Origin of the sequence: Desertivirga xinjiangensis, from assembly GCF_024436435.1 — a bacterium.
GTDB classification, from domain to species: Bacteria; Bacteroidota; Bacteroidia; order Sphingobacteriales; family Sphingobacteriaceae; genus Desertivirga; species Desertivirga xinjiangensis.
In genome coordinates this window covers 749,729-865,071 of record NZ_JAFMZP010000001.1, presented here as the reverse complement: position 1 = coordinate 865,071, position 115,343 = coordinate 749,729, and the positions used below count along the sequence as shown (strand labels likewise).

At 41.6% G+C, this 115,343-nt stretch carries 94 protein-coding genes and 2 pseudogenes (1 of these 96 cut by a window edge); 56 read left to right on the top strand and 40 right to left on the bottom strand.

What is annotated here, in order from left to right; translation table 11 throughout:
- A protein-coding gene (locus J3P37_RS03590) for an iron-containing alcohol dehydrogenase (RefSeq protein ID WP_256009632.1) crosses the window boundary here: on the bottom strand, positions 1–498 show its 5' portion. The gene continues 663 nt to the left of window position 1, outside the view; only the first 498 of its 1,161 coding nucleotides appear in the window; the start codon lies at positions 496–498; the stop codon falls past the left edge of the window.
- Positions 499–616: 118 nt separating this feature from the next.
- Between J3P37_RS03590 and J3P37_RS03585 the strand changes: the two genes are divergently transcribed.
- Positions 617–808, top strand: a complete 192-nt coding sequence (locus tag J3P37_RS03585; RefSeq protein ID WP_256009631.1) for a hypothetical protein — start codon at positions 617–619, stop codon at positions 806–808.
- 278 nt (positions 809–1,086) lie between these two features.
- Complete coding sequence (locus J3P37_RS03580; RefSeq protein ID WP_256009630.1) at positions 1,087–2,289, top strand: DUF763 domain-containing protein; 1,203 nt, start codon at positions 1,087–1,089, stop codon at positions 2,287–2,289.
- A gap of 11 nt (positions 2,290–2,300) precedes the next feature.
- On the opposite strand, the gene J3P37_RS03575 is transcribed toward J3P37_RS03580, so the two are convergent.
- The 4 genes from J3P37_RS03575 to J3P37_RS03560 form a co-directional block, all read right to left on the bottom strand.
- Positions 2,301–4,214, bottom strand: coding sequence for a PAS domain-containing sensor histidine kinase (locus J3P37_RS03575; RefSeq protein ID WP_256009629.1), 1,914 nt, complete (start codon positions 4,212–4,214; stop codon positions 2,301–2,303).
- 112 nt (positions 4,215–4,326) lie between these two features.
- On the bottom strand, positions 4,327–4,833 hold the full coding sequence (locus J3P37_RS03570; RefSeq protein ID WP_256009628.1) for a GNAT family N-acetyltransferase: 507 nt from the start codon (positions 4,831–4,833) through the stop codon (positions 4,327–4,329).
- Positions 4,834–5,036: 203 nt separating this feature from the next.
- Complete coding sequence (locus J3P37_RS03565; protein ID WP_256009627.1) at positions 5,037–5,447, bottom strand: thiamine pyrophosphate-dependent enzyme; 411 nt, start codon at positions 5,445–5,447, stop codon at positions 5,037–5,039.
- On the bottom strand, positions 5,422–5,991 hold the full coding sequence (locus J3P37_RS03560; RefSeq protein WP_256009626.1) for a thiamine pyrophosphate-binding protein: 570 nt from the start codon (positions 5,989–5,991) through the stop codon (positions 5,422–5,424). The genes J3P37_RS03565 and J3P37_RS03560 overlap by 26 nt, the downstream gene beginning before the upstream one ends.
- Positions 5,992–6,126: 135 nt before the next feature.
- Here J3P37_RS03560 and J3P37_RS03555 point away from each other — a divergent pair, with 135 nt between their 5' ends.
- Complete coding sequence (locus J3P37_RS03555) at positions 6,127–6,408, top strand: hypothetical protein (protein ID WP_256009625.1); 282 nt, start codon at positions 6,127–6,129, stop codon at positions 6,406–6,408.
- Positions 6,409–6,664: 256 nt separating this feature from the next.
- On the opposite strand, the gene J3P37_RS03550 is transcribed toward J3P37_RS03555, so the two are convergent.
- Entirely contained in the window at positions 6,665–7,237 is a 573-nt protein-coding gene (locus J3P37_RS03550) for an alpha-ketoglutarate-dependent dioxygenase AlkB (RefSeq protein ID WP_256009624.1), read from the bottom strand.
- 69 nt (positions 7,238–7,306) lie between these two features.
- On the bottom strand, positions 7,307–8,491 hold the full coding sequence (locus J3P37_RS03545) for an MFS transporter (protein WP_256009623.1): 1,185 nt from the start codon (positions 8,489–8,491) through the stop codon (positions 7,307–7,309).
- Positions 8,492–8,594: 103 nt separating this feature from the next.
- Here J3P37_RS03545 and J3P37_RS03540 point away from each other — a divergent pair, with 103 nt between their 5' ends.
- Positions 8,595–9,998, top strand: a complete 1,404-nt coding sequence (locus tag J3P37_RS03540) for a M23 family metallopeptidase (RefSeq protein WP_256009622.1) — start codon at positions 8,595–8,597, stop codon at positions 9,996–9,998.
- Between the two features lie 14 nt (positions 9,999–10,012).
- Here J3P37_RS03540 and J3P37_RS03535 read toward each other — a convergent pair whose 3' ends face one another.
- From J3P37_RS03535 to J3P37_RS03520, 4 genes are all read right to left on the bottom strand, one after another.
- The gene (locus tag J3P37_RS03535) at positions 10,013–10,138 is read right to left on the bottom strand and encodes a hypothetical protein (protein ID WP_256009621.1); all 126 of its coding nucleotides are present in this window, start codon (positions 10,136–10,138) and stop codon (positions 10,013–10,015) included.
- A 132-nt stretch (positions 10,139–10,270) separates the two neighbouring features.
- A complete protein-coding gene (locus tag J3P37_RS03530) occupies positions 10,271–11,362 on the bottom strand; it encodes a helix-turn-helix domain-containing protein (RefSeq protein WP_256009620.1) in 1,092 nt (363 codons plus the stop codon).
- Between the two features lie 15 nt (positions 11,363–11,377).
- Positions 11,378–12,394: a helix-turn-helix domain-containing protein gene (locus J3P37_RS23035; protein ID WP_256009619.1), complete on the bottom strand. Its 1,017-nt coding sequence runs from the start codon at positions 12,392–12,394 to the stop codon at positions 11,378–11,380.
- A gap of 221 nt (positions 12,395–12,615) precedes the next feature.
- The gene (locus J3P37_RS03520) at positions 12,616–13,380 is read right to left on the bottom strand and encodes a sensor histidine kinase (RefSeq protein WP_256009618.1); all 765 of its coding nucleotides are present in this window, start codon (positions 13,378–13,380) and stop codon (positions 12,616–12,618) included.
- A gap of 63 nt (positions 13,381–13,443) precedes the next feature.
- Here J3P37_RS03520 and J3P37_RS03515 point away from each other — a divergent pair, with 63 nt between their 5' ends.
- The gene (locus J3P37_RS03515) at positions 13,444–13,704 is read left to right on the top strand and encodes a hypothetical protein (RefSeq protein WP_256009617.1); all 261 of its coding nucleotides are present in this window, start codon (positions 13,444–13,446) and stop codon (positions 13,702–13,704) included.
- A 46-nt stretch (positions 13,705–13,750) separates the two neighbouring features.
- On the opposite strand, the gene J3P37_RS03510 is transcribed toward J3P37_RS03515, so the two are convergent.
- Together J3P37_RS03510 and J3P37_RS03505 are read right to left on the bottom strand one after the other, a co-directional pair.
- Entirely contained in the window at positions 13,751–14,296 is a 546-nt protein-coding gene (locus J3P37_RS03510) for a DOMON domain-containing protein (protein ID WP_256009616.1), read from the bottom strand.
- A gap of 177 nt (positions 14,297–14,473) precedes the next feature.
- A complete protein-coding gene (locus J3P37_RS03505; protein WP_256009615.1) occupies positions 14,474–18,538 on the bottom strand; it encodes a hybrid sensor histidine kinase/response regulator transcription factor in 4,065 nt (1,354 codons plus the stop codon).
- 238 nt (positions 18,539–18,776) lie between these two features.
- On the opposite strand from J3P37_RS03505, the gene J3P37_RS03500 reads away from it, so the two are divergent.
- The 7 genes from J3P37_RS03500 (at position 18,777) to J3P37_RS03470 (ending at position 31,772) form a co-directional block, all read left to right on the top strand.
- Entirely contained in the window at positions 18,777–21,956 is a 3,180-nt protein-coding gene (locus J3P37_RS03500; protein WP_256009614.1) for a SusC/RagA family TonB-linked outer membrane protein, read from the top strand.
- Positions 21,957–21,974: 18 nt separating this feature from the next.
- Positions 21,975–23,588, top strand: coding sequence for a RagB/SusD family nutrient uptake outer membrane protein (locus tag J3P37_RS03495; protein ID WP_256009613.1), 1,614 nt, complete (start codon positions 21,975–21,977; stop codon positions 23,586–23,588).
- A 45-nt stretch (positions 23,589–23,633) separates the two neighbouring features.
- A complete protein-coding gene (locus tag J3P37_RS03490) occupies positions 23,634–24,599 on the top strand; it encodes a DUF5017 domain-containing protein (RefSeq protein ID WP_256009612.1) in 966 nt (321 codons plus the stop codon).
- A 229-nt stretch (positions 24,600–24,828) separates the two neighbouring features.
- Positions 24,829–26,094, top strand: a complete 1,266-nt coding sequence (locus J3P37_RS03485) for a glycoside hydrolase family 88 protein (RefSeq protein ID WP_256009611.1) — start codon at positions 24,829–24,831, stop codon at positions 26,092–26,094.
- Between the two features lie 5 nt (positions 26,095–26,099).
- Positions 26,100–28,040 carry a heparinase II/III domain-containing protein gene (locus tag J3P37_RS03480; RefSeq protein WP_256009610.1) on the top strand — a complete coding sequence of 647 codons (1,941 nt, stop codon included), beginning with the start codon at positions 26,100–26,102 and terminating at the stop codon, positions 28,038–28,040.
- Between the two features lie 3 nt (positions 28,041–28,043).
- On the top strand, positions 28,044–30,005 hold the full coding sequence (locus J3P37_RS03475; protein WP_256009609.1) for a sialate O-acetylesterase: 1,962 nt from the start codon (positions 28,044–28,046) through the stop codon (positions 30,003–30,005).
- 129 nt (positions 30,006–30,134) lie between these two features.
- On the top strand, positions 30,135–31,772 hold the full coding sequence (locus J3P37_RS03470) for a T9SS type A sorting domain-containing protein (protein ID WP_256009608.1): 1,638 nt from the start codon (positions 30,135–30,137) through the stop codon (positions 31,770–31,772).
- Between the two features lie 94 nt (positions 31,773–31,866).
- On the opposite strand, the gene galA is transcribed toward J3P37_RS03470, so the two are convergent.
- The 4 genes from galA to J3P37_RS03450 form a co-directional block, all read right to left on the bottom strand.
- The gene (gene galA, locus J3P37_RS03465; protein WP_256009607.1) at positions 31,867–34,740 is read right to left on the bottom strand and encodes a beta-galactosidase GalA; all 2,874 of its coding nucleotides are present in this window, start codon (positions 34,738–34,740) and stop codon (positions 31,867–31,869) included.
- Positions 34,741–34,869: 129 nt separating this feature from the next.
- Entirely contained in the window at positions 34,870–35,796 is a 927-nt protein-coding gene (locus J3P37_RS03460; protein ID WP_256009606.1) for a PorP/SprF family type IX secretion system membrane protein, read from the bottom strand.
- Positions 35,797–36,043: 247 nt separating this feature from the next.
- Positions 36,044–42,577 carry an MBG domain-containing protein gene (locus J3P37_RS03455; protein ID WP_256009605.1) on the bottom strand — a complete coding sequence of 2,178 codons (6,534 nt, stop codon included), beginning with the start codon at positions 42,575–42,577 and terminating at the stop codon, positions 36,044–36,046.
- A 169-nt stretch (positions 42,578–42,746) separates the two neighbouring features.
- Complete coding sequence (locus J3P37_RS03450; RefSeq protein WP_256009604.1) at positions 42,747–44,645, bottom strand: tetratricopeptide repeat protein; 1,899 nt, start codon at positions 44,643–44,645, stop codon at positions 42,747–42,749.
- A 104-nt stretch (positions 44,646–44,749) separates the two neighbouring features.
- Here J3P37_RS03450 and J3P37_RS03445 point away from each other — a divergent pair, with 104 nt between their 5' ends.
- Positions 44,750–45,883, top strand: a complete 1,134-nt coding sequence (locus J3P37_RS03445; RefSeq protein ID WP_256009603.1) for an aminotransferase class V-fold PLP-dependent enzyme — start codon at positions 44,750–44,752, stop codon at positions 45,881–45,883.
- 1 nt (position 45,884) lies between these two features.
- Entirely contained in the window at positions 45,885–46,658 is a 774-nt protein-coding gene (locus J3P37_RS03440) for an aspartyl/asparaginyl beta-hydroxylase domain-containing protein (protein WP_256009602.1), read from the top strand.
- Here J3P37_RS03440 and J3P37_RS03435 read toward each other — a convergent pair.
- The 5 genes from J3P37_RS03435 to J3P37_RS03415 all read right to left on the bottom strand — a co-directional run bounded on the left by J3P37_RS03435 (position 46,651) and on the right by J3P37_RS03415 (position 50,014).
- Positions 46,651–47,247, bottom strand: coding sequence for a GNAT family N-acetyltransferase (locus tag J3P37_RS03435; RefSeq protein WP_256009601.1), 597 nt, complete (start codon positions 47,245–47,247; stop codon positions 46,651–46,653). The two genes, J3P37_RS03440 and J3P37_RS03435, sit on opposite strands and share 8 nt — an antisense overlap.
- Positions 47,244–48,002 (bottom strand): glycosyltransferase, encoded by a 759-nt coding sequence (locus tag J3P37_RS03430; RefSeq protein WP_256009600.1) that lies wholly within the window; start codon positions 48,000–48,002, stop codon positions 47,244–47,246. The genes J3P37_RS03435 and J3P37_RS03430 overlap by 4 nt, the downstream gene beginning before the upstream one ends.
- Complete coding sequence (locus tag J3P37_RS03425; RefSeq protein ID WP_256009599.1) at positions 47,938–48,693, bottom strand: SDR family NAD(P)-dependent oxidoreductase; 756 nt, start codon at positions 48,691–48,693, stop codon at positions 47,938–47,940. The genes J3P37_RS03430 and J3P37_RS03425 overlap by 65 nt, the downstream gene beginning before the upstream one ends.
- Complete coding sequence (locus tag J3P37_RS03420; protein ID WP_256009598.1) at positions 48,683–49,630, bottom strand: 3-oxoacyl-ACP synthase III family protein; 948 nt, start codon at positions 49,628–49,630, stop codon at positions 48,683–48,685. Before J3P37_RS03420 ends, J3P37_RS03425 begins: the two co-directional genes overlap by 11 nt.
- Before the next feature lie 156 nt (positions 49,631–49,786).
- Positions 49,787–50,014 carry an acyl carrier protein gene (locus J3P37_RS03415; RefSeq protein ID WP_256009597.1) on the bottom strand — a complete coding sequence of 76 codons (228 nt, stop codon included), beginning with the start codon at positions 50,012–50,014 and terminating at the stop codon, positions 49,787–49,789.
- A 381-nt stretch (positions 50,015–50,395) separates the two neighbouring features.
- Between J3P37_RS03415 and J3P37_RS03410 the strand changes: the two genes are divergently transcribed.
- Together J3P37_RS03410 and J3P37_RS03405 are read left to right on the top strand one after the other, a co-directional pair.
- Positions 50,396–51,043 (top strand): RpnC/YadD family protein, encoded by a 648-nt coding sequence (locus tag J3P37_RS03410; protein WP_256009596.1) that lies wholly within the window; start codon positions 50,396–50,398, stop codon positions 51,041–51,043.
- The gene (locus J3P37_RS03405; protein ID WP_256009595.1) at positions 51,031–51,252 is read left to right on the top strand and encodes a hypothetical protein; all 222 of its coding nucleotides are present in this window, start codon (positions 51,031–51,033) and stop codon (positions 51,250–51,252) included. Before J3P37_RS03410 ends, J3P37_RS03405 begins: the two co-directional genes overlap by 13 nt.
- 251 nt (positions 51,253–51,503) lie before the next feature.
- Here J3P37_RS03405 and J3P37_RS03400 read toward each other — a convergent pair whose 3' ends face one another.
- Positions 51,504–51,935, bottom strand: a complete 432-nt coding sequence (locus tag J3P37_RS03400) for a hypothetical protein (RefSeq protein ID WP_256009594.1) — start codon at positions 51,933–51,935, stop codon at positions 51,504–51,506.
- Between the two features lie 1,089 nt (positions 51,936–53,024).
- On the opposite strand from J3P37_RS03400, the gene J3P37_RS03395 reads away from it, so the two are divergent.
- From J3P37_RS03395 to J3P37_RS03385, 3 genes are all read left to right on the top strand, one after another.
- Complete coding sequence (locus J3P37_RS03395; protein WP_256009593.1) at positions 53,025–54,236, top strand: AraC family transcriptional regulator; 1,212 nt, start codon at positions 53,025–53,027, stop codon at positions 54,234–54,236.
- A gap of 1,033 nt (positions 54,237–55,269) precedes the next feature.
- Complete coding sequence (locus J3P37_RS03390; protein WP_256009592.1) at positions 55,270–56,025, top strand: RpnC/YadD family protein; 756 nt, start codon at positions 55,270–55,272, stop codon at positions 56,023–56,025.
- 368 nt (positions 56,026–56,393) lie between these two features.
- Positions 56,394–57,230 carry an RpnC/YadD family protein gene (locus J3P37_RS03385; RefSeq protein ID WP_256009591.1) on the top strand — a complete coding sequence of 279 codons (837 nt, stop codon included), beginning with the start codon at positions 56,394–56,396 and terminating at the stop codon, positions 57,228–57,230.
- A 354-nt stretch (positions 57,231–57,584) separates the two neighbouring features.
- Here J3P37_RS03385 and J3P37_RS03380 read toward each other — a convergent pair whose 3' ends face one another.
- From J3P37_RS03380 to J3P37_RS03370, 3 genes are all read right to left on the bottom strand, one after another.
- Positions 57,585–58,016, bottom strand: a complete 432-nt coding sequence (locus tag J3P37_RS03380) for a hypothetical protein (protein ID WP_256009590.1) — start codon at positions 58,014–58,016, stop codon at positions 57,585–57,587.
- A gap of 907 nt (positions 58,017–58,923) precedes the next feature.
- Entirely contained in the window at positions 58,924–59,607 is a 684-nt protein-coding gene (locus J3P37_RS03375; RefSeq protein WP_256009589.1) for a hypothetical protein, read from the bottom strand.
- 43 nt (positions 59,608–59,650) lie between these two features.
- On the bottom strand, positions 59,651–60,400 hold the full coding sequence (locus tag J3P37_RS03370; RefSeq protein ID WP_256009588.1) for a glycosyltransferase family 2 protein: 750 nt from the start codon (positions 60,398–60,400) through the stop codon (positions 59,651–59,653).
- 166 nt (positions 60,401–60,566) lie between these two features.
- Between J3P37_RS03370 and J3P37_RS03365 the strand changes: the two genes are divergently transcribed.
- The 28 genes and pseudogenes from J3P37_RS03365 to J3P37_RS03230 all read left to right on the top strand — a co-directional run.
- Complete coding sequence (locus tag J3P37_RS03365; RefSeq protein ID WP_256009587.1) at positions 60,567–61,259, top strand: polysaccharide biosynthesis/export family protein; 693 nt, start codon at positions 60,567–60,569, stop codon at positions 61,257–61,259.
- Positions 61,259–63,658 carry a GumC family protein gene (locus J3P37_RS03360; protein WP_256009586.1) on the top strand — a complete coding sequence of 800 codons (2,400 nt, stop codon included), beginning with the start codon at positions 61,259–61,261 and terminating at the stop codon, positions 63,656–63,658. The genes J3P37_RS03365 and J3P37_RS03360 overlap by 1 nt, the downstream gene beginning before the upstream one ends.
- 42 nt (positions 63,659–63,700) lie before the next feature.
- Positions 63,701–64,228 (top strand): UpxY family transcription antiterminator, encoded by a 528-nt coding sequence (locus J3P37_RS03355; RefSeq protein ID WP_256009585.1) that lies wholly within the window; start codon positions 63,701–63,703, stop codon positions 64,226–64,228.
- A gap of 109 nt (positions 64,229–64,337) precedes the next feature.
- On the top strand, positions 64,338–65,486 hold the full coding sequence (locus J3P37_RS03350) for a glycosyltransferase family 4 protein (protein ID WP_256009584.1): 1,149 nt from the start codon (positions 64,338–64,340) through the stop codon (positions 65,484–65,486).
- Entirely contained in the window at positions 65,476–66,381 is a 906-nt protein-coding gene (locus tag J3P37_RS03345) for an ABC transporter permease (RefSeq protein ID WP_256009583.1), read from the top strand. Before J3P37_RS03350 ends, J3P37_RS03345 begins: the two co-directional genes overlap by 11 nt.
- A gap of 31 nt (positions 66,382–66,412) precedes the next feature.
- A complete protein-coding gene (locus tag J3P37_RS03340; protein ID WP_256009582.1) occupies positions 66,413–67,693 on the top strand; it encodes an ABC transporter ATP-binding protein in 1,281 nt (426 codons plus the stop codon).
- Positions 67,694–67,723: 30 nt separating this feature from the next.
- Complete coding sequence (locus J3P37_RS03335; protein WP_256009581.1) at positions 67,724–68,599, top strand: N-acetylneuraminate synthase family protein; 876 nt, start codon at positions 67,724–67,726, stop codon at positions 68,597–68,599.
- Positions 68,593–69,765 (top strand): cytidylyltransferase domain-containing protein, encoded by a 1,173-nt coding sequence (locus J3P37_RS23030; protein WP_256009579.1) that lies wholly within the window; start codon positions 68,593–68,595, stop codon positions 69,763–69,765. Before J3P37_RS03335 ends, J3P37_RS23030 begins: the two co-directional genes overlap by 7 nt.
- Before the next feature lie 4 nt (positions 69,766–69,769).
- Positions 69,770–71,230, top strand: coding sequence for a hypothetical protein (locus tag J3P37_RS03325; RefSeq protein WP_256009578.1), 1,461 nt, complete (start codon positions 69,770–69,772; stop codon positions 71,228–71,230).
- A complete protein-coding gene (locus tag J3P37_RS22900; protein ID WP_305121102.1) occupies positions 71,202–71,951 on the top strand; it encodes a CatB-related O-acetyltransferase in 750 nt (249 codons plus the stop codon). The genes J3P37_RS03325 and J3P37_RS22900 overlap by 29 nt, the downstream gene beginning before the upstream one ends.
- Entirely contained in the window at positions 71,948–73,099 is a 1,152-nt protein-coding gene (locus tag J3P37_RS03315) for a glycosyltransferase family 4 protein (RefSeq protein WP_256009577.1), read from the top strand. The genes J3P37_RS22900 and J3P37_RS03315 overlap by 4 nt, the downstream gene beginning before the upstream one ends.
- Positions 73,092–74,237: a glycosyltransferase WbsX family protein gene (locus J3P37_RS03310; RefSeq protein ID WP_256009576.1), complete on the top strand. Its 1,146-nt coding sequence runs from the start codon at positions 73,092–73,094 to the stop codon at positions 74,235–74,237. The genes J3P37_RS03315 and J3P37_RS03310 overlap by 8 nt, the downstream gene beginning before the upstream one ends.
- Before the next feature lie 12 nt (positions 74,238–74,249).
- The gene (locus J3P37_RS03305; protein WP_256009575.1) at positions 74,250–75,164 is read left to right on the top strand and encodes a glycosyltransferase family 2 protein; all 915 of its coding nucleotides are present in this window, start codon (positions 74,250–74,252) and stop codon (positions 75,162–75,164) included.
- A complete protein-coding gene (locus J3P37_RS03300; RefSeq protein ID WP_256009574.1) occupies positions 75,161–76,222 on the top strand; it encodes an acyltransferase family protein in 1,062 nt (353 codons plus the stop codon). Before J3P37_RS03305 ends, J3P37_RS03300 begins: the two co-directional genes overlap by 4 nt.
- Before the next feature lie 9 nt (positions 76,223–76,231).
- On the top strand, positions 76,232–77,527 hold the full coding sequence (locus tag J3P37_RS03295; protein WP_256009573.1) for a glycosyltransferase family 4 protein: 1,296 nt from the start codon (positions 76,232–76,234) through the stop codon (positions 77,525–77,527).
- Between the two features lie 10 nt (positions 77,528–77,537).
- Entirely contained in the window at positions 77,538–78,680 is a 1,143-nt protein-coding gene (locus J3P37_RS03290) for a hypothetical protein (protein ID WP_256009572.1), read from the top strand.
- Between the two features lie 10 nt (positions 78,681–78,690).
- Complete coding sequence (locus J3P37_RS03285; protein ID WP_256009571.1) at positions 78,691–79,635, top strand: glycosyltransferase; 945 nt, start codon at positions 78,691–78,693, stop codon at positions 79,633–79,635.
- A gap of 2 nt (positions 79,636–79,637) precedes the next feature.
- The gene (locus J3P37_RS03280; protein ID WP_256009570.1) at positions 79,638–80,579 is read left to right on the top strand and encodes a hypothetical protein; all 942 of its coding nucleotides are present in this window, start codon (positions 79,638–79,640) and stop codon (positions 80,577–80,579) included.
- A 17-nt stretch (positions 80,580–80,596) separates the two neighbouring features.
- A complete protein-coding gene (locus J3P37_RS03275; RefSeq protein ID WP_256009569.1) occupies positions 80,597–81,547 on the top strand; it encodes a glycosyltransferase family 2 protein in 951 nt (316 codons plus the stop codon).
- Between the two features lie 2 nt (positions 81,548–81,549).
- Positions 81,550–82,593, top strand: coding sequence for an acyltransferase family protein (locus J3P37_RS03270; protein WP_256009568.1), 1,044 nt, complete (start codon positions 81,550–81,552; stop codon positions 82,591–82,593).
- Positions 82,577–83,605, top strand: a complete 1,029-nt coding sequence (locus J3P37_RS03265) for a glycosyltransferase family 4 protein (RefSeq protein WP_256009567.1) — start codon at positions 82,577–82,579, stop codon at positions 83,603–83,605. Before J3P37_RS03270 ends, J3P37_RS03265 begins: the two co-directional genes overlap by 17 nt.
- Positions 83,602–84,714 carry a glycosyltransferase gene (locus tag J3P37_RS03260; RefSeq protein ID WP_256009566.1) on the top strand — a complete coding sequence of 371 codons (1,113 nt, stop codon included), beginning with the start codon at positions 83,602–83,604 and terminating at the stop codon, positions 84,712–84,714. The genes J3P37_RS03265 and J3P37_RS03260 overlap by 4 nt, the downstream gene beginning before the upstream one ends.
- Before the next feature lie 8 nt (positions 84,715–84,722).
- A complete protein-coding gene (locus J3P37_RS03255) occupies positions 84,723–85,655 on the top strand; it encodes a hypothetical protein (protein WP_256009565.1) in 933 nt (310 codons plus the stop codon).
- Between the two features lie 24 nt (positions 85,656–85,679).
- Positions 85,680–86,984 carry a glycosyltransferase family protein gene (locus J3P37_RS03250; protein ID WP_256009564.1) on the top strand — a complete coding sequence of 435 codons (1,305 nt, stop codon included), beginning with the start codon at positions 85,680–85,682 and terminating at the stop codon, positions 86,982–86,984.
- Between the two features lie 37 nt (positions 86,985–87,021).
- Positions 87,022–88,191 carry a glycosyltransferase family 4 protein gene (locus tag J3P37_RS03245; protein ID WP_256009563.1) on the top strand — a complete coding sequence of 390 codons (1,170 nt, stop codon included), beginning with the start codon at positions 87,022–87,024 and terminating at the stop codon, positions 88,189–88,191.
- Between the two features lie 103 nt (positions 88,192–88,294).
- Positions 88,295–89,758: an exosortase Y-associated Wzy-like protein gene (locus tag J3P37_RS03240; protein ID WP_256009562.1), complete on the top strand. Its 1,464-nt coding sequence runs from the start codon at positions 88,295–88,297 to the stop codon at positions 89,756–89,758.
- Between the two features lie 11 nt (positions 89,759–89,769).
- The gene (locus J3P37_RS03235) at positions 89,770–90,948 is read left to right on the top strand and encodes an XrtY-associated glycosyltransferase XYAG1 (RefSeq protein WP_256009561.1); all 1,179 of its coding nucleotides are present in this window, start codon (positions 89,770–89,772) and stop codon (positions 90,946–90,948) included.
- Positions 90,949–90,961: 13 nt separating this feature from the next.
- Positions 90,962–91,792 (top strand): annotated as a pseudogene (locus J3P37_RS03230) (glycosyltransferase family 2 protein); the annotation flags it as partial.
- Positions 91,793–91,832: 40 nt separating this feature from the next.
- On the opposite strand, the gene J3P37_RS03225 reads toward J3P37_RS03230, so the two are convergent.
- A complete protein-coding gene (locus J3P37_RS03225; RefSeq protein ID WP_256009559.1) occupies positions 91,833–91,973 on the bottom strand; it encodes a hypothetical protein in 141 nt (46 codons plus the stop codon).
- On the opposite strand from J3P37_RS03225, the gene J3P37_RS03220 reads away from it, so the two are divergent.
- The 3 genes from J3P37_RS03220 to glf all read left to right on the top strand — a co-directional run bounded on the left by J3P37_RS03220 (position 91,947) and on the right by glf (position 94,869).
- On the top strand, positions 91,947–92,735 hold the full coding sequence (locus tag J3P37_RS03220; RefSeq protein ID WP_369414052.1) for a glycosyltransferase family protein: 789 nt from the start codon (positions 91,947–91,949) through the stop codon (positions 92,733–92,735). The two genes, J3P37_RS03225 and J3P37_RS03220, sit on opposite strands and share 27 nt — an antisense overlap.
- A gap of 95 nt (positions 92,736–92,830) precedes the next feature.
- Positions 92,831–93,682 (top strand): glycosyltransferase family 2 protein, encoded by an 852-nt coding sequence (locus J3P37_RS03215; protein WP_256009557.1) that lies wholly within the window; start codon positions 92,831–92,833, stop codon positions 93,680–93,682.
- Positions 93,683–93,738: 56 nt separating this feature from the next.
- Positions 93,739–94,869, top strand: a complete 1,131-nt coding sequence (gene glf, locus J3P37_RS03210) for a UDP-galactopyranose mutase (RefSeq protein ID WP_256009556.1) — start codon at positions 93,739–93,741, stop codon at positions 94,867–94,869.
- A 115-nt stretch (positions 94,870–94,984) separates the two neighbouring features.
- On the opposite strand, the gene J3P37_RS03205 is transcribed toward glf, so the two are convergent.
- Together J3P37_RS03205 and J3P37_RS23025 are read right to left on the bottom strand one after the other, a co-directional pair.
- Positions 94,985–96,094: an acyltransferase family protein gene (locus J3P37_RS03205; RefSeq protein ID WP_256009555.1), complete on the bottom strand. Its 1,110-nt coding sequence runs from the start codon at positions 96,092–96,094 to the stop codon at positions 94,985–94,987.
- 1,240 nt (positions 96,095–97,334) lie between these two features.
- On the bottom strand, positions 97,335–97,565 hold the full coding sequence (locus tag J3P37_RS23025) for an acyltransferase family protein (RefSeq protein WP_369414051.1): 231 nt from the start codon (positions 97,563–97,565) through the stop codon (positions 97,335–97,337).
- A 384-nt stretch (positions 97,566–97,949) separates the two neighbouring features.
- Between J3P37_RS23025 and J3P37_RS03200 the strand changes: the two genes are divergently transcribed.
- From J3P37_RS03200 to J3P37_RS03190, 3 genes are all read left to right on the top strand, one after another.
- Positions 97,950–98,771, top strand: a complete 822-nt coding sequence (locus J3P37_RS03200) for a phytanoyl-CoA dioxygenase family protein (RefSeq protein ID WP_256009554.1) — start codon at positions 97,950–97,952, stop codon at positions 98,769–98,771.
- Positions 98,772–98,950: 179 nt separating this feature from the next.
- Entirely contained in the window at positions 98,951–99,130 is a 180-nt protein-coding gene (locus J3P37_RS03195) for a BLUF domain-containing protein (RefSeq protein ID WP_256009553.1), read from the top strand.
- 10 nt (positions 99,131–99,140) lie between these two features.
- Positions 99,141–99,314 (top strand): hypothetical protein, encoded by a 174-nt coding sequence (locus J3P37_RS03190; RefSeq protein ID WP_256009552.1) that lies wholly within the window; start codon positions 99,141–99,143, stop codon positions 99,312–99,314.
- Between the two features lie 596 nt (positions 99,315–99,910).
- Here the strand turns inward: J3P37_RS03190 and J3P37_RS03185 are convergent.
- The 3 genes and pseudogenes from J3P37_RS03185 to J3P37_RS03175 all read right to left on the bottom strand — a co-directional run bounded on the left by J3P37_RS03185 (position 99,911) and on the right by J3P37_RS03175 (position 101,390).
- On the bottom strand, positions 99,911–100,150 hold the full coding sequence (locus tag J3P37_RS03185) for an RpnC/YadD family protein (protein ID WP_256009551.1): 240 nt from the start codon (positions 100,148–100,150) through the stop codon (positions 99,911–99,913).
- 142 nt (positions 100,151–100,292) lie between these two features.
- Positions 100,293–101,173, bottom strand: a pseudogene (locus J3P37_RS03180) (Rpn family recombination-promoting nuclease/putative transposase).
- Between the two features lie 52 nt (positions 101,174–101,225).
- Complete coding sequence (locus J3P37_RS03175; protein ID WP_256009549.1) at positions 101,226–101,390, bottom strand: hypothetical protein; 165 nt, start codon at positions 101,388–101,390, stop codon at positions 101,226–101,228.
- Between the two features lie 79 nt (positions 101,391–101,469).
- On the opposite strand from J3P37_RS03175, the gene J3P37_RS03170 reads away from it, so the two are divergent.
- From J3P37_RS03170 to J3P37_RS03160, 3 genes are all read left to right on the top strand, one after another.
- Positions 101,470–101,856 (top strand): type II toxin-antitoxin system VapC family toxin, encoded by a 387-nt coding sequence (locus J3P37_RS03170; protein ID WP_256009548.1) that lies wholly within the window; start codon positions 101,470–101,472, stop codon positions 101,854–101,856.
- A 577-nt stretch (positions 101,857–102,433) separates the two neighbouring features.
- Positions 102,434–102,646 (top strand): type II toxin-antitoxin system VapB family antitoxin, encoded by a 213-nt coding sequence (gene vapB, locus J3P37_RS03165; RefSeq protein ID WP_256009547.1) that lies wholly within the window; start codon positions 102,434–102,436, stop codon positions 102,644–102,646.
- Positions 102,646–102,927, top strand: coding sequence for a type II toxin-antitoxin system VapC family toxin (locus J3P37_RS03160; protein ID WP_256009546.1), 282 nt, complete (start codon positions 102,646–102,648; stop codon positions 102,925–102,927). The genes vapB and J3P37_RS03160 overlap by 1 nt, the downstream gene beginning before the upstream one ends.
- Before the next feature lie 25 nt (positions 102,928–102,952).
- Here the strand turns inward: J3P37_RS03160 and J3P37_RS03155 are convergent, their stop codons facing one another.
- From J3P37_RS03155 to J3P37_RS03120, 8 genes are all read right to left on the bottom strand, one after another.
- The gene (locus tag J3P37_RS03155) at positions 102,953–103,084 is read right to left on the bottom strand and encodes a hypothetical protein (RefSeq protein WP_256009545.1); all 132 of its coding nucleotides are present in this window, start codon (positions 103,082–103,084) and stop codon (positions 102,953–102,955) included.
- A gap of 70 nt (positions 103,085–103,154) precedes the next feature.
- Positions 103,155–104,288 (bottom strand): SGNH/GDSL hydrolase family protein, encoded by a 1,134-nt coding sequence (locus tag J3P37_RS03150; protein ID WP_256009544.1) that lies wholly within the window; start codon positions 104,286–104,288, stop codon positions 103,155–103,157.
- Between the two features lie 23 nt (positions 104,289–104,311).
- Positions 104,312–105,679: an MGH1-like glycoside hydrolase domain-containing protein gene (locus J3P37_RS03145; protein WP_256009543.1), complete on the bottom strand. Its 1,368-nt coding sequence runs from the start codon at positions 105,677–105,679 to the stop codon at positions 104,312–104,314.
- A gap of 6 nt (positions 105,680–105,685) precedes the next feature.
- Positions 105,686–106,660, bottom strand: a complete 975-nt coding sequence (locus J3P37_RS03140; protein WP_256009542.1) for a hypothetical protein — start codon at positions 106,658–106,660, stop codon at positions 105,686–105,688.
- A gap of 49 nt (positions 106,661–106,709) precedes the next feature.
- Positions 106,710–109,127, bottom strand: coding sequence for an alpha-L-rhamnosidase-related protein (locus J3P37_RS03135; protein WP_256009541.1), 2,418 nt, complete (start codon positions 109,125–109,127; stop codon positions 106,710–106,712).
- Complete coding sequence (locus tag J3P37_RS03130) at positions 109,117–110,142, bottom strand: hypothetical protein (RefSeq protein ID WP_256009540.1); 1,026 nt, start codon at positions 110,140–110,142, stop codon at positions 109,117–109,119. The genes J3P37_RS03135 and J3P37_RS03130 overlap by 11 nt, the downstream gene beginning before the upstream one ends.
- Positions 110,143–110,174: 32 nt before the next feature.
- Complete coding sequence (locus tag J3P37_RS03125; protein ID WP_256009539.1) at positions 110,175–111,794, bottom strand: RagB/SusD family nutrient uptake outer membrane protein; 1,620 nt, start codon at positions 111,792–111,794, stop codon at positions 110,175–110,177.
- Positions 111,795–111,805: 11 nt separating this feature from the next.
- Positions 111,806–115,204 (bottom strand): TonB-dependent receptor, encoded by a 3,399-nt coding sequence (locus J3P37_RS03120; protein WP_256009538.1) that lies wholly within the window; start codon positions 115,202–115,204, stop codon positions 111,806–111,808.
- Between the last annotated feature and the right edge of the window lie 139 nt (positions 115,205–115,343).

The following is a 115,343-nucleotide window of genomic DNA, read 5'->3' as shown; positions in this document are numbered from 1 at the left end:
TAAACCCGGACCACCCATACCCAGCTTTTCCCGGGTCTCTGCCCTGGTGATCACTGCGCCTGAATTCATTTCTGAACCGGTCGCGGGTATTGTTAACACGGTACCGAATGGCATGCCTTTCTCAGTGCGGATAGCTTTAGACAATATCTCCCAGGGATCATCGCCCTTATAAAGCGCTGCCGACGATAAGAACTTCGTGCCGTCAATAACAGATCCTCCCCCGACAGCTAAGAGGTAGGTAACACCTTGCTCTTTAATTATCTTTAAGGCTTTCAATAAGATCTCATATTCCGGGTTGGCGGGTATTCCGCCAAATTCAAGCACTTCAAAGTCTTTCAGAGCTTCCTTTACCTGCTCGTAGATCCCATTTAATTTAATGCTGCCGCCTCCGTAGAGCATCAATATTTTGGCGTTTGCCGGTATTTCTTTAGGCAGTTCTTCAATCCTGTCTTTCCCAAATATTATTTTCGTAGGATTCTTAAATTCAAAATTCAGCATGTTAAATAGTGTTAGAATTGATCGCTTGTCCTCAATTTTAATTGTTTATTTACTATTCTACAATAATACTCAGGAGCTTTTACTTTTGTCTTACTAATTAAGGAGTTTCAATTAACATATGGCCCGGAAAAAATACTCAGAAGAACAAATAAAGTTATTAGCAGACAATATAATGCCGGGCTTCATTCCCAAAGATAAGAATGAAGAGGCTTTCAGCTTTCATTTTACTACGGAAGGAATCAACTATAAAGCTCAGTATAAAAAGACTGATACGCAATGGATCTTGCAACAGGTGGAGGAGGTAGACTAGCTGGGATGCCAGGGTACTAGTTTCTTTAAGGCACACGCGTGTCAGCATACCACGTCTGTCCTGAGAGTTAGAGCAGCGCTCTCAGGATTCAGAGATAAAAAAGAGTCGCCGACTCGCTAAAGCACTATACAAAACGCCCATTCGAGTCAGAGACTCGCATTTATTAGCTAATCCGTAGACTCCGCTTCGCTTAGTCTACGGACAGCCCTGGTTAACTTAACAACATTGGGCGTGCGGCAGCACTAAAAATTTCGTTTTTTTTTACTAAATTTGTTAGTATGAAACGTTCAGGGAGTGCGGACCTGCCTCTGCACTACGGCTATGTGCCGAAGTGGCTGGCAGAAAGAATGGCGAAGCTGGGACTGGCGATTACTGAAGCTATTATTACAGAATATGGCAAGGCCGAAATTCTAAGACGTTTAAGCGATCCTTTCTGGTTTCAAAGCCTTGGCGCTGTGATGGGCATGGACTGGCACTCTTCCGGAATAACTACTTCCGTAATGGGAGCACTTAAACGAGCAATAAACCCCCATTCAAAAGATTTGGGAATCTATATCTGTGGAGGCAAAGGCAAATTTTCGCGCGAAACGCCAAATGAATTAATTAAGATAGGTAATGCCACCGGACTGGATGGAAATTACCTGGTACGTTGTAGTAAACTTAGTGCAAAAGTAGATAATACAGCAGTGCAGGATGGATTCCAGCTATATATGCACAGCTTTATTGTGACTGAAGATGGGCAATGGACAGTAGTGCAGCAAGGTATGAGCCCCGGCAGCTCCACGGCCAGACGTTATCACTGGCACTCCTCATCCTTGAAATCTTTTGTAGAAGAACCACATACGGCAATATGTGGAATCAATCAGGGCAATATCCTGAACATGGTGGCCCGGGAAGCCTCAGCTTCGCGCAACTCGGTGATGGAGATGACCAATGAGTCGCCAAAAATCATGCTTGCTGAAGCTCAGAAGCTCATTATGCCCGCACATCATGACGTTAGGGCTAAAGACGTTGACTTGAAGCGCCTCGGAAGTGTATTATGGCTGGCACACGAAAAGAAGCCTGCCGACTTTGAAGAACTCCTGCTTCTGGAGGGCGTTGGTCCAAGAACCTTGCAGTCACTGGCTCTCGTAAGCGAAGTGATCTACGGAACACCCTCCCGCTTTAAAGACCCTGCTCGCTTTTCATTTGCACATGGAGGTAAAGATGGGCACCCCTTCCCCGTTCCTGTTAAAGTATACGACGAAACTATTGGAGTACTGCAGCAGGCAGTTCACAAGGCCAAAATAGGCAACAGCGATAAACAGGAAGCCATAAAGAAACTTGCTGAGATTGCCAGGCGTGCCGAAAAAGGTTTTACGCCAAATGCCGATTTCGATAAAGTCATTGAAAAAGAACGAAATGAATCCTGGCGATACGGCGGACAAACAGTGTTTGGCAAAGAAAAGCCTCCTCTAAATAAGCAGCTTCAACTGTTCTGACCCCTGATAACCTATTCATTTTTAGGTAGATATACCCGGAAAGTTGTTCCCTCATCGACAGTACTTTCCAACTCAACCCTGCCTCCCAGCGTCTCAGCCTGGGTTTTTACAAGGTTTAGCCCAATACCCTTGCCCGGTATATTTCCTGTATGAAAACGATTATATAGGCCGAAGATCTTGGTTCCATATCTGGCAAGATCAATCCCAAGCCCATTGTCTTTTACAGATATATATATATAATCAGCTTCCAGTCCCGATTCAACATGAATCTTCAAAGGCCGGTCAGGATGTTTATATTTTATAGCATTTGATATGAGATTAAACATGATGCTATAAAAATAGGCTCTTAAGGATCTCAATTTTTCTACCTGCGAAAAATCCCAGGTAATCTGCGCGCCCGTCTGCATAATTTCATCTCCAAGGGCCTGTTGGATCAATTGCATTTTATCAATTAAGGATATCTGTTCTATCTGTTGATTCCCACTATCATGACAGCTTACAATGGTATTGAGATCCTTAACTACAGTATCGAGGTTAGACACCTCATTTACGAGATATTCGATCAGCTCCTGGTTGATTGGATTAGTATCTTCTTTCTCAAATAGTGATGCCAAACCTAAAATCTTAGATATCGGAGATCGCAGATTGTGGGACACGATGTAAGAGAACTGGCGTAAGCCAATATTTTTCTGAATAAGATCTGCGGTGACCTTCTTCTGTCTTTCTTCCTCTACTTTGCGTTCAGTGATATCGTCATAGATCCCTAAAACACCATAGACATTGTTGTTGCTATCCTTCAGTGGAATCTTGGTGGTATCTATCCAAAACACCTCACCATCAGCGTGCTGCTGAGTTTCAATATAGTGAATCCGTGGCTGTCCGCTGGCCATTATTTCCTGGTCGTCTTTCTGGTATTTGTGCGCTTCCTGTAAATCACATGGCAAGTCAAAATCGGTCTTTCCAACTATTGATTCAACATCTTTTAAACCAACACCATGTGCAAATACGGTATTTCCGCCAAGGAAAACTGAGTTTTTATCCTTCCAAAAGATTGACTGAGGAATTGAATTCAAAATATGGGACAGCATTTCTTCATTTTTCTGAAGGCTCTCCGCAGCTTTCTTCCTTTCAGTGATATCCAGTCCCATTCCAACGAGACATACTGTATCACCGATCTTAACTTTTCTGCCGTTACAGTAATATGGTATTTCCTGCCCGTCTTTCGTAAGAAGCCTGGCTTCAACCTCCGACGTCCCTTTTTCAAAAACACGGACAATGTTTCCGGCCAGGAGCTCTTTATCCTCCTGAACAAACAAATCCAAAGGATGTAAGGAGAATATTTCTTCTGTGCTGTAACCGGTAACTATTTCGAGGTTTTGATTCCAGTAAATAAATTCACCCTGTTCATTATACAAATAGAAAATGCCAGGCAAACTATTCATTATAATTTCAGTAAGCTCTTTAGCCCTGATCACTTCAAGCTCTGCAGTTTTCCGGTCAGTGATATCACTTACTATTCCATCCACTCTAACATACACACCGTCTTGAATTACAGGAATAGCCTTTACTTCCAGCCAGCGCAAACTACCGTCCTTATGTACAATTCGGTACTCCGAGACACATTTTTGCCCATTAAGCAAAAAAGCATCTTCCTTCTCAACTACAACCTTGTCTGCCGGGTATATTACGTCATACCATAACTTACTGTTTGCGAAGAAGTCGTCTAATGTGTAGCCATATATCTTAGGACATCCTTCCGAAAGGTTGATATATTTATCAGCAATAATATCTCTTGAAAAAAAACCAATGTTAATATTATTTAACACCTCTGTCATTTCCCAATTGAAGCTTTCACCTTTCAGGTTTGGATTATTGGTTTCTACCCTTAGCTGATTACCACTATCAGCATTGTCAGCACTTTGCATAGATTTCTTTTTAGCAGATCACCGGAAGATTTAGCCACCCGGCAATAATTAAAATACTATTCCGAAACCGGAATAAAACCTATACGAAAAACAAGGCGTTAAAGTTGCCGTTTTATATATCTCTTCCCATGCAAACGCTTCCTTTAATCCCTATATAAGGACCAAAATTGTCGATCACCGAAAACTGATGTTTTTCAAATAAACTTATCGAATCGGCCTGACGTTCTCCCGTCTCCAGTACCACTTTCGAATAATTGAGTTCTTTTGCCCAAAGAATAAGTTCATCCAGAATTCCGGAAGCTACGCCAAGCCCCCGAAAATATGGATTAACGAACATGCGTTTAAATTCCACTGTATCAGAATCTATCTCTTTGAAACAGCCACCGCCTACCGTAATACTTCTGATGCATGCAAGAATTACCGTATTGATGTTGTCTACCTTTATATCTACATCAAATTGATAATTGTTATTATTATACATAGCGTACAAATTCGCGTCCAGCTCCCTGACCACATTGATAAACCGCAAATCTTTGCTATCAGTTCGGTCAAACTCGATTATTGTTTTGACGTCACCCCTGGATTGTTTACCAGCACTCAGAGTCTTTTCAGCGTTCATAGCTACTTTTTCTTACTAAAATACATAATTTTATCAATAAACAACTACCCAACTAGAAAATATTTTACTAAATGTAAACTTTTATTGAAAAAAATACATCAAAGCAACCATAAAAACATTAAAAAAAGCAAACGACTCCAGAAAACATTAAAAAAAGCGACTATAATTCACAATACCTCAAAAAAAATACTCAATTCGCGAAATTAAACCACACCACCCTGCATAATTTCTTGTATAGTCTGACGTATAATTCCCGAACTTTCAGAATCGCCTTTCATTAAAGCTTTATTGAACTTGGCAAGCTGCGACATGGTAACATGGGCAGGAACAATCGGCACATTAGGATCGACTACTACATCGAGTACTGCAGGCCGGTCGGCATGCAACACCTGATCGAGGGCTCCAGAGATGTCTTCGGGCCGTTCCACTCGAATTCCCTTTAAACCAAGCAACTCTGCGAACTGCCCATATGGAACATCCGGTATGTTCTGCGAAGCATCAAACTTCGGTTCCCCAGCAAGTATGCGCTGCTCCCATGTTACCATATTCAGATCGCGATTATTTAAGACGATGACTACCAGGCGTGGGTCAGCCGGCTTTGGGATATCCGACACCGGTAAATACATTACCATGTTCGCGGGCAGGCTCTTCTACTGCATCCTCTTCCTGCAGATCGTTGGGAATAATTACCGCCGTTACTGTCCGTTCAGCTTTTGCAATGCGCATCGCCCTGTCGATCACCTGCCTTACCTGAGCAGGATCGGTAACCATATGTACATATTCTGAAGCCACATCCTTAAACAAGGAAACCAGATCTACCTCCTGTTGATAGCTACTACCCAGCGAGGTTCTTTTTTGCTGCCCCACTATAGCCACTACAGGCTGGTGATCCAGTTTGGCATCATATAATCCGTTTAAAAGATGAATAGCTCCAGGCCCCGAAGTTGCTAAACATACCCCTGTCTCGCCGGTAAACTTAGCATGTGCACAGGCCATGAAGGCGGCCATCTCCTCATGGCGGGTTTGGATGAAACGTATCTTATCCTGAGCCCGGTTCAATGCCCCAAGGATACCATTTATTCCATCTCCCGGGTAGCCGAAGATTCGCTGGACATTCCACTCTGTCAGGCGCCTGACGATAAAGTCGCTTACATTCATAACTCTGATTTTTGGTATTTAACCTCATGATTCAATAAATAAAGCAGAAAAAAAGTTTGATCAATTACAGATTGATTTCCCAATAAAAAAAACCAGCTCTTGTAAATTCCCGTTATCTTATAAAACAATAACATTATGATACTTGCAATGATATTTACAGGGCGGGATATTGAACAAGAAGAGCAATTTTCAGATCCTTCTCCTGGAACTAATGCTCCTGATAACTCGAATGATCCGGATTCTGAAGAAGTAGAGAGAGAGTACAACGACAATGAACTTGTTCCGGATGAAGACGAGGAGGATGACGACAAGGTAGAAAAGGACGACGACTTTGAAAAGAATTACGGCCACCTGGATAATGGCCAGGATGATCTGAGCACTCCGGATTCCGGGGATGGGGTTGATAATTTGGAATGAGCGGCTATCGTAGCGCTTTAACGGAGTCGGAGACTGCTGTTTATTTCTGAATCCTAAGAGCTCCTCCGGAACTCTTAAGGACAGACAGGGCTGCAAGTTAAATCTCGAATCCCGGCGCTGTCCTTAGTCTGTAGCCGGGGGTTTAAGCGCGCCAGGGACTAAGGATCAACCAATAAAAGGAGCTCTCCGACTCCTCAGGCGTTTTGTATAGCGCTTTATCGGAGTAAAAGAAAAACAAATAAGGACCTACAGCTCTCTAGCCATCAAGCAGTGTACGCAGGGTAATAGAAAATCTCTTCCCGGCAACCGGTAAGATACTGTGCTGCCAGTTAAACCTGGAGTCTCCCTGCATGACATACAGCGACCGGCGCTTTACAGTAAAGGATAGCAGTGACGACCTGCTTTGCTTCATCTTGTCTTGCGGCTTAAACCTGAATACGCAATCGGATAACAGCGAGATCCCGGCAATAAGATCAAAGGGCGGTGCATCTCTGTGCCAGTTGATGACAGAGCCGGGCGGATATTCAGTAAGCAATAGCTCTGCAAAATCTGTAGGATGGATCGCCACGAGATTTGATACTTTTTCTATCAGGGGTTTAAAAACTGTTGGTATTTCCTTTCCCTTTGAAAGAGTGCGGCTCGCAAAATTCCAGTCGTAGCCAAAACTTTCGACCTTTCGTCTTGCTTCATAACCCTGAAAAACAAAGGCATGAAGATTTGATTCGCTAATCGCCTGCAGCAGCTGATCTTCTTCAGTTACGGAAATGAATTCAGGAAAATAGCTGAAGCCCTTCGGGAACACTGGTTCAAGAGAAAATAAAGTATCCATTTAATGTCATTCATTCCATGTTATGAGAAATAACATAAAAAACATGCCATGAATAAGATAAACTCGGGCTCAAGCCGCTGCCGGTTCCAATTCAGCCACAAGCAACCTTTCTTTCTTATGCCTGAATATAAGTATCCCTGCAAAAACCGCTCCCAACAGCGACATGGAAACTCCCACCAGTTGAGGAGAGGCATAACCGAGACCTGCCGCTATAGGCATGCCCCCAAGGAAAGCACCCAAAGCATTTCCCATGTTAAAAGCAGCCTGGGTAACCGAAGCTCCAAGCATTTCAGCACCTTTCGACGACTGGATCATCAGCATCTGTATGGGCGAAGCCATCGCAAGTGAACAACTTCCCGCAACAAAGGTCAGCACGATAGACACCGGCTGGCTCTCTGAAAAGAAGTAGATCAGCACCAAAGTGGCAGCCATAGCAAAAAGCAAAACAAGACATGCTGTTAGCGGCTTCAACCGATCAGCAAGCTTTCCACCAACCAGGTTCCCTACAAACATTCCAAAACCCGCTACCATCAATATATAAGGAACCATCGACTCCGAAAACCCGGACACTTCAGTCATTAAAGGGGCTATATAGCTGATCCAGCAAAATAAACCACCAGTCCCAATTGCAGTGATCAGGAAGATCAACCATGGATCCAGACGCGCAAACACCTTCATTTCCGCTTTTATATTACTGTTCTTTGAAGCAGGCAAGGCCGGAAGCAAAATATAGATGGCTAACATGGTCAGCAATCCGATCAGCCCAATGCTGCCAAAGGTATATCTCCACGAATAGTTATGCCCAATGTACGTTCCAAGCGGAACGGTTAATAGGTTTGCTATCGTCAGCCCGCTGAACATCAGCGATATTGCCTGAGCCTTCTTACCATCCTCTGCTAAGCGGCTCGCCACTACCGAACCGACACCAAAGAAGGCGCCGTGGGGCAAACCTGCCATTAAGCGGGCAATAAATAAGATCGCAGCATTAGGAGCAAAAGCAGAAAGGCTATTGAAGATCGTGAAAAGCAGCATCAAAACCAGCAGAATAGTTTTGGGAGCCATCCTGCTACTCGCGGCAACCAGCAGCGGTGCCCCGATAACCACCCCTAAAGCATAGGCCGATATCATATGCCCCGCCTCAGGTATAGAAATACTAAATTCACCAGCAATATCCGGCAACAATCCCATCATCACAAATTCTGTAGTTCCTATCCCTAAACCGCCCATCGCGAGCGGAAGTAATTTCTTTCTCATCTACCTTCTTTATCCCCTATTTTTTAAACATCTTAGAAAGCCGCAAATATACGTTTGAACAAACAGTTTATGCGTCTGTTAAATATCATATCACATATTTGAAATGATGTACCGGATCTATATTTTCTTGTTAATGCTGGCACAAGCCTGCCACTCGTCCCTGGCAATGCTGATGCACGCGTGCCGCGTGTGCCTTTATCCACAAGGCCAGATTTTCGTCCTGCTAGTAGGTGTCAGCCTTCAATCCTGTAATGTTTCTGGCCCTGCAGGCCTCTTCGGAAAAAGAAGTCCCCACGAAAAATACGGGCAAAACCTGATCGATGCGGGATTGAGAGAAAGTGCTTTGGGAAAAGCCTGGTTTGGACAGGCCGAGGCAAGCTTACTTAAGCCCCTAAGCGTCACCATCCCCTATAAAGAAAGCGGCTACTTCTCTGCCGAACAACCACGGGCCGCCGCTGTACGCTTCGAAGCTAAGAGAGGGCAGCGGATCAGTATCTCTCTTGATAAGAAACCAGCGACTAACTTCTGCATCTACGTCGATCTCTGGGAGGCTAAGACTAGTGGTAATAAAAAGCTTCTGGCTTATGCTGATACAAATGCTGCGCCGTTTAAACACGACATAGACGACAACGGTATCTATATCCTTAGATTACAGCCGGAGCTCCTGGGCTCCGGGGAATATACACTGACCATTTCAAGTGGCCCCTCTTTAGCCTTCCCCGTTCAAAAAGGGAAAATAGGCAGCTTTTGGGGAGCCGACAGGGATGGCGGCGTCAGAAGACATGAGGGAGTTGATATTTTCGCAGCTAAAAGAACTCCAGCCCTTGCCGCCGCAGACGGTTTCGTCTCGCGGGTTGGAGATAATAAACTGGGCGGCAAAGTTGTTTTCATTCGCCCCGAGGGCAAGAATTATAACCTATATTATGCCCACCTGGATGAACAGCTGGTTACCGATGGCCAGAAAGTCTCTGCAGGCGATACTATAGGTTTAGTGGGAAACACAGGTAACGCCATTAATACCGCACCGCATCTGCATTTTGGCATTTATACCGGAGGAGGAGCCATTGATCCATTAGACTTTATCAACCCCGCAATCAAATCTCCACCGGCAATCACAGCTTCCCTGACAAGTATTGGCAAGTCTGTAAGGACAGGTTCAGGCATTGTACATATGAGGGAAGGCCCCTCTGCTACCGCCGCCTCTCTAAGAACCTTATCTCTCAACAGTCTGCTGCAGGTGGAAGCGGCATCTTCTGGCTGGTACAAGGTTTTATTACCTGACGGAGTAAGTGGTTTTGTCAGCAGTACAACGGTGAAACCTGTGAGTCTCCCGGTTAAACAGCTAAAGATTTCAAATGAACAATATGTATTAGATAAACCAGAAAGTATTGCTGCCCGGAAAGGTGTCGTTTCTCCTGGAGAAAGCATTAGAATACTGGGAGAATATAATGGCTACTATTATGTATCAGGTTCTCGGCATAGTGGCTGGCTGCCTAAAAACCTGTAAGTTATATGGTGCAATCATACGTGCAAATATTCTGAGGCAACAACAGCAAGGAGGATAATAATAAGAAGCCACATCGTAACCGTATTAAACTTTTCTGCATTATTGTATCTTTCCTGGTTCCTTCCCTGTATACTTTCCATTTAAGTGCGTGTTTGTTTACAGCCTCAAAAATGCAGTATTCAACGCCAATTGACACCTCAACAAACTGGGAAGCCCGACATCCCACACGGCTGAAACAACTTAAACGATTGAAATTATGCTAATAGCCTCAATCAGCCTTGCAGACGTTCACGGAATTCAGAGGGCGTACAATCCATCTGTTTTTTAAAATACCGGTTAAACGAAACCTTAGAATTAAAGCCGCTAAGAAATGCAAGTTCATCGATCTTTATATTTTTTGGCTCGCTTTGAAGGAGACCACAGGCGTGGTCAACCCGGTACTCATTAATATACTGGTAGAAGTTCTTTCCTATATGGACATTAAACAACTGGGTGACGTGGTGCTTTGGAATCTTAAGCTCGGCCGCAAGCCCCTCCAGGCTAAGGTCCGTTTTTAGATAAACTTTTTCTTCCAGCATCAAAATCTCCAGCTTTTTTTCGTATTCAGCGAGCACTTTTTCTGACAGGGCTGATTTTTTGTATAGCCGGGATCTTTCTCCGCTATCGCTGTTATCGGATGCAGCCGAAAGTTCCATTGCACCAACCCGCCTAATTCTGAGCCGTTTTATATTATAACGAAATACGATCAACACTGACGAAAATATCAGCGTATACATAAAGAAGAATGTCCAGGAAGATATACTTCTTGTCCAGGGGATCAACCTGGTATAGGTTTGAACAAAGAAGAACAAGGCGATGATCAAAAGTATCATACCTGCTATACCAATTAAGCGCCGTGCATCTCCCGATATCGCCTTTGATTCCCTGGCTCCACCAAACATACCCTTCAAAGCATAAAAAAACATCGATATCGCTACCGAAGAATAGAGTACTCCATAGTAAAGACGGGTATAATCCTGTCTGAAGGATGAACTGCAGAGCATGATTATGTAAGCAACGCATCCCAAAAGAAAAGGTACTGAATGCAGCCATATCATCATATTTGACAACACCTTGCCCTGCGATGCACGCCAGGCGAAATAGAAAAACGGGCCATAAAATAAGCCAAAAGGCACTGCACCATCAATATATCTTTTATCAGCAAAGTAGTGCCGTGTAAATAAAGCATAACTTACATGGAACAGTACATAACACAAATACAGGAAAAGTATTTTTTCAAAAGGCGTTTTATTCCCTGCAGTATAGTGAAGACTGATAGTCAGTAAAGTAAAAACGATAATAAAAGCAAGCAGTAATGCAGACATGCACAGGTATTAAATTTAATTCGTATTTATTGCTGACTGCACTGAAGCCGCTTTTCCAGACTGGCGGTACTCGGAAGGTGTAAGTCCGGTTTGTTCTCTAAAGTACCTGTTAAATGAGGTCTTTGAATTAAATCCGCATTCATAAGCCAGAGATTCCATTTTAATATTTCCTTCACCATTCAGTACCTGAACAGCATGTGCTATCCGATATTCGGCAATCAACTGATAAAAACTCTTTCCTATTTGCACATTAAATAACTGAGAAAAATGGTGCCGCGGGATCCCGGTTTCCTTACTGAGCATGTCGGGATTCAAATCGCTGTTAAGATATAATTTAGATTCCTTCAGTATTTTATGAATTCGTCTGGCATACTCATCCAATACTTCCTCATCCAGATTTGATTTCTGATAGCGTTTCCTTACCTGCTGGCTATCCACAGGAAGAGTATCTGCGGAAATCGTTTCCTCATCTGCTTCTATATTTCTCATATACAGATATTGCAGCATAAGCAAGAGACTGCAGGCAAGCAAGCCATATATCAGCAAACGCAGGTCGAAGCCATAGTTAATATCGTTCCTGAACATCTGCAGCATCAACAAAATGATCAAACAGGCATTGGCAATGTTAACCACACTAAGTTTCGTGATAAGCAAATCGGCATGTGCATGGAGCTCCTGTACTTTTTTTCTCGCAAACATGATGCTAAACGTGTAATACAATAAAGAAGCAAACATACTGGCAAAGTAGGCAGGATAATAAAACATCAGAGTCTGTGCCGCCGGCAGAGAGTTTTGCAGGCCATAAAACACAAAGGGATACGCCACACTGAAAAGCAGAAATGGCGTAAAGTGTATTAAAAAGTTCGCTTTTGACTTGGCAGCTTCATAACCGGGTTGATTTGCAGTGTATAGTAGCGGGCCATACAACAAGCCTATGGGCGTTCCGATGTTGCAGACAATTGCTACAATATGTACAGCAGAAAAAAGCGTTACGACTTCAATATAAGTATGAAAAGCAGCAGCAGATTGCACTGCTTTAAACAAAAAAAATATAATAAGCAGGTGAAAAAAAACAATCCCCAATGTAAGCATCTTTCAGTAACGTATATGCACCCCTGCGCAAAGTTACGTCAAAGAGCTCATACTTTTATAGTACTGATACAGCTTAAAGGAAGAAACGGTGTTAGGGCCAATAACGCAAAAGACGCCTTATTGGAAAACCTGATCGCTTGATCTCTGTAAAGAACTTTTGATCAGCGGCTTAGCGTGAAATAAAATTTACTTCCGATCTCCGGCTCACTTTCAGCCCAAATCCTGCCGCCATGCAGTTCTACAAACTCTTTGCATAGCAGCAGGCCTAAACCTGTACCCGATTCATTGTTAGTGCCAGGCGTGCTGGTTTTAGTATGTGGGATAAACAAGTTTTCAAGGATATCAGATGTCATGCCTCTCCCGCAGTCTTCAACGGTTACCAGGATGTCATCAGGTCTTTCTTCCGCTTTGATCATTATCCAGCCATGCTCGTAGCTGAATTTAATGGCATTTGTTATGAGGTTCCTTAATATGGTATTTAACATATTGGCATCCGCATTTATGACAAGGTTCTCGTCGGCCACTCCAGTGATGCAAATGTATTTGCTATCAGCCACTATTTGATTAATTGACACTTCGGATTCAAAAACATCTTTTAAAAACAGTACCTGCCTTTTTAAAGAAATATTACCTGATTGTGCCCGGCTCCAGTCGAGAAGGTTATTTAAGAGTGCATAAGTATGATCTACCTGTGCGCTTAACATAGCTGATAGTTCGAGGGCTCCTTTCATGTTATTTTGCTCCAGATCTTCAGCGAGAAACTGAGTGAGCATTTTTAAAGAGCTTACAGGGTTACGAAGGTCATGGGCTATGATTGAAAAGAACTTATCTTTTGAGGCATTTAATTCCAGAAGCTTTTCATTATGGATGCGAAAATCAGAAACTTCCGGGTCTAATTCACATGTATCTGTCAAAAACTGTAACATTCTGCAAATATGAGTCTTAATACTCCCTGACATGCTTCAGCTAACTGGGATGTACACCATGCCATGTGGTTGATACAGTTGTTAAACTGGATGACCGGGAATATGAGGGAAAGCTTTTTTGCAAACCAACTCTCTGTTATTCACCCTCTAAGGTATGTTGATGACGGCGACTTTGGCCTACTGGATCATGTTTTTGAAGTTGGCGGTAAAAATAAGACAGCCAAGCAAGTAAAACATGTCGAAAAATCGTTTGTCGTGGCTGACGATATTGAGATAGGTTATCAGCATAAAATACCTTTATGGCTCTTTGGGTTCCTGTATTAGTAATAAGGGCTGTTGATGTCCCTCTCTGTTGACAAGAAATAGATGGCTACTGAAACATAAGCTCCCCACAACACTCCGGGAGATGAAAGTTTCGCCCTTCATTCTCAATCATGAACCAGCAATGCATGCCTTTAAACGACTCAATCGAATTATAGCAAAAAAGTTTCCCCGGAATTCTAAGAAATAGTTCGAAATAAGAGACTTCATTCCGGCAGGTTGTTTTATCCCAATATGACGTTAAATGCTCCAAACAATAAGGAGGCAGTTCAATCTCATCCTGTGTATCTCCGGTGAAAGAAACTCTTGTTTCTCCCTCTGAACTGATGTTAAATTTATACCAATCAGTCCTTTCATTAAAAGCAAGAGAAAATTCAAGTTTTACAGAGGCATTTCGATCTGATTGCTCAGACAAGAAAAGGTAATTTAAGAAGATATCATTGTTGTTATGTGCTATTGTTAAAGAAGCAGCTCCGGTTGATTCAGCTAAGGAGCTCTGGCCAAACCTGGCTAGTTTTTTAACCGTTTGCCAATACATATTAGTATCTCCTGCATCAAAAATATAGGGAGCAAGATATCTTTCCGTTGTTTCCATTGAATTCTCTTAAGAATGAAAAATCTTTGCTTGCCGGTTTTTAGTTTATTAAGGAGAAAACCGACACTAGCCTAAGCCTTTGGTTTATTAGCTGGTGCAATGACCAAAGGACAAAACTGCAGGAAGAAAAAGACTTGATGGGTTATATAAATAAAATATTTAGGGCTAAAAAATAAATTATGACTGATTTACTTTGCCAAAATATTCAGACGGAGAAACATTGAACTGCTTTTTAAATTCTTTGCTGAAATACTTACTGTTATCATAACCCACCATGTAAGAAACCTCATAAACGGTGTAATGATTTTCCAGAAGCAGCTCTGCTGCCCTCCTCATTCTTAGTGACTTTACAAAATCGTTGGCAGACAAGCCTGTCAACGCCTTTATCTTTTTAAATAAGACCGGCTGACTCATTGCAGCCATTGCAGAGAGGCTCGCTACTCCAAACTCCGGCTCGCCTATATTTTGATTGACAAACCCCGTGATCTTGTTAAGAAAAGCTTCATCAAGCGGATGCATCTTTGGCTCCTTTGATTCAGGCAGCATTTCAGAAGGTATTCCCGGATCTAGTCTGAGTTTGGTCCCAAAACGTCTCCATAAAATCTCCCGGGCCTTAAAAAAATTCTCAACCTGCAGTAATAGAACGCGCGGACTGAAGGGTTTGCTTATATAGATATCAGCGCCGGTTTGCAAGCCGCTTACCTGGTTTTCTGCAGTATTCTTTGCTGTCAGCATAAAGACCGGAATATGACTGGTGCTTTCGTCAGATTTAATTCGCCGGCAGAGTTCCAGTCCATCCATCTCCGGCATCATTACATCTGTAATGATCAGATCAGGAAGATTTTGTTTCACAAAATCAATGGCTTCCATACCGTTCGAACTCTCATAAATCCGGAACATATTATGCAAACTGCCTTTTATCAGCTTCCTGATTTCGGCATTATCTTCCACAATAAGTACAGAATGCGTCAGACCCGCCGAGGCAGACCCTTCATTGTCTGAGCTTTCTGCTAATTGCTCAAATTCCTGCCTGGCTGAAATCGTCTGCCCGTACCTTTCAGGAGCAGGATCATTCTTAATCCAAGATGGGTCAAAATGACCATAGCCCTTTCTTAATTTCAGAGAAAAACAAGTCAGCTTATCATCGGAACCAAGCTCCTCGCTGCTTACGGTTAAGGCCCCCTGATGGACTTCAGTGATACTCCTGGAGAGGGCAAGCCCTATACCATAACCCGTATTCGACTTCCCATGATCGTCTTCCTGAAAGTAGTTATCGAATAATTTACTGATGTTTTCCTTTGCAATTCCCTTCCCTGTGTTTGATATCGCAATTTCGACCTGTTCATTGCTCTCCTGCACGCTTACCCTGATAAACCCGTTTTGCGGAGTAAATTTAAAAGCATTCGATAGCAGGTTATAGATCACCTTCTCCAATTGGTCTTTATCGAAATACAGTTCCATCCGGCTGTAATCACATTCCAGGGAGACCTGGATATTTTTAGAAACTGCAGCCTCATAATAAGAAGATATAGCTGCCTTCAGGATCGGAAGCAGGTCCCACTGCTGCACATGCAATTGCAGATGCCCCGTTTCGGCCTTCCTGAACTCCATAAGTTCATTTACAAGCTTCAGCAAACTTTCAGAATTATTTCTTATAGTGATCAGCTGCTGCTGGTCTTTGAGATCGGCAGAACCTTCCTTCAGTAAATTCTCTGCGGGCCCTGTGATAAGTGAAAGATGCGTCCGGATCTCATGTGAGATATTAGTAAAGAAGTTTAGTTTTAACTGTGTCAGCTCCCGGTTTTTGTCTAACATAGCTTTCAGAAGCATGTGCCTCAATCCAAATACAACTAATCCGGATAAAACCAGGAGGTAAATTATATACGCCCACCAGGTTTTCCAGAAAGGCGGGTTCACGGTGATGCCTAAAAGGGAGCGCTCAATCCAGCTACTATCGTTATTTTTTGCCCTGACCAGTAAAGTATAAGCCCCCGGAGGCACGTTGGTAAAAGTGACCGAAGGCGTCGAAGTACTTTTCCACTCATCATCGTACCCCTCCAATTTATATAGGTATTCGTTCTTCGCAGGTTTTATGAAGTTCAGGATGGCAAAATCAACGGAGAATACGTTTTGATCGTGACTCAGCGTAATTTTTCCTTTAGAATTAATATCTCCGGTGGACCGGATTTCGGGTTTTGAAGAAGACGCCTCACTGTTATGAATTTTCAGTGAGGTTAAGTAAAGCGGCGATTGTAACGTATTGATCTCTATCTGGTCAGGAAAAAAACTTGTCAGACCATCATATCCACCGAAAAAGAACTCTCCCTTACTGCTTTTATAGTAGGAATTATTATTGAATATTCTGCCGGCAATCCCGTCTGCCTCTGTATAATTGTAAAAGATCTCGTGACTCGCATCGAAGCGACTAAGCCCTTTTCCGGTACTGATCCAAATTTCTGCCTTGTCGTAAGGGATCACACCCAAAACATTATTATCAGCAAGACCTTCTTTTACTGTGTACCTGGCCAGCAGTTTTCCCTGCAAATTGAGCAAAATCAATCCGCCATTTTTGGTTCCTATCCAGACGTTCCGGTTTCCATCTTCAACAATACAGTTTACTGCAGAAAGGCCTGCTTCTCCGGATATACTCATTTTCTTTACCTTATTTCCAGTTATCTGATATAAGCCAGAAGGCCCTCCGAACCATATCTTGCGGTCGCTGGTTTCTGCTAAGGCGAGAATGGAGATCTTTTTAGTAAGCCCTGCTATTCTGTTATTCGGAAGAGGTAAAAGGCTGTTTCCTTTCTTCTGATAAACGTGAAGTCCCGAGATTTCTGTTCCCACCCAAAAATTGCCTTTAGAATCGTCTAACAGAGCGGTTATCTCAGAACCAACCGTTTCCCTGTTTTGGTATAAAAAACGGGTAAAGCTCCTGTTCTCGCGGTTAAACAAATTCAGACCACCTCCATGTGTTCCCACCCAGATCAGTCCTTTCTTGTCTTTATAGATCACCTTTACGAGGTTCGAACCCAAACTAGCCGGGTTTCCTGCATCATGCGTAAAGCTGCTACGGGTTCCCGCACTGCGGTTAATACAATTGATGCCCCCGCCTTCTGTTCCAATCCACAACACTCCCTCATCTTCAATGATAGAGCTAATAACATTATTTGTTAAAGAAATCCCGGGCGTACGGGTGCTATAAACAGCAAAGGGGGTGTTATAGGCAAAATAGCTATTAAGACCTCCAAAGAAAGTGCCGATCCATATATTTCCGGCATTGTCCTTAAATAAACTATGAATGGAATTTTGATTCAAGCTGTTCTTATCCCAGGGACTGTGAACATAGTTTTCAAATTCATGAGTACTTAAGTTCAAAACAGACAAGCCTTCCTGGGTTCCAATAAGAAGTCTTCCTTTTCCATCAGCTAACAATCTCCTTACATAGTTATTGATCAGGCTGTTTTTACTCCTGCTCTGATGAAGGAAATTGCGGAACCCGCCAGCAGATGCACTGAAAAGGAATAAACCGTTTCCGGACGTTCCAATCCACAAGTTATAAACCTGGTCTTCAAAAAAACTATTAACCTGAACATTCCGCAAACCGGGCGGTACGGCGGGAGCTATGCGTACAAATTTGTTATTTCGTTCAAGCAGTTTCAGAATACCGGAGGAAGTTCCTATCCAAAACCAGCCTTTTTTATCCTGAAACACACAACGAAACACAATTCTCCTGGCTGACAGGGGAATCAGCTTTATTTTCTGAGATCCTTCATAACCTTCAATCACAAAAAGAGCACCTTCGCAAGAGACCCAGATACGACCTTTCCGGTCTTCATAAAGATGTGATATGGCCAGATTTCCTGTAGCAGCGCCCGGTCTCTTTATTTTCACCCTTTCGAATGAATTCCTTTTCCCATCATAAAGATTAAGCCCGTTTCGCGTACCTACCCATAAGCGCCCCCTGGTATCGCTTAAAAGTGCGGTGATATAATTATCAGAGAGAGTTGTGGAATCGGAAGCTGAATGTTTGTAAACTACAAATTGGTGTGAATTGTAGCGGTTTAAGCCATCCCGCGTGCCCAGCCAAAGAAAGCCCTTACTGTCCTGCGTTATACTTAAAACGGAATTCTGAGACAGGCCGTCCTCAATATCCAAACTGTTGAATTTAAGCGGCTGCGCATTGCCGGTAAGAAAGGAAACGATCAGAAAGAACTGAAGGATACCAGTGAAGTGCCCGAACATCTTAACACAATTCAATACCACTTACTAAAGAGGGTTCAATAATTTGGTTATCAACAGCCAAATATAGTTTATGCGATACGAATAAGACAAAATAAATTTGCCCATAATAAATTTCCGCCCCATTCATTCGATTTTTTACCCCTCCCCATATATGTCGAACTTCCAATTTTGCATCATTAAGCAATAAAACCAATATATTCTAATTTTATAACCAGTAATATCCTAAATTATTAATGCTATGTTCAGAAGATCAACTCCTCCATTTAGGGGCAGCCGAATTCCTTGTAAACACTATCTGCTGCTCTTTATTTTCCTAAGCCTGTCCCTCGCCGGATTTGCCCAGAGGAAGATCTCAGGAACAGTTAAGGATAGCCAGGGAGAAGGGCTTGCGGCCATTTCTGTAAAGATTAAAGGAAAAGCCACTGGCAGTCAAACCGACCTCTCAGGAAATTTCAGTTTAGTTGTACAAGACAACGATGTAGTGATATTCAGCGGAATTGGCTTTGAGGACTACCATCTCAATGTTTCAGACAAGACTTTTTACTCCATTGTTCTGAATAAAAAGATAAATGATCTGCAGGAAGTGATCGTAATCGGATACGGCACTGCAAAAAAAGGCGATCTAACAGGCGCTGTCTCCAGTGTTTCAGTAGAAAGCATGAATAAGGCTCCCGTGAGATCTTTCGATGAAGCTCTTGCTGGCCGGATAGCGGGGGTAAATGTATCATCCGTAGACGGGCAGCCGGGTTCAGCGGTCAATATCACTGTAAGAGGCCCAAACTCCATCACACAAGACAATTCACCTTTGTATGTTATAGATGGCTTTCCCTTAGAAGATCCGAACAACAATGTTCTCAATCCTCAGGAAATTGAATCCATGGAAGTCCTTAAAGATGCTTCTGCAACAGCCATCTACGGCTCCAGAGGTGCAAACGGAGTGATCATCATCACCACAAAACGCGGAAAAGAAGGCCCCCCGGTAATTTCTTTGAGTACAAGTTATGGTCTCCAGAAAGATATGAAGCGGATGGACCTTATGTCGCCATACGAATTTGTTCAATACCAGATTGACAGAAGTCCGTCCGACGCCCGGGCGATCTATCTCCCGGAGGGCCGCAGTATAGATTACTACCAAACGGTAGAAAACATTGACTGGCAGGATCAGCTTTTCAGGACCGCCCCAATGTCTAACACCTCCCTTTCTATAAAAGGCGGCAGTAAAACAACCAAGTATAGTGTATCCGGAAATGCTATCGCGCAGGATGGTGTCATTATCAACTCTTCTTACCGCAGATACCAGGGATCTTTCGCACTCGATCATACCCTCAGTAAAAAATTAAAGGGCGGAGTGTATCTAAACCTTGCAAATAACAAGCAAAACGGTATTTCTCCATCAAACCCCGCCAGTCAGAGTTCAACAGCCTACACCCTTTTCAGCGTTTATGGTTACAGAAACTTCTCTGTAGGAAACTCAGACCTGGTGGATGAGTTGTTTGATCCATCCGTCGATCCAACGCAGGATCTCAGGATGAACCCGGTGATCAACCAACAGCATCTCTTCAGAGAAAACCTCAGCCGCAACACCATCCTGAACACCTACCTGGATTATTCCATCAATCCTAAATTAAAACTACGCATCACAGGAGGCCTGAACACTACTTTGGGACAAAACAGTGCCTTCAACGATACATCCACTGTGTATGGCAACAGGAGAACTCAATTCGGATCTAAGAATGGAGTGAATGGCAGCGTGTTCAACAATGTTTCTACCACATGGACCAATGAAAACACGCTTACTTATTATCATACGTATAAAAAACGTCACAATTTCACGGTCCTGGGCGGCTTTACCCAATCCGGCTACAAATTCGAAAGTGATGGCGCCTCTGCCACTAACCTGCCCAATCCACAGCTTGGGCTGAGCGGTCTGGATGAAGGCATTGCCCAGCCGGTGAGAGCCTTATCAAGCTCCTGGGGACTGGTTTCTTTCCTGGGAAGAGTAGATTACAAATATAGGAACCGGTACCTGGTCACGCTGTCTTATCGTGCAGATGGCTCCTCCAAATTTCGTCCCGGCAATCGCTGGGGGTATTTCCCTTCCGGTGCATTCGCCTGGAGATTCAGCGAAGAAAACTTTATGAAAAACATTAATGTTATCTCGGATGCAAAGTTAAGGGTAAGTTACGGTAAGACCGGAAATAACCGGATCGGCGAATTTGCCTATCTGCCAAGTATCATAGTTGGTATTAATCCGCAAGGATATACTTTTGGTAATGGTACCATCTCAGGTGCCATTCCGGGAAACGCGGGAAACAAGGATCTTAAATGGGAAACAACTGCGCAAACCGATATCGGGCTTGACCTGGGATTATTCAGGAACAAGATCAGCATCACTGCAGACGTTTATCGTAAGAGAACCAGAGACCTGCTTTTAAACGCAAATGTTCCTCTTTCGCAGGGTTATAGCTTTGCCAACCGGAATATAGGTTCGGTGCAAAACCAGGGCATCGAATTCAGCCTTAACAGCACCAATATCAATTCGCGAAAGTTCAGCTGGAAGTCGAGCTTCAATATTTCCTTTAACCAGAGCAAGATCTTAAGTCTTGCCGAAAACCAGGAAGCAATTCCTGCCTATGCACCTTTTGATACTTACTTCCGGACCATACCTGCATTCATCTCTAAGACCGGAAATCAAATCGGCATGATGTACGGCTATATCTACGACGGAGTGTATCGTTATTCCGACTTTGATATGACCACTACAGGCAATTACATTCTTAAGGACAATATATCTACGAATGGCAATAACAGAAGTCTGATACAGCCTGGTGATATTAAGTTCAAAGATATTAACGGAGACTTCACTGTAGATGCCAACGATTATGCCGTCATTGGCAGGGGCCTTCCCATACATACCGGGGGACTTAATAATGAGCTGAAGTTCAAAAACTTCGACCTGAACGTCTTTTTTCAATGGTCGTACGGAAACGACATTCTCAATGCAAACCGCTATATGTTTGAGGGGAATATCCTTGGTCGCTCAAACCTGAACCAATACGCCACTTACCTTGACAGATGGACACCCGAAAACCCCAACGCGTCGCTACCCAGGGCCGGATTTATGGGCTGGGGCCCTACTACCCCTACCGGGACAAATTCTCGTGTCATTGAAGACGGGTCTTACCTGCGCTTAAAAACCCTGCAGTTGGGATACAGCTTCCCTGCAAAACTCACTCAAAAACTTAAGATCAAATCCTTGAGAGCGTATGTGGCAAGTCAGAATGTGTTTACCTGGACAGGCTACTCGGGAGTGGACCCTGAAGTAAGTGTATTTAATTCTGTGCTAACTCCAGGGGTTGACTTTTCCGCTTATCCCCGCCCAAGAACGATCACCCTAGGAGCGAACATCCTGTTTTAAACTATACAAAAGAACGTTATGAAAACACTATATATGCTATTATTTTCAGGATTGTTACTATTTACATCCTGCGAAAAGCTTTTAGACAAAACACCTACAGATTTTATTCAACCTGAAAACTATTATCAGAGTGAAAACGATCTTAACCTGGCGCTCGCTGGTGTTTATGATCCTTTGGGATCTGAATACCTGTATGCAAGCTCCTTGTGGTTCCAATTTGGATTAAGTAACGACGAATCTTTTTATCCAAACAGTCCGAACTCATTTTCGGCCCCTATGTTCTACCAGCACGACGCAACCAACCCCTACGTTAGCGGTCTCTGGGAACAATGTTATGTGGGAATAGAGCGGGCAAACCTTCTCATTGAAAACATCAACCGTCCTGTAATGGATGATGACAAACGTAAGGTGATCCATGGAGAGGCTCTTTTCATGAGGGCGTTTTACCACTTTCTGCTGGTGAGCAATTACGGAGACGTTCCTTTGAAGATAAGTTCTACAGACGACATTAATAATGTCAGGATCCCAAGAACGCCCTCTAAAGATGTTTACACCCAGATCATCAGGGATATGACCGATGCGGAATCCAAAGTAATGAAAGCTAGTGCGATCGGAAACTCGAGCCGCATCTCGCAAACTACCGTATGGGGAATGCTTGCCAGGGTCTGCCTGTATATGGCCGGGAACCCTGTAAATGATGGGTCAAAATACCTGGAAGCATTAAACTGGGCGGATAAAGTGATCAAGAGCAATGAGCATGCACTGAATACCACCTACGACAATAAAATAACTAATTCGGCTTACAGCCAGATCTTTATCAACCAGGCACAAGATGTTTATGATGTGAAAGAGAGTATGTGGGAAGCTGATTTCCATATGAATGGTGGCAACACCAGCTATAATGAAGGAGGGCGCCTTGGTACCTACCAGATAGACTGCAGAAACCTTGATACGGGTTTTGCATCTGGAAATATCCGTACCACCATCAGATTGTACAACCGCTACCAGGCGGGCGACTTCAGAAGGGATTGGGCCATCGCGCCTTTTTCTTTCACCAGCACTGCAACTTCTGCGATCCGCGTACCCTACCCTGCCAGCAGTATCATTAACCGCCAGTCGGGTAAGTGGAGAAGGTTTTTCGAACCCATCTCCTTTGCAAAAGAGCAATACAGAACCGGACAAAACTTCCCGATCTTAAGGTATGCGGATGTGCTGCTGATGTTTGCTGAAGCCGAATTTGAGGTTCATGGCGCGACACCCCTTGCATACAATGCCATCAACCAGGTACGCCGCAGGGCCTATAATTTGCCGCTGGATGTACCAAGTGTTGAAGCCGACCTAAATCCTGCTTTATCAGAAACCGACTTTGAGAACGCCCTGAGAGATGAGCGCTCCAGGGAATTATGTTTCGAAGCACTCCGGCGTCCAGATCTGATCCGATGGGGCATCTTTAACGAGGTGATGACTGCAATGACGACTGAGATCCTGGCATCTAACGCCACTTCAACCAATAGAAACAGATGGATCATAGGATATAATACGGCGGCATCATCTCCCAAATATTTATTGCTTCCCATTCCCGCATCCGAGCTCAACGTTAATAAGGCAATGACTCAAAACCCGGGCTGGTGATCAGAAGCAATCAGCAATTTTAGATGACAATAAAAGAGATTTAAAATGAACAACTATATAAAAACAGCACTTTCAGCATTAAGCCTCGTTTTGGTTTTCGGCTGTGAAAAAGACCTGTCTCCGGGCACTTCCGACTTTGGAGTGTCTGTTGAGAAAAAGAGCTTCAGTATACGGGATACGGCACATTTTACCTTTAGCGGTAATCCGGACGTGATCACCTTTTATTCAGGAGAACCGGGTAGTCGTTATGAATACAGGGGAAGAGCGGAGGCAGAGGGAAATGCGGTCATGAGTTTCCGGACGATCAGGGCTAACGGCTCCCAGCCGAATTCCCTGAACCTCATGATCTCACAAGATTTCGCAGGGGTGGTTAAGGGTGATACTGCAAGTACAAAAGCTAATATAAGTGCAGCCAACTGGACACCCATTACATCCAGGGCAACACTTTCAACCGGAGGTAGCAGTGCCGTTTCCTCGGGCGATATCAATCTTTCAGATTTTGCGGAAGAGAACAAGCCGGTGTTTATCGCATTTAAATACATGGCAGAGGCCGGCAGCATTCAAAACAAATGGACCATCAGCAATTTCTCCGTCCGGAACGTTCTGCCGGATGGCACCAGCTATGAGATCGCTAATATGAATACTTCTACAACGGCTTATAAGGTTTATGGTGTCGACACCTTTAGTCCCGGAATTGCGGCCTACACCCTGCAAAACAAATATAACTGGAATGTGGGTACCACCTCGCTGATCATCACCGGAGCCACGACTGTGACTGCTGCCGATGCTGTGGCTGAATCCTGGGCATTTGTAGGACCTGTCAACTTAAGAAAGGTTGTTCCGGATATAGGCAAAGCCGTGAAGAACCCTACGCAGAAACTGGACGATTTCACCTTCCATTATCAATACAAAACACCAGGAAAATATACCTCCATCTTCGTGGGAAGTAAAAACAGTATAAACGGCAGTTCAGGTACTGTTAAATCCCTTGAGGTTGAAGTGAGCGACTAAATTACTTTTAAGGCAGGACGCCTGATCCTGCCAGCCTGAACTATAATGAATCAAGTTGAAAAGTTGGGGGCGGCTAAGCGCATTAGTGCCAAACTTCGGCAACTCTTGGACTCTTAAAAGGACCTGCTTAAGCAAGAGGTCCTGAAACAAGTTCAGGATGACGAAGGAAAGAACATCCCCCAAATTTCCGCTTGATCCACTTTAATATTAAAATAAAATAGAATCTCTAATGAAACAAAAGATCCTGGCGATCATTTTTCCGCTCTGCTTAGTAGGTGCATTAAGCCTTATGCCTTTGTTCGCCTGCACACCTGTCGATAAGACCCTTTTAACAGAAAACTTCGACATTGCCCGTATTCAATACCGGTATCTTTTGAATGAAGGAAGCCGGACAGACACGCTTTTCCCAAGAACACTGGACGACAGCGGCAAGCTGAAACTTACGGACAAGTATGAATGGACTTCCGGGTTCTTTCCCGGCTGCTTATGGTATATGTACGATGGCTTAAAAGATGATTCCATTAAAAACGAAGCCATTAAATGGACAGAAAAACTCGAATCTCTGAAAGATTTCACTGAACATCACGATCTTGGGTTTATGATGTACTGCAGTTACGGAAATGCTTACCGGGTTACCGGGAATCCTAACTATAAAAATATCCTGGTAGAAGCTGCAAAATCGCTGAGCAGCAGGTTTGATCCGAAAGTTGGCAGTATTAAGTCATGGAACAGGTTCGGCTCCTGGGATGGTAAGAACAGGTACGATTTCCCGGTGATCATCGATAATATGATGAACCTGGAGCTTTTATTTTTCGCTTCTAAAGTTACCGGCGACCCTTATTTCAAAAACATCGCTGTCAAGCATGCCGAGAACGTAATGAAGAACCAGATAAGAGAAGACTACAGCTGCCATCACGTGGTATGTTATGACCCGCAAACAGGGGCTGTACTTTCAAAAGAAACTTCACAGGGTTATGCCAACAACTCTACCTGGGCCAGGGGACAATCATGGGGAATTTACGGTTTTACGATGTCGTACCGGGAAACCGGAGATAAACGCTTTCTGAATACGGCGAAAAAAATGGCCGACTTCTATATCGACAATGAAAATCTTCCTTCAGATTTTGTAGCTTACTGGGATTTTAACGCGAATGAAAAAGGATATACCCCCTCTGTAAAATCGAAGGCAAAACAAACACCTACAAAATACAGGGATGTTTCTGCGGCAGCGGTTACTGCTTCTGCACTGCTCGAACTCAGTACCTTTAAAGGCGTAGATGGAACTAAATACCGCGAAGCTGCTGAAAAGATAATTGCCTCTCTTTCAAGCCCTGCTTACAGGGCTAAAACAGGAACTAATGGAGGTTTTCTGTTAAAACATAGCGTAGGAAGTATCGCACATGGTGTGGAGATCGATGTGCCGCTGGTATATGCAGACTATTATTTCCTGGAAGCATTAAACAGGTATTCGGCTATTACTAACCGTACTAACTAAAGCAAATGAAGTCATTCATCACATTAATCAAATTTGCTAAACTTAGAAAGATCAGATGTTCTCTTTGTCTGGCTCATTCTCTGGCTCTTTCTCTGGTATTATCTCTGGCTTCTTCAAAGCTGCAGGCACAAGACTTTATCAAAGACAACAGCCAGATCAAAGCACATCCTCGCCTGCTTTTACCCGCTGGCGAGGAAAAGCAGGTGATGGCTGCAATAAGTAAAAACGCCCTTTGGAAAAATGTCCATAACAGCATCCTGGATCAATGCGATTCTATTATGCTTGCCAAACCTCTTGAACGGAAGCTGATCGGCCGGCGTCTTCTGCAGGTTTCAAGGGAAGGTATCCGCAGAGTGTTCTTCCTTTCGTATGCCTGGCGGATGACAGAGAAAAAGAAATATCTGAAACGCTGCGAAGAAGAATTGCTTAGCATCTCCAGATTTGCCGACTGGAATCCGGATCATTTCCTGGACGTGGCTGAAATGACCTTTGCCGCGGCTATTGGTTACGACTGGCTGTTTAACAGCCTCTCCCCTGCTTCGCGAAAAACCATTAGTGAGGCAATTATCAAACATGGGATAGAACCTTCTCTTAACACTAAATATAATGGCTGGTTAAGAGGTAAAAACAACTGGAACCAGGTGTGTAATGCCGGCATTACGTTCGGAGCCCTGGCTGTGTATGAAGATCAGCCCGAAGTATCGGGCAAACTGGTAGAGCGGGCTATATCCAGTATCCGGATACCAATGAAAGAATATGGCCCCGACGGTAACTATGCCGAAGGCTACAGCTATTGGGGATACGGAACCTCTTACAATGTTTTTTTCATCAACGCGATAGAAAATCTGACCGCTAATGATTATGGATTAAAAGAAATGCCTGGTTTTATGAAGACGGCAGCGTTCTACGAAAACCTGATCGGTACCTCCCGGCAGCCTTTCAATTATTCAGATTGCGGAGGAATAGAAGGACTGCAGCCAGCCATGTTCTGGTTTGCCAACCAGCTAAAAGAACCCTCACTTCTCCATATTGAAAAGAGTTATTTACAAACCTCGAAATTTAACGCTAAGACCAACCGTTTTTTACCGGCAGCACTGATCTGGGGATACCGTACGCCCTTAGATGCTGTAAGCGCTCCCCAAAACCTCTTGTGGCAAGGTAAAGGTGAAAACCAAATAGCCGTGATGCGAACCGCATGGGATAAGCTTGATGGAATTTATGTTGGATTCAAAGGCGGCTCTCCCTCTTTAAGCCATGGGCATATGGATGCAGGATCTTTTGTGATGGATGCAGAAGGAGTACGCTGGTCTGCAGACCTGGGGATGCAGCAATATAATTCACTGGAATCGGCCGGACTGGATATCTGGAATATGAGCCAGAACTCAGACCGCTGGAAGGTTTTCCGTTATACAAATCATTCACACAGCACCCTTACTGTCAACAATCAGCATCAGAATGTTTCAGGAAACGGGACCATCCTTAAGTCTTCCGGTGAAGAGCAAAGCAAAGAGAATATTTATGCCGTGATGGATATTTCCTCATTGTACAAAGACAACCTGAAAAGTGCTCAAAGAGGAATCGCTGTTATAAACGGCCGCTATGTTAACGTACGCGACGAAATTGAGACTGGCGACAAAGAATGTGTGATACGCTGGGCTATGTTGACTCCTGCCAAAATTGAATCGTCTGAAGGAAATCAACTGGAGCTCAGCAATCAGAATAAAAAACTGGTTTTATATGTCGATGGCATACCCGGCGTAAAAATGCAGACCTGGAACACAGATCCCCCTAACAGTTACGACGCTGTGAACCTGGGAACAAGACTAGTAGGTTTTGAAGTAAAGGTGCCTGCCAACACTAAACTACAATATAATGTGGTGCTGCTCCCGGGCAATGAAAGCATCGCAGTAAAAAAGTCAGATTTAAAGCCCCTGGCCAACTGGTAAGAAATGCTGAAGAAAACGTTTATTTTTCTTTTGTTATTACCGCTTGTCTCTGCAGCACAGATCATCCTTCCTCCATTGCTGAGCGACAATATGGTGCTGCAGAGAGATCAGGCTTTAAAAATCTGGGGCTGGGCAAGCCCCGGAGAAGAGCTCAGCCTTACATTCAATGGATTCAGGGCAAGCACAAAGGTGCTGGCAGACAGCACCTGGGAGTTTAAACTGCCTGCTATGCAGGCGGGCGGGCCTTACGACTTGGAGTTAAAAGGAACGAATGAGAAAAACAGGCTGAAGGTATACAATATCCTGATAGGTGATGTATGGCTCTGCTCCGGTCAGTCGAATATGGATTACCAGCTTCATAAGTCGTCTGATCTTTATAAAGCGGATATCAAAGCATCCTTGCAGCCGGAGATCAGGGAGTTTGCAGTAAAATCAGATTACGGCTTTAGGCATAAAAAATATGCTGAAGGTTCATGGAAAGAGGCTCGTCCCGAAAACGTCATGCGTTTCAGTGCAGTGGGCTATTTCTTCGCGCTCGAGCTTTATAAAAAATATAAGATCCCCATTGGCATTATCCATTCCAGCTATCCCGGTACACCGGCTGAATCCTGGATAAGCGCAGAGGGGCTGAAAGAATTTCCACCATACCGGCAGAAGGCCGATCTGTTCAAAGACAGCGCGTATACTCATAAGATCGTACAAGCCCAGAAACGTATAAGCGCAGATTGGTTGGATGTAATAAATAAATTAGACGAGGGATCTTCCTCGCCACAACGCTTATGGAAAAATAACATCTCTGACTTGAAGGACTGGCATACGATATCTTTTCCGGGATTTATCGAAGATCAGGCGGAACCTGACTTTAATGGTGTCCTCTGGATCAAGAAAAAAGTGCACATTCCCGCCCGGATGACGCAGTCCAGGCTTGTACTTGAGCTCGGCTTAATAGATGATATTGACAGTACATACATCAATGGAGTCAATATCGGTTCGAGGGACAACAAGTACCTCGTCAGAAAATATCAAATACCTCCGGGGTTGCTAAAGGAAGGAGAAAACTGGATCACGCTCAGAATAGTGGATAAAGAAGGTAAATGTGGGATAGTACAGGGAAAAAGTTACCAGATAAGGACTGAGGATCCCTTACCGGGTGATGCCATTGATCTTTCCGGAGAATGGTTGTATAAAGTGGGATACCGTTCGGCGCCGTTACCTTCCGAAAAGTTTGTCAGTATAGACAAGCTTCCGGAGATCATGTATTACAGTAAGATTGAGCCATTAATTAAGTACGCGATCAGGGGAGTAGCCTGGTACCAGGGCGAAAGCAATACATCCAAATACTCAGAATATAAAGAACTGCTTGCTTCGCTTATAAACGATTGGCGAAACAAATGGCAGCTCAGAGAAATGCCCTTTCTTATAGTGCAGTTAGCCAATTATATGGATCCTCCAGCCCTTCCTTCGGCCAGCGACTGGGCATTGTTAAGGGAGGCCCAGGCGAAACTTGCCAGGGAAGTAAGTAATAGTGGTTTGGCGGTAGCCATAGACTTTGGCGAACAATACGATATTCATCCGGCAAACAAAAAAGATGTTGGTAGGCGCCTGGCGCTCGTTGCGCGGGAAGTAGCATACGGAGATTCAACAGTGATTTCCTCAGGCCCGGTGTACCGCAGCATGAGTATCAGCAAAAACAAGATCGATCTTTACTTCGACAAGGTGGGAGATCAGTCCGGAGATGAATTAGAGGCCAGGAATGGAGCACTGAAACACTTTGCGATAGCGGGAGAAGACAAGGTATTTCATTGGGCCAAAGCAAAGATCAAAAATGGCCGGGTTCAGGTATGGAGTAAGAAAGTAAAACAACCTGTCGCTGTACGGTATGCCTGGGCCGACAATCCCCAGGGATGTAATCTTTACAACAAAAGTGGTTTACCCGCCAGCCCTTTCAGAACAGATCAGTGGTAAGGCGATGAAACCCGCATACTTATAAAAATTCAGCCCAAACAGTCGATTTTTTGTCCCCTTTTTTCTTCAGAGTACAAGCAATTTAGCACATCGGCTCAGCTGAGTAAATCAATTAAACCTATAAATTTTATGAAAAAAATTCTATCAATCACATTTCTTACTTTGATCAGTATTGCTTACAGCCTTTATTGTTCCGGACAAATTACGCCCGGCAAGCTTGCTGTATATCGCGTTGGAACAGGGAGCAGCGTAGCTAGTAATCGCACTGTCCCTGTGTTTATTGACCAGTATAATACTACCGGAACCGCTCAATCGCCGGATTTTACAATCGCAGTGCCTGTGTCTGCCAATGGAACAAACCGCAGACTTACAGCAATAATGAAAAGCAGCGCCACGGTATATAACCTGGAGGGCATGTCAGGACTTTCTCCCGACGGACAATATCTTGCAATTATAGGTTATGACCAGGAGACAGGTTCAAGCTCCGTATCGGACGTAGATAAGGTAATTGGCGTGTTAGACGCTGCAGGCAACCTCAATACAAGTACATCGGTAAGCGGCAACTCGCCGGCAAGATCCGTAGTGCCGACCGCAGGTGGCAGCCACTTTTACAGCGCGACACTAGGTTCAGGAATTCTCTATTCAGCACTGGGTGCCAGCACAGCAACCCAGGTTAGCACCAATGTAAGCAACGCCAGGAGTTACACCATCTTTAATAATAAACTCTACTGTGCAAACAACGCATCGGCTGTTCCCTACTTTAGTCCGCTTCCTACCAATACAGGCACTTCGCCTAAAGGTACTATTACTCTTCCAGGAATCAGCAATGTTAACCAGGTAGCTCTTTTCGATACTGACGGCGACGGCGAACCCAACCTGATCTATGCTGCAAATGATGGTACCGGTCCCGCAGATGCAGGTCTGTTCAAGTTTGCGCTTGAAAACAGCAGCTGGGTCGCGAAAGGCAGCATAAAAATTACCGGAACAACCGACGGATTAAAAAGTATAACCGGTAAAGTTTCAGGAAAGAACATCCTGCTTTACGCAGCTACATGGGGAAACCTTAGCACGTCTGTTCCATCACAACTGCTGGCGATCACAGACGAAAATGCAGCGACATCCAGTATCAGTAATACCACTGAGCTTTCAGTTCTGGCGACAGCCGCAAACAATACGGTTTTCAGAAGCGTAAGTTTTACTCCTGGAACAACTCCCGAGACAACACTTCCCGTAAAATTGACATCTTTCCAGGCTAAGTTTGATCAGCAGCAAGTTAACCTTAACTGGGAAACGTCGTTAGAATTGAATAACTCTCACTTTGAAGTGTTAAGATCGACAGACGGTGTGCAGTTCTCCAAGATCGGACAAGTAAGCGGGAAAGGAAACAGCACTCAAAAAAACAAGTACACATTCACGGACCAGATGCCTTCGCCTGGTACAAATTATTACAGGTTGAAGCAGGTCGACTTTGATGGGAAGGCAGAATTGTCTAACATCATCTCGATAAAACTGAACATGAAGCAGGAGAATATCTTTATCTCGGCAGGAAAAAATGAACCCGTAAGTGTAAATATAAGCACTGATGAGGTAAAAAAGACCAGGATCTCGGTCTACAACCTGTCTGGCAACGTTATACTGGATGAAGAACATCTTCTCGCAATTGGAGAAAATAAGATAGATCTTCCAAAGGACGTTGCTCCCGGTTTATATATCGCTGCCGTTACGATAGGAACGAAAAGTTCAAAGCTAAAATTTGTAGTTCAATAAAATTAAAGATCTCTCTTAAAGTTCTCCCTTTAAGATCTCCCTAAAAAGATCTCCCTAAAGATCTCTCTGATAAGGCAGAGAGATCTTTAATTTATCATTCTATTACCGGAATAGCTCCCAATCCAAACAACTCTTCCTCCTGGCTTTGAAACAGAACACTTAAAGTAAGTGTTGTTAAACCCTTTTCAAAAGGAATCACAATATCTTCAGACGCTGCTCCCTTCCTATCCGGGTTCTTTTCAAACACTTTCTTCCCATTCAAATAAAACTCAGCCTTCGCAGCCCTGACGTCTTTTAAAATGATCTTTCCCCCCGAAGCCTGCTGGCTTTTAAGAGGGCTGAAAGTTGTTCTTAAAACAGCGTATTTGCCATCCTTCATTTTAGTCAGATTTCCAGCTGTAATTGCTTGCCAGCTGTTCATATCATTATCAGCCAGCGTGGCATTCGGATCTGGCTTTTCAGCCGTTGCCGGAGAAAGTTTCCATTTACTCAAAAGCAGTTTTTGCCTGACTGCGGGTATCGCGGCTATGGGTTTTACAGCCAGTATCGGTATTTTTAGAGAAGCTGGCTTTAAGCCCGGGGCCGTCGCTTCAAGCACTATGTTCTTCCCTCCCCCCTTCTGGCTTTGAATAATAACTTGTGCCAGTCCGTTAAAAAGACTTTGCTTATTACCTTTTTCAGGTTCATGAGAATTCGGGTTTCCGTTTCCTAATCCGATAATATTGCCTGAACCTTGAATTCGAAAAGTAACAGGCAGATTTGCATCCGGTACATGCCGGCCTTTGTCATCAAAAGCTTCTACCGTGACGGGCATCGCATCATTTCCATCGTTCTTCAAACTTCCCCGGTAAGGGATTAAATTTAAGCGAACCGGCTTGCCTGTAGTCTGAACCGAGGTTTGAGATACCTGTTTACCTTTGGAAAAACCTATGGCCTCCAGCTTCCCCGGAGAATAAGGCACTATCCACTCTGTCATTTCGTAGGGGTCATTTACCTTTTCGCCTATCAGTTTGCCATTAAGTTTCAATTGAACTTTGTCTGCATTACTAACAAGCAGAACTTTGATGGGCTTACCGGTGCTATCGCCCGGCCAGTTCCAATGCGGAGCGATGTGCAAAACAGGTTCATCAGTTTTCCAGAAAGCCTGGCGAATATAAAAGCCTGTTTTAGGGAAGCCGCAAATATCCATCGCACCAAAACTGGAATTAACCGTTGGCCAGGTAAATGGCGTTGGCTCCCCAAGATAATCGAAACCGGTCCAGACAAAACCACCCGCCATCCAGGGCCGTTCAGCAATTGCCTTCCAGGCTGTACGATGCGTTGCCCCCCATTTTGGGGCCTGCGTATCGTAAGAGTCTAAAAGATGTTTTTTATGATCTGTTACATATTCTCCTCGTATCATCACTGCCGAAGCATCTTCAGAACTCATGACAGGCATTTCCGGATTTTCCTTGTGGAAACGATCATAATGTTTTATCTCGTAATTAAAACCCGTAACATCCACCCCCTTTGATACATTATCAGCTTCAAAGAAACCACCATTCATCGCGGCAGTTACCGGCCGTGTATTATCCAGCGCTTTTACCCTGGCAGCCATCCTTCTTACCATTTCATAACCCGTGAGTGTTCCCTGCATCGGTTCCTCATTAAAAACCGACCATAAGATCACCGAAGGATGGTTGCGGTCTCTTTTGACCATCCACTCCAGCTGGTTCATATAGTCGGGTGACGAATTGAAGTTCCGGTTCTCATCCATTACCAGGATACCGAGACTGTCGCACAGTTCAAGTATCCTTTTAGGCGGAGCAGCATGGGTACAACGATAAGCATTCGCCCCAAGCTCCTTTATACGCTCCATCCGGAAATCCCAAATACCATCCGGAACTGCAACGCCAACCCCGGCATGATCGGTATGATTACAAACTCCCTTTATCAGAACATGCTTGTCATTCAGGAAAAAGCCGGAATCAGCAGAGAACCGGATGGTCCGGAAGCCGCATTTTGTTATCCGCTGATCCATAATTTTACCGTTCTCTTTAATACGGGTAAGTACTTTGTAAAGTACCGGCGATTCGGGTTCCCAAAGCCGCGGACCGCTTACAGAGAGCGTTAAACTAAACGTTTTCGCCTCGAGGGCTTCTACGGATCCGCGCAGGTTTGCAGATGCCAGGGTATTGTTGCCTGGATCCACTAAGATCACTTCAATATCAGGCTGAGCTATCGCTCTTCCATCATTGCGAAGACTTATCTCAACAGGTATCTTCCACTCGTTTTTTGGGCCTGACGCCTTTACAGGGTTCGCATAAATACCATCAGTTACGATATGCAGAGGAGATTGTTTAAGCAGCCAGGTATGAGCGTAAATTCCTGCCCCCTCATACCACCAGCCCTCCATCGCATCCGCATCTACCCGGATGGCAATGGTATTCAAATCATCGCCGTATCTGGCAACAGCAGAAATATCAATATAGGAAGAAGTGTATGCACTCCAGCTCCGGTGCATCAGCTGCCCGTTAACCCAGATAGTTGCATGCGTTGCAATTCCGTCAAATTGCAGTTCGAGATGTTTTCCTTTATCAGCGCTATCCAGTTGAAAATGCCTCCTATACCAGGATATACCGCGTTTACGGTAACCCTGGGCAATGTTTGCGGTAGAATCAACGGGATTCTCCATCGCCCAGTCGTGCGGCACATTGAGGGTTTGCCAGTCGGTAGCATCAAAATCAATTGCAGCCGCACCAAGAGCATTACCTGCTTTCGACGCAAAATAACTTGCGCTATGGCCGTTGATGACGGGAAAAGGAATATCGCCTTTATGAAAAAACCAGCCTTCATTCAGGGAGTAGATACCATTATCGCCGGCAGTGATATCGGCAGCGCCATGTTTAACACTGGTTTGAGCCCTCAGCTGGCACACATCAGCTGAAACAAACGCTATTAAAATAGCAAATTGAATTAGTTTAATCATTGATCGGTAAGTAATTGTTACAGACCAAAGATTTTAAAAAGTGAGTTTAGGGAAGGGCTAATAAATCATGATCTTTGGGGTAAAAAGTAAAAGTGCGATAGGGAGCTGAAATGCCCCAGCGTCAAAAGCCTAAAGTTTTAATTTCGAAATATTCACCCTAAGGTTCAGTTCAAAATTACCGTTGGTATAACCCTGAATAGCTGAAGTACCTGAAGTATACATCCCGTTGATCTGCATCAGCGATCTGTATTTCACCCCCATGCCGATAGTGGCACTCTCGTTGGTATGGTACATCCCCATTACATTCACCTGGTTGTTAGCAAGGGTAAGGTTGGTACCGATATCGGCGATGCTTTTGTACCCCCTGATGTCGCGGTAAACTACTTTAGGCTCTATACCCATACCTTCCAGGGTGTTGGCCAGGTAGAACTTATAACTTAAGCTTGCAAAGTAGCGGGCCTGATCTACCAGCTCGTCTTTATGCTGGTCGTTGCCAAAGAAAGTTTTCAGGTTAGGGATAGCACCCTGAAAGTTTAACTTATTACTGCTTAAGGCAAAGCCGAAGTCACCATCTACATACGTTTCACGATCGGCATATTTGTTCACAGCTACGTCGTAATCCGGGGTCACCGTATTCATCTTCTCATTCATCAGGCGCTCATCCATAAAACCCAGCGATATCCCAAAGCTGAGTTTGGCGCCCGTACTGTTTAAGGGAAGGTGGTAGGCATAGCTGCCCATCACCCGGGTTTTCTTCTGCAAACCGGCTTCATCATTGTAAATGCTGATCCCAACTCCTGATTTCTTAGCCGAACCATAATCAGCGGTTAAGGACTGGGTTTCCGGAGCACCGGGAATGCTTGACCATTGCTTGCGATAAGCCAGATCCGCACGAAGGCCCTGTTCCAGCCCTGCCATGGCTGGGTTAGCCAGATACTGGTTCTGGAAGTACATCGCTCCAAGAGGATGTAACTGGGCGCTTACTTTGGTATTGTTGAAAGCTAAAAGCAGCAGGGAAAGGGCCCCTGCTTTGCTAATAAGTGTTTTTATGTTCATTGTTTTTGATATCGTTAATAGATCCTCTTCATACTGTCCGATAGAGTTCCAAAGGATCTCTACGGATTTCAGAAGTAAAAAGAGTCTCCGACTCGAAGCGTTATGTTATGGCGCTTAGGGGAGTCAGAGACTCCTTTTTATTTGATAATCCGTAGACTCCGCTTCGCTCGGACAGAGCAAGACGAATGCTAGCGCACGCGTGCCGCGTGTGCCTAAATCATTCATCATTCCTAATTCATCATTTTTCTTAGTCCCTTACTATCGTAATAAACCCTTTTAACACCGGTTTCTTTGCACCAAAGTCTACGATATAGTAATACGTATCTTCAGCCAGAGGAGCCCCGTTGAAGGTTCCGTTCCACTCCGAGTTATAGTTCTTCTTGCTGTACAATAACCTGCCAGCTCTGTCGAAGATCTTCACTTCATTGTTTGGATACAGATCCAGGTTCCTGATCACGAAGTAATCGTTCACATTATCACCATTTGGTGTTACCAGGTTTGTTCCATCAATCATCGCGTAGTCTTCGTTTACTGTTACGGTAAACTCCTGAACAGAGCTGCAATTAGTTGCACTAGTAGCGGTTACACGGTAGGTAGTCGTTACAGACGGACGAACTGTTAAAGTTGCGCTGTTCTGACCAGCGATAATACCTTCAGCGTTTGACCACTGGTAAGTAACTCCTCCTGAGGCAGTAAGTACCCGCTCATCCCCCTTAGAAATTGAATTACCTTTATCTGCACTGATGGTTACCACCGGAAGCGGATTTACGGTAATGCTGAAACTTTTCATGATGCTGTTAAGCCCGCCATGAGCTGTACCACCATCATCTGTCACCAAAACATTAACCACTGCCGATCCCGAAGCACCTTTACTAACCACGTACCGTAATTCTGCCAGACCGTTTACTGCCTGGTTTACTTCCAGTACCTCAAATAAACTATTATTGCTACTGCTGATACTCACGTTGGTGGCTTGATTAGCATCTTCACCAGCAGAGATGCCACTTATATTCACCAGTTGCGGCGCTGTGGTATAACAGATCGTTTCATTAGTAATATTGGCCAGAGTTGGCTGCTCGTTCACATTCACAATATTAACAGTGAACTCTTTCTCAAGCCATAAGCCATGCTGGGTAGTAGAACGAACCTTAATGCTGTAGCTGGATTTATTTTCAAAGTTAAGGGAACCTGTGGTAGTAAGCTGCGTGCCCTGACCTACGATTTCAAATAAATCCCTGTCACCAAAACCATCAACCAATGTATATTTAAACGTCGCTGAAGGATCATCAGAGGTAGAACTCAATGTTCCCGCAAGCGTACCTGCTGCCTGGTTCTCGTAAACCGTTGATGTTGCCAGACTAATGCTGGTGGGATGACCAGGCTTAACCTCAATTACACCTTTTACATAGTCAAAGCTGTAATTGTTGGACGAGGCTCCGCTGGCGATGATATCGTAAGAGCCTTTAGGTGTGTTCAATACCACCGCAGTACTTGCAGTAGCTTCCGTAAGAAGGTCTGCCTTACTTTCACCTGTTACAAAACCAGTATAACTTACAGTAAGGGCCGGATTAGGTGTACCCTGGTATTTCTCTTTATCATCAGCTTTTACTGTCAATAACCTTTTTCCAATAGTCAGGGTACCCTTAACGAAAGTAATAGTGTAATTCACAGCTGATCCGCTTGCTATGATATCATAGGTACCTGCTCCGGATGATTTTGTTGCCCCCGTACTTATTGAAGGCGCAGGGTTTAATGAGGTTTCATTATTGACCAATCCGGTGTAAAGAATCGTTAATTCAGGGTTGGGATCACCATATGTTTTGTTTTTATTTTCTACTGTGATCGTTAACGCTTTCTTGCCAACTGTTAATCCACCCTTAGCATAGCTGATGGTATAGTTGCCCAAACCAGTTCCGCTAGCTGAAGAAGCCTCAATATCGTAAGCGGTGCTGCTTACTGCTGCAGTCGATGCTGCGCCGGTACTGCTCAAAGTAACTGAGCTCACAGCATCTGTGTTGACCAAACCTTGGGTAGTAAACTCAGTACCCGCAAAGGTCACTGCCTCGCCGTAGGTTTTCGATCTATCTTTAGCCGTAATAGTTAAAGCTTTCTTGCCAACGGTTAATCCTCCTTTAGCATAGCTGATGGTATAGTTGCCCAAACCTGTACCGCTGGCTGAAGAAGCTTCGATATCGTAGGCAGTGCTGCTTACGGCTGCACTGGCTGCAGCGCCGGTACTGCTCAAAGTAACTGAACTAACAGCATCCGTGTTGACCAAACCTTCGGTAGTAAACTCAGTACCCGCAAAGGTCACTGCCTCGCCGTAGGTTTTGGATTTATCTTTAGCCGTAATAGTTAAAGCTTTCTTGCCAACTGTTAATCCACCCTTAGCATAGCTGATGGTATAGTTGCCCAAACCAGTTCCGCTAGCTGAAGAAGCTTCAATATCATAGGCAGTAGCACTCACAGGTGCTGTTGCTGCTGCGCCGGTACTGCTTAAAGTAACTGAACTAACAGCATCCGTGTTTACCAAACCCTGAGTAGTAAACTCTGTACCCGCAAAGGTTACTGTCTCCCCGTAGGTTTTCGATTTGTCTTTCGCTGTAATCGTTAAAGCTTTCTTGTCAACGGTTAATCCTCCTTTAGCATAGCTGATGGTATAGTTGCCCAAACCTGTACCGCTGGCTGAAGAAGCCTCAATATCGTAGGCGGTGCTGCTTACTGCTGCTGTCGAGGCTGCCCCGGTACTGCTCAAAGTAACTGAGCTCACAGCATCCGTGTTGACCAGCCCTTGGGTAGTAAACTCAGTACCCGCAAAGGTCACTGCCTCACCGTAGGTTTTGGATTTGTCTTTAGGGGTGATCGTCAGAGCTTTCTTGTCAACGGTTAATCCTCCTTTAGCATAGCTGATGGTATAGTTGCCCAAACCTGTACCGCTGGCTGAAGAAGCTTCGATATCGTAGGCAGTGCTGCTTACGGCTGCACTGGCTGCAGCGCCGGTACTGCTTAAAGTAACTGAGCTCACAGCATCCGTGTTTACCAAACCTTGAGTAGTAAACTCTGTACCTGCAAAGGTTACTGTCTCCCCGTAGGTTTTCGATTTATCTTTAGCCGTAACAGTTAAAGCTTTCTTGCCAACGGTTAATCCACCCTTAGCATAGCTGATGGTATAGTTGCCCAAACCTGTACCGCTGGCTGAAGAAGCTTCAATATCATAGGCAGTAGCACTCACGGGTGCTGTTGCTGCTGCGCCGGTACTGCTTAAAGTAACTGAACTAACAGCATCCGTGTTTACCAAACCCTGAGTAGTAAACTCTGTACCCGCAAAGGTTACTGTCTCCCCGTAGGTTTTCGATTTATCTTTAGCCGTAACAGTTAAAGTTTTCTTGCCAACGGTTAATCCACCCTTAGCATAGCTGATGGTATAGTTGCCCAAACCTGTACCGCTGGCTGAAGAAGCTTCAATATCATAGGCAGTAGCACTCACAGGTGCTGTTGCTGCTGCGCCGGTACTGCTTAAAGTAACTGAGCTAACAGCATCCGTGTTTACCAATCCTTCGGTAGTAAACTCAGTACCCGCAAAGGTCACTGCCTCTCCGTAAGTTTTGGATTTGTCTTTAGGGGTGATCGTTAACGCTTTCTTGCCAACTGTTAATCCACCCTTAGTATAGCTGATGGTATAGTTGCCCAAACCAGTTCCGCTAGCTGCAGAAGCTTCAATATCGTAGGCGCTGCTGCTTACGGCTGCTGTTGCTGCGGCGCCGGTACTGCTCAAAGTAACTGAACTCACAGCATCCGTGTTGACCAAACCTTCGGTAGTAAACTCAGTACCCGCAAAGGTCACTGCCTCGCCGTAGGTTTTCGATTTGTCTTTAGCCGTAATCGTTAAAGCTTTCTTGCCAACGGTTAATCCTCCTTTAGCATAGCTGATGGCATAGTTGCCTAAACCTGTACCGCTGGCTGCAGAAGCTTCAATATCGTAAGCAGTGCTGCTTACTGCTGCAGTCGATGCTGCCCCAATACTGCTTAGAGTAACGGAACTTACCGCATCTGTATTAATAAGCCCTTCGGTAGTGAATTCTGTACCTGTAAATGTTACCGTCTCCCCGTAGGTTTTCGATTTATCTTTGGCAGTAACCGTTAAAGCTTTCTTTTTTACCGTCAATACCTGCTCTACAGCCACAGCAGATTCATACAAGTCACTTCCTGCCTGTTTCGCTTTAATAGTAGTTTCACCAGCCTTTAAAATCAGCACCTTGCCATTAGTTTGTATTTTTGCTACAGACGGGTCACTACTCTCATAAACAAGATCTAAACCAGAACTACTACTTCCAGCGGGCTCATATTCAGCATCACCGTAAGTCTTAGTATCAGTTGCAGCAAAGGTGATCGACTGTGTTTTCTTGCGTGTAACCGTTATGGTATATGTTTTCGAGATGGCAGGATCCTCTGCTGTGATGATTACTTTGATAGTATTCGTACCTTCAAGAAGGTTGATAGCCCCAGATGCACTACCGCTTGTCACCGTTTCTGTACCAATCTTCACAGAGGCTGTCGCATCTGCAAGCGTTGGAGTAATCGCGACCGTTTCTACTGAATTAGATACCGTTACGGCATAGGCTGTCTCGCCGGCCGTAAATTCGGGACTTAACAGACCTTCACTTATAGTGAGATTTGAAAGGGCTGCATTAGAAGAGAGCGTTTTGAAGCTCTTTATTAAGCCGGAAGAAGTGCCGTCTGCATTTTCAGCTTTCACCCTAAAGTAGTATGTTTTTGAGGGATCTAATTCTGAGAGCGTTACAGATGCGCTGGTGCTACCAGAACCTCCGGCAATACTGCCACCCGTTGTTGCGGCCAAAACAGTTGCATCAGAAAGATCAGCTTCTAAGCCATATTCAAAGGACACTTCGGTATCTTTGCCATTATCATCAACGGTAGCGTTCAAAGCAGCCGAAGATGAACTGATGGACGATGCGGCGGCAGTAGCGACTACAGGTCCGGTTACGAATACAAAATCTGAAATAGCGCCAGATCCTGAGGCGGTAGTTACAGAAATGTCTCCGGAAGTCCCCGCTCCCACTACTGCTTCGATCTCCGTATCGCTTGTTACAGTAAATGAAGCAGCGGCTGTGCCGCCAAAACTCACAGCTGTTGCTCCCGTGAAGCCAGATCCTTTAATGGTAACCGTAGCTCCGGCAGAAGCAGACACGGGAGAAAAGGAATCGATACTGGGAGGTAAGCTGATGGTGTATTCTGCAGCAAACCCGTTATAAGTGGAACTATAATAAGTAGATAAACCTGTTCCTTCGCCTGGATCAAGATCAAACGATCCTCTTACATGTCCACCTAAAAACATTTTCGAACCAGTAAGTGACATGGTGGAGGGAATCTCGTCACCGCCGGAGCCAATCCGTTCTGCTTTTATGTATTTCCCATTCTTATCATATACTCCGAATAAGATATCTGCTGAACCAGCTGTAGTAAACACAGCTGTTCCTCCATCTGGATCTGCATCTATACTGGGTGTTCCAAAATAGCTTGAGAAGAAGATATTGCCCTTTTCATCGGACTTTAAATTAACAAACCCAATAGGACCTCCCTGAAAGCTCTTACCCCATAATAATTCGCCAGACGACTTATATTTAGCCAGCCAGGAAGATGGCGAGTTTTGCACTTCCGAAGTAAGAACCGGGTTGTCTGGATTTGAAGGATCAATATCCGTCTCATTAGTCAGTTGACCGGCTGCAACCAGGTTTCCTGAAGCATCTGCATGAATTTCCATTACAGATGAATTGCTTGAACTCTGAATCTTCTTTGACCAGGAGTGCGCACCAGCAGCTGTATATTTAATAATGAAGCCGTTATTTGAGCTTGATGTGAGATCTACCGGATTTTCTGAAGAACCGGCATTAAGGGTTCCTGAAAAATTTCCGGCAATAAAAAAGTTCCCGGCAGCATCGGCGGTTGTAGCTCTAATAACTGAACTGTTATTTGAGACAATGCCTTTAGACCATATATGGTTTCCATCACTATCATACTTAACTAGAAACAAATCCTGACCGTCAGCAGGTTGAGCGAGGGAAGAAACTCCGGATCCAGCATCCGCATCAAATCCTGCATAATATAATCCCGCCAGGTAGGTATTACCAATAGCGTCAACAGTTACTGAATATAGAATTTCAGAGCTCGCTCCCCCAATTGTTTTTGCCCAGATTAAATCCCCGCCCGAATTATATTTGAAGATATAAATATCGCTACCACCTGCAGGGTTTATATATGTCGACGAAGAAGGATCAGGATAAATGGCACTCGAAAAGACCCCTGTCGTATATATGTTACCTGAAGCGTCTGTACCAATATGTCGAATTGAAATGTCGCTTCCGCTCCTGATAGATTTAGCCCATACCATTGCCCCCGATGAGTTGTATCTCCCGAAAAAAGCATTATAAAATCCATTATAATTGTAAAAATACCCCACCCCGGCGCTCATCAAGACACCTGATCCCGGATCAAGATCAAACGACACATTGTAAGTACCACCGAGAACAACGTCCCCTGAAGGAACATAGGCAGAGGAAGTAACTTGAGTTGTACTTGGGAACTGTGAATAGCTGTTACAATAGCTGGGCCTGCTGGAAGTCCCGCCGCATTGATAGTAACCGGTTATATACTGGCCAAAACTATTCGTTCCATACGTATTCGACCAATCATATTGAAACGTTTGGGCTTTCGCAGCAACTATTGAAAAAACCAGAAACAACAAGATGTAAAATTTCCTCATACGCACATAGAGATTATTTAATGAATTCCTTAAAAAATTAATAGAGCTTGAACCCAGCAGAGACTCATGGATATAAGTCGTGCAACCCAGCATACCTTTTACAAAGGTGCATCATTATGTCAAGAGGATATATACCTGAAAGTAGGTATTTTTTATACAGAATTTTGATTTATTGGAGCTTAGCGTAATAAAATGCAGCTTTCGAAGCAACTCCTTTACTTTCAAAATACCTGGCGAGGAAAAGGAATATTCCCCGGTTTGGAGGAGGTAAGGCAGCTGCTTTTTCAGCATAAACCACAGCGGTGACCGTATCTTTTACCTGCAGGTAGTAATTGGCAAATTCCGCTAACGGTACAGGAGAATTTGGGTTAGCAGCTATTCCCTCTTTTAAAGTCTTAAGAGCGGACACAGTATCCCCAATAGCTAATTGCGACCGGTTCAACTGTTCTATAGCGATCACATTATTAGGATTCGTTTTAAGCACTAATTGAAGGTTCCGGGCGGCATCGGCATTTCTATTCTGATATTTCTGGCTTAAGGCAAGCGTAAATCTTGCTTCTATAAAATCCGGGTAGACTTCCAGAGATCTTTTTAACACTTGTTCTGCCTGTGCAAAAGAAGCCAGCTGAATTAAACAATTTGCCTTGTTCAGTAAAGCCAGGCTGTCTTTCGGATTAATCTCCAGTGTCTTTTCAAAATGGAGTTGGGCTTTCTTCAGGCGCTCGTCAATTTGCGGCTGTAGCCAGGAATTCCCGGGTTCCTGAAGCTTTTTCTTTTCCTCCAGTGCACTGGCAAGCAGCCAGTCGCCATATAAAAAGTTTACCATGGCTGAATTATCAGCTACCTGAACGTCATGAGCATACAAAGTATCTTTGTTCTTCCAGTCCTCGTTCCGGGCAAAGGTACGTACCGCATAAGCTGCAGCGAAGAGCAGTATGACAAACAAGGGGTTTATCCTTAAAAGTAAACGCAGTTTCTCATAAAACGTCGCAATCAGTAGGACGAAAACAATAGAAAAACCTAAGGACGATACATAGGTAAAACGTTCAGCCATCATTCCCGGGGCCAGTTCTATGAGGTTAGAGAACACCAGCATAAAAACACCATACAAAATGATCCCAAAAACCAGCAATGACCTTTGCCGTAAGTTCTTTAAGCAATAGCCTAGCAGGAAAAAATGAAACAATAAGGAAAAAACAGCCAATGCATTAGTGAAGGTCACTACCCTCACATAGTTAGCCCCATAATAAAAAACAAGATCTTTGGGAAAAATATGAAGCAGCAGATACCGACCCATAACGTAAGAAGATGTAGCTATCCGGTGAAACAGCGAATATTGATCGCCAACCAGTGCATTCTCAGTAATTGAGAAGTCCCGTTCGAAAGAAGGCAGCACCGAAGCTTTTAACAAATGGCAACAAATAGCCACCGTAAAAAGCATCACGAAAACCACTGCGCTCTTTTTAAAAGATAAGTCGCCGAAAAAATAAAGGCAAACGGGATATATAAGCAAAAAAGGTAATAATGTGTATTTTGCCAACAGTCCCATGGCAAAAAAGGTCAGTGCTACAGGCAGCAGGTAAAATTTACCATTTTCGAGGTATTTAAATGCCAGATAAAGACTAATCAAACAAAACAGAAGTGAAAGCAGTTCATCCCTCGATTTAATACTTGCCACTATTTCTGTATGGAGCGGATGGAGTAAAAACAACAGGCATATCAAAAAACATATTGTGATCCGGTTCTTGCCAGCATACCACTTTAACAGCAGTTTGAATAATATAATGACTGTCAGAAGATAAATAACAAGGTTGATAAAATGGCTTACAAAAGGCATGTCACCAAATATCCCGTGTTGTATGGCGAAACTTGCTGCTGCTACCGGGCGGTAATCAAAACCGGCATCAACACCATTATAAAATGTAGGTTCAGAAAAGATCCGCGAGATAGACGAAAACCCGTCGGCTGTCAGAGCATTGCCGGCAGTATAATACGTATCGTCTAAATTGAAGCCATTACTCAGGGTATTCGCATACACGAGGAAACCAATGAGTAACAGTAGCATCATAGATGACTTTTCTGTCAAAAACCTAATATTCAGCATCTGAGTATTCCCGTATTTATAAAGGAGAACAATAGTATTGAAAAATTTCTATATTTAAATTTTCATGTATGCATTCAAACGAGATCCTATTTCACAAACCATACCTTCCGCAAGAGGCTTTGCAAATGATGCAGGATGCTCTTAAACCCAATAATTCGCTTTTCAAGGGAAAATACCACACTTTAAATCAGCAACTAATAAAAAGAACTTACAAGTCGCAGGAAGTTGTATTTACCTCCTCTTGTACCGATGCCTTAAACCTGGCTTCTTTGCTGCTGAAGCTTCAGGCAGGCGACGAAGTTATCGTTCCATCCTACACCTTCCCGTCCGTAGCAAACGTTTTTGCTAACAGGGGTATTGGGATAAAACTGGCTGACAGCCTGGCGCATCATCCTAACCTCGATGCCAGGCATGCAAGAACCCTGATAAATGATAAGACCAGGGCAATTATCTTTATGTCTTACGGAGGGCAGGCAGAAGGAATAGAAGAGGCAGCAAGGCTGGCAAAAGAGGCAGGCATTTTTTTGATAGAGGATGCCGCTCATTCGTTTGACTCTATGCATGAAAGAAAACATTTGGGAAGCATTGGCGATGTGGCCGCCTTCTCCTTTCATGAAAGCAAATCCGTATCATGTGGTCAGGGCGGGATGTTGCTGATTAATAATCCAGCACTGCTTGATGAGCTGAAATCGGTGGTATCGCACGGCACCAATAAGTGGCAACTGGACAAAGGTTTGACCACAGAGTATAACTGGACAAGCCTTGGGGCCGAATTCAATTTGTCTGAACTGAATCATGCGCTTCTTCAAAGCCAGTTCAAAGAAGCAGATATCATACAAGCAGAGCGAAAAAAAATATGGTTTAGATACTATGGTCAACTGGAAGAGCTTTGCAGAACATCTTTAAAATTTCCCATACAAGCCTTTCCTGACTCTAATTTTTATATATTTTATATACTTACTACAAACAAACAGGAAAGACAACAGCTAATTGCATTCCTAAAAAATCGAAACATTAGTGCTGCTTTCCATTATACTGGTTTACATAAAAGCGACTATTACCGGAAACATTTCGGAAGCGTATATTTACCGCAAGCAGATAAATTTTCCGACAGACTCCTGAGGCTTCCGCTTTATCCTGGTCTTGGCGAGAATGAGACAGACCAGATTTGCCTCAGTATCAGAACATTTTACAATCAATAGTATGTCAAAGTTATGGTTTAGCGTTACTGCCAAAGATGCTTATGCAGGAAATGAAGAAAGTTTTGCAGAGGTGGAAGGAGAAAGCTGGGCACAAAGTTTACTTGCAAATTACGAGCCCATCAAAAAAGAGTTTTCAGACTACCTGGCTGCGCATGGCATGGTGCCCTACTTTCATCAATCCATGGTTAACAAAAAAGATACATGGAAAACGCTGGGACTTAAATTCTGGAATATTATAGTCTATAAACACAGGTCTTCTTTTCCATTTACTTATAAATGGTTAAGTCAGAACCCCGAAGTTATAGCCTTGTCGTACAGCAAACTTGAACCCTTCAGCAGGATACTGCCGCATGTAGGTGATACAAATGGCATTTACCGGGTTCATTTAGGCGTTGACATTCCTGAAGGGCTTCCCCGCTGTGGTTTTAGAGTAAAAGATGTAAAGCGGCCATGGGAAGAAAAAAAATTCCTGGCATTCCTGGATGCTTTTGAACATGAGGCATGGAATGAGACGGAAAAAAGCCGGGTGATCATGATGATCGACGTCATCAGGCCAGAGTTCCGGAAAAAGCAGTCATATATCTGTAAACAGGTGATCGCCTCACTAGCACTACAGAAATTAGCTGCAATGCTGCTTATCCATAACCATAAACCAGAGGCCAAGCCTGTGGCGGTACCGCTCTGGTTCAGACGAATGATGGCGTACGCTATGTTAGCAGCGTTGTCTGTAATTCTTCCGGTAAGAAATATAGTGGCAAGGATGATAGCTAAGTGACTCCGGCTGGAGGAAATCTCATCTCCCCTTTGTCGTAAATCACCTGCATAGGGTCTAAGAGATCAAATGGAGAAATTTTAAGTCCCTGGATCTTCTTTTTGAACTTACTGTAAGAACGTTCATCCAGTTTGTAAATATTGACTCCGGCTTCTTTCCCTATCAGTTTGTAGCCCATTAGCTTGTTATAAGCTACTGCCCGGGGATTTGAAACGAGCACTTTAATGTAAATGCTTTGCAAACCGATACTAAACGCAAAATCATTCAGCAGGATGGAAGCCGTCATTGCATATGTATCTTCCCTGTGCTCTTTATCAGCAATAAAAATACCTGCATTACCGACGGCTCTCTGTGCCCAGTTTATATCAGCTCCGTATATTAACCCGATGGGAGTTCCTTTATCCATAATCAGGAAATAAAGATTTTCAGGAGTATTTATTTTTTCAAACCACTCCCGCTGCATCTCAGCTGATATATGATCCCTGAAAACCATATACTGGCGAATATCTTCAGAGTTTCTCCAGTTCCGAATCATTTCAATCTCCTCTATGGTAACTCTTGTTAGTGCTATCTCTCCCCGAATGATCTTCATCGCGCATTATTCTTTCCTAAGTACCTTAAATAAACTCTAATTGAATTTAAAGTTAGTTCTGCCAGCTTAAAAAATGAATACCCTGAACGTCCATACTTTCTTTCACGATGGCTTACTTCCGCATAGGCAATTTTCAGGTCAAGCCTGGCAAACAAAGCCTCAGGCAGGATACTATTTTGAAGTTCAGCAATAGGAATCAGGGAAAATACAGTTCTCCGGATCAGCCGGAAAGATGAGCCTTTGGCCGGAACCTTAAATATCGGAGAAAGTATTCTTTTAACCAAAGCTGAAGAAACTTTTCTTGGCCAGCTCCCTTTCCTGGAATTTGTTATACCGTATACGATATCCGCAGATGTTGACGCTTCCTCTGCAATCAGTCTTTTGATATCAGCCGGATCATATTGAAGATCATCGTCTATGGTGACAATATATTCACCCTTTGAATGACGAAGGCCCGTCAATAAAGCAGCCGATTGCCCTTTATTCGTGTCATGACGATAGTAGTGCAAAGAGGGGTTTTCAGTACATAAGCGCAATATCTCTGTGAAGCTGTGATCAGTGCTGGCATCATCCACCAAAATAATCTCGTAAGAGAATGGATAAAGTGTATCAATAAGGTTTGCAGTAAGTTCCCTGAGGCTTCTTTCGGAATTATAGACCGCAACAAGCACGGAATATTTTATGTCCAGATCAGCTGCCAACCAGCAATCCTCCATCCATTCGAATAGTGACCCCTGTAATCCATTTCGAAGCATCGGAAAGAAGGAAGATCGCCGCATGCGCAACATCATCAGGCTCCCCTAACCCCAATGGATATCGTTTCACGTGATCATCCACCGTATCTGCAGCAACATTTTCTGACATCTCATCAAAAATAGGTGTTTTTACCAAAGCCGGCGACAAGCAGTTGGCGCGTATCAGTTTTCCCGCACTCTCTATGGCAACAGTCCTGGCAAATGCCTCAAGAGCCGCTTTAGAGGCCGAATAAGTACTGCCGCCAATAAACGGGTTCTGGCTGGCTATTGAAGATATAAAAACAATAGAGCCTGCTTTTTTTATCTTCTTATTTTTGAGCAGTAAAGATGTAAGCTGAACCGGCGCATAAAAATTGAGAGAGAAAGTAGCATCCACTTTTTGCCTGCTAAAATATTGAAGAGGATAAGGCTCTACTATGCCGGCACAATGAACTATCCCATCCACCGGGCTGCACTGTTCAACAAGCCTTACAATCTGTGTTGGATCTGATAGATCTGCCTGAAGTTTCTGATGCCCTTGCCCGGCAAGTTTCTCAAGTACCATTTCCAGTTTCTGAGCATTCCTGCCAACGAGGATCAGGCTGGCTCCATATTCAGCACACTTTAAAGCGGTAGCTTTTCCAATGCCCGAAGAAGCTCCGGTGATAAGAATATTTTTCCCTTTTAAGGAAAACGCAGAACTAGCCGTCATACTCTATCAGGTCGTGAATGAAAATACTATCAGTTTTCAGAATAAGAGAGGCCCAGGAAAGGCCTACACCGAAACCACTCATTAGGAGGGAGCGTTCCTGACTGCTAAGCTCATCCTTTATCTGGCTCACCATAGTGAGCGGAATCGATGCCGAGCTCGTGTTTCCAAAATTCTTCAGAGAATACGGAACTTTTTCAAGCGGAAACTTTAATTTTTTCCGTATGGTTTCGTTCATGATTAAGTTTGCCTGATGCATGAGGAAAAAGTCTATGGTTTCGGGAGAATGACCTGTACGCGAAAAAAGCTCGTTTATACTCTCAGGCACCGTGTTTATTGAAAACTCAAAAACCCTGGAACCATCCATGTGCAGGTGAGTCCGGCCTTTACGGTAACCCAATCGTTTTTTCTCGATCTCATGCGTTCCATCTTCAAGAGGCTCTTTTGAACCGCCGCCCGGAACCATAATAGCATCATATCCGCTTCCGTCACTCCCGGTACTAAAGACTATTTCGCCACTATCTTCCACATACTCCAGGGCTGTGGCTGAACCTGCATCACCAAAAAGCGGAAACGTCTTCTTATCTTCAGGGCTTACCGTAAGTGTACTGGTGTCACCACAGAGCAGCAGTCCTTTTTTAATTTTAGCTGCAGACATCATACCTGCGATCACCGATATCCCATAGGGATAACCAGAACAACCAAGGGGAACATCAAAGGCGATGCAAGATTTTGGAAGTTTTAATCGATCTTGTAATACGATTGCGGTACAAGGCAATAAAAAGTCCCTGGTTTGTGATACGTAAATTAGAATTTCTATTTCTTCAGGGGCCCATTCCATGGCCTTAAGCAAGGCTTCAGCACTCTGATAGCATAGATCAGAACAAGTGACAGAAGCTTGCACCTTTCTTTTACTATCCACACCAATCGTTTTTAACATAAAGGCGAGTTCTTTTTCCTCTAAATGCAAGAAATCCCTATTGTGCTCTATATGGCTTGGTACACAAGCCGACACCCCTTTTAATGTTACATTTGGAATAGTAAAGAACGGCATATTGACAGGAGGTTATATCAAACTATATTAAATCATATTAGCTTATATCAAATTATATAAGTCGGCAACGGTTTCACATTCTCTAAGCTGGCTGAATGTAATGGAGGTGTCCAGTTCTGACTCAAACATAGCAACAATGATCATTGCATTTAGTGATGTCCAGTTTTCCAGATCTCTGAAATTAGTTTCGGGCTTAATATCCACATCTTCCATGTTCTCAAATGCATCCTGCAGTTTTGCTATAAAGTCCTGTATACTAATTTTCTCCATAAAAATAAAAAAACGAATATAAGAAATAGAGTTGGATACATTTCGGTTTTAACGGCTCATTCAACGAAAACGCAAAAACTTCAGCCAGCTAATTTGTTTTGAAGTAACACTTCCCATGATTATCCGTGACGTGTTGGCGATTGAAGTACCTCCAGGGAATAACTTCCCTCAACGATATTCAGCCCTCGCTAGCACCGTGCCGCGTGTGCTAAAACAGCGACATGCCAGCCCCAGCTAAGTTCCTGCGCTCAACTTAAATCTTCTACTTTAAACTTATGTTACAGGCATCAACACGAAAGATTTAGATGAAAAGGTAACCAAGATCATTTTCTTCAGAAGGCACTCGTTTTAATATTGTATATACAAAATCAATAACCCAGAATGTCTGATAGTGATCGTAAAAAGCCGGGACGGCAATCAGGTCAATATGATAAGATCATTAGGGAGAACCTCGAAGTAACACTTCCAATTATTATCAAGGAGGTGTTAGGTATTGAAGTATCCTCTATTGAAGAGCTCCCCGACGATATTCAGCACACCAAAGAAAGAAGACCTGATGGTCTTAAGAAAATCACCACTAGCAGCGGTGAAACCTTTGTGCTTCACATCGAATTCCAGTTAATAAACGACAATGAGATGATTTACCGGATGCTTGAATATAGAGCCATGCTGATGCGGCTGTACAAGCTCCCGGTGAAGCAGTATGTGATCTTTCTTGGCGAACAACTACCGCCAATGGTTACTCACATCAATGACGATCTTCTTCAATATAGTTACCCGCTTTTGATGATCTCGGAGATGAACTACCGGCTGTTTCTGAACTCAGACAATCCGGAAGTGAAGATGCTCGCCTTACTGGCTGACCTCACAAACAAAGACCCTTATTCTATTGTAAAAGAGGTAGTAACAGGAATACAACAACATACCAAAGGCGATTTGACCGGGAGTAGATATTTCAACCAATTACGTATCTTTGTAAAGTTACGCAGCAGATACAACCACAATTTGAAAAGGTTATGCAATCAGTAAGTCTATTTTTTAAGGAAGAAGAGGATTTCCTCTACAAAAAAGGTGCAGAAAAAGAGCGTGCTAAAGCAGAAGCTAGAATGCGTGAAGAGCGCGCTAAAGCAGCGGAAGAAAAGCGTAATATAGCCCGTCAGTTTAAGAAGATAGGCGTCTCTGTTGAAGATATTGCAAAAGCGACCGGCCTGTCCCCGGAAGAAATAGAAGGCCTATAAGCATATTTGGGTTGTTGGCACCCATGCCCCTTACCACCAGCTTGAGCAAGAGGTCCTGAAACAAGTTCAGGATGATGAAGAAACAAGTCTGTCAGGAGTCGGAGACTGCTTTTTTATTTCTGAATCCTTAGGAGCCGCTGACGCGAACTCTAAAGACAGGCGACCAACATAGCCACTACCTCCAGGCAGCGGCTATATCATTAACATCCCAGAAAGAGTAAGCTCCTTACTCTTAACTTGAAACTTACCAATTAAAACTTAGAACGTCCCCTCCTCCCCTTCCATTTCGCAAACCAATACTCCATATGCATGTGGCTCCATAGGTAATGCAATTCCTCCTGCACAGGAGTGATCACCTCATCATCTACATCCGGCCAGAATTGCTTCTTAGCATCCAGTTCGCGGAAGATCTGCAGCAGCTGCGCTTCAGAGTATAGATCCTTACCATAGCCGCAGGCGAGAAAGTAATCCCTGGCAGCTTCGCACTGTTCATCGGTACCGCTTGCCACCATATAGCTAAGCCGCCACATAAAGTCTTTGAGCAGCGTTTCGAGCTTTAGGTCGAGCAGACTGTCCAGCATTTTCAGATTAGACGGAACCAAAAGATCCAGCTTCCTCCATTCAGAGGAGAACTCATCGCTAATTTCCTCATACTGCTTAAAGCGATTTTTGTGCTTTTTCATTGCCGGTGCTCCTTTCCAGTTTGAAGCCGAACAAATAGACTAAGAGATTCTTCGAGCCTGCATTGCGGAACAGGCTGGCAGCAGGGAACACCTTGTGCCACTGCTGATTCATTTTTCTGTTGACGCATTTTTAGAAAAATAAAATATATGCTCAGGTCACCGCGTCAACAGTCGGAGAACCGAATAGAGGCCGGACTTACACCGGATTGCCTGAGCTTTATTATCAATAAGAAAATTTGATTGGATTGCTCCAACCGTTGACGCACCGTAAAGATGGGAAAAATCACACGAATTCACCAGGTTAATACCTGAAAAATGACAAATTATAGAGCTACACTTCTAAAGATTGATGAGAAAATTCAGATCTTACACCTGGCGCACACCTCAATATATACCGGCTCATCACTGCTCCTTCATCATCAATAATGTAGTACTCAAAGATATTCTTTGAAGGCTACTGAGTATTGGCAGCATCGCCCAGTAGCCGGATACGTTACTCTTAATTCCAGAAGTTGTTATTCAAATGTTTTCTAAAATAAATACCACCTCCAATGATAGAAATAGGGCTGTTATGTTTTTCAGCAGCTAGGCATAGGGCTATGAACACAATGGGGCAGAAAATGAAAACGATAAAATTCCTCATGTCAAAATGATGTTAATTTGCGTTTAAATTTGGTTTGGAGTGATCTCTCGCCTGGTCAATTAAATCAATTAAGTCGATTAGGTCTATTACCTCCTCCTGGGTGGCAAAAGTATCCCAAATCTTCATCCATTCTTAAATACGTCAGGCAATGGTCTATCACTATCGAAACGTGATAGAAAAAATTGGCACGGAATGCTATTTCTTGTCTTCTACGCCGAAAGCTTTCCAGAAAGTGCAATACACCTGAGCCTCAGGCGGGGAGTAATTTTACTTACTCGCAATTACAAAATTGTTACCCAATAACTAGTTTAGTACTCAAAAAATGGCGACTTTGCAGAGCATTACTTCTCAAAAGGGGTAATTATTGATGAGGATTCAAAAAATCGAATTTAAGATAGAGTTTTCGATCACAAAGATCAGTAACCATATCCTTGTAAGATAATTTCATGGGATTACTATTAGACTTAACCACAGGTACCGGAACCCTGTTATTTTTACTGTTTTGTATTCATTTGTTCTTTGCTGAAACAGGTAACAGGGTATTGAACCGCTTACTGATCATCCCAATACTGGCACGAGTAGCACTGAACACAGGCTTCCTTCTAATAAATAGCCAGCAACTGATCAATTTCCCATATTTCCTAAAGTTTGCTGTGACCCTTTCCTTCGCAGTGCCAGCCTGTTTTTATCTTTATATCCATTACTTTATAAATGACCTGAGTCGAATTAGAAAAAAGGACCTGGTACACTTCATTATTCCCGTTCTTGCTGTAATCGACAACTTGTACACCTGGTTTTTCTCAAATATCGACCTGGTTGACGTGGCTGCTCATATTATGAAGAACAGGCAGTTTTTCAGCACGATACAAAATGGTTTTTTTCCTGCTCAGTATTACTACTTTGCATTCCATTCCCTCTTTATAGTTTATTTGTTTTTTGCGTGGCGGGATCTGTTCAAATCAGGCATTCTGCATAAAAAGAACAGCATTGAGAAAAAATGGCTGTTAACCTGCCTCATTCCCGCAAGCCTTTCCCAACTCATTAGCATATCTCCTTTGCTGTTTCTAAAAAACCCTCATGCTATTCAGTCTAGTAATACCATACATATAGCCATAGTACTTAATTGCCTGGTATTTTTTGCACTGGTAGTCTTTATGATTCACCATCCCCGCATCATGTATGGATACCTCATAGTTTCGGGTAATAAGATACCCCATGCAAGATCCTTTGAAACACAAGATACTGCGCTTGAAGAGCCGGAAGGTTCGCAACAGCCTGCTACAGTTAAAAAGCTAAACCTTACTTCGGAACAGGCAGCTGTTTATATCGAAGATATGAACAGCCATATGGAAGAAAATAAGCCGTTTTTAAATAGCAAGTTTCAAATCATACATTTGGCTCACCATCTAGATATTCCCGCTCACCACTGCTCTTTCATCATCAATAATGTGATGGGCAAGAACTTCAGGGATTGGGTGAATGGCTATAGAGTAGAATATTTTATTCAGAGCTATCGGGATAAAGCAGAGACCATGACAATCGATGGAATAGCGTACGAATCAGGGTTTAATAGCATCACCACCTTTTACAGGGCCTTTAAAAAAGAAACGGGGATGATGCCTTTGAATTATTTGCAGAGAAGTAAGGTTGAAACCTGAGGTTCTGGAGTTTAAGTATTTCTTTGCGAAAGAAAACTACGATTTTATCAAACCGAGAAACCTAGCTGTGGTGATCTGTGGTTATCAATTAATCGCCAGGCTAAGTCACCAAAGTCAATCTTAAAATAAGAAAGGCTACCGAGCATTGATCCTAATCTCAACAGCTCAGTAGCCAGGTAGATATTTTTTTACTTTTTAATTCCAGAAATTTTCATCTAATTTATTTCTCAGGTAAATACCACATCCTATAAAAGTTGCGAATGCGACTGCGTAAAGAATGGAAGCATGGTCCTGATGTTCTTCGGCCGCCAGGCACAGTGAAATAAATGCAATTGGACAGGAAATGAAAACAATAAAATTTGTCATGTCAAATGATGTTAGTTAAGTTTAATTTTTTTTTAAAGGAATTCTCAATATGGTAAATTACCTCCCCTTGTTGTGCAAAATTATCCCAACACATTAATGCATTTAAAAATCTGGGATGAAATGGTCTATCACTATCGAAAAGTGGCAGAAATTGGCATGAGGACATTATTTTCGAGGTTTCAAAATTGAATAGTGATAGTATTTCGACTAAAGAATAAAGTTTTAAGCTGTCCTTTTAGCTGCTCCTCCCTGTCAGATTTATCCTCGTCCGCACACGCTGTGCTCAATAGATAGCCCGGACTTAGGCTAAGAGCATTTTATAGCGTCGCCCGTAGCCTGACACTTCCAGGCTATTTCCAGAAACTGTTTTCAATTTATTTCTCAGGTAAATACAGCTTCCAACGAAGATTACAAAAGCGAGTGTATAAAGGATAGAAGCAGGGCCATTAAGTTTTTCAGAAGCCAGGCATAGGGCAATAAATACAGTGGGGCAGGAAATGGAAACGATGGTTTTTTCATTTCAAAATGATTTCAATTGAGGTTTAATTTTAATTCAGGGTTCTCAACCAGGTCTTTACCCTTCCCTTGCTGGTAAAATTAACTGAACAGTTCCAGGTATCTCAAAATATGCGGTGAATGGTCTATCACTATTGAAAGGTGAAAGAAATTGAGCTGTAGAAACTACATTGATAAGATCATTAGGGAGAACCTCGAAGTAACACTTCCCATTATTATCCAGGAGGTGTTGGGTATCGATGTAGATTCCAGTGAAGAGCTTCCCGACGATATTCAGCACACCAAAGAGCGAAAACCTGATGGTCTTAAGAAAATCACCACTAGCAGCGGTGAAACCTTTGTGCTTCACATCGAATTCCAGTTAATAAACGACAATGAGATGATTTACTGGATGCTTGAATATAGAGCCATGCTCATGCGGCGGTACAAGCTCCCGGTGAAGCAGTATGTGATCTTTCTTGGCGAAGAACTACCTCCCATGGCTACCAGCATCAATGACGAGCGTCTTCAGTACAGTTACCCGCTTTTTATGATCTCGGAGATGAACTACCGGTTGTTTCTGAACTCAGACAATCCGGAAGTGAAGATGCTGGCATTGTTGGCCGATCTCAAAAACAAAGACCCTTACTCCATTGTAAAAGAGGCAGTAACGGGAATACAGGAACATAGCAAAGGTGACTTGACAGAGAGCCGACATTTCAACCAATTACGTATCTTTGTAAAGTTACGTAGCAGTATACAACCACAATTCGAAAAGGTTATGCAATCAGTAAGTCTATTTTTTAAGGAAGAAGAGGATTTCCTTTACAAGAAAGGTGCAGAAAAGAGCGTGCTAAAGCGGAAGCCAAAATGCGTGAAGAGCGTGCTAAAGCGGAGGCCAAATTGCATGAAGAGAAGCGTAATATAGCCCGTCAGTTTAAGAAGATAGGCGTCTCTGTTGAAAATATTGCAAAAGCCACCGGCCTCTCCAAGGAAGAAATAGAAGGCCTATAAGCATATTTGGGTTGTTGGCACCCATGCCCCTTACCACCAGCTTGAGCAAGAGGTCCTGAAACAAGTTCAGGATGACGAAGAAATAAGTTTGTCAGGAGTCCGAGATTCCAGCTCGCGGAAGATCTGCAGCAGCTGCTTTTCCGAATAGAAATTCTTCCCATAGCCGCACGAAAGCACTATTCCCTATTTCAACACAAAGTTTGCGATGAAAAGGTAACCAAGATCATTTTCTTCAGAGGGAATGGGTATTAATATTGTATTTATAAAATCAATAAACCCATCATGTCTGATAGTGATCTTAAAAAGCCGGGACGACAATCTGGTCAATATGATAAGATCTTTCGCGAAAACCTTGAAGTAACACTTCCCATCATTATCCAGGAGGTGTTGGGTATCGATGTAGCTTCCAGTGAAGAGCTTCCCGACGATATTCAGCACACCAAAGAGCGAAAACCTGATGGTCTTAAGAAAATCACCACTAGCAGCGGTGAAACCTTTGTGCTTCACATCGAATTCCAGTTGGTGAACGACTATGAGATGATTTACCGGATGCTTGAATATAGAGCCATGCTCATGCGGCGGTACAAGCTCCCGGTGAAGCAGTATGTGATCTTTCTTGGCGAAGAACGACCACAGATGGCTACCAGCATCAATGACGATTGTCTTAAATATAGTTACCCGCTTTTGATGATCTCGGAGATGAACTACCGCTTGTTTCTGAACTCAGTCAATCCGGAAGTGAAGATGCTGGCCCTGCTGGCCGATCTCAAAAACAAAGACCCCTACTCCATTGTAAAAGAGGTAGTAACGGGAATACAAGAACATACCAAAGGTGACTTGACAGAGAGCCGATATTTCAACCAATTACGTATCTTTGTAAAGTTACGTAGCAGTATACAACCACAATTCGAAAAGGTTATGCAATCAGTAAGTCTATTTTTTAAGGAAGAAGAGGATTTCCTTTATAAGAAAGGTGCAGAAAAAGAGCGTGCTAAAGCGGAGGCCAAAATGCATGAAGAGAAGCGTAATATAGCCCGTCAGCTTAAGAAGATAGACGTCTCTGTTGAAGATATTGCAAAAGCGACCGGCCTGTCCAAGGAAGAAATAGAAGGTCTATAAGCATATTTGGGTTGTTGGCACACAAGCACCTTACCACCAGCTTAAGCAAGAGGTCCTGAAACAAGTTCAGGATGACGAAGAAACAATTTGTCAGGAGTCGGAGACTCCTTTTTATTTTTGAATCCTTAGAGCCGCCTTGCGAACTCTAAGGACAGAATTCGTCGCTTCTCTCGGCACACCTAAGGACAGTCGCCAACAGTCGCGACATAATGCGCGTGCTAACGCATGATGCATTAAACCCCACAAAGACATAGCCACTACCTCCAGGCAGCGACTATATCATTAACAGCCCATCATTAACACCCCACACCGGCTAAGCGCCATGCCCTAAACCTACCACTTAAAACCTAAAACTTACAACTCAAACTTCCCCTTCCTCCCCTTCCACTTCTCAAGCCAATACTCCATATGCATGTGGCTCCAGAGGTAATGCAATTCCTCCTGCACAGGAGTGATCACCTCATCATCCACATCCGGCCAGAATTGCTTTTTAGCATCCAGTTCGCGGAAGATCTGCTGCAGCTGTTTTTCCGAATAGAAATTCTTCCCATAGCCGCAGGAAAGAAAATAATCCCTGGCTGCCTGGCACTGTTCATCCGTACCGCTTGCTACCATATAGCTAAGCCGCCACATAAAGTCTTTAAGCAGCGTTTCGAGCTTCAGATCCAACAGACGACAAAGCATTTTAAGGTTAGAAGGAACCAGGAGATCCAGCTTCCTCCACTCAGAAGAGAACTCGTCACTGATTTCCTCATACTGCTTGAAGCGATTTTTGTGCTTTTTCATTGCCGGTGCTCCTTTCCTTCCTGAAGGCTGACAAATAGATCCATGGGTTCATTGAGCCTGCATGGGGAAACAGGCCGGCAGCAGGAAGCACCTGGTGCCCCTGCTGATTCATTTTTCGTGTGACGCATTGAAAAACAAAATAAAAACCCAGGTCACCGCGTCACACGCCGGATGTCCGGAAGAGTGCGAGGACTTACACCTGCTTGCCTGGGTATATCATTAATAAAAAAATAGACTGGATTCTCATCCAGCATGTGACGCACTGTAAAGATGAGAAAAATCAGAGACATTCTGAAAAATAATTATGACGCAAAATAAAGCCCGTAAAGGCGATATTTTTCACTTCCTACATAAGACATCATTTATAGCACATCAAGCGCTGCAAGGGCAACCTAAACGTGTTTTAAGCTATTTTTTCACAACCTAAGCTTTACACAAACGAATAAGTTTACTAAATAGGCTTGACAGTAGAGTTGACAACACAAAAAATCTTACTTATATTACTTGACATGATGTCTGCAATCATCGAAAATAATTGAGCTTATTTTCGTCTTCCAATAATCAAGCCCCCTTTGCCGCCAGATTGATCTGTTCTGTTCTTAAAAGGTTCGCAAAGAAATATTATCAGGCCTGCCAGGCATTCGGAAAAGCAAGCCTCCGTGTTCGGCAGTTTCCGAAGGTTTCCCGAAGCGGCTTCGCTTTTTTCCGAAGCCTTCCCGAACACTTCCCGAAGAAAGGGTATGTTTTCCCGAAGACTTCCCGAAGAAACCTCGAAGCCATCCGCTACCAAGGGATAACCTTTCCCGAATCTTTCCCCTAGACTTCCGCTATAGTTATCGAACAGAGGGTTACCATTCCCGAAGGAAAATCACCTGCTTTAAGAAGTTTTAATTGATTAATGAGAGATTTAATACAAGCCTTCAGGCCCGAAGCAGATCTTTATTCCGGCAGAAAATACACTGTAGAAGTCAGGATATTGGTTTTTAAATTTGGCTGCAGAGTCATTATATCCATCCAATCCCTCTCCTATGGTAACATTCATCTGGTAGTTCAAATTAAGGATATATCGGGTATAACCCCAACGATCCAAGATATTAAAATTAATACCTGTATTGATAGGAATCGCTATATTACTGCTCTTATCATCTCCAGTGAAGATATGACCATCTGCTCTTTGACGGACATTATCGGTCATCTTATTTTGAATGATACCCACACCGGTTCCAACATATAGCCCGCGAACTGCGTATAAAAAATTACTGCTCTCGAAGTCTACAAACTGGCCTAACTGAGCCTTTCCATTTACCGTGAATGCCATATAACTGTTCTTGAAGAACCGCCCATGAGGATCAAGCTCCTTGTCTCCGCCACTAAGCGTTCCTTTTTGAACCTCCAATCCCGCAGAAACAAAGGGAGTCAGATTGTAATCAAGGTTACCAATGATAGATTGGTTGTAACGTGTCTTTTCTAAATCAGTAAAAGCTGTGTTAACACCCAAACCCACCCCTGCACTAAGGCGGTAATAGTTATATTGGCCAGATACGTTTAATGCAAATAAACAACCGATAATAATAAGGAGATATATTTTCAAAGCGCTGGAAATTATTTTTCGTCACGAAATAAAGTAAAAGAAATCAGATCCCCAAAAACTGAGGAATCTTTCTAACTGGTTTCAGAAAAGCGGCCAATCTCGGAAACTTTATTCCATTGATCTTCATTGCTTTTAAATCCGCTTCATTAGCTTTCCTCCTGTTCTCCAAAGAGCTGTTACTCATCCCTCCTGCTCTCATTTTCACCATTAACTTTGGGAGATATACAGACTTCAGTTTATACTTATGCATAAAGCGGATCATCAACTCATAATCGCAAGCGCTTCCGAGATCTAAACGGTAGTTTCCATACTTTTCAAACAATTCTCTTTTGGCATAAAAGGTAGGATGAGCCGGCATCCACCCCCATTGAAACATACCATGCTTGTACGGCTTCGAGCGCCATTTTCGCAGAGGTCTATCGGTGTTTTGCTGATCAACGTACCAGAGGTCACCATAAAGGACATCGGCGTCAGTTTTTGAAATTTTTTCAGCTATTGAGGAAACAACGTCTGGAGACGCAAAGAAATCGTCAGCATTTAACAGGCCCACAATGTCGCCGGTCGCCATATTTATTCCTTTATTCAGGGCATCGTACATTCCTTGGTCACTTTCGGAAAGAAACCTGTTTATTTGATGTTCGTAACTCTTAATAATGTTTATCGTATTATCTGTCGATCGTCCGTCTACAATAATGTACTCTAAGTTTGGGTAAGACTGCTGCATCACAGAAGAAATACAATCTCTTAGAAATGACTCGGCATTGAATGTGACGGTAACAATAGATATTTTCAAAATTTTGTGTTTTTTTTTACAAAAATATCAAAAACTTGCAGTAATATTGCAATAAGTTATACTTTCTACACTAATGAGTTTTAATCCAATAAGGGATAACATATTTCTGATTTTAGTTGCTGTAATACTATTATCATCTTGTGCTTCGAGATATAAAAATGCAATCTTGACGAGCAAAACCGATAGGATCACCGACACCCTGAAAAGTGTTTTTGTGGTTAATGACCATGGAATGGATGATGCTTATTACAAAATTAAACCGAACGATATACTTGCGTTGCGGAACCTGCAGAATATTGAATTTGGTGCCCAGGCCGGCCAGGGCGGTGGAAACGTGAATCCTGTACAATTTTTCGTTGAAAATGACGGGCAGGTAAACTTGCCAGTTATCGGTAAAGTTAAGGTAGGCGGCTTAACACGGAGGGAAGCCAAAGCAAGAATTGAAGAAGTCTATAGTAAAGAACTTTTGAAGGACCCTATCATTGAGCTTTCAGTAGTTAACTTAAAAGTTACGGTACTCGGCGAGTTTGGCACTCAGGGTAATTATTTACTGCAGAAAGATAATACTACCCTAGTTGACATTTTGGGCGAATCAGGTGGCCTGACAGAGCGCGCAGACCCTAAAAAATTGAAAATAATTCGTGGGGACCGCGCTAATCCTGAAATAATTTACGTGAACCTTAAGAATGCAAATAGCTTGGCAAGTGAGAAGCTAATCTTGCAAAACAATGATATCATTTATGCTGAGCCGAGGAAGCTTTACTCTACTACTGAAAGTGCATCAACCCTACGCTCTTTTATTCAACCTGCATTGACAGTTGTTAACCTGGCATTGATAATTTATAACCTTAGCAAATAATGAACGGTTCCGAATTACAGGAAAAGAAACTAATCGATCAGAAGATCGATTATTTTAAAATATTAAAGATATTCTGGAGCCGATGGTACTGGATCGCGGGTTGCATGATTTTAGCTGGCGGAATTGGATATCTCTATCTATGGTATACTCCCGAAGTCTTTACGACTTCTGGATCGCTTAAGTTTGAGGAAAAAAGTGATTATAGCAAAATTCTGGCTGGTGCCCTGAAGCCGACTCATAATAACACCGTTCAGTCTGAAACTTATGTCATTAAATCAAGGGATGTAATTTTAAACGCAGTAAGCAGACTGGATTATAAAGTTTCTTATTTCCTACGGGGAAGAGTCAGAACAACTGATGCCTATCCTAAAAAACCATTTCCAATAGAAATAATCCACCAGGATTCTATAAACTTTTTCAAAGACTATTTTGAATTAACACAAATTGACAGGAAGAAATTTCTCCTTTCCTTTAAACGGGGAGCAAAATTAGTTGAAAAAGAATATTCGTTCGGAGATCGGATAAAACTGCTTGGAATTACATTTAAAGTAAAAGAAAGTAATGCAGCCCCAGGAGCCTCTTACATGATTAAATTCAATGCAAGAGAAGACTTTTTATCCAGAATTAACAGCGGCCTATTTCTAAAAGAAGCACCAAACAGCACCAACATTCTGCAATTAACTTACAGAGATCATAATCCAGTTTTTGCAGCAGATATTCTCAACGCTCTTATGCAAGAATACGTGGCCTACGACTTGAAAGAGCGTGGAACTTCGGCTTCACAAATAATAGAATTTATAGAACAACAGCTCAAATTTCTATACGATCAGGTACAAGAAACCGGAGGAGCTTTAGAAGCGTACAAGAGATCTAATAAGATTGTCAATCTGTCTACAAGTACCCAAATGAGTATCGCGAGATTGACGACACAACAAACTCAACGAAATTCTTTGAAAGTTGAAGAACTTGCGATAAATCAGCTTGAAGAACAAATAAGAAATAATAAGGATGAAATAGCCTTAAATCTTAATTTAGAAGGCTCTTTGGGGGGCTTACTTGCGAATCTAGTTGGTCAGCTTAATAAGTACATTCTTGAAAGGGAGGGGAAACTTACCCAATTTAATCCCAATTCTCAAACTATTCAGATAATAGACAAACAGATCGCCGAAACTAAAAAAGCCATAATAACCAATATAAGATTGTATCGGGAGCGAAACAAAAGAACACAAAAATATGTGGAAAGTCAGATCGCTTCCGCGGAGCGGGAACTCAGCAATATTCCTAGTGCTGAACGAGATTTTGCTAAACTTCAATCTGATTTCGACATCAATCAGAAGGTTTTCTCTTTACTTTCTGAAAAACGACTAGAATCACAAATTATGCGTGCAGCTGTTGTTCCGGGGGCCGTCATTGTCAACGCGGCTGTTGGCACATCTGTGGTGTCACCTATTCCATCAAAAATTTACACAAATGCTATTTTGCTTGGATTGGTAGTTGGATTGGGCATGGTTCTGTTGGTCCGGTTACTTAATCCCTATATTTATGATAAAGAAACTGTTGAGAGTTTAACTAGTACCCCTATTATTGGTGTAATTCGTCAATTTCCAGGTTATATCGATCAAGATAACAGACAAGCTCTTTCGCTCCAAAAACCAAAATCTGTATTTGCTGAGTCAGTTAGGTCGGTAAGAACAAATCTAAGTTTTCTTGCCGGAGAAAAAGACAGCAAAGTAATATGTATTACTTCTGAAATAGCTGGAGAAGGAAAATCGTTTGTTTCAGTAAACCTGGCGAGTACCCTCGCATTGATAGACAAAAAAGTTATTTTGATAGGAGCGGATTTAAGACGGTCAAAACTGCATCGAACTTTTAATATTGAAAACAACAAAGGGTTGAGCAGTTTTCTTTCTAAACAGACACCATTTGAACATATAATTTATAAAACAAGTCTGGAAAAACTTGACTTCGTTCCATCTGGTCCTGTCCCCCCAAACCCTTCTGAACTACTCCACAGTAGTAACATGATTGGCTTGTTAGAAAGGTTGAAAGAGGAATATGATTATATTTTGTTGGATACTGCACCGGTGGGTCTGGTATCTGACTCTATTCCATTAATTAGAAATTCAGATATCAATTTGTTTGTCATCCGATCAGGCGCATCAAAAACATCTGCTGCTGCTATTCCCGACCGTCTAAGTATGGAGTACCATTTAAACAACGTTGTCATTGTATTAAACGCCTTTATTGATGACGCTTTACATTCCAGATATTACAAGAGTAACTATTCTGGTGCATATGGGCAGTACTATTATTATTCAGATTATTCAGGGTATAGTTCTTCAGGATATTACACAGACGATAAAAAGAAATCGTGGTGGAAATTTTGGAAAAAGAGTTAGTTATAGACACATTAAGTGTGATACCTCAGCTGATAATAAGATATGAAACAAGAGAAAGGAAATAATCTTAAATGGTATCCTGTGTACACTAATCCACGTTCGGAGAAGAAGTCTTTTGAGCTGTTAAAGATGAAGGGTATCGAGGCCTATCTTCCTCTTCAAAGACAACTTAAACAATGGAGCGACCGGAGAAAATGGGTCGAAGAGCCCGTATTAAGATCATATTTATTTGTAAAAATATCAGAAAGAGAACAAGCTGATGTCTTGTCAACAAGAGGGATTAGTCGTTTCATTTATTTCTCTGGTAAAATAGCTAGCATCCCAGAACAGCAAATTGAAACTCTTAAGTTATTATTAGCTTCAGAGGCAGATTTTGAACTAGTTGACAGAGATTTCGAAAAAGGAGAATTAGTTGAAATTACTGCTGGAATTCTGAAAGGGCTACAGGGAGAACTTTTAGATATTTATTCGCAAAAACGACTGTTGATTCGAATTGATCATACAGGACAATCGATACTAGTACAAGTGCCTGCGGTGTTTTTGGACAAAGCATCCTATAGAGTGGACTGAAGTCTACTTATCATTTCATAATAAGTTATATACAGCAGTTGCCCGATAAGAAATGTGACTGACGGGGCGAAGCTGTGAAATATTAATTGATATTATCGAGACAAGAAGAATGATTAAAAAGCCGAAGATTCTTTTTATTACTCTAAAAACATTCAGTCTGACAGGTGGCGTTGAAACAGTATGTCGAAGTTTGGGATATGCTTTTCAACAAATGCATGATTCAGGGGAAATAATTTTTTCGATGTACTCACTGTATGATACAGAAGTTAACGAGAAATATGTTCGGAAAGGATGTTTTACAGGTCTTGGAGGAAAAAAAGGAAGGGCTATTTTACATTCCATAAAAAAGGGTATCCAATCAGATACAGTCATATTAAGTCATATAAACCTTGCCCCGATTGGACTTGCAATCAAACTCGCTTCACCCTCTACCCGATTAATTATTTGGACACACGGTATAGAGATTTGGCGGCCATTAAATGCTCTTAAAAAAGCTCTTCTAAAACGTTCGGATGATGTCATCGCAGTTAGCCAGTTTACCGCGAAAGAAACTGAGAAATTGCATGATGTAGGAAAAAAAAATGTGAAAGTGATTGCGAATGCCTTGGATCCATTTTTTTCCCCACCGGATCTAACTTACGTTCAATCCGAACCAGAACAGCAGCTTATTGATACACTAAAAAAGAAATATTTCATCAAGCCCCATGCAAAAATTTTCCTTGCACTAACTCGGTTGAAAGGCACTGAAAAAAACAAAAATTATGATAAAGTCATTAGGCTCCTTGGTGAATTAAAAAAAGAAGGAGTAGATATCAATTATATTTTGTGTGGTAAATATGATGAGGAGGAGTACATTAGAATTAAGACTATAGCTGAAGAATGTGCAATGGAAGACAATGTCCATCTCACCGGGTTTATCCCGGACAATGAATTACAAAGTCATTATCAAATGGCGGACGCATTTGTACTGCCTAGTACAAAAGAGGGATTTGGGCTGGCATTTATTGAGGCGCAAGCCTGTGGTTTGCCTGTCCTTGCAGGAAATCTTGACGGTTCAACAGAAGCTGTTAAAAGTGCAATAGCTGGTGTACTAATAAATCCTTATGACACTTCGGCGCTTAAATCTTCTTTAAGAATGCTTGCAAATCAAGATTCATCCCAATCTGTAAAGCAGATGATTCAGAAGCAATGCCTCGAGCACTTTTCATTTTCATTATATAAAGAAAAGATTAAGGAACTGCTTTTTAGTGCTAACTAATATTCAAGATTTAGAATTACATTATACAAACAAGATGCAAACTGCCTCAACTACTGAAACCTGGGATTTAGAAATCAAACCGAAAACCAAGCTTCTAGATCTGCACTTAAAAGATGTCTGGAAATACAGAGACTTAATGGTCCTTTTTGTTAAAAGAGATTTTGTTGCCCAGTACAAGCAAACAATTCTGGGTCCAGTGTGGCACTTTATTCAACCAATACTGACGACCATGATGTTTGTATTAGTATTTGGTCGCATAGCGAGAATACCGACAGAGGGGGTTAATCCAATTCTCTTTTATTTATCGGGGATTACTATTTGGAATTATTTCTCGGCTAGTCTTACTAATACCTCTTCGACCTTTATTTCAAATGCTCATATTTTTGGTAAGGTATATTTTCCTCGTTTAGTTATGCCTATTTCAGTTATTCTATCAAACTTAATCCGGCTAGGCATTCAATTTCTTCTTCTTTTTTCGGTTATGGCATGGCGATATTTACAGGGGGACTTAATCCTTATTACTTGGTATTGGTTATGTATTCCACTTATAATCCTTTTAATGGCAGGAATTAGCCTGGGTTGTGGGATCGTTATCTCATCTTTAACGACCAAATATCGTGATTTTAATGTACTTTTAGGCTTTATAGTTCAATTAGGTATGTATGCTACGCCTGTCGCATATCCTTTATCTTACTTGAAAGGTAAGGGTTTTAAGTGGATTGTAGACTTAAATCCTTTGACATCAGTAGTTGAAGCATTTAGGTACTGCCTGCTAGGGCGAGGCACCGTAGAGCCAACTTCAATACTTTATTCGATTGTATTCATGCTTATCGTTCTCTTTATCGGAGCAATATTGTTTAATAAAACGGAAAAAACATTTATGGATACCGTCTAGGATACCAATAACAATATTAAAATATTATTTAATGACTGAAACTGTAATAAAAGTAGAAGAGCTCTCTAAACAGTATCGCCTTGGAAAAATCGGTACAGGCTCCCTGGCTCACGATCTCAATAGATGGTGGCATTCTATGCGGGGCAAGGACGATCCCTATTTGAAGATAGGTCAGATCAATGATCGGACAACCAAGGGCAATAGTGAATATGTGTGGTCACTCCGTGACATAAATTTTAATATTCAACAAGGAGATGCAGTTGGTATTATTGGTAGAAATGGGGCAGGAAAAAGTACTCTTTTGAAGGTATTAAGCCGGGTTACTGCGCCAACAACAGGCTCTGTAAAAATTAAAGGAAGAGTTGCTAGTCTATTAGAAGTAGGTACTGGCTTCCACCCTGATCTTTCCGGCCGGGAAAATATTTATCTAAATGGCGCTATCTTAGGAATGCGCAAAGCTGAAGTGCGAAGAAAATTCGATGAAATAGTAGATTTTGCTGGAGTAGAGAGATACATCGATACTCCTGTTAAACGATACTCCTCTGGAATGTACGTTCGCTTGGCTTTTGCAGTAGCAGCTCACCTTGAATCGGAAATCCTTATAGTTGACGAAGTCTTAGCTGTTGGTGATTCTGAGTTTCAGAAAAAATGTCTCGGGAAAATGGGCGATGTCAGTAAAGGCGAAGGTCGTACTGTTCTCTTTGTTAGCCACAATATGGGGAGTATTAAGGAATTATGCAATTCAGGCATCTTATTGAGCAATGGGACTATTCAAGCTACTGGAGAAATTAATGATGTTTTGGATAAATATAAAACGAATTCATTTAGCGCGTCTCCTCTATGGGAGAACTCAAAACAAAGCAAAAAACCATTAACAATCACTAAGATATCTATAAAAAACGAATCAGGATCCCTTTCAAATCTTTTTTCTATCAACGACGAGATCCTAATTGAGGTAGAAGCAACGGCGTTTGAAGATTTAAAAAATTCAACGATCGCTATAAACATTCATTCAGGAGATGGGGCTCACATTTTATCTATTGAAGATATAAGTAGTTATCCAACGCTCATCAAAATTAGAGAAAAAGGATTCTATTCCCTAATTTGTAAAATTCCCAAAAAGCTTCTTAACAAGGGCGTTTATACAGTGCGGGTTGGCTCCGGGATAATAAGGGTTCAGAATTTTATGAATATCCACGAACTATCATTTGAAATCATTAACGATGCTGAAGAAGAAAGAGTAACAAATCACTTAAAAGGATATATTTATCCCAATGTGAGTTTGCAATTCCAATATCAAAAACATAATTAATGTCATTAGCATATATATTAAGAAGAAGAAATGTACAAAGAACCAAAAATCATTGCAGAAATAGGATGTAATCATAAAGGAGACATGCAAATTGCCAGAGATTTAATCGCGACTGCGGCCCTTTTTTGCAAAGCGGATGTCGCTAAATTTCAAAAAAGAAACAATAAAGTGCTGCTTTCTGATGAAGAGTACAATACACCTCACCCTAACCCAGCAAATTCCTATGGAGATACCTATGGTGCTCATCGCGAGTTTCTTGAATTTGATCTTGAGCAACATAAACAATTAAAAAAATGGTGTGAAGAATATGGCATTGAGTATTCAACCTCTGTTTGGGACATTGAATCTGCAAAAGAAATTGTGACTTTAAACCCCAAATTGATCAAAATTCCTTCTGCATGTAATTTAAACAAAGAAATGCTCGAATACCTTTGTAAAAACTATGAAGGAGAAATTCATCTTTCATTTGGAATGACATCACAAGAAGAAGAAGAGATGATTGTTAAATTCTTTGAAAGCGAAGGAAGAGCAAAGGATGTCGTACTCTACAGTTGTACATCAGGATATCCTGTCCCATTCGAGGATATATCCCTACTTGAGATCGTAAGAATTCGTGAAAAGTTTGAAAATAGAGTAAAAGCTATTGGATTCTCCGGCCATCACCTCGGTATAGCTGTCGACTCTGCCGCTATTGCATTAGGAGCTGAATGGGTGGAAAGACATTTTACACTTGATAGAACGTGGAAAGGAACAGATCATGCAGCTTCACTTGAACCTGATGGAATGAGAAAATTAGCTCGCGATTGCAGGGCGGTTCATAAAGCACTAACCTATAAGGAGAAAGAAATTTTGGATATTGAAGACGTACAACGTAATAAACTAAAAAAGAACCAAATAAGGTGGTAATTGCATTTATACCAGCAAGGGGGGGGAGTAAATCCATTCCCCTTAAAAACATAAAAGATTTCTGCGGAAAACCATTGATCTACTGGAATCTAAAAGCACTATCAGATACTGAAGATGTTCATCAGATCGTGGTAGCTACAGACTCTATTGAAATAGAAAAAGAGGTTCTTAGGTTTAAGCTTCCTAAGGTTGAGATATACAAACGGTCGGCAGAAAATGCAGCCGACACTTCAAGCACTGAGTCGGTAATGCTTGAGTTTATACAAAGTAGGAAAACCTCAATCTCTGATGATGACATTTTTCTTTTGGCGCAGCTGACAAGCCCATTCACCACAGCAAATGATTTTGCCAGTGGCATAAAAAAATTTAGGGAAAGCACCTGTGATTCACTTCTAAGCTGTGCGACAAATAAAAGGTTTTTTTGGGATGAAGAAGGAAATCCAATAAATTACGATTTCAAGAAACGACCTCGAAGGCAGGAATTCAAAGGGGTGTTTGTGGAAAATGGAGCTTTCTATATTAACAAAGTTGGGAATATTGTACGAGAAGAAAATCGTCTATCTGGTAAGATCAGCATTTATGAAATGCCTGAATTTACTCAGTTGGAGATAGATGAGCCTCATGATTGGATTATTGCGGAAGAACTGTTTAAATCGATGGTATACAAACATTTTTATGCATCCTTGAGCGAACGTCTGAAAAAAATCAAAATCGTTCTGTCTGATGTCGACGGAGTTCTCACAGACGCCGGCATGTACTATACAGAAACTGGCGATGAGATGAAAAAATTTAATACAAGAGACGGGAAAGGTTTTGAGTTGCTTCGTAACCAAGGTTACATAACAGGCATAATCACTACCGAAAACACCGAAATGGTTAGTAGGAGAGTAAAAAAATTGAAGTTGGACTACATATATCAGGGACTAGCTCACCTCGGCAAACTAGGAGCTATTGAAGAGATATGTGCAAAGGAAAACTTAGGACTTGAAAATGTAGCTTATATCGGAGACGATGTTAATTGTATGGAAGCATTAAAAGGAGTTGGAATAGCGGCTTGCCCTAACGATGCAGATCCAGAAGTAAAAAGAATTGCTGGAATAAATATCTTAAAGCTAAAGGGGGGACAGGGAGTTTTCAGAGAGTTCTCTGCACTAATTCTCAAATAAACGTATGTTCATAAAACGGAAAGATTATATCGAAATATTGGATAAGATGTTTCAAGCTAATCATGAGAAACTTCAACCTTTTTTTGGTAAAAATTTTTGGCCGGTGATTCACATACAAACAGGATACTTTTTCCATCTCCTGTTTAACAAAAAGTTCGAAAATTCTTCACCAAATGAAAGCCAGATAAACCATTCATCATTTACAATTAATGATTTATTTGAACTACTAAAAGTTTGTGTAAGAGTATTTATTGCTAAAAAAAAAGTCGACAAAAAAAACGTATCAAGTGATTGCCTGCTTGTTGGGTTTTATGAACATATCACCCCCTCAGGTGAAAACATCTATCTTGATCCATTGGTGCCGTTTTTATCGGAGCGAGGCAAATCATTTACAAAATTATATTTACGATCGCCCTCTTCTTCAGTCACAAAGCCTTCTCTAGAATACCTTTATAAATGCTTAGATGACCTTTATTTTCTTCTGTTTAAATTAAAATATACTTACAACAGATACTTCCGAGAGCAGAATAACATTGCTTACAAAAACAGCATAATTATTAGTAGCTGGTTAAAAGACAAATGTGTTCCATATGAAACTTTTGTTGAGCATCGTATCTATAAGAGTCTTTTACAAAGCGAAGTGAAATTAAGAGTGTTCAAAGCGCTGTTAACAATACTAAAACCAAAAAAGGTTTGGACGTATTGTTATTACGACAATACGGTACTTTCGCTTTCTAAAGCTGGTAAGGATCTTGGGATTCCAGTTATAGAATACCAACACAGCCTTCAAGATGATAATCATTTCGCCTATTGTAAATGGCAAAATATTGATGAATATAACTCTTTCTTTCCAAGCCATTTTTGGGTATGGCGTGCATCAGATAAGAAACGCATCGAAAGAAACTTTTCTGAAAGTATTTTTAGACCTACTGCAATTCTAGGTGGTAATATTTACCTTGGCTTAAAAAAGCGAGCTCACTACATTGCACAAAAAAAAGAAAACAATGTACTAATATGCTTGCAGGGACAATGGATCCCCTCTTTTTTAGAGAACTTTATAAAAGACGATGAGAACTTCATCTGGCATATACGGTTACATCCTCGCTATCCAGAAGATAAAGTATCACTTTTGAAATTAAAAGAGAGATATCCCATTAAAATAGAAATAGAGAAGGCCAATTCTTTATCACTTTATGAGCTGTTTAACATAGTAAAATTTAATATAACTGCATTCTCAGGAACAGCGCTTGAAGCCCAGGCGTGGGGCGTCAAAAATATCATTTTTAGTGAAGAAGGGTACTCATCCTTTCGCCAGCAAATCATACGTAAGGAATTTGCATTTGTGACAACAGAAGAAGACCTTCAGAACGCCCTCTCAAGTGAAAGCTTTTCCTTCGAATTTGACAAAATAGAGACCGACCTTAATGTAGTTTCTAATGCCCTTCAAGTTATTTATGATGCCTAGACACATAAAAAATCTGATTCATCGATCTCTGAATTATTTAGGAGTCCAAATTGTAAGAGCTCCTGAAAAAAGAGAGACCAACTCAACGATAAAAGAGTCGACAGTTACTCAGCCCCTACTTTTAGACCCTAAGGCCACTGTCCAATACAGTGAATTGCGTGGGAATATATATGTTGGTCCAAACTCTGTAATTCACAAAACAATCATGAATGGAACTGTATATGTGGGTAAGAACACGACAATCAATGGGCCTGGAACTGAATTCTATTCAATCGGACACCCAATTACAATAGGAAGCTATTGTTCTATTGCAAGAGGAACTGCCATACAGGAACATAATCACAATTGGAATTCAGCAACTAGTTATTTTATTAAATATCGAATTTTTAATAAGCCATACGGAAGTGATGTTGTGTCAAAAGGACCTATCATTTTGGGCAACGATGTTTGGATAGGAACTCAGTCTGTTATACTGACAGGAGTAACTATTGGCGATGGAGCTGTAGTTGCGGCCAACAGTGTTGTTACAAAAGATGTGCCGCCATACGCGATTGTTGGCGGTACACCTGCAAAGGTGTTGAAATACCGATTTTCAGCAGAGATTATCGAAAAACTTCTCGAAGTTAAATGGTGGGAATGGGCTGAATCAAAATTAAGACGAAACGAAACTTTCTTTGATGGGACTCTTACTTTGGAAAAAATTAAAAACATAGTTGAGTGAGAATATTAGTATTTGCGCATGATTCTAGTCTCTATGGTGCTTCTCAATCACTATTTACTTTATTAAAGCACCTTAAGCAAAAGGATTATCAATTACTGGTCCTCTTACCGAGAGGCGGAGAACTCCTAACATATCTAGAGAATGAAGGCATAGATTATAAAGTGCTTTATTTTCCACGTGCCGTAATTCAAATTAAAAAAGGGTATTCGCTGTTGAATCGAATAATAGATATTGCAAAGTTTTATAAAAAAAAACACTTCAACCGTAAACTCATTTTGAAAGTGTGTGAAGAGTTTAAGCCGCATCTTATCTACACGAACACTTCAGTAGTGACTGCTGGAATTGAGACCGCTGTAACTCTAAAAATCCCACATATTTGGCACGTAAGAGAGTTTGGGTGGGATGATTATAAGTTTAAATATCTGCCTTCAAGAAATGCCGTAATCTCCGGTCTGCTAATGTCTGAAAAAGTGATTTTTATTTCCAAAGCAGTGAAAGATGCATGGCTACATGATGATAAAGGGAAGGCCGAGATAATATATAATGGATTTGATATCAACGATTGTGGAACCAGTAGAAGCAGGCCTTATGCTGAAATTAAGATTGGAATCTTAGGAGCCATTGTTCCTGGAAAAGGTCAAGGCCAAGCAATAGATGCCTTTGAACAGTTCTTAAAAAAGTTCCCTAACAGCTTTTTGTACATATATGGAGATCCTATTGATCAGGAATATTACCAAAGTTTGAAGATTAAAGCTCTTCAAATTTCCGAAAACATAATTTTTAAGTCATTCGAAAAAGATACTGATCAAATTTATCAAAATTTAGACATAGTATTGAATTGTTCCTTAAAAGAGGGATTTGGACGATCTATTGTAGAAGCAATGATTAAAGGTATCCCTGTTATAGCTAACAACAATGGTGGTATCACAGAAATCATTGAGCAAGATAGTAACGGGTTATTATTTAATAGTAAAACTGAGGACCTGACCAAACAATTAACAAGAATTTTTGAAGAACCGGACTTATACGAACGGCTCTCGGCCAATGCACTCGCTCAAGTAACGCAAAGATACTCGATCGAAAAGTATGTTGAATCGATGGATATAATTTTCAAGAGTAGTAATCATAATAATCTTAACAATGGGTAATTACAAAATTAGAACTATAGCAATACATTTACCCCAATTTCATCCTATTCCTGAAAATGACAAGTGGTGGGGAAAGGGCTTTACAGAATGGACTAATGTTGCTAAAGCGAAACCGCTTTTCAAAGGCCACTATCAGCCGCATCTCCCCGCAGACCTTGGGTTTTACGACTTAAGGTTATCAGAGGTTCGTGAGCAACAGGCCGAACTGGCAAAAATATATGGCATATATGGCTTTTGCTATTATCACTATTGGTTTAACGGAAAGCGAGTGTTAGAGCGCCCTGTGAACGATATAATTGAATCCGGGAAGCCGGATTTCCCTTTCATGCTTTGTTGGGCCAATGAAAATTGGACGAGAGCATGGAACGGCAGTGAGTATGATGTTTTGCTTCAGCAAAACTACTCTGAGGAGGATGATTTAAATCATATTCGGTATCTTATTGAAATATTCAAAGATAAACGCTACATACGGATCAATAACAAACCCGTGATTGCTATCTATCGCTCAACAAGACTTCCTGATGTTGAAAAAACAGTTTCATTATGGCGGAAAGAGGCTGCGAAGCATGACATGGAACTCTATATTTGCCGCTTTGAGAGCTTCAGTGAAATTGGAAAAGAATACCTGGAACAGGGCAAATTTGATTCAGCAATAGAATTTCAGCCAGTTAGAAAATTAACCTCAGCACAGAAAGAAACACAATCAAATAGAGGTATTTTTTATAAAGTAAAGAAAAGTATATTTTATCGCGCTTATAAAAGAGTGCCTGAGGCAATTAAACCTAAGTTTTATCTTGCTGAGAACTATGGGGACGTAATCGATTATGAGATCTATGTTGAAGATGCTTTGAAAATCCCTCAAAAAGATTATAAGTCATATCCTTGTGTAACTCCCATGTGGGATAATAGCGCTCGGAAGTCACATAACTTTCTGGTATTTAAAAACTCAAGTCCAGCAATTTATGAAAGATGGCTAAGCGAAACCATTAAAAGATTTACTCCCCCATCGGCGGAAGAAAACTTCGTTTTTATCAACGCATGGAACGAATGGGCTGAAGGCAATCATCTTGAGCCCTGTCAAAAATGGGGACATCAGTATCTGGAAGCAACTGAGCGAGCAATCAAATCAACAGATTAAAAAGCACAAATTTTGCTAGCAGCTGTAATTGTAACATACAATGGGGAACATTGGATAAGAAAATGTTTAAATTCCCTGATCGATAGTTCCCAGCCCGTTCATATAGTCGTGATAGACAATGGGTCTTCGGATAAAACTATCCGAATTATACAAAACGAATTTAAGAATGTCGATCTTATTATCTCTGATCAAAACCTTGGTTTTGGTCAGGCAAATAATATCGGCATTAAGAGAGCTATTAAAGCAGGAGCAGACTTCGTTTTTCTGTTAAACCAAGATGCTTGGATTGAAAAAAACACAATTCATAAACTCATAACTGCTTATGAGAACTTTCCAGCGTATGGAATAATAAGTCCTCTCCATCTCAACGGCGAGGGAAATTTGATAGATCATTTATTATACCAAAATATCACAAAACATCCAATTGCCCGCACTCTATTTTCAGATCTTTTGAATCAACGCAATCAGGACAAAATATATGATCTGACGTTTATTAATGCAGCAGCCTGGTTAATGACCAGGGAATGCATAGAGAGGGTGGGACTGTTTGATCCTATATTTCAACACTACGGCGAAGACAATAACTATTGCCATCGGGTGGAATATCATAAACTAAAAATCGGACTCATCACAGACACGATTATTTTTCATGATCGGGAAAACCGCGCTGACAAGAAACCAAGTTGGGCTGAAAACAACGAACTAGACCTCAAATTGCGCTTAGCTAATATCTTAAACGATAGTGTAGAGAAAGCGTTAACATCTGAGAAAAAGAAATTATATTTAGCTTCTACCAAAGCGATTATATCTGGAAAATTTCCCTTATTCTTTAATTATCTTAAAAAACTGACGCTAGTAAAAAAAATATTTCCTGAAATAAAAGATAGCTATCTAAGAAATCGTAAAGAAAATCAAAAAGAGTTATGAGTCTATTATCAGAAAATTTACGTTTTGATTACTTACAACAGTGGAGAGGAATTGCCATAATTTTAGTGGTGCTGACTCATACCACTCATCATGGGATGTCTCCCGATATCGGAATTCAATTTTTGGATAATTTCATATGGTTTGGAGCTCGCGGAGTCACATTATTTTTTGTTTTAAGCTCATTCACAATTTTCTACAGTATTGAAGGAAAATTGAAAAGCGAAAATAATAATTATACTAACTTCTTGATTCGGCGTTTTTTTCGAATTGCTCCATTATACTATCTAGGAATTTTGATATACAAGTTCTATTATTTCCATAATCCTACGCTAGACTTTAATCTTTTTTTAAACATTATATTTCTAAATTGGCTTTCACCTCATGCTATTGATTCTTCTGTGCCTGGAGGATGGTCAATTTCAACCGAATTTACGTTTTATTTCTTCGCTCCCCTCCTTTTTATCCGCATTAAAAATATCAATAGTGCCACAACGGTGTTTCTAGCTTCGATGCTTATCTCCCGAGTATGCATTGCTATCTTAACCAAAGTATATCCGGCAGCAGGTGGCGTTTATTATACACTTAATCCTTTATGTCAATTTCCAGTATTTATACTGGGCATAATGTTATATTTTGTTCTAATTAAAAAGGAAAAAATCTCATTATCGACAACTGACTATCTTCTAATTTCCACGGTAGTTTTGCTTGAGAATTTACTCGGTTTTATACTGAGAGATTTTTACCTCTATGGAATAATGTTCTCTATACTAATATACTTAACATCGAAACGACCTTTACCTACTTTTATAGGAAAACCCTTATCTTTAATCGGAGAGCTCAGCTTTACCATTTATATCTTACATTTTCTAATAAAATGGACATTGCGAGATCTTCAAATTATAGATCCTTCATCAAATTCATTTATTTCTTTTTTGATTCGTTTTCTAGGTACTCTCGGAATTACTGTACTGGCAAGTATTCCGATTTACTTTTTCCTCGAAAGACCGATGATGCAATGGGGTAGAATTCTAACTCAAAAGAGAACTAAAAACAAATAACTAAGACAATTGAAAATAGCATTTATACTTCCGGAACTGAAAGGCGGCGGCATCGGTACATATTACAGAAATCTAATAGGCGGATTGATAGCTAATGGAGAAGATGTAATTACGATTTTAGCAAATAGCAGTCCTCATGCAATTGACAAAACTTTTCCGGGAGAGATAAAGCAAATAAATGATGAAGATCTAAGAAAAGGATTAGACAGGTCGAAACAATTTGACGTGTTGCCCGGGATTCATCAAAAACTGGCTTTAAGTTTTGCGTGCAGAGAGTGTCTTAATCGAAATGGAGGAGCAGACGTTATTGAATTAACCGATTACAATTTGTTGTTTTTTTACTTCTTGGCCGAAAAGAACAAACATGTAATCATCAGGCTTGCAGGTAGCTCAGGACAACTCGAGGTATATGAACATAGGAAAAAAAACAGCCTTGAGAATATGATGCTGCTGATGCTTGAAATCTCCTTATTGAATCAGGCTGACTATATCATAGCGTTAAGCAGGACTAATCAGCGTTACTGGCAGAAACTGCTAAACAGAGATGTGAATCACCATCTACCGTATCTCCGATATTCGTTCCCCGTTACGTCTACTATACCTCAGATATCCCGACATGGTTTAGTTTTGGGGCGATTACAATTATGGAAAGGTGCAAAGTTTATAGCTGATTTTTATGAAAAATATCGCGATGCTCCTGCCATTGACTGGATGGGCGGAGATAATTATTACATAGATTATAATCAGTCGATGGCTATCCATTTATCTAAAACCTATCCCTCGATTTGGAATACGAAACTACACTTTAAAGGAAAGCAAGAATATTCTGTAGCGCAAAAAGCCATTGATGATGCCAGCTTTATCCTAGTTCCGTCTGTTTGGGATACTTTTAACTTTGTAATCACTGAAGCTATGTGGCAAGGCAAAATAGTAATTGCGTCTGACGGTGCAGGTGCATCTGAAATAATTGAGCATGGTAAGACAGGATTTGTTTTCAAGAACGAGGATCCGGAATCTTTGCAGGATGCATTTAGAAATTTCATTTCTCTTTCTTCTGAAGAGGTTGCAACAATGGCTAACAACGCGGCGACGGAAGTCCGAAAGTTGTTGAACAACGATAGGCTGTTAATAGAAAGGATCGAGCTATTCCGAGTTATTTATCAACAGCCAGTTTATTGCAATAAACAATTGAGTGCTTACATGATTGAGAAGTTGCAGGATACAACATCTTCCAAACAAGCTATTATTAGGCAGCTAACGTTAAAAAATATTATAAATCTGGCCTTTTCAAAATTAAAAGGTTAAATACTCAAATATGAGTTCAGAAATAATCTGGTTGCGGCATACACATGAAAACCGAAATGATCTGTTAAGATTTGGTTTGATGAAAATGCACTTGGAAGGTCGTATATTTTATACTGAAAAACCAATTCATTTTGCGACGTTGTATGGATTCTCAGACAAGGTGGCTCAGAGCTCACATAAAGGGCTGTCTTTTCTAGTTTTAAGAAAAGGTCGAACCATGAAGAGAATTATTGTAGACAGCGAAGATTCCTTCATTTTCACGTCCGAACATATAAAGGAATGTGACCTTTATTTTTGTTCAGGCTATAATATCGATTTTTTTGAAAACCGCCAATTTCCAGAATGTCTTAAGTGGCAAAATGAAAACGATCTCAACTGGTACCGGCAAAAGGTGAAGATAAAAATTGATACCTTAGGTGAACATTTTAATCGGGTAAAAAAGTTCGTTCCAATTGGCCCCGAAATGACCTTAAAGATTAAAAGAAATTTTGTTCAACAACGTTTTTTTAATATAAGAAATCGCATATACTTTTCATTACGGCAAAAAACACGTTGGTATCATAATTATGAACAGTTTGATATACGATACAAATTCCTGAAGCTACTCAGGGACGAACCTTTATTACATGATATTACACTGTATGACAGCCCGTGGGGTTGGCCGAGACATCGAGTGAATCTTCATAAAAAATTAGCAGAATTGGCCTGCTCAGGATATGCAATAAACTCTTTTCTAAAAAAAGGTGAATATAAGATATCGGATGGAAGCATAAATGACGTTTCATTACACAAAGTGGAATTACCCATGATTACCGGGATGAAAATTGTGAATTATGAGAAAATGCTTGCTTCGAGCCGGGTCGGTGTTTTCGCGACGGGATTCCATTGGGGATGGCGAAACATTATGATGCTAGCATTAATGGTTGGAATTCCAGTTATAACCGATAGATTATTATTGACGCCATATTTTGACATGCGGGGCTTCGTAATATTTGAAAATGAGGATCATTCCTGGCTACCTATAAAAACTCATTTAGACAAAATTGACGAAGAGCAATGGTTCGAGTACAAGCATCAAAATCAGCAATATTATGATTCGGTAATGGCTCCCGAAGCTGTAGCTGAGTATTTTTTGAATGAATTAAACGATTAATAGTATTGAGATGATAGAAGTATCTGTTATAGTTTGCTCACATAATCCTAAAATTGAAATATTCAGTAGAACAATTGATCACCTGAAAAATCAAGATTTATCCACAGACCGGTGGGAATTGATTTTAATCGATAATCTTAGTGATAGCCCATTAGATAACCATACAAATTTAAGTTGGCACCGTAATTCGAAAATAGTTGTGGAACAAACTCTGGGACTGTCATTTGCCCGTCTAAGAGGCGTTAAGGAAGCGAAAGCAGATTTGATTATTTTTGTAGACGACGACAATCTCTTGAACTATGACTATATTTCACACGCATTAAACTTTCACAAGAAATACCCTTATGTTGGCTGTTTTGGAGGGAAAGCTATACCTGAATTTGCTACGCCCCCCCCAGCCTGGTTTTTTAAAACCGGCATCAGTTTGGGATGTCGCGACTTAGGTGATACACTACAAATTTCAAATTACAAAGCCAACAACTTCAAGATTTCTGAATATCCTGCCTTTGCTCCCATTGGCACCGGTATGGTAATTACTAAACCTGCATTTTTAGCCTACGTGGCTGAAGCGGAAATTGATATGACACGACTTAATTTAGGCCGAAGAGGCAAAGCTCTAACTTCGGGTGAAGACAATGATATTGTATTAACGGTTACTAAAAAAGGGTATGAAATAGCTTATGTTCCCGCTCTGATAATTCTTCATATTATACCTTCATCCAGATACAGCAAGAGCTATTTGCAACGTATGGCTTTTGAAAGCAACAGATCGTGGGTTAAGGTTCTTTTTATTCACAATATCTTGCCTTGGAAACCAATTTCTTCAACAACTTTACCGCTAAGACGAGCAAAAGCATTTTGGCATCTGCGGGCGTGGTCATCATCGTTGAATTACACAAGATGGAAAGCTGCTTGCGGAAAATTAACTGGGCTTTCTGAACTTAACAAACTCTAACAATGAGCACGCTTATTATTACCTCTGGAAACGGGAAAAGCTTTACCCAACTTAAAAACTTTGTTCTTTCATTAAGAACTAACGGAAAATACGTAGGCAAAATAGCGATTTGTGACAACGCAATCTCCGGCACCTGGAATGCACCAGGAACATGGAGTGAAGACGAGTCTTTTTCACAAGATCAAAAACAGTTCTTCGAAGAAATGGAAGTTGTCCTTTATCCTATTCAACAACTCCTTCAGCAAAACGATATAGATCCTGAGGTAATTAAAAGCATAAAGTCCCCTACTCAACGTTATCCTTATAAATTCGTTTATAATACCCTTATAAGTAAGATATACATTAATAAAGTTGATCGTATTTTTTATTTTGACAGCGATATATATTTTCAGGCGGAGTTTAATTTAATAGAGAAAGCTGCAGAAACAGGAAAGATTCTTATAGTAAAGGAATTTTTAAGGATGAAAGATGGTCCGTATCTAAACAAATGGCTGAACTATTCGGATTTTTCAAAGCTATCTTCTCAGGAAGACTATTTGAATACTATGCTTCCGGCTCAAAATTACTGCTCGGGATTTTACGGTTCTGAAGCCGCCACATTCCATAGGTTTAACTTGTTAGCAATGCTGTTAACATCCAATAAGTTCGTCAACTTTTATAGCGACCAGCCCTTGGTAAATATTTTAAAGACTTTTTTCTTTTATCCATTCAAAGAACTAGACTATTCCTATTGCTTACATCTGGGCGAATTAGACCGCGAACAATATACTGTAGAACAGGGCAAGTTTTGTTATAAAAGTATTATACCTATTTGCATCCACTTCAATAGCAGCAAATATGACCAGTTGGAACATATATTAAGTAAAGGATATGAACTTCCCTATACTAAACCAAGTCTCCTGCAAAGATTGAAAAGGATAGCCAGGAAACTGCTTAGAAAATAAGATATGCTTCACCAAACATGGAAAAGAAAGAACCATTAGTTTCTATTTGTATACCTGCATATAATGCACAAAAATATATTGGAACTACTCTTGATTCGTTACTGAACCAATCGTACCAAAATCTTGAAATTATTGTAGTAAACGATGGTTCCACAGACGGTACAATGAATGTTTTAAAAAGCTATGAGGCAAAGGGAATAACTGTACTCGATCAGCCAAACCGGGGTCAGTGTGCCGCTGCCAATTCTGCGTTTAGGGTCAGTAATGGTGAATATATAAAATTTGTCGACGCCGATGATCTGCTGTCACGTGACTTTATTAAAAACCAGATAGCAACGCTCAACGGCCGGCGAGATAGCATTGCTTCCGCAGCTTGGGGCAGGTTTTACGGTGATGACCTGTCTACATTTAACTTAAATCCCGAAAAAGTCTGGCAGGATATGCCTTCGATGGAATGGCTTGTAGAGTCTCTATGGAATGGGCCTAATATGATGCAATGCGCATTATTTCTTATCCCAAGAGAAGTGTTGGAAAAATCGGGACTATGGGATGAGAGATTGTCTCTTATAAATGATTTCGATTTTTTTATCAGAGTAATTCTTGCGAGCCAACAAATTCTATTTACGGAGAATGCGACTTTGTATTATCGCTCAGGAATCGAAAACTCTCTTTCCGCTCAGAAGTCACGACGGGCTTATGAATCTGCATATCTTTCCACTGAATTAGGAGTTAAGTGGTTGTTGGCTGCAGAAAATTCAGAAAGAGTCCGAAAAATTTGCGCGGATGCGTTTCAGCTTTGGAAGTATGATTTTTACCCAAATCATAATGATTTGTATTCTAAAAGCGAAACCTGGATTAAGAAATTGGGAGGCTCGCAGTATCCATTCCCGGCAGGGGGGATTACCAAGACATTGGCAAAATTTACAGGCTGGAAATTTGCAAGACGTTTCAAATTATTAATTAAATAGAGATGGAAGTTAGCGGGAATGCTCAAACTATTATCAGCAAAAAAAATGTCCTATCGACATCTAAAAAGGAACTACAAGATATCCATTTCTTACGAGCATTCGCATCTTTAGCTGTCTGTGCATTCCATTTGTTTCTTGGAAACGGAAAACTCTTTCCAGAAAATTCTATATTGAAGAGTGCTATATCATATGGTTATCTCGGAGTGGAAATCTTTTTCATACTTTCAGGCTTTATTATCTGTTATGCGTTACCCAAAGATTATTCCCATAATAATACCGCCCGCTTCCTGCTTAAAAGATTGATTAGGATTGAACCGCCATTTATAATATCTATAGCATTATTGCTTGTTCTAAATTTAATTTCTTATCATGTTACAAATAATGATTACACAATAGATTGGATAAATATATTGTTACACGTTGCCTACATAAATAACTTTGGGGTTGGAGAGTATCTAAACGTAGTTTACTGGACCTTGGGTATAGAATTCCAATTTTATATCCTAATTGCAATTATATTCCCATTCATAAGACAGTTTTTGAGTTTAGTTCTACTTCTCGTAAGTTTTATTGGTATCAGCTATATTCAAGTACCGCACAATGTACTTGTTATTACACCTTACCTACCAATATTCGGAATAGGAGTTTTAATATTTTTTTTTCGGACAGAAAAAAAATTTACTATTAAATGGTTGATACCTCTTCTTTCATTGCTTCTCCTTCACGTCTTCGTTCATAATGGACAACCAACTTTCTGGGCTTGTGTATTTTGTTGCTTAGTGCTCTTCTTCTGGCGATTCAGTAACAAGATTATTAAGTTTTTTTCTACAATTTCATTTTCTTTATACTTAACTCATGTTGTGATTGGGGGAAAAGCTATAAATCTTGGACTGCGCTTTGCCGAAACCTTATCAAAACGATATCTATTATTTGCGATTAGCTTTGTATTCTCCATTTCTTTTGCATATATATTTTACTTTTTTGTAGAGAAACCAGCAATGGCTTTGGCAAAAAAAATACATTACAACATTGAAACGAAAACTTAAAATTGCTATCACAGCAGATCCTGAACTACCTGTTCCGCCCCTTTTATATGGAGGTATTGAACGGGTTATTGATATGTTAATAAAGGGCCTAATTGAGATGGGACATGATGTGAGCTTATTTGCTCATAGCGATTCTTCAACAGGAGCAAAGCTATATTCCTATCCAGGTAAACGCAGCAGCAATAAGAGAGATTTTTTGAGAAATACATTTTTAATAAATAAGGTATTACTCACCGAACGATTCGACGTTGTTCACAGCTTTGGAAGATTAGCGTATCTGCTGCCCCTGTTACCCTTCAGTATCCCTAAGATTATGAGCTATCAACGGGAACCCACTTTAGGACAAATAAATAAAGCTGTAAAACTGGCAAAAAAAGGAACACTCGCATTTACAGGATGTAGTGATTATATCAGTAAACAGATAGCTCCCTATGCACCATCGTATACTGTCTACAATGGAGTGCCATTAGAAACATACGAATTTAAGGCAACAGTTTCTGATGACGCTCCTCTGGTTTTTCTTGGACGCATTGAACCGATAAAAGGCCCGCATAATGCAATAAAAGCAGCCTTAAGCACTAATAGAAAACTGGTTATTGCCGGTAATATTCCTGATTCTTATAGGAGCTACTTCAACAAAGAAATTAGTCCGTTTTTGAATAATGATATCCGATATATTGGTCCGGTTGACGATGTTCAAAAAAATGAATTACTGGGAAATGCTTCAGCTTTCCTCATGCCGATCGAATGGGACGAGCCCTTTGGAATTGTAATGGCTGAAGCTCTAGCTTGTGGCACACCGGTGATCGGATACCGAAAAGGTGCTGTTCCAGAGGTAGTCAAACACGGCTTGAATGGATTTGTGACTGATTCCTTCAGCGATTTGTGTGAATGTATCAGAAAAGTCTCTTCGCTGAAAAGACTAGATTCAAGAGTTGTTGCAGAGCAAAGATTTTCCAATGAGGTAATTGTTGAAGAATACTTAAAACTTTATAACCTACGAATAGGATGACTGATCCTGAAAAAATCCTTTTTATTTCCGATAGGAAATATGTTGATTTCCATATACCAGGTGGTGTGCAATTGTGTACGTCTGAATATTTGACATATTTGTCTCATAGTGGGCATGACCCTATTATCATTAAATTGGATACCACAAAATCCTTCCTTAAAAAAATAAAGATCAAATTTGGATTGGAAGTATATGATAGGTATGATTTTAATAACTACACCACTGAGATTGTTAATGCGGTAAAGAAGCATAAGATAAAAACGATCGCCTTAAATCAAATTAACCTCGCCCCTCTTATAGAGATAGTTAAGCATCATTTACCCTCTGATGTAAAGTTTGTGGGGCTCTCCCATGGCAATGAAAGCGGCGACTATCTTCACGATATTGCTCGTGAAAAAAAACCGGGGATAATTGAAACCTGGAAATTAGGTCGGCAGATAGTGCTTGAAAGCTCGTTTTTTCGCGAAAATTTTGATGGCATTATTGTGATTAGTGAACATGAAATTCCGATCAATCAGTGGATAGGGGCGCTAAATCAACTACATCTTCCACGAATATTACAGCCTGGCTTTCTTTCCTGGACGCCTAGAGAGAAGAACGCTGGTTTTGTTGGAACACTTGACCATCTACCTAACAAACTGGGACTTGAGCTGCTGTGCGATTCCCTAAAAAAGTCGGAATTTAATTATTCAATTAACCTTGTAGGCGGGCCGGAACCCGAGGGACGACGATTAGAATTGCTTTATCCTTTTATCAAATATAAAGGACGTCTCTCCAATGAGCAGCTAGAAAAGGAAGTTTCCCATTGGAGCATTTTTCTCAATCCAGTATTTTGGTACAGCAGAGGCGCTTCGACAAAACTCGCACAGGCTATTAATTGGGGTATTCCGGTATTGTCTACACCTGCCGGGAAAAGGGGCTACATTCTTTCAGACGAAACAATCATAACCGCAAGCAATTCTCCAACAGATTATTCTAAGGCTCTTATCGAAGCCCTGGATGATCAATTTTTATTAGACAAATTAAAAATGTCTACAGAATGCAACGCGAAGAACTTCGAGCTAAAAACCTGGAGTTCAAAACTCAATACTTTTATTAAAAATCTCTGATCAAAAATATGACATATCCTTTAATAACCCTCTGCGGCTCTTATAATTTCACCAAGCATTGGGTTCGCCCGTGTATCGAAAGCTGGAAAAAGATAAGTAATGTAGATCATAAGAAATGGCATCTGGTAGCAGACAACAGACTCAGCATAGAAGATGAACGAGAATTCAGCAGTTTAGGCTTTAAGGTTTATAACTCAGATGAAAGCAAAGGACAAATTTCGACCTTCCTGAAAAAATATCCAGCTTTGGAAAAGATAAGAGAAAAAGATTTGACATGGAGAAAGCTTTTGGACACCTCAATTCTGCTCAAAGGAATAGGTAAGGTAGTACTGATCGATACGGATGTACTTGTTGCTCATAATTGCAAATTACCCGAAGGAGATTTCGATATCTGCTACATGCGGGAAGATATCCCGGCATACAGAGCTCATTGGAAGATAGTCTGGGAGCAGCAAATGGTGCCCGCTTTTAATGCCGGCGCTGTGATATTCGATCCAGATTCTATTGACTTCTCCTACCTTGAATATCTAACTGGAAAATATTTCCTTCAATGTAAAGATTATTGGTGGAGTGAGCAATCAGCATGGGCATGTTTGGCTGGAAGAATGAGAAATCGGTTATTGTTCGATGGAAATCAGGTAAGAGTACTTTCGGGCTTTAAAAAAAGGAGCGTCGAAGAAGTACTGTTGAATAAATATAATTATTTTGGTAAAAGAGGGGTATTGGAGAAATTTGAAGAATTTAAACCTTTTGTGGAAGGAAGCACAATTATTCACTTCGCGGGATTAGGGAAAAAATGGTTCTCAGAGAGTTACGACCTTTTACTCCGTTCAAACTTTCAACCAGATGAAACGGTAATAAGGGCGCACCAAGAGGAAACTCTAAATATGAAAGACAAAATATTCATTGGGACAAGATTACTTTTAAAGGAATTAAAATAAGCTGATTAAACAAAGCGAAGAAAATTGAAAAAGGTTCTTATTATTAGTCCATATTTTCCACCATCAAATGCAGCTGATATGCAACGGGTACGGATGAGCTTAAGCTATTTTCAAGAGTTTGGTTGGGAGCCGGAAGTGGTCCATGTTGCACAAAAACACTCAGACATAAATAAAGATCCTTTACTTTCTCTAAGTTTTCCTGATACTATTGTTAAACATCCAGTCAACGCGCTATCTAAAACATGGACTTCGAAGATAGGACTGGGAAGCATCGCTATAAGGTCGCTTCTCTTTTATTATCGAACTGTAAACAATCTCTTGCAAACAAAAAAGTTTGATCTTATCTATTTTTCCACAACGCAATTTCCTGTGTGTATTTTGGGCGCAGTCTGGAAAGAGAAATTTCGGATTCCATATGTAATCGATATGCAGGATCCTTGGCATTCTAATTATTATTTAAATAAGCCTAAGCATGAGAGACCGCCCAAATATTGGTTTTCTTACCGTTTAAACAAAATTCTCGAGCCGATCGCTATGAAAAAGGTGGGCGGGCTAATTTCCGTCTCTGATGCATACATTAACACCTTAAGACAGCGATATAATGAATTACGATATATACCAACAAGTACTATAACATTTGGCGCTTTTCCTAGCGACTCAGAAATCGTAAAAAACCACCTAACCGACTTGAAACCAGCTTTTAAGTCAGAAAATAATGAACTTCCGCTCGTTTACATCGGACGGGGGGGCAAGGACATGCATCAAGCGTTAAATCTACTATTTTCCGCTTTTAAAAGAGGGTTGTCAGAGGATCCAGATCTTTTTAAAAGATTCAAATTTTTCTTTATTGGGACTAGTTATGCACCAAAAGGCCAGGGAAAAAAAAGCATCGCCCCTCTTGCCGCACATTATGGCCTGGAAACTTTTGTTGTTGAACAGACTGACCGAATCCCTTTTTATCAGGGACTTGCAAGTCTTGAACACGCACGGGGGCTGGTTGTTCCTGGCTCTGATGATCCAGCATATACCGCATCAAAGCTCTACCCTTACATAACGGCAAACAAACCCTTATTGGGCCTTTTTCATAAAGAGAGTAGTGCTGTGAAAATTATGAAAGAATGTAATGCTGGAGAAATGATAACTCTTGATACGAGTGAGGAACTTGTCTATTCAAAAGTTAAGCTCTTCCTGCAAAGTGTAGTAAGAGACATAAGACCAGATACTGACTGGAAGGCATTTGAACCTTATACCGCAAGGGAGATGACGAAAAGGCAATGCGACTTATTTAACGATGTGTTAGAACAGTTTTTGTCTCCAACTAAGACATAGAACTAAACCGCAGACGCCTTTTTAGAATAGTTTTGAAATGAAAAAAAACTTAGTAATAGTTACCACTCATCCAATTCAGTACTATGCCCCTGTTTTTAAAATTTTATCAGATTGCCGGGATAAGGTAAATGTGAAGGTTTTTTATACCTGGGGGGAAGATAGTGTAAAAGAAAAATTTGACCCTGGATTTGGAAAGGTAATTGAGTGGGATCTCCCTTTACTCGAGGGTTATCAGTATGAGTTTCTTATAAATACCTCTACGAAACCCGGCTCAAGCCATTTTAAAGGGATTATAACTCCTGATGCTGCTAAACGGATCGAAAAATTTGAACCAGACGCCATCTTGGTTTATGGATGGGCAAATCATAGCCATTTAAACATTATTCGACACTTTGAGGGAAAAGTTCCAATTTGGTTTCGCGGCGACTCCAATCTTATAGATCAAAGGAAGGGTTGGAAAGAGATAGCCCGAAACTTCTTTTTAAAATGGGTTTATAGTAAAGTGGATAAGGCATTCTATGTGGGGAAAGCTAATAAGAAATATTTTCAAAAATATGGCTTAAAAGAAAACCAGCTCGTCTTTGCTCCTCATTCCATTGACAATGATAGATTTTCCATGGACAGGACTGCAGAGGCTTTTCAGTTGAGACAGAAGTTAGGAATAACGCAGGAAAATATCTTGGTTCTTTTCTGTGGTAAATTTGAACCCAAGAAAGATCCGGAAGTTTTGTTGAATGCTTTCGCAGAATTAAACATGGATAACGTACATTTGTTGTTTGTTGGAAATGGAATTTTGGAAAAGTGTTTAAAAACAAAAGTATCAGCTTTAAATCTACAACAGATTCATTTTTTGCCTTTTCAGAATCAACTGCAGATGCCAGTAATTTATCAATCCTGCAACTTATATTGTCTGCCTTCACAAGGTCCTGGTGAAACATGGGGTCTTGCAGTAAACGAAGCAATGGCTGCTGGAAAGGCCGTAATAGTTTCGACAATGGTTGGTTGTGCAACTGATTTGGTAAAAAATGGCGAAAATGGATTTATTTTTGAGAGCGGCGATAAACATTCCTTAAAAAGAAATTTAAAAGAATTATGTACCGACCGTGCGCGTCTAGACTACATGGGAAAAAAATCTCTCACAATCATTCAAGATTGGAGTTTTCATGTGCAGGCAAAAGCTATATTAACAGAACTAAACGGCATTTGATCTTCAATATTATCCTTATTCTTCCATTACTCGAACAGATTTAAAAGAAATGTAGCTTTGAAGTACAATTTTATACTAAAAAGACTTTTGCAAATGGATTGTTATGGTAAGAGTTAACGATTCAAAAGCGGGTGCAATTGTTCCTCTTTTCATTCCATGGTTGCTCGCAACACTCACCCAACTAGACCCTGTGGTATCCTATTGGATAGCTTGGTCTGGATCATTTTTTATTTTTTTTTGGACCTTAATTTTTCCATCAAGATTTATTAGTAATGACTTGCCTATTCACCAGCAAATAATGCGTCCTCTTTTTCTTACGCAGATAATTTTTGCCGGCTTTATGTGTTGTACTTCTGTATTTTTCTTTTTGGACCACATGGGCTACATTTATTTAGAAAAAACTTATCCTCAACCATTTATTGCTACTGAGGAGACTTCCGTAATCGCAAAGTGCCAGCGAATGAGCGTTCTAGGGCACGCCGCATTAGCCACAGGAATGATTACTTTGATTGAAAGAGTTACACCTTTAAAAAAGTATCGTCTGAATAATAATCTTAAACAAGATCATTTCTTGGTAGGCCTTAGCTTTTCGGCCTATATTTTAGGTTTTTTAGTAAGATACCTTCCAGGGTTATATCAATTTTCTATAGGATTAGTAAACACCGGGGTAATTTGCGGAGCCTTGATTATGGTGAAGGGAATTGTACAAAAAAAAACAGACTTATTGCTTATTGGCGGATCACTATTTGTGGTGAACATGATCTCTGCAAGTCTTACAGGATATAAAGAACCTATTATTGTCAACTTCTTGATTGTTGGATGCCTTATTTACCCTTATTATAAGAAAGCGACTATTTTTATCGGGCTACCGTTGATTTATTTTCTTTTTTATATTCTTCCAACATATGCTAATATCATACGTTCGCAATCTTGGAACGGTCAGGCATCAGCCGAAGAAGCACGAGGTCAAGCACTGGAAACATTATTTAACGAAGATAACGGTGAGGTAGATCTTGATGAAACGAACTGGGCCTTTCTAACAAGAAGGCTAAGTGAGATTGAAATGTTCGCCAAATTTGTGGAGACGACCCCAAAGGATATTGACTATTATGGTTTTGAGATTGCTGAACAAACATTAATTTCTCTAGTGCCAAGATTCTTATGGCCAGGTAAACCGATTACTGAAACGATGGCGATGGAGAGAGTTTATAATGCCGGCGTAGTGAGCAGGCTTTCGAAAGTTTCTGCAAAAACAAGACCAATTGTGGATGCCTATCTCAGTGGAGGAACGGTAGGCGTTTTAATATCAATGTTTTTATACGGATTTATCTGCCAAGCTCTGTGTAACAAAGCTGAATCTTTATATGGAGGATATCAATTAGGCGGAATTATTTTGTATAATGGTTGTTTTCAACCAGCATGGCGAGGCAACAACTTCGAGTTTATTGCAAACTCTGTATTCTGGAGTTTCATTCTTATGCTTCTGATCTTTCAATTGCTAAAATTGTATAAGATTCTCATTCCTATCAAAGACGGAGATCATTTATCGAATCAACAAATTATGTAATTTTATTGCTCGTGAAAATTCTTCAACTTACTGCATCTTACAAACCGGCATACGTCTACGGAGGGCCTACTATGTCCGTTTCCAAACTTAGTGAAGCTCTGAGTAAGGCATCGATTGATTTAGAGGTAATCACTACTACGGCAAATGGTTTATCAGAGCTTCCCGTTCAACCTGGAAAACAGGTCAATGTCGACGGAGTTCAAGTTACATACTTTCGTAGATTAACTAAAGATCATACGCATTTTAGTCCATTTCTATTTAAATATCTGTTGGGCAAACTGAATAAATTATCAAAAGAAACCCCGACCTCAATGCCCATTGTGCATATTCAAGCGTGGTGGAACCTCGTTTCTATTTTCAGTTGTTTAATTGCTAAAAGAAAAAAAATACCTGTAGTTTTATCTCCAAGAGGAACTTTAAGTAATTATTCTTTTGGTAACCGAAATAGCGGCATTAAAGATTATATACATCGTTTTTTAGGAAAAGTACTTCTTCAATATTGTCACTTTCATGTAACAAGTGAAAAAGAAAAAGATGATATCTTAGGATTAGTAAGACCTAAGAGTATTAGTGTAATACCCAACTTTGTAAAGGTTCCGGAAGAATACAAAACGGCTCAAGAATCGTACCTAAATGAAAAACCTTTACGTTTGCTCTTTATATCTCGAGTAGAAGAAAAAAAAGGCTTAGAATTACTATTTGATGCCTTAAAAAATGTACCGTTTGAATGGGAGCTTAGTATTGCAGGAACAGGCAGTGAGGATTATCTCTTAAAACTCAAGAAAGTGGCGGCTACTCTTGGACTGACTGATCGAATTTTTTGGCTTGGCCATATTGGGAACGATCTTAAATTTGATCTCATGCAAAGACATCATGTTATGGTACTACCGTCTTACGATGAGAATTTTGCGAACGTGGTTATAGAAAGCTTGAGTGTTGGTACAGCTGTCCTAGTTACTGAAAATGTTGGGCTGTCTGCCTATATCAAGGAAAATAATTTAGGATGGGTTTTTGAAAGGGATTTAAAATCTTTAGAAAAAATGCTGGTTGAAGTAGCAAATGCTGCGGTTGAGTTAGCTAGTATCCGACGGCATGCGCCAACATTAATTCGAAAAGACTTCGATGAAAAGAAATTAACCGATAGATATATCAAGATGTATAACACAATACTTAAGAACGAAGTCCTATAAATAAAACGGTCTTATGCCTGATTTTTCATTTATTATACTATCATACAACGAAGAACTGCATCTACCCAGATTGCTTGCTTCTATAAAACCGTTGGGAGCTGATATATTTGTCTTAGATTCTGGTAGTACCGACAGAACGTTGCAAATATGTGAGGAATACGGAGTTATTGTTGCCTTTAACAAATTTGAAAACCATCCCAAGCAATGGCACTCTGCTCTTTCATCCTTCCCTGTCACCACACCATGGGTTATTGGACTAGACAGTGATCAGATTGTCACCGAGGAATTGCAGAGCTTATTAAAAAAGTTTAAGGATGCCGACTATACAAACTTTAATGGAATTTATTTTAACCGTAAGAACTTTTTCAGAGGCAAATGGCTCAAACATGGCGGATATTACCCCAAATATCTATTAAAGATGTTCCGAACAGGGGTTGGATATTCTGATTTAAACGAAAATATGGACCATAGGTTCGTGGTACCTGGAAACACTACTATTTGGAGAAACGGACATATTCTTGAAGAAAATTTAAAAGAAAATGAAATTAGTTTTTGGATAGCAAAGCACAACCATTATAGCGACTTAGTAGCGCAGGAAGAAATTGAAAGAAGACATCATCTCCGTATCCAAACTATCCGTCCTGCCATCTTAGGTAATCCGGATCAGAGGGTTGCTTTTATGAAAAGTTTCTGGTGGAAATTACCCTTAGGCTTGCGCCCTTTTCTATATTTTTTCTATCGCATGATCTTCCAACTAGGAATATTAGACGGAAAAACAGGTATCCTATTTCATTTTTTGCAGGGATTCTGGTTTAGACTGATTGTTGACGTGAAAATAAAAGAATTCAAAAGAAACAATCATTTCAAAATTTAGACGTAAGCAACTAATACAGCTTTCCAAACTCCAGCTTCATCAGATTTGACATTCTGATTCCATCCCATTTAAAATGAGAATACCGGTAAGTACTGTTGTTTTTAGTTATAACGACGAAAAGAATATAAAACAATGCCTTGATAGTCTTCATGGCCTAATGGACCAGATCATTGTAATTGATTTTTTTTCCTCAGATAATACGCCTCTAATTGTCAAAAAATACCATGGCGTTATTCTTTTTGAAATTTCTTTCACATCGTTTGTGAATGAAGGACAATTATCTGCACTTCCGATTCGAAATGAATGGAATATGCTATTTTCTTCAGATCATTTGGTGACAGAAGAACTTGCAGAGGAATTGCGGAATATATTCTCAACAAAAGTTCCTCATGATATCGTAGCATTTCAGCTATTCAGAAGTATTATTTTTATGGGAAAGAAAATGAGGTTTGGAGCATCATACTCTTCTCTATATTATGGGCCGTTTAGAAAAGGTAGTGCACATTTAAACTTAAACCCTTTCGCATGGAGTGTTTTAGTTGAAGGAAAGCACGGTTACTTGAAGGCAAAATTGGTACAACGATATTCTGAGACGCTAACCTCCTTTACGGCCAAACATAACATTTATTCTGATCTGTTAATGTACCATCACCAATCCAGAAGTAATCTGGGCGCTGGCTTCAATAATAAAATTTATGGAACTCTACCTTACTTTATTAGGCCGTTCCTTTTCTTTATCCATAGTTTTATTTTTCGGCTAGGCATTATGGATGGAACAAAAGGACTTATTTTTCACTTTCTTCAAGCCTTTTGGTTCCGTTTTCTAATTGACGCTAAAATTTATGAGTTAAAAAAAATAGAAAGGAGTCAAGGCAACAAGCGACAAAATACAACTTTGATGAGGGACGCTTAAACATAATTGAAAGAAAAATGTTTCATTTTATTTCAATTACGTTTAAATTAATTAACTTTAACCTTTATATCGTATACGTTATATCGGTTAAATAAATGCAATCTTTAACAGCAATCATCCTCACTTTCAATGAAGAGAAACATATTGAGCGGTGTATTTTAAATCTTAAGAGAATTGCAGCGAAAATTTTAGTCATAGATAGCTTTTCGACAGATAAAACAATTGAGCTCGCGCATATGCTTGGAGCTACCGTATATCAAAATTCCTGGACGAACCATTCGACGCAATTCAACTGGGCGCTTCAAAATTGTAACATCGTCACTGATTGGACAATGCGTATTGACTGTGATGAATATCTTTCTGACGAGCTGATCGCTGAGCTACATCAAAAATTACCTGCCGCTTCAATCGAAACAGGAGGTTTCATTATGAAGCGAAGAGTGATGTTTATGGACAGGTGGATTAAGCATGGCGGATACTACCCGACATATTTATTGAGAATATGGAGAACAGGAACCGCTTATATTGAGAATAGATGGATGGATGAACATGTAGTTTTAGAACATGGAAAAACCATCACTTTGAGAAATGATCTGGTGGATCATAACCTAAACAATCTAAGCTGGTGGATCCAAAAGCACAACAATTATGCAATTGGAGAAATGAAGGATATTTTAAATATCGCGAATGGAACAATATCCGAAAAAAACATTGACGGCAAGCTGACAAAGAATCAAATAACCCGAAAAAGATGGTTTAAAGAAAATGTCTATTTCTATATCCCTTTATTCGTCAGACCACTCTTTTATTACCTATATCGTTACATAATCTTGCTCGGTTTTTTTGACGGATTACCTGGCTTGATATTTCATTTCTTGCAAGGCTTTTGGTATCGTTTTTTAGTAGATGCAAAAGTATATGAATTTAAAAACTCAGAGCGCCTGTAATTAAAGATCGAACCGCATCGGTAAGATTATCAACTATTTTTTAGGTAATCTCTTTCATGACTAGTTTTAACTACGACTATCTTATTGTCGGCTCTGGATTATTCGGAGCTGTTTTTGCGCATGAGGCTACCAAGGCCGGTAAGAAATGCCTGGTAATAGATAAAAGGAAACATGCGGGCGGAAACGTTTACTGCAAAGAAATGGAAGGCATTAATGTACATTGGTACGGTGCACATATCTTCCATACTAACGATAAAGAGATCTGGGACTATGTAAACCAGTTCGCTGACTTTAACAGGTATACCAATTCTCCCGTGGCAAACTATAATGGCGAGCTATACAACCTGCCATTTAACATGAATACTTTTTACAAGCTTTGGGGAACTAAAACACCTGCTGAGGCGAAGCAGAAGATAGCCGAACAAATAGTAGACCTACATATTACAGAGCCGAAAAACTTGGAAGAGCAAGCATTGAAGCTTGTTGGGACCGACATTTACGAGAAACTTATAAAATACTACACTGAAAAGCAGTGGGGCCGGAAAGCAACTGAATTGCCCGCCTTTATTATTAAAAGGCTTCCCGTACGATTCACTTACGACAACAACTATTTCAACGACAAATATCAGGGTATACCTGTGGGCGGCTACAATAAAATAATTGAAGGTTTACTGGAAGGTATTGAAATACGCCTGGATACTGATTTCTTTGCTAACCGCGAGGAACTTAGCCTGCTGGCTGACAAAATCGTCTTCACTGGAAAAATTGATGAGTACTACAATTATCAGTTTGGCGAGCTGGAATACCGCAGCTTAAAGTTTGAAGTCGAAACACTTGAGGAGGAGAATTACCAGGGAAATGCCGTTATCAATTATACTGATCCGGAAACACCTTATACCAGGATCATTGAGCACAAGCACTTCGAGTTCGGCACACAGCCTAAGACTGTGATCACCAAGGAGTACTCTTTACAGGCATCGAAAGGAGTGGAGCCTTATTATCCAATTAACGATGAAAAAAATACAGCCATCATAAAAAAATATCAGGATCTGGCGAAAACAGAAACCAATGTGATATTTGGTGGTCGTTTAGCAGAATACCGGTATTATGATATGCACCAGGTTATCGGATCTGCATTGGCAAAAGCGAAATGGAGTTTAAAGATGCTCAACTTTAATGGCCTCTAATCAAGTTGAACTTGATATTTGAGTATACAGTCTAGGAAATCAAATACTTTGCTCAAAACAAATCTATGAACGTTAAATATGCCTAAAGATCTACAATTCACTTTACCTTCACTCCCTATCGGCTATTCTTTTCTTTGCGCAACCTTAAACTTATGTTTTGAGTTAACGGCTTCTCAACAAATATGTGAAAGATAATGCCTGCAATTATGCATATCAAAGATACGACGACTAAAATCAATAAAGGATGAGGCTGCGGTTGGATCGAGGACCAAATCTTTAAGACTCCTGCAATAAATATTCCGTGTGTTAGGTAAATAGAATATGAGGCATCACCGATTAGTAAAGCTATTTTATGTAGACTTGAGTCTTTTTCTATTGTTAATGCATTAGTAGTAAGTAAAACAATTGCACAAATGGCACCGCTTGTAAATAAATGAAGTAATCCATCACTCTCCGCGGTCTGCTTTAAAAAATGGATGCATACCAACTCAAACAATATCAAGATTATGCAAATGGAAAATAATAAATTTGTCTTCCATTGTCTTGGCCAATAACCCTTCAAGTGTATAACTCCCGCGATGTACCCCAAGCCAAAAAGAATATTATACTTGCTAAATAAAAAGCTACCTAAACTATTAGAAGTTAGCTTTAGCTCAATGGCCGTAATAAAGATGGGTGATAAAAACCACAAATATAGAAGTGGCTTAAGCTTTTTAAAAGAGATTAGGGTCAAGCAAAAGATGCTGTAAAAGAGAAACTCATGCCGTAAAGTCCATATCTGCTTAGGTTCAAGTGCCCCAATAGGAAACAAAAAAAGAGCCCTCAGGTAATTTTCAATGGGGAAAATTTTCAGTGTGAGAAATCTAACTACCGCGAAAAGCAGAATTGCAAACCACATAAAAGGCAGAATCCGTACAACACGCTTCCTCAAAAAAGGAAATGTAGCGATTCTCGGCAAAAGTGTTGAAGGAGCCAGTGATGTATAAGTCATTATAAAACCACTAATAACAAAAAACAAGTACACTCCTTCTATCCCGAGATCAACGTGATTAGAGGCAGAACTTAACCGTCCTTTAAAAATTGGAACACTGAAGTATTTGGGAAAACTTGACATTCCATTCACATGTGACATAACTACTAATATTGCAGCTATTCCCCTTAAATACTGTATTCCAAAAATTTTTTTAGTAACGCCTTCAGTGTTAATTCTCACTTTTTCAAGCATGAATCTCTAAATCTAAACATTTCATACGTATTCGTAAATTTATTACTCGTAGCGTCAGGCATACAGCAGTAACAATCAAGAAGTTCTACGTTGTACAAAAATCATGCATTGTCGATGAAAACTAAAAAAGAAAATTAATGGACGAGGGCTACATACTTTTATGATACACCTACTTAATTCGTTGCTTTCTCTATTTGACCGGTTCCAGAACTGTCTTTTTGCTTCAGCACCTCAGTGTAACAAATTAGGCGACCACTATCGACAATCAAAGCCATCGCTCGGGGAAGACGTGAAGATATTTCCCAGAACTTCGCACTCTGAAACACATTTTCCACAAGCTTAAACCAAGCGTCACTCACAACCGTTGAGAGTACCAATTTTGAAGGCACCTAAACTCTGTATCTTCAATCAACATCCCCGGAAATCTATTTCTAAATGTTTGTTTGCCTTACACTTTTGCACTCCCTGGTAAAGCTTTAAACCGTCTGCTTCCGGATTTGTTAAGAACTTAACTCATGCCAAAAACAAACCGTTTGATAAATTGGTGCTTTGCTATAAGGGCATATGCAGCAATGAATAACAATTCAAAGGTGAAGGAGGCTAAATAAAATAAGAACAAATTTTCGGTTGTGATAGTCATCTTACATATTATAATTGGAAGAACGTGCCATAAATAAATGCCCAGCGAATTCCTCCCTAACCACTCTAACGATGAAGAATTAGGAATATAATTTCCTGAAGCTGCCTTTAAGATTACACGGATCAAAAAGAAGTTGAATAAAAAAAATGCTAGACCTGAGAGTAGCTGATTAGGATGGATAAACAAATAAAGTTTCAACGCGCCTAATAAAAACAGCACTACGTACTCCATCGGACTATTCATTTGACGAGCATTCTCTCTTATAAAATTACCCAATAGGAAAAACACATAAAATTGGGGACGAAAAGTATGAACGACGGTATTAATTATTCCATTTATATATGGTAACCTTATATATAAGTCTGGCTTCACGGACAGGATATAGAACACAAATGAAATAAGGGCACCTGCAACCATTAGAATCGCCCTGTTACCACTCAACTTGACTCCAAGCCAAGTTAGAAACACCCAACTTATAAAGGCCGGTATAAACCACAAATGATAAAAGGGCCGTAAAAAATTTTCGAACAATATATATAAATCTGGGATTGACACCATCCGGTGAATTGCAAAAACCCAATAAACTAATACAGCGATAACCTACGGTATTATAATCCTCTCAACATATTTCCACAACAAGTTCGAGAGTGAAAGTTCCTTCAGTTTTTGAAAGTTTAGAAGAAAGCCCCCAATACTGATAAAAAGGGGCATATGAAATGCGTAAATAAAGTATCGCCAAATAGATTCACTTAATTTTCCCTGCAAAACGTGTCCAACGATCACTAAAATAATTAGCAGACCTTTTAACAAATCAATATTTCTAAACCTCATGCTAACGTCCAGTTTCGCTTTCCATTGCACTAAGATAATATTTAAATTGGGTAAAATTGGCTATAATATCCATCAAACTTAAGTTTAACCTATGGATCCGGTCGTTAAATGCCCTGTTTGAACCAGCCGCCAAAGTAGCCGAGCAATTTGCCGTTGTGAATAGCTGTTTTTCCAAAATAAACACGAAAGTCTTTTAAGTCCGTCTTCGTTTTGTATAAGATAGGAAGAGAAGAGATATAGAATTTACCAACTACATCAGCCATCAGGACGCATATTTCTTTAAAATCTTACACACAAGTTTACAATTTACAGATTTAGCAAACAATTAACACCCAGGTTCATTTAAAAACATTAATTTAGAGGCACTTAAACCCTTTATCTTCAATGGACCTCTCCCCATCTCTATTTGATAAGGACGGTTATTCCGGCCCCTATCCCCTATTTGCCTCTGCTCAAGCAAAAAACATCTTAAACCTTGCCTCTAGGTTCCCTGAACGTTTTTTCCCTTGGATTAAAGGCAGGCACTCTGTCGACCAGTTTGTCGCGGATATTGCCAAGCATCCGGCCATTATATCAAAATTGCAACAGATCATGGGAAACGATATTCTGCTGTGGGGCAGCCAGATCATCAAACAAAAACCGGGAAAAAAACATAACTGGCATATTGATTTTGAACACACCGTTTGGGAGGGTGTGTCAGTTTGGGTTGCCTTAGAAAATGTGCAGCCTGAAGAATCAATCAGCGTTATTTCAGGAAGCCATCGGTTTAATGTTCATCCAGCGGAACTAAAATGTGAGGGACTAGATCAAACTGATTCACAAAGTGTGTTAGAAGCTGCCAGGAAATTATCTCCGGAATCTGAATTGATTGATTTGGATATTCACGACGGGGAGTTTTTCATTTTTGAAGGCAAGGCCTGGCATGGTACTAAAAATTCTACTGATAAGGATCGTTATGCGCTATTGCTTCAATACTGCCGTCCGGATCAGGAAGTAAAGGCGCTGAAAGATGTTTCTTATCCAATTGTGAAGTGGCATTCTTTTAGGCCGGATTGTCTGCTGGTTTCGGGCGAGGATAAGTTTAGGGTAAATAAGGTGATCAAAAGCAATAAAGTGGGTAGCTTGAGGAAAAAGATTATAAGTGGGGTTTGGTATGCTCCGCAGACCCTGGGGTATAAGGTTAGGAAGAAGGTGTTGGGGTGGTGAAGTAAAGCAGAACTTTTTGGATGAAAATTGGTTAAGTTTCCGGAAACTGATATTATTTGCGGTCACAGGGATTAATGCATGGCAGGAGCAGTTTTAAATTATATTGTCTATATAAGTAAGGGGCATTTCGTTTTGATGAAAAGACTTTAAGTGATATACTTTGATATACTATTCGGAGCATGGAATGGAATGCGGAGCACGGGATCTCCGGGATCCTGCTGTATGATTCCGGCAACATCATGCAAGTGCTGGAGGGAAGTACAGAGGAGGTGCAGGCTATTTCAAACAGATTGAGGCCGACAAACGGCATAAACAAGTCACCAGGATTGCAGACAACTTTATTGAAGTGCGAATTTTAAAGACTGGTCGATGGCTTTTAGAACTGCCTCCCCGGAATTCTTTCATGAAGTGCGGGGCTATACTCAGTTAAACGGAAAGGTGCTTCCTGAGGAACGCATGGCAAATCATTCCATCTTGTTTCTGCTTAAGACTTTCCTGGCACTTAACCCATCTGTAGAGGATAGTGATTTTGGTAAGCTTTAAATAATGATCAGCGAAATTAAATTCGCTGGCGAGGAAGTGGTTTGATGGTTTAAGTTGGCTGCGAAGGCAAAAGGGCTGGCAAGGAGGAGAAATAGCTCTGAACTCATACCGGCATCTATGCTTCAAAGTGCATGTTCTGTTTGGAAAATCACAACTAACGCCTAAATACAAAACAGCGCCAATAACGGCAGCTTCTTTGATTTCGCCCCTATGCTGCTTGACTTTACCCATTTAAATGCTCGGAAAAGTTGGGGGACTATAAAGGACATGCTTAAGCAAGAGGTCCTGAAACATGTTCAGGATGACGAAGGGAAGAACATCCCCCAATTTTCACGCCTGATCACGAGTCAGTCGTAGGGCCTCGCTGTTCACTATCTCAAGGTAGAAACAATCTGGCATCTGCACGTAAGCTTGTAGATCTGTAGATCTATACCCTATAAAATCTCAATCATGCCAATTGAAGTTTGGCGCTTCGAAATGTGCAAGGTATGGTTATTGCAAAATAACTCGTAAACTGTGTTATTTCCTACCTGACTGAAATGGTAATTGTCAGGGTATATCTGGTATCCGTTCCGTTATGGAATCAGCAAAAGGCGTTACTTTTTCAGCTCCGCGCGTACTTTTGCAACGTAATCAACCGGTACCCCAGCAACATCAGCTGCCTGCTCGTCGGACAGTCCGAGCTTTGAAATTAAGTTTGCAAGAAAGGCATACATGGCTTCTTGCTTGCCTTCTTCAATTCCTTCTTTCCTGCCTTCTTCAATACCTTCTTTCCTGGCATAGTCAAGAACGTTCTTATTATCCCATTTATATTTTAAGCTGCTGTCGTACATCATTTTCTCCTCTTTTGTCATTTAGCGTATTCGGCGATACCAAACAGTTTTTCAAATATCGGTTTGCGCAGAAAAACCGGGATCTTATCCATACTGCTCAGATTTTTCAATACCAAGACTCGATTTATTAGATCCGCAAAAGGTGCTATTTTTTTAACTCTGCGCGTACTGTTGCAACGTAATCAACCGGTACGCCAGCAACATCAGCTGCCTGCTCGTCGGACAGACCCAGCTTTAAAATCAGGTTTAAAACAATGGCATGAGTCTTTTCTTCCTTGCCCTTTTCAATCCCTTCTTCAATGCCTTCCTTTCTAGCATAGTCAAGAACGTTCTTATTATCCCATTTATATTTTAAGCTGCTGTCGTACATCATTTTCTCCTCTTTTGTTAAGTTAGCATATTCGGCGATACCAAACAGTTTTCAAATATCGGCTTGCGCAGAAAAACCGGGATTCTATCCATAGTGCTCATATACTTTAATACAAACAGCCATTTATCCAGCCCGGTTTCCAGTTGGGCTTCCGTTTTAACAAATCTACGCAATTCAATATAGGTGTAACCCAGATCATCGTAAAATATTTTACCTGTCTGCCTGTTACAGAGACAAATATCATGCAAATACTCATTTTCCGGACTGTCTTCTAGTACAAAATCTTCTAATAAGGCGATCAGGTAAACACCGCTGATGTTATAAGCCCATTCGCTGCGTCTGCCTTTTGGGGCCTGCTCACTTATTAAGCGGCTGGTGTAAAATAGAGCACGCTGTTTAAAATATTCCTGCTTACCTCGTTGTAGTTCGATAATAAAGCGTTCGCCGTCAGTCCCTGTACACAGGAGGTCAAAAATTACACCGCCCTCGCCTGGCCTATCACCAGGATGTTCGTTTTTATTATATACCAGATCCGTGATGTGTTTGCGTCCCCTGAAAACCTCGTTTAGGAAATCAATTAATAAATCACGGTTAGGGTCTGCACCAAAGATCCGTTTGAAAGAAAAATCGGTTAGTAAGTCTATATACTTCGACATGATGATTTTGTGAGTTAAGCTTGAGACTAGGTCAAAGCTATAGGACTTACGATCAGGATAAAATGATCAGCGTCATATCACCGGAGGTTTTACTGTTTGCTATGACATGCCCGTTTCGGAAAAAGGTGCTCTCCAACACGGTATATTCGCCGTTCTGCCAGTTATAATCAAGCAATTGAAGCGTCGTCGAACCAAATTTCACTCTCTGATTTCTCATTTTCAAAAAGTAGAGACGCATTGAAAGGCTATAAAGAATCATTAAGTGAAGCAGCTGTTGAAGATAGAAGAAGTGAAATATGATAGTATTCTTAGATACTTGTGCACTATTCAAGCTCTATCATTATGAAGTTGACACGGATCTGTTCGAAAGTATCTTTACAAGGAATGTTGTTTCAGAAGTTTTTCTTTCTGAATTAACAAGGATTGAGTTCTCCTCTACATTATGGAAGAAAGTTCGAACAAAAGAAATTACTCAACAACAAGCAACCAAGACTGTAGCGGCATTTAATGAGGATTTCGATAAGTTTACTTTTATTCCATTAGATCGACTGATCATAAACAATGCGGCCAAACTAATTATCAAATATGGCCACTCTGGCCTTCGTACTCTGGATAGTATTCAGCTGTCAACTGCTGTTCGACTCAAGAACCGAGCAGACCTTTTTGTAACAGCCGATAAGTGAAGCTCGCATGTAAGTCACTGTGAGATCGCCAGGATTGCGGACGCGGTATAGGAGCAGGGTAGAACGAGTTAGGATGATGGTCAATGATGGTTAATTTTTAACTTTCAGTGAAATGTGTGATCAATGGACTATTCCGCTGTTACTACTTAAGCGCGTTTCGCTGAAGACGGGAACGGAGCTGCCGGATGTATAATAACTTATATCGACATACATTGGCTCTTTAGTATATGGCAGGTTAGTTTTCGGGTCTTCTACAGTAAAAACCAGTTTTACTTCCGAATCGGTGATCTCATCAAAGTCGATCGATAGAATTAAGGAAGTCTTTTATCTCTTCTATGTTAAAGATCAAGCATCTACGAACAGTGAGATGGTAATTTCGAATTAGCAAGGGCAAATACACGGTCATAACAAAAAAACCGCAAACACGTTAAGCATGGAGGATGATACAAAAGTCGTGTTGAACCTGACTCATAAAACAGGCTGAAGTAATTAAACCTGGTTATTGACATTTAGTAGACTTGTAATTGTTTTATCTCCGCTTTTTATATAAATTTGTCATAATCAGAAGAATAAAAGTATGAACAGTTGGCTGATATATACCAAGCTTAACAGTTTACCTGATACTATGAAAACTCAGGTGGCTGATTTCATCGATTTTCTGGAAAGTAAAGCAAAGAAAGGGAAAACTATTCTGAGTAAACCCAAACCTCAGTTTGGAAGTGCTAGAGGAATGTTTGTAATGCGCGACGATTTCGACGATCCTATTGAGGATTTTAAGGATTATATGTAATGTCAAATAATTTGCTTGATACCCATAGCTTTCTTTGGTATATATTAGGCGATGATTCTTTATCTACCAATGCAAGAAAGGACATTGAGGAAGAAGATGCTATTAACTATGTAAGTGTAGCTAGTCTATGGGAGATTGCCGTTAAAGTCAGCCTAGGGAAACTGGAACTGAAAAGCCAATTTTCAGCAATAGAAAATCAAATTCATCTGAACGGATTTCAATTATTTACCTATACTTTTCGAAGATACCTTGAGGCTAACCAATCTACATTTTTTTCATAAGGACCCATTTGACCGGCTTATTATTTCACAAAGTATAACTAATGATCTGGCTATCATCACCCGAGATCAATACTTCAATCAATATCCTGTCAGGATTATCTGGTAAAAGGCTCGACTTTAATAAAACGCAAAGAGCATCGACGATTATGTTACTCATGAATCTGCATAACAACGGAACAGTCGCTAACCTATCCGGCTAGCGACTGTCAAAAAAGTTTAAAAACTTGCTATTTTATCAAAATACCAGAAATGAATTGGGCATACCACCGTGCCAGGTAATCATTGGGATGATTTACATTATTTCCTGTCATATCCTGGTAGCTTTTCCGTTTTAATAACTCCTGGTGCACGCCAGTGATGTCGGCCACCACAATTCCAGTCCTGGCGAGTTTGTCCAGTTCCGCCTTATACGATGCCTGGATACTGCTTTGTGTGGCGAAGGGATTAGCTAACATTGGCGCTATCAAGATGAATTCCGCATCAGGAATATCAACAGTAACCTTGTCGATTATGGCTTCCACATTGCGCCGGTAAGTTTCGGGCGAAACGTTGAAGGTTCCATCGTTCATGCCGAAGCCAATAATTACAAGATCTGGCTTTTGCGGTACTACCCGTTGAATGGCGTAATCCGATCCCCACTGCGCAAGCATCCCCCCTACCGACTGGTTATCAAATTGAACTTGCTGGCCATACGTTTGCCTGAGCTGGTAAACGATCAGCTCAGGCCAGGAAGGCATGTAGGGCGGCTCGTTTTGAAACCCACTTGAGTTGGCACCGGTTTCGATACTGTTGCCATAAAAAACAACCTTAAACGGCTCTTTCTTCTTCAGTTTTCGTAGAGTGCCAGGTAGCATCTTGTCTGCGAAAACAGGTACCGGTCCCGTCCATTTATGTGGCTGTTCAGCGATGTAGGTCACCGCTATTTGCATTGTCCTGAAATATCCCCCCTCATTAAAAAGAACGAAGGTACCCGGCGTTTTCCCTTTCATTGACCAGTTGGGCTTTTCAACGCTAAATACCAGGCTATCTTTGTCAATAAAAGGAATATTTGACCGGGCTGGAAGTATGATTTTGCCGCTTTCGTATGCCCAGTCTTTATCCTTCTTATATGTTTTTTCCAGGTTTGCTGATCTGACTGAGACAATTTGACGGCTATCAAACAACAGTGTGCCTTCGGTACGGTCGCCATACTTGATGATCTGTACGATCTCATCGTGTATGGTATCTGCTTTCCAAAATGGCTGAAGGTAGTCTTCCAGCTTGATAAACTTTTGCCATCTTCCTTCGATTTGCTTTTGCTGAGCTGCTGCCTGAACGGCTATCAATAAAAAGATATATAAAGTGATATTATACTGCTTCATTGTATTTCTTTGTGTGTCTTCTTTTAAAACTCCTCGATAAGCTTGCGCCCCTCTTGCTGGGCGATCATATTCAAAACAAGATAATTCCAGTTTTGAAAGCCTTTATTCAGTATAGGCTCGCCCGATTCCGGTTCGTAGTATTCGTGTAATGCACCATGCTTCTCTATGTCTTTTCCGAACAAGACGATGGTTTTATTAGCCAGCTCATTTGCTTCGGGCTTGAAACCGTATTTTATCAGGCCTTTGTAAACAAAATAGTTGGAGATGCCCCATATTGGCCCTAACCAGCTTGAGGGATTGCCGCTTGCTTTAACACTGTACATTTTTTCCATTTTTGACAATGTGCGCACACCATAGGGGGCATTAAAGGTTTTGGCGTTCTTAAAATGTTCTTCGACCATACGCTTAGCTTGTTCAGGCGTAGCTATACCGGCCCACATAGCTAAAAACCCGGACCATACGCCGAGTCTTTGAATAAGGCAGTCATAATCCCTCGGGGCTCCGCTATGTATCACCATGTTCATGCCCAATACCGGCGCCTTTTCTTCTGATATCGGCATCAAATTGATATCTACCGAGTAAAAGAAACCATCGCGTTCATCCCAGCAATGTTCCTGTATCGCTGCTTTCAGGGCTGCCGCATCCGCTTCAAATTCCTTAGCTATTTCGCCCTGATTAAGGCAGTTGGCCAGGTATACCATCGCCAGGAGCTCTTTGTACATTAAACAGTTAAGATATATCGACGCTGAACTACCCGGCGGACGAAAAAATGTGCTCGGGTCGTTATCCACTCCTATGGCTACATCATTTTGCCAGTAGTACAGGCCTGTTGGCTTGTTACGGTGATGCATCTTATAATTGTTCATAAAAGCCTGCATATAGTAGAACTTTTCGCGCAACCATTCTGCATTGCCATTATCCTGCTTTACCAGGAATGCGGCATGCTGGGCAAGCACGGGTTTATGCATATTGGCTTTATAAATATTTTCGGGCATCTGGCTCCGTGGATTTGCATTGTTCCAGATCACTATGGGAAGGTAACCATCCGAGCCTCCAAAGGATAAAAAGTTCAGGATACATCCCCTCTCATAGGCGATGGCTTCCGTTTGTTCTTTGACATTGCCTTTGTCGGTTATGATCTGCCTCAAAGCGATATTAGTTAACCAGGAATCCCAGTCCCAAAGGTCATTGGCGTACTGATCGCTTCCCGGCGTGATAAAAGGATATTTCAACACGCCTGATGCCGGCCTGAACATTTGCTTATAGTCGTTGTATATTGCTTTTTTTAAGATCGGCACATACCTGTCAGCTGGCTGACTTTGCGCGCTGGCCTGCCGACAAGAAATACATAATATAGAGATACATAATAAAGCGTTCACTCGTATTTTCATGATGTCTTATTTAAGGGTAGCGGTAAGTTTTAGGTCTTTTAAAAGGATTCCGCTGTCATAGGTTCCAGGCACTTCCCAGCCTAAATTGGTACTTGATAAACCCATATCGTCAATGGTGCTGCCCTTTAAAAAGCCACGCTGCTGTGCAAGCTTAAAGGCACTTATCAGTAAGGGATAAATATCTTTATTGATGGTGATCCAGTTTCCGTCGTGCATGCTGCCGCTGAACAGTTCATTGCTCGCCACGAACGAGATAAACTTCTTGGTTGCGTCTTCTTTACCCAGATCCTGTGCGGCATAGGCGGCTATGTCGCGATAACGGTAATCATACAATGGCAAGCCGAACCAAAAATAATCGCGGTAGCCGGGAGAGTTCTTGTTGGTGTTTTGTACCGACAAAATAAAGGTGATCTGCGTAGTATGAAGGTCTTTGTGGAAAGCGCTGCCCAGATGATCTTTAGCATACATCAGTTTGGCAGCAATGGTATAGTTGAGCGCTTTAATATTTTTCAGACTTACCGGATCGGCAAAACTCTGCTCCATCAGTAAATGCGGCCAGCTTTCGTTTGATTTTCGTGGCGCCAGGTATTCTTTTGAACCGTTAACTTCCAGGCCAACGGTTGTGCTACCTCCTTGCTTTAAAAAGGTGATCCGTTTGCCTTCGTTCATATAGATCACAGTATCGTTATTAACGGAAGGTTTTTCATCGTTCATAACAAAGCGGCTGGCCCATTGCGCAATTTTCCAGGAGGGAGCTTTGCCGGTTTTGCCAAAGGGATAGATCGTGTCAATCACATCGGGCTGTGATGAGTTGGCTCCTATCATCTGTATGCCATTGTCGAACGAATTGTCTTTGATGACTTCAATGGTTTTATTATCATGAATATTGGGGGTTTCGAGGACATTACTGTCGGGTTTGACAGCTTGTTTAGGCGAGCAAGCCATGCTTACTGAGATTGATAACGTAATTAATGATGCCATGCATCTAGTGTATATTGTAGTGAAGTTATTTTCCATGTGTGAATGTTATTTATAAATTGATGACTTGTTTGCCCGGATGCAAGGCTATTTGCTGCTTATTCCAGACCAGTTCGCCGCTTAAGCCTTGCGGAAGTGTGATCGTCCCGGTTAATCGTTTATTGTTCTTCTTTAGTGACAGATATATAGTGCCTTTCGGATGCGGCATTCTTGCTTCCAGCATTTTTAGCGGCCCGAACTGAGGTTCTACTTTGACGGTTTTAAAGCCGGGACTAGCGGGACGTATGCCGCATACCGTTGCCAGGAGGTCATAATTCGGACTGGCGCTCCAGGCGTGGCAGTCAGACCGCGTTGGTTCCGGTGTCTCGGCCAAAGTGGTCAGCCCCAGTTTCAGCATGTCTTTCCAGGGTTTCAGCTGGCTAATGTATTCATCGGCCAGGCCAGCCTTTTCCATAGCTTGCACCAGGTAAAACTTAAAATAGAGCGTTGCTTCGGTTATACCCGGCTCTTGCAGAACCTTGCGTATCAAAACCTTTTCTTCTTCTGGTTTAAACATGCCGGTCAATACCGCTAAAATATTGGCGTGCTGACTATAGGTATTTTGTTCCGGAGTATCGGATAAAAGCTCCCTGGATGGGTTCCAGCAAAGAGATTTTGTTCTTTCAAGTAAGGAGCTGGCAAGCTGCCTGTATGCCGTGGCTTGTGTTACCCTCTTATTGTCTTCAAAAAGATCAGCAGCCATTTGCAGGGCGTAAACATACTGCAGGCTTAGAATGGCCGAATGTCCGTCCATGGCGCCCGGAGGGGTGCCACCAACCGGCTTGCTGCCGTCCCAGGGCCCGAACGACCAATCCACAAAGTTCCACCAATCCATTGGACCCAGCATGCCGTTGGCTGCAATTTGCCGTTGGTACCATGATAAAACGCTTTGTATCCCATCAAGCTTCCCATTGATAAACTGTTCGTCTTCACGATGCATCCAGTAATCATGCACCATGGCTATCCAGTACAGTGAAAATGGCGGTATGATCTGTGTTTCGGCGGTGGGATAACGGCTTTGGGTTAAACCAATCGGCAGAATGGATTGCTGAAACTGCTGTATGGCATTACGCATTAACCGGTCGTCGCCCGATACATATAGTGAGATGAGTGCTTGTATACGGGTGTCACCAATATATTGCAACTGTTCGTAATACGGGCAATCGTAATACGTTTCAGCTGCGCATAAACGGGCGGTACGCCAGCCCGTGTCCCACACCTGTTTAAGTGAACCGTCATCGCTTTTAAAACTCGCGTTCTCTTTAAACGGGTAAGCAGTAAACCATCCATAAAGGTCATTCAAAACAAGCGGGTCATCTTTCGTTTTAATCGCCAGTTCCATGTACCTGAACGTTCGAAACCAAAGCGTGCCGAAATGCCTGTTGTTGCCACCGTCGGGCATAAAAACGTCCGCATTATCAGCAATAAGGGATTTCCCCCGGGTACTGTCGCGGTTTCCCTTTTTACCATCCGGGTCTGTGAGCGCCTCTGCATAGTTAATGGTTATCACTGCATCTTTGCCGCCGGTTACGACCATTTCAGGATAGGCTGTAGTGAGATACGTCTGATCAAGCAGTATTTTTACAGACCTGTGCGCAGGGATGATCAGAGGCGATTTGCCTGAAAGGGATTTGTTTTCCATCTTGATGCCCTCTGTTCGTTCGACTTCGCTGATCCGCTGTAAGGTATGCTCCATGAACGGTATGTTTCGCTGCACCAGCTGCCAATTGCCGCCCTCCGTCTTCCCGTAAGGAGTACCCCTGCCAAGTGAAAGCGGCGTTTTCCAGTTGGCATCATTAAATTCCAGCTTCTCCCATCCATAAGGATATTTAGAACCGTCCACCCTGTCACCGGGACCAACTACCGTGAATTGTGATTTGCTTAGGGGAGTCGTATATGCATCGTTCTTATAAACTTTCCAGCTTTTATTGGTATTTACTGCGGCCTCAGCGTCTGTATCCCCCTGAACAATAAAGGCTGTTTTACCGGATATCTGCGCCAGGGGCGCGTACGAACCAAAGTTCCAAACCACCGCGGCAACGACGTTCTCACCGCTTGTTAACTGACCGGCAATATCAACCGTTTCAAAACGCCAGTGCATCAGATCGCCACGGGCAGGACCATGGCATACTTCCTCACCGTTTACAAACAGCTTGTACCTGTTATCCCCGGAGACATGGAGAATAAATTTACCGGGCTTTTTATCAAGCTTGATTGTTTTCCGGAAATGAAATACCCCGTATTCTTTGAGCGAAACACCAGGATAGCTGAGCCATTCGGCATTCCAGGTGTTATGAAGTAATGCCGGATTAAAGGTATGATCGATTTGAGCATACCCTTTGATGTACATGAACAGGTAGATGCAGGCAAATAAAACGTATGCCTTTATTTTATATAAATTATTTGCCTGCATATGGATGTTAGTTTGCAATTAAGCTTAGGTTTTTAGCTTGAATAGTGGCAATGTTTAATCCCGGGCATTCCAGGCCCATGGTGAATAACGAGACCTTGTAATCGTTATAGTTCTGAGAGTCGGTAAGAATTCCCTGGCTCCAGGCCTCGTTGAGACCGTTTTTAATCATTGGCAGGATATTTCCGCTGATGTTCTTCCATTGCCCAACGGTCAGGCCGGTGGATGAGAACGGCGTAATACCCACATTGTAGATCATCTGCCCTGAGAACATATCGGTGGTTACGCTTGGTCCCGGGGTGGCATAACGGTCGTCGTAGATCATGATCAGAAAGTACATGGCTTTGCCATAGCCGGCGTTTGATGGGTTCAAATTCTGGATCAGGAAGGTACAACTGAACTGTACCGCATGTATCGCCGGATCGTAACCCGTGGTTTGGTTACGGGCATGATAGATCAGCTTGGTATCGATATTGAATTTAAGGCTATCCATTGCACCAATGAACGGAGTAGCCGTACCCAGCCATCCGTCCGGGTCGGCGATCTTCAAGTCAGCTAAGAGGTGCGGAAAAGGTGCTGTTGCAGTACGATACACTCCTCCGAACTCACTCTGTCCGTTAATGGCAAATATGATATGTCCATCGCTTGATGTGGTTGGGCCGACGGTGATTGCTTTATACGAATTGGCGTAGTGATAAGAGCCGGAAGCGAGCGTAGTGGGTGTTGCGCCATAAATGCTGGCTGCGCTGTACCATTGCGCAAGGTTCCAGACCGGTGCGCCATTTGCGCTTGTGTACTGGAGGTTACCCTGTACTGCACCTGTACTTGGGTGCAGCACCTTAAAACCCCGCTGAAAGTTCTGGTCGGTCAGTAATTGTACTGGAGTAGAGAGTTGGTTTATCTCATTTTTTGTGAACTTACTTTTTGCTTCGATGGTGTTGTCTACCGGCACCACATTTTGTTTTTCACAAGCCGAAAAAAAAGCAATAACCATCAGTGTGAGCAGCGCGTAGCTGCTCCATTTGAATACTTTCATAAGGGATTATTTAAGGTGAATAAATAAATTGTTTAGTAACCGGGATTTGGTTCCAGCGGGCTCAATTCTATATCGGTTTTAGGAATCGGGAACCAGATCTTAGCGGCTTTAACGTTTGCCTTTATCACCGGGACAATACTGTTCCAGCTTCCTAAATTATTGCTTAAGCCGTTAAGCGCTGATTCGTATCTGCCGAAACGGATCAGGTCAATCCTGCGCCAGTTTTCGAAACACAACTCGCGCGAACGCTCATCTATAAGCTCATCTATGAAATTGGATTTCATGTAAGCGGTGGTGAGAGCATCGATATTGTCAGGATTGGAGCGTTCACGTACTTCCCATAGACGAGCCCGCGCACCTGCTTCGTCGCCTGTAAAGTATTTGGCTTCTGCGTTAAGCAATAATATGTCAGCATAGCGCAGCAAGATCACGTTAGCATCTGACCATGCACTACCATTAGAGATGGTTTTGCCGGCAGGATCGCGGTAGCGGAACTTGCCCACACAATAATTTCCGTTAAGCGGATTGTCACAAGGATACGGCTTGAAATAGCTTACACCTTCCACTGTTTCTTTCGGGCCATCTGTGGCTACATAAGTAGTGAGGTTATGTGTCCGTCGCGCGTCGCCAGCATCATATTTAAAAAACATTTCACCGGTAGGCCTGAACCAGCCGTAGCCGCCGCCTGCCTGACTTGCACCAATAGGGATCTGCCAAAACAGCCAGAGGTTATAGTTACCGTTGGGCGAATTTAACAATGACAGCACACTGAACAACGATTCTTCGCTTTGCGCCTGCTTGGTGCTTTCCCGGAACAGGTAATCATAATGGTCAGTCAACTTATATTCACTGTAGGTGATGATATCATTGGTAACCGTTTTAGCCTGGTTGTACATATCGTCTTTATCCACCCAGTCGAAACTATTGAGTGCAAAACCCAGGCTGCTGCCCACCGCGTTGTTTTTGCAGCTGGCGAGGTAAGTATACACTTTAGCCAGGAAACCTGCGGCAGACCATTTGTTGGCTCGCCCATCTATACCGGCTCTGTCGGGCAGGTTCTGGTAAGCATTATTTAGATCGGCTATGACAAATTTAAACACTTTTTGCAATGGGTCACGCTGCTGTTCGGGTGATTGTACGGAGGTCTCATAAACCGGAACAGCACCATACATCATACCGAGGTACATATAGATCAATCCCCGTATAAAACGCGCTTCGCTGATGATCTGCTGGCGGCGTGGTTCAGGCACGTTCGCTTTGTCGATATTCTCCAGCAAATAATTTACACGGTTCACGCCTGCAAATAAAAAGAACCAGTTGTACCTAATGGTGGGATTTTGGCTGGTCACCTCGGCAGTGCCGAAGGGAGCATAATTGGGATCTGTAAATCCGTTCTGGGTAAGCAGCTCATCCGTTCCGGCGCTGAGCATAACGGGCATCTTTACCACAAAGGTTTCGCCAAAGCCGGTATTCTGTATGGAGGTGGCGTTGAGTATGCTATAGCAGCCCGTAAGGCCGATCTCAGCATCCTGTGGTGTTTTATACAGGTTTTCGACGGTATTAAATGAATAGGGTTCGGTATCCAGATATTTTGAACAGCTTACGCCAAAAAGGGAAATGCTGATGATGAGGCTATATATGTACTTTTTCATGATGTGTTAAATTAGAAACCAACATTTAAACCGATAGTATACACTTTGGCGCGGGGATAAGAAAGCCTGTCAAAGCCGGGCAGCAAAGCATTTTCCGACTGTATTTCGGGATCAAAACCGGTATAGTTTGTCCAGGTGATCAGGTTTGATCCGCTCACATAAACGCGGGCGCTGCCTACCCCGATGGTTTTGGCCAGCCGGTCGGGTATACGGTAAGCCAGCAATACGTTTTTGAGGCGCAGGTACGAAGCGTCTTCGACATAATAGCTTGAGGCGAGCGTGGCTGTTTTGTTGAAGCTGCCAAAATCCCCGTAAGTGTTGGTAGGATTTGTTGGCGACCAGCGGTTGTGGAAGAAGTCTTTGCTGATGTTCATGTACGTGTGCAGCACGCCGCCTTCCAGCTGGTATCTTGACGCGTTGAATATCTCTGCACCGTAGGATCCTTCAAAAAACACATTCAGATCGAAATTTTTATAGCGGAAGGTATTGTTGAAGCCCCCAAAGAACTTCGGCGCGCTCTGGCTGATGGTTGTCCTGTCATTATCGAGATCTATAATGCCGTCGCCGTTCAGATCTTTGAATTTGAACGAGCCCGGCGCTACATTCACACCTGCAACTTTTACAACGCCTTCTTTGATATCATACAGGCGCTGGTCATGCGGAATGTTTGCATCACTGTTGTTCTGCCAGGTAAACTCATCCAGCTGGTACACGCCGTCGAACTCATAACCATAGGCTGTTCCTATCGGCTGACCTACGGTTACCCTGCCCACATCCTGTATCCAGCCGCTGCTCATAGTGATCGGTATAAAACCGATGTTGCCGATATCGCGAACCTTGTTACGGTTGCCACTGATATTAAAGTTAGTCTGCCAGTCAAAATCTTTGGTTTGTATGTTCCTGGTAGAAATCTGTAGTTCCAGACCTTTATTATCCACCCGGCCCAAATTCTGCCATTGTGTATTATAACCAGTTCTTCCGGGGACATAAGCCGGCAGCAACATATCATTTGTACGCTTGCTGTAGTAATCGAGGGTTAACTCTACGCGGTTTTTAAATAAGCCGATATCAAGGCCCGCATTGTATTGCGTAGTGTTTTCCCACTTAAGTTCCCGGTTCTGACTTGAACCTGGCGCCAGTCCAAGCTCCCCGTTATAAAAGGAATTTTCAAGACGTGCCAGGTAACGGAACGACTCGATGCGTTCATTACCGGTTTGTCCATAAGTCAGTCTCAGTTTCAGCTTACTCAGAAAATCATTGCCTTTCAGGAACTTTTCTTCTGAAGCCAGCCAGGCATAAGCAAATGAAGGGAAGTAGCCAAACCTGTTTTCCTTACCAAACTTGTCGGAGCCGTCTGCACGGAATGTTGCGGTGAACAGGTGCCTGGTCAAAAGCGTATAATTCAACCTGCCGAAATAGGACAAGCGGCGGTTCACGTCGCGGAAGGAACCGGAACCTTTTGCGGTGGTACCTTTGGAGATATCATCAATACCGGTAGACTCATCCATAAAGTTGGATTTCTGAACGGAGAACCATTCGTAGGTATTTTGATTGATTTCACTGGCGACCATCACATTCAGGTAATGGTTTTGGTTGATCCACTTTTCGTAAGTCAGTTGATTGGTGTTAAAGAGTGTTGTGGCTTTTTGGTCCTGGATAATGCCCAATCCGTTATCCCCTACTCCCCAGCTTGTCTTTTTACCATAAAACTCTTTAGTTTTGGATGTGGTGAGTATGCCGCCGCCTGAGATGTTCAACGTCAGACCCGGAATAAATCTATAGTTAAGGTACGCGCTAATGTTATCCTGTACCGTTGTATTTTCTTTATAGGCATTGTCGATCATGGTTACCGGGGATATGTAAGCACCGCCTCTGTCGAACACCGGGTCGTAAAACTCTACCGGTTTCGAAATGATCAGGTTTTGTACCACGCCGTTAAACAGGTCGCTACCGCCTCCGCTCTGGCTTGCACCCGATGCGCCGGTAGTGGTGGTATTCAGGTTCAGTCCTACTTTCAAACGATCGCTGAAGTCCTGGTCTAACCGTAACCTTCCGGTATATCGTTTAAAGGCGTTATTCCTGACGATCGCGCCCTGGTCCAGGTAACCCAAGCCCGCTGCGTATGATGTTCTATCCTTTTTGCCGTTCAGTGAAATATTATGGTTATGCGAAATACCCGTCTTTAATGTTTCATCCTGCCAGTCGTGCTTCTGGTAAGTATTGAGGTCGACTGGTTGGTCCATCTCATCGTATAAACCGTCTTTGTTCGTATCATTATAAAAGAATATAGTATTGGGTCCAACTACCCGGCGATAGTCGATGTACTCGTCGGCACTAAGCACACCGAGTTTTTTGGTGATGTTTGAGAAACTGGAAAAACCTTCATAGTCAAGTTTTGGTGCACCTGCTTTGCCGCTCTTGGTAGTGACAATGATCACACCGTTGGCGCCGCGGGATCCGTATATAGCTGTCGAGGAAGCATCCTTCAGCACATCGATAGACTCAATATCATTAGGATTGATGCTCGCCAGAGGATTAGCCTGCGTTTTTACCCCAACACTTGCAGTACCAACCGCATTATCACCGGCAACATAAGGTATGCCGTCGATCACAAAAAGCGGGCTGGTGCCGCCATAGATTGAATTGGCGCCTCTGATGGAGATGTTCAAAGCAGCTCCCGGTTCACCCGATACCGAGGAAATCTGCACACCGGCTAGTTTGCCCTGTATTGCTTCCTGGAAAGAGGTCACCTTGCTTCTGGCTATCTCCTCTGATTTAATACTGGAAACAGCGCCGGTAAGATCACGCCTGTTTACGGTACCGTAGCCGATCACCACCACTTCAGAAAGTTTGCTGATTTCCGGCGCCAGGCTGACATTGATCTCGGTGTTACTGCCCACCAGCCTTTCCTGGCTTACAAAACCCATGAAAGTGAACACCAGGACTGTGTTTTCGTCGGGCACATTGATTTGGTAGATACCATGGTTGTTGCTCACAACCGCTGTCTGCATATTTTTGATCCTGACAGTAACGCCGGGCAATGGCTGACCTTTTTCATCGCTGACCTTACCGGTTATAGTAATGGCAGCTGCGCCTGGTTTTGAAGACAAAGATTTTGCTTTCCTTACGATGATGATATTGTTCTCAACGATAGTGTAATCCAGCGCCTGCCGGCGTAGTATATTCGTCATCACCTCCTCTATGGAGCCATCCTTAATCACAGCGTTTACTTTTTTGGCGCCGGCGATCATTTCCGGGTTGTACAGAATATTAAAACCGCTTTGCTTCCTGATTATTTTGAACGCCTTTTCCAGGGAGACCTCGTTGAAGGATAAATTTAGTTTTTGAGCATAGGTTGCAGCACTGACTTGCATAAAGGTATCCAATAACAACACGAGGGAAAGCTTCATTACGAGCAGAAATTTAGGGACACAGGTTCTCCACCTGCAATAAATTGCATTGAATATTTTATACATTTGTATAGTTTTATGGTTAATTGTGGTCTACAACAGATATTTGCCTGATTAACTCTGAGCTAATGCAGATCAG

What these genes read in the sequence shown, in the direction of transcription:
- J3P37_RS03505 (WP_256009615.1), bottom strand. Translation starts at nt 18,538, where the DNA reads ATGTTCGGGCACTTCACTGGTATCCTTCAGTTCTTTCTGATCGTTTCC.
- J3P37_RS03405 (WP_256009595.1), top strand. Translation starts at nt 51,031, where the DNA reads ATGCAATCAGTAAGTCTATTTTTTAAGGAAGAAGAGGATTTCCTCTAC.
- J3P37_RS03480 (WP_256009610.1), top strand. Translation starts at nt 26,100, where the DNA reads ATGAAGTCATTCATCACATTAATCAAATTTGCTAAACTTAGAAAGATC.
- J3P37_RS03450 (WP_256009604.1), bottom strand. Translation starts at nt 44,645, where the DNA reads ATGATGCTACTGTTACTCATTGGTTTCCTCGTGTATGCGAATACCCTG.
- J3P37_RS03400 (WP_256009594.1), bottom strand. Translation starts at nt 51,935, where the DNA reads ATGAAAAAGCACAAAAATCGCTTTAAGCAGTATGAGGAAATTAGCGAT.
- J3P37_RS03535 (WP_256009621.1), bottom strand. Translation starts at nt 10,138, where the DNA reads ATGGAAAGTATACAGGGAAGGAACCAGGAAAGATACAATAATGCAGAA.
- J3P37_RS03275 (WP_256009569.1), top strand. Translation starts at nt 80,597, where the DNA reads ATGGAAAAGAAAGAACCATTAGTTTCTATTTGTATACCTGCATATAAT.
- vapB (WP_256009547.1), top strand. Translation starts at nt 102,434, where the DNA reads ATGAACAGTTGGCTGATATATACCAAGCTTAACAGTTTACCTGATACT.
- J3P37_RS03560 (WP_256009626.1), bottom strand. Translation starts at nt 5,991, where the DNA reads ATGAATGTAAGCGACTTTATCGTCAGGCGCCTGACAGAGTGGAATGTC.
- galA (WP_256009607.1), bottom strand. Translation starts at nt 34,740, where the DNA reads ATGATTAAACTAATTCAATTTGCTATTTTAATAGCGTTTGTTTCAGCT.
- J3P37_RS03355 (WP_256009585.1), top strand. Translation starts at nt 63,701, where the DNA reads ATGAAACAAGAGAAAGGAAATAATCTTAAATGGTATCCTGTGTACACT.
- J3P37_RS03395 (WP_256009593.1), top strand. Translation starts at nt 53,025, where the DNA reads ATGGGATTACTATTAGACTTAACCACAGGTACCGGAACCCTGTTATTT.
- J3P37_RS03155 (WP_256009545.1), bottom strand. Translation starts at nt 103,084, where the DNA reads ATGAGTAACATAATCGTCGATGCTCTTTGCGTTTTATTAAAGTCGAGC.
- J3P37_RS03255 (WP_256009565.1), top strand. Translation starts at nt 84,723, where the DNA reads ATGACATATCCTTTAATAACCCTCTGCGGCTCTTATAATTTCACCAAG.
- J3P37_RS03285 (WP_256009571.1), top strand. Translation starts at nt 78,691, where the DNA reads ATGATAGAAGTATCTGTTATAGTTTGCTCACATAATCCTAAAATTGAA.
- J3P37_RS03470 (WP_256009608.1), top strand. Translation starts at nt 30,135, where the DNA reads ATGAAAAAAATTCTATCAATCACATTTCTTACTTTGATCAGTATTGCT.
- J3P37_RS03240 (WP_256009562.1), top strand. Translation starts at nt 88,295, where the DNA reads ATGGTAAGAGTTAACGATTCAAAAGCGGGTGCAATTGTTCCTCTTTTC.
- J3P37_RS03570 (WP_256009628.1), bottom strand. Translation starts at nt 4,833, where the DNA reads ATGAACGCTGAAAAGACTCTGAGTGCTGGTAAACAATCCAGGGGTGAC.
- J3P37_RS03580 (WP_256009630.1), top strand. Translation starts at nt 1,087, where the DNA reads ATGAAACGTTCAGGGAGTGCGGACCTGCCTCTGCACTACGGCTATGTG.
- J3P37_RS03290 (WP_256009572.1), top strand. Translation starts at nt 77,538, where the DNA reads ATGAGTTCAGAAATAATCTGGTTGCGGCATACACATGAAAACCGAAAT.
- J3P37_RS03550 (WP_256009624.1), bottom strand. Translation starts at nt 7,237, where the DNA reads ATGGATACTTTATTTTCTCTTGAACCAGTGTTCCCGAAGGGCTTCAGC.
- J3P37_RS03495 (WP_256009613.1), top strand. Translation starts at nt 21,975, where the DNA reads ATGAAAACACTATATATGCTATTATTTTCAGGATTGTTACTATTTACA.
- J3P37_RS03215 (WP_256009557.1), top strand. Translation starts at nt 92,831, where the DNA reads ATGCAATCTTTAACAGCAATCATCCTCACTTTCAATGAAGAGAAACAT.
- J3P37_RS03515 (WP_256009617.1), top strand. Translation starts at nt 13,444, where the DNA reads ATGTGGTTGATACAGTTGTTAAACTGGATGACCGGGAATATGAGGGAA.
- J3P37_RS03575 (WP_256009629.1), bottom strand. Translation starts at nt 4,214, where the DNA reads ATGCAAAGTGCTGACAATGCTGATAGTGGTAATCAGCTAAGGGTAGAA.
- J3P37_RS03300 (WP_256009574.1), top strand. Translation starts at nt 75,161, where the DNA reads ATGAGTCTATTATCAGAAAATTTACGTTTTGATTACTTACAACAGTGG.
- J3P37_RS03175 (WP_256009549.1), bottom strand. Translation starts at nt 101,390, where the DNA reads ATGAGAAATCAGAGAGTGAAATTTGGTTCGACGACGCTTCAATTGCTT.
- J3P37_RS03425 (WP_256009599.1), bottom strand. Translation starts at nt 48,693, where the DNA reads ATGACGGCTAGTTCTGCGTTTTCCTTAAAAGGGAAAAATATTCTTATC.
- J3P37_RS03225 (WP_256009559.1), bottom strand. Translation starts at nt 91,973, where the DNA reads ATGAAGACTATCAAGGCATTGTTTTATATTCTTTTCGTCGTTATAACT.
- J3P37_RS03385 (WP_256009591.1), top strand. Translation starts at nt 56,394, where the DNA reads ATGTCTGATAGTGATCTTAAAAAGCCGGGACGACAATCTGGTCAATAT.
- J3P37_RS03475 (WP_256009609.1), top strand. Translation starts at nt 28,044, where the DNA reads ATGCTGAAGAAAACGTTTATTTTTCTTTTGTTATTACCGCTTGTCTCT.
- J3P37_RS03430 (WP_256009600.1), bottom strand. Translation starts at nt 48,002, where the DNA reads ATGCTTCGAAATGGATTACAGGGGTCACTATTCGAATGGATGGAGGAT.
- J3P37_RS03200 (WP_256009554.1), top strand. Translation starts at nt 97,950, where the DNA reads ATGGACCTCTCCCCATCTCTATTTGATAAGGACGGTTATTCCGGCCCC.
- J3P37_RS03510 (WP_256009616.1), bottom strand. Translation starts at nt 14,296, where the DNA reads ATGGAAACAACGGAAAGATATCTTGCTCCCTATATTTTTGATGCAGGA.
- J3P37_RS03160 (WP_256009546.1), top strand. Translation starts at nt 102,646, where the DNA reads ATGTCAAATAATTTGCTTGATACCCATAGCTTTCTTTGGTATATATTA.
- J3P37_RS03325 (WP_256009578.1), top strand. Translation starts at nt 69,770, where the DNA reads ATGTTCATAAAACGGAAAGATTATATCGAAATATTGGATAAGATGTTT.
- J3P37_RS03205 (WP_256009555.1), bottom strand. Translation starts at nt 96,094, where the DNA reads ATGCTTGAAAAAGTGAGAATTAACACTGAAGGCGTTACTAAAAAAATT.
- J3P37_RS03410 (WP_256009596.1), top strand. Translation starts at nt 50,396, where the DNA reads ATGTCTGATAGTGATCGTAAAAAGCCGGGACGGCAATCAGGTCAATAT.
- J3P37_RS03335 (WP_256009581.1), top strand. Translation starts at nt 67,724, where the DNA reads ATGTACAAAGAACCAAAAATCATTGCAGAAATAGGATGTAATCATAAA.
- J3P37_RS03130 (WP_256009540.1), bottom strand. Translation starts at nt 110,142, where the DNA reads ATGAAAGTATTCAAATGGAGCAGCTACGCGCTGCTCACACTGATGGTT.
- J3P37_RS03530 (WP_256009620.1), bottom strand. Translation starts at nt 11,362, where the DNA reads ATGTCTGCATTACTGCTTGCTTTTATTATCGTTTTTACTTTACTGACT.
- J3P37_RS23025 (WP_369414051.1), bottom strand. Translation starts at nt 97,565, where the DNA reads ATGAGGTTTAGAAATATTGATTTGTTAAAAGGTCTGCTAATTATTTTA.
- J3P37_RS03350 (WP_256009584.1), top strand. Translation starts at nt 64,338, where the DNA reads ATGATTAAAAAGCCGAAGATTCTTTTTATTACTCTAAAAACATTCAGT.
- J3P37_RS03555 (WP_256009625.1), top strand. Translation starts at nt 6,127, where the DNA reads ATGATACTTGCAATGATATTTACAGGGCGGGATATTGAACAAGAAGAG.
- J3P37_RS03445 (WP_256009603.1), top strand. Translation starts at nt 44,750, where the DNA reads ATGCATTCAAACGAGATCCTATTTCACAAACCATACCTTCCGCAAGAG.
- J3P37_RS03360 (WP_256009586.1), top strand. Translation starts at nt 61,259, where the DNA reads ATGAACGGTTCCGAATTACAGGAAAAGAAACTAATCGATCAGAAGATC.
- J3P37_RS03310 (WP_256009576.1), top strand. Translation starts at nt 73,092, where the DNA reads ATGGGTAATTACAAAATTAGAACTATAGCAATACATTTACCCCAATTT.
- glf (WP_256009556.1), top strand. Translation starts at nt 93,739, where the DNA reads ATGACTAGTTTTAACTACGACTATCTTATTGTCGGCTCTGGATTATTC.
- J3P37_RS03260 (WP_256009566.1), top strand. Translation starts at nt 83,602, where the DNA reads ATGACTGATCCTGAAAAAATCCTTTTTATTTCCGATAGGAAATATGTT.
- J3P37_RS03195 (WP_256009553.1), top strand. Translation starts at nt 98,951, where the DNA reads ATGGAATGGAATGCGGAGCACGGGATCTCCGGGATCCTGCTGTATGAT.
- J3P37_RS03435 (WP_256009601.1), bottom strand. Translation starts at nt 47,247, where the DNA reads ATGAAGATCATTCGGGGAGAGATAGCACTAACAAGAGTTACCATAGAG.
- J3P37_RS03150 (WP_256009544.1), bottom strand. Translation starts at nt 104,288, where the DNA reads ATGAAGCAGTATAATATCACTTTATATATCTTTTTATTGATAGCCGTT.
- J3P37_RS03145 (WP_256009543.1), bottom strand. Translation starts at nt 105,679, where the DNA reads ATGAAAATACGAGTGAACGCTTTATTATGTATCTCTATATTATGTATT.
- J3P37_RS03415 (WP_256009597.1), bottom strand. Translation starts at nt 50,014, where the DNA reads ATGGAGAAAATTAGTATACAGGACTTTATAGCAAAACTGCAGGATGCA.
- J3P37_RS03440 (WP_256009602.1), top strand. Translation starts at nt 45,885, where the DNA reads ATGTCAAAGTTATGGTTTAGCGTTACTGCCAAAGATGCTTATGCAGGA.
- J3P37_RS03500 (WP_256009614.1), top strand. Translation starts at nt 18,777, where the DNA reads ATGTTCAGAAGATCAACTCCTCCATTTAGGGGCAGCCGAATTCCTTGT.
- J3P37_RS03185 (WP_256009551.1), bottom strand. Translation starts at nt 100,150, where the DNA reads ATGATGTACGACAGCAGCTTAAAATATAAATGGGATAATAAGAACGTT.
- J3P37_RS03460 (WP_256009606.1), bottom strand. Translation starts at nt 35,796, where the DNA reads ATGAACATAAAAACACTTATTAGCAAAGCAGGGGCCCTTTCCCTGCTG.
- J3P37_RS03340 (WP_256009582.1), top strand. Translation starts at nt 66,413, where the DNA reads ATGACTGAAACTGTAATAAAAGTAGAAGAGCTCTCTAAACAGTATCGC.
- J3P37_RS03545 (WP_256009623.1), bottom strand. Translation starts at nt 8,491, where the DNA reads ATGAGAAAGAAATTACTTCCGCTCGCGATGGGCGGTTTAGGGATAGGA.
- J3P37_RS03125 (WP_256009539.1), bottom strand. Translation starts at nt 111,794, where the DNA reads ATGAAAAAGTACATATATAGCCTCATCATCAGCATTTCCCTTTTTGGC.
- J3P37_RS03520 (WP_256009618.1), bottom strand. Translation starts at nt 13,380, where the DNA reads ATGTTACAGTTTTTGACAGATACATGTGAATTAGACCCGGAAGTTTCT.
- J3P37_RS03245 (WP_256009563.1), top strand. Translation starts at nt 87,022, where the DNA reads ATGAAAAAAAACTTAGTAATAGTTACCACTCATCCAATTCAGTACTAT.
- J3P37_RS03380 (WP_256009590.1), bottom strand. Translation starts at nt 58,016, where the DNA reads ATGAAAAAGCACAAAAATCGCTTCAAGCAGTATGAGGAAATCAGTGAC.
- J3P37_RS03120 (WP_256009538.1), bottom strand. Translation starts at nt 115,204, where the DNA reads ATGAAGCTTTCCCTCGTGTTGTTATTGGATACCTTTATGCAAGTCAGT.
- J3P37_RS03540 (WP_256009622.1), top strand. Translation starts at nt 8,595, where the DNA reads ATGATGTACCGGATCTATATTTTCTTGTTAATGCTGGCACAAGCCTGC.
- J3P37_RS03140 (WP_256009542.1), bottom strand. Translation starts at nt 106,660, where the DNA reads ATGGCATCATTAATTACGTTATCAATCTCAGTAAGCATGGCTTGCTCG.
- J3P37_RS03420 (WP_256009598.1), bottom strand. Translation starts at nt 49,630, where the DNA reads ATGTTAAAAACGATTGGTGTGGATAGTAAAAGAAAGGTGCAAGCTTCT.
- J3P37_RS03490 (WP_256009612.1), top strand. Translation starts at nt 23,634, where the DNA reads ATGAACAACTATATAAAAACAGCACTTTCAGCATTAAGCCTCGTTTTG.
- J3P37_RS03270 (WP_256009568.1), top strand. Translation starts at nt 81,550, where the DNA reads ATGGAAGTTAGCGGGAATGCTCAAACTATTATCAGCAAAAAAAATGTC.
- J3P37_RS22900 (WP_305121102.1), top strand. Translation starts at nt 71,202, where the DNA reads ATGCCCTTCAAGTTATTTATGATGCCTAGACACATAAAAAATCTGATT.
- J3P37_RS03485 (WP_256009611.1), top strand. Translation starts at nt 24,829, where the DNA reads ATGAAACAAAAGATCCTGGCGATCATTTTTCCGCTCTGCTTAGTAGGT.
- J3P37_RS03190 (WP_256009552.1), top strand. Translation starts at nt 99,141, where the DNA reads ATGGCTTTTAGAACTGCCTCCCCGGAATTCTTTCATGAAGTGCGGGGC.
- J3P37_RS03280 (WP_256009570.1), top strand. Translation starts at nt 79,638, where the DNA reads ATGAGCACGCTTATTATTACCTCTGGAAACGGGAAAAGCTTTACCCAA.
- J3P37_RS03455 (WP_256009605.1), bottom strand. Translation starts at nt 42,577, where the DNA reads ATGAGGAAATTTTACATCTTGTTGTTTCTGGTTTTTTCAATAGTTGCT.
- J3P37_RS03170 (WP_256009548.1), top strand. Translation starts at nt 101,470, where the DNA reads ATGATAGTATTCTTAGATACTTGTGCACTATTCAAGCTCTATCATTAT.
- J3P37_RS03585 (WP_256009631.1), top strand. Translation starts at nt 617, where the DNA reads ATGGCCCGGAAAAAATACTCAGAAGAACAAATAAAGTTATTAGCAGAC.